The 115,343-nt window shown below is 57.8% G+C and carries 97 protein-coding genes and 15 pseudogenes (2 of these 112 cut by a window edge); 56 read left to right on the top strand and 56 right to left on the bottom strand.

The genetic code is table 11. The annotated features are described in order from the left end of the window. Positions 1-288: the start of a response regulator gene (locus tag ABFT80_RS23730; protein WP_347974406.1), read on the bottom strand. It extends 441 nt beyond the left edge of the window; 288 of the gene's 729 nt are visible here — the first part of the coding sequence; its start codon is at positions 286-288; the stop codon falls past the left edge of the window. Between the two features lie 212 nt (positions 289-500). On the opposite strand from ABFT80_RS23730, the gene ABFT80_RS23725 reads away from it, so the two are divergent. The 5 genes from ABFT80_RS23725 (at position 501) to ABFT80_RS23705 (ending at position 7,002) form a co-directional block, all read left to right on the top strand. Then, complete coding sequence (locus ABFT80_RS23725) at positions 501-1,289, top strand: hypothetical protein (protein ID WP_347974405.1); 789 nt, start codon at positions 501-503, stop codon at positions 1,287-1,289. Positions 1,290-1,436: 147 nt separating this feature from the next. Then, positions 1,437-1,754 (top strand): RcnB family protein, encoded by a 318-nt coding sequence (locus ABFT80_RS23720; protein WP_347974404.1) that lies wholly within the window; start codon positions 1,437-1,439, stop codon positions 1,752-1,754. A gap of 240 nt (positions 1,755-1,994) precedes the next feature. Further along, the gene (locus ABFT80_RS23715; protein ID WP_347974403.1) at positions 1,995-2,426 is read left to right on the top strand and encodes a hypothetical protein; all 432 of its coding nucleotides are present in this window, start codon (positions 1,995-1,997) and stop codon (positions 2,424-2,426) included. A gap of 215 nt (positions 2,427-2,641) precedes the next feature. Further along, on the top strand, positions 2,642-3,835 hold the full coding sequence (locus ABFT80_RS23710) for an efflux RND transporter periplasmic adaptor subunit (protein ID WP_347974402.1): 1,194 nt from the start codon (positions 2,642-2,644) through the stop codon (positions 3,833-3,835). A gap of 23 nt (positions 3,836-3,858) precedes the next feature. Next, positions 3,859-7,002: an efflux RND transporter permease subunit gene (locus tag ABFT80_RS23705; protein WP_347974429.1), complete on the top strand. Its 3,144-nt coding sequence runs from the start codon at positions 3,859-3,861 to the stop codon at positions 7,000-7,002. A gap of 98 nt (positions 7,003-7,100) precedes the next feature. Here the strand turns inward: ABFT80_RS23705 and ABFT80_RS23700 are convergent, their stop codons facing one another. Then, complete coding sequence (locus ABFT80_RS23700; RefSeq protein WP_347974401.1) at positions 7,101-7,304, bottom strand: hypothetical protein; 204 nt, start codon at positions 7,302-7,304, stop codon at positions 7,101-7,103. A 120-nt stretch (positions 7,305-7,424) separates the two neighbouring features. Here ABFT80_RS23700 and ABFT80_RS28155 point away from each other — a divergent pair, with 120 nt between their 5' ends. Further along, positions 7,425-7,715: a DUF3800 domain-containing protein gene (locus tag ABFT80_RS28155; RefSeq protein WP_455189995.1), complete on the top strand. Its 291-nt coding sequence runs from the start codon at positions 7,425-7,427 to the stop codon at positions 7,713-7,715. A gap of 652 nt (positions 7,716-8,367) precedes the next feature. Here the strand turns inward: ABFT80_RS28155 and ABFT80_RS23695 are convergent. Together ABFT80_RS23695 and ABFT80_RS23690 are read right to left on the bottom strand one after the other, a co-directional pair. Further along, positions 8,368-8,595 (bottom strand): DUF1413 domain-containing protein, encoded by a 228-nt coding sequence (locus ABFT80_RS23695; RefSeq protein WP_347974400.1) that lies wholly within the window; start codon positions 8,593-8,595, stop codon positions 8,368-8,370. Then, entirely contained in the window at positions 8,567-8,764 is a 198-nt protein-coding gene (locus tag ABFT80_RS23690) for a hypothetical protein (RefSeq protein WP_347974431.1), read from the bottom strand. The genes ABFT80_RS23695 and ABFT80_RS23690 overlap by 29 nt, the downstream gene beginning before the upstream one ends. On the opposite strand from ABFT80_RS23690, the pseudogene ABFT80_RS23685 reads away from it, so the two are divergent. Beyond that, a pseudogene (locus tag ABFT80_RS23685) lies at positions 8,711-9,194 on the top strand (dienelactone hydrolase family protein); the annotation flags it as partial. The gene ABFT80_RS23690 and the pseudogene ABFT80_RS23685 sit on opposite strands and share 54 nt — an antisense overlap. A gap of 90 nt (positions 9,195-9,284) precedes the next feature. Here the strand turns inward: ABFT80_RS23685 and ABFT80_RS23680 are convergent. From ABFT80_RS23680 to ABFT80_RS23655, 6 genes are all read right to left on the bottom strand, one after another. Beyond that, the gene (locus ABFT80_RS23680) at positions 9,285-10,226 is read right to left on the bottom strand and encodes a sensor domain-containing diguanylate cyclase (protein WP_347974428.1); all 942 of its coding nucleotides are present in this window, start codon (positions 10,224-10,226) and stop codon (positions 9,285-9,287) included. A 647-nt stretch (positions 10,227-10,873) separates the two neighbouring features. After that, positions 10,874-11,017, bottom strand: coding sequence for a hypothetical protein (locus ABFT80_RS23675; RefSeq protein ID WP_347974399.1), 144 nt, complete (start codon positions 11,015-11,017; stop codon positions 10,874-10,876). 423 nt (positions 11,018-11,440) lie between these two features. After that, positions 11,441-12,286: a universal stress protein gene (locus ABFT80_RS23670; RefSeq protein WP_347974398.1), complete on the bottom strand. Its 846-nt coding sequence runs from the start codon at positions 12,284-12,286 to the stop codon at positions 11,441-11,443. Positions 12,287-12,312: 26 nt separating this feature from the next. Beyond that, the gene (locus ABFT80_RS23665) at positions 12,313-13,425 is read right to left on the bottom strand and encodes an ABC transporter permease (protein WP_347974397.1); all 1,113 of its coding nucleotides are present in this window, start codon (positions 13,423-13,425) and stop codon (positions 12,313-12,315) included. 2 nt (positions 13,426-13,427) lie between these two features. After that, positions 13,428-16,211, bottom strand: coding sequence for a ribosome-associated ATPase/putative transporter RbbA (gene rbbA, locus ABFT80_RS23660; protein WP_347974396.1), 2,784 nt, complete (start codon positions 16,209-16,211; stop codon positions 13,428-13,430). Further along, positions 16,208-17,272, bottom strand: a complete 1,065-nt coding sequence (locus tag ABFT80_RS23655) for an HlyD family secretion protein (RefSeq protein WP_347974427.1) — start codon at positions 17,270-17,272, stop codon at positions 16,208-16,210. The genes rbbA and ABFT80_RS23655 overlap by 4 nt, the downstream gene beginning before the upstream one ends. A 149-nt stretch (positions 17,273-17,421) precedes the next feature. Between ABFT80_RS23655 and ABFT80_RS23650 the strand changes: the two genes are divergently transcribed. Both ABFT80_RS23650 and ABFT80_RS23645 read left to right on the top strand, forming a co-directional pair. Beyond that, positions 17,422-18,015, top strand: coding sequence for a TetR family transcriptional regulator (locus tag ABFT80_RS23650; RefSeq protein ID WP_347974395.1), 594 nt, complete (start codon positions 17,422-17,424; stop codon positions 18,013-18,015). A 46-nt stretch (positions 18,016-18,061) separates the two neighbouring features. Further along, positions 18,062-20,434, top strand: a complete 2,373-nt coding sequence (locus ABFT80_RS23645) for a phosphoketolase family protein (protein WP_347974426.1) — start codon at positions 18,062-18,064, stop codon at positions 20,432-20,434. Positions 20,435-20,608: 174 nt separating this feature from the next. Here the strand turns inward: ABFT80_RS23645 and ABFT80_RS23640 are convergent, their stop codons facing one another. Then, positions 20,609-20,839 carry a hypothetical protein gene (locus ABFT80_RS23640; protein WP_347974394.1) on the bottom strand — a complete coding sequence of 77 codons (231 nt, stop codon included), beginning with the start codon at positions 20,837-20,839 and terminating at the stop codon, positions 20,609-20,611. A gap of 194 nt (positions 20,840-21,033) precedes the next feature. Between ABFT80_RS23640 and ABFT80_RS23635 the strand changes: the two are divergent. Both ABFT80_RS23635 and ABFT80_RS23630 read left to right on the top strand, forming a co-directional pair. Then, positions 21,034-21,270 (top strand): annotated as a pseudogene (locus ABFT80_RS23635) (MBL fold metallo-hydrolase); the annotation flags it as partial. Positions 21,271-21,331: 61 nt separating this feature from the next. Then, positions 21,332-21,652, top strand: a complete 321-nt coding sequence (locus ABFT80_RS23630) for an MBL fold metallo-hydrolase RNA specificity domain-containing protein (RefSeq protein ID WP_347974393.1) — start codon at positions 21,332-21,334, stop codon at positions 21,650-21,652. A gap of 405 nt (positions 21,653-22,057) precedes the next feature. Here ABFT80_RS23630 and ABFT80_RS23625 read toward each other — a convergent pair whose 3' ends face one another. Further along, positions 22,058-22,378 (bottom strand): hypothetical protein, encoded by a 321-nt coding sequence (locus ABFT80_RS23625; protein WP_347974392.1) that lies wholly within the window; start codon positions 22,376-22,378, stop codon positions 22,058-22,060. A 601-nt stretch (positions 22,379-22,979) separates the two neighbouring features. Continuing rightward, on the bottom strand, positions 22,980-24,077 hold the full coding sequence (locus ABFT80_RS23620; RefSeq protein WP_347974391.1) for a GGDEF domain-containing protein: 1,098 nt from the start codon (positions 24,075-24,077) through the stop codon (positions 22,980-22,982). Between the two features lie 422 nt (positions 24,078-24,499). Here ABFT80_RS23620 and ABFT80_RS23615 point away from each other — a divergent pair, with 422 nt between their 5' ends. Further along, a complete protein-coding gene (locus ABFT80_RS23615; protein ID WP_347974390.1) occupies positions 24,500-25,612 on the top strand; it encodes a transporter substrate-binding domain-containing protein in 1,113 nt (370 codons plus the stop codon). 404 nt (positions 25,613-26,016) lie between these two features. Here the strand turns inward: ABFT80_RS23615 and ABFT80_RS23610 are convergent, their stop codons facing one another. Then, complete coding sequence (locus ABFT80_RS23610; RefSeq protein ID WP_347974389.1) at positions 26,017-27,837, bottom strand: acetate/propionate family kinase; 1,821 nt, start codon at positions 27,835-27,837, stop codon at positions 26,017-26,019. Between the two features lie 167 nt (positions 27,838-28,004). On the opposite strand from ABFT80_RS23610, the gene ABFT80_RS23605 reads away from it, so the two are divergent. The 11 genes from ABFT80_RS23605 (at position 28,005) to ABFT80_RS23555 (ending at position 36,689) form a co-directional block, all read left to right on the top strand. Beyond that, a complete protein-coding gene (locus ABFT80_RS23605; protein WP_347974388.1) occupies positions 28,005-28,454 on the top strand; it encodes a universal stress protein in 450 nt (149 codons plus the stop codon). A 240-nt stretch (positions 28,455-28,694) separates the two neighbouring features. After that, complete coding sequence (locus tag ABFT80_RS23600) at positions 28,695-28,976, top strand: hypothetical protein (RefSeq protein WP_347974387.1); 282 nt, start codon at positions 28,695-28,697, stop codon at positions 28,974-28,976. 162 nt (positions 28,977-29,138) lie between these two features. Beyond that, a complete protein-coding gene (locus ABFT80_RS23595) occupies positions 29,139-30,386 on the top strand; it encodes a hypothetical protein (RefSeq protein ID WP_347974386.1) in 1,248 nt (415 codons plus the stop codon). Between the two features lie 47 nt (positions 30,387-30,433). Next, a complete protein-coding gene (locus ABFT80_RS23590) occupies positions 30,434-31,189 on the top strand; it encodes an RnfABCDGE type electron transport complex subunit D (RefSeq protein ID WP_347974385.1) in 756 nt (251 codons plus the stop codon). Next, on the top strand, positions 31,182-31,988 hold the full coding sequence (nqrC, locus tag ABFT80_RS23585; RefSeq protein ID WP_347974425.1) for an NADH:ubiquinone reductase (Na(+)-transporting) subunit C: 807 nt from the start codon (positions 31,182-31,184) through the stop codon (positions 31,986-31,988). Before ABFT80_RS23590 ends, nqrC begins: the two co-directional genes overlap by 8 nt. Next, entirely contained in the window at positions 31,985-32,644 is a 660-nt protein-coding gene (locus ABFT80_RS23580) for an NADH:ubiquinone reductase (Na(+)-transporting) subunit D (RefSeq protein ID WP_347974384.1), read from the top strand. The genes nqrC and ABFT80_RS23580 overlap by 4 nt, the downstream gene beginning before the upstream one ends. Further along, a complete protein-coding gene (gene nqrE / locus ABFT80_RS23575; RefSeq protein ID WP_347974383.1) occupies positions 32,641-33,243 on the top strand; it encodes an NADH:ubiquinone reductase (Na(+)-transporting) subunit E in 603 nt (200 codons plus the stop codon). Before ABFT80_RS23580 ends, nqrE begins: the two co-directional genes overlap by 4 nt. After that, positions 33,240-34,460 (top strand): NADH:ubiquinone reductase (Na(+)-transporting) subunit F, encoded by a 1,221-nt coding sequence (gene nqrF, locus ABFT80_RS23570; RefSeq protein ID WP_347974382.1) that lies wholly within the window; start codon positions 33,240-33,242, stop codon positions 34,458-34,460. Before nqrE ends, nqrF begins: the two co-directional genes overlap by 4 nt. 4 nt (positions 34,461-34,464) lie before the next feature. Beyond that, positions 34,465-35,433 (top strand): FAD:protein FMN transferase, encoded by a 969-nt coding sequence (locus tag ABFT80_RS23565; protein ID WP_347974381.1) that lies wholly within the window; start codon positions 34,465-34,467, stop codon positions 35,431-35,433. Positions 35,434-35,597: 164 nt separating this feature from the next. Continuing rightward, positions 35,598-35,993, top strand: coding sequence for a CBS domain-containing protein (locus ABFT80_RS23560; protein ID WP_347974380.1), 396 nt, complete (start codon positions 35,598-35,600; stop codon positions 35,991-35,993). A gap of 33 nt (positions 35,994-36,026) precedes the next feature. Next, a complete protein-coding gene (locus ABFT80_RS23555) occupies positions 36,027-36,689 on the top strand; it encodes a nitroreductase family protein (protein ID WP_347974379.1) in 663 nt (220 codons plus the stop codon). Between the two features lie 294 nt (positions 36,690-36,983). On the opposite strand, the gene ABFT80_RS23550 is transcribed toward ABFT80_RS23555, so the two are convergent. After that, positions 36,984-37,646, bottom strand: coding sequence for a hypothetical protein (locus ABFT80_RS23550; RefSeq protein WP_347974378.1), 663 nt, complete (start codon positions 37,644-37,646; stop codon positions 36,984-36,986). 890 nt (positions 37,647-38,536) lie between these two features. Between ABFT80_RS23550 and istA the strand changes: the two are divergent. Further along, positions 38,537-40,090: pseudogene (gene istA, locus ABFT80_RS23545) on the top strand (IS21 family transposase). 17 nt (positions 40,091-40,107) lie between these two features. Beyond that, positions 40,108-40,884 (top strand): annotated as a pseudogene (gene istB, locus ABFT80_RS23540) (IS21-like element helper ATPase IstB). A 606-nt stretch (positions 40,885-41,490) separates the two neighbouring features. Here the strand turns inward: istB and ABFT80_RS23535 are convergent. Both ABFT80_RS23535 and ABFT80_RS23530 read right to left on the bottom strand, forming a co-directional pair. Further along, entirely contained in the window at positions 41,491-42,015 is a 525-nt protein-coding gene (locus ABFT80_RS23535; protein ID WP_347974377.1) for a hypothetical protein, read from the bottom strand. Between the two features lie 138 nt (positions 42,016-42,153). Beyond that, positions 42,154-42,621, bottom strand: coding sequence for a MucR family transcriptional regulator (locus ABFT80_RS23530; protein ID WP_347974424.1), 468 nt, complete (start codon positions 42,619-42,621; stop codon positions 42,154-42,156). Between the two features lie 1,644 nt (positions 42,622-44,265). On the opposite strand from ABFT80_RS23530, the pseudogene ABFT80_RS23525 reads away from it, so the two are divergent. Next, positions 44,266-44,678 (top strand): annotated as a pseudogene (locus tag ABFT80_RS23525) (SDR family NAD(P)-dependent oxidoreductase); the annotation flags it as partial. Positions 44,679-45,608: 930 nt separating this feature from the next. Here the strand turns inward: ABFT80_RS23525 and ABFT80_RS23520 are convergent. Next, positions 45,609-45,800 carry a hypothetical protein gene (locus tag ABFT80_RS23520; protein ID WP_455189994.1) on the bottom strand — a complete coding sequence of 64 codons (192 nt, stop codon included), beginning with the start codon at positions 45,798-45,800 and terminating at the stop codon, positions 45,609-45,611. Between the two features lie 260 nt (positions 45,801-46,060). Between ABFT80_RS23520 and ABFT80_RS23515 the strand changes: the two genes are divergently transcribed. Next, positions 46,061-47,095, top strand: coding sequence for an AI-2E family transporter (locus ABFT80_RS23515; protein ID WP_347974376.1), 1,035 nt, complete (start codon positions 46,061-46,063; stop codon positions 47,093-47,095). Positions 47,096-47,500: 405 nt separating this feature from the next. Next, positions 47,501-47,797 (top strand): PRC-barrel domain-containing protein, encoded by a 297-nt coding sequence (locus ABFT80_RS23510; RefSeq protein ID WP_347974375.1) that lies wholly within the window; start codon positions 47,501-47,503, stop codon positions 47,795-47,797. Positions 47,798-48,862: 1,065 nt separating this feature from the next. Here ABFT80_RS23510 and ABFT80_RS23505 read toward each other — a convergent pair. Then, positions 48,863-49,096 (bottom strand): hypothetical protein, encoded by a 234-nt coding sequence (locus ABFT80_RS23505; RefSeq protein WP_347974374.1) that lies wholly within the window; start codon positions 49,094-49,096, stop codon positions 48,863-48,865. A gap of 788 nt (positions 49,097-49,884) precedes the next feature. Between ABFT80_RS23505 and ABFT80_RS23500 the strand changes: the two genes are divergently transcribed. Beyond that, on the top strand, positions 49,885-50,607 hold the full coding sequence (locus tag ABFT80_RS23500) for a Crp/Fnr family transcriptional regulator (protein ID WP_347974373.1): 723 nt from the start codon (positions 49,885-49,887) through the stop codon (positions 50,605-50,607). Between the two features lie 5 nt (positions 50,608-50,612). Here ABFT80_RS23500 and ABFT80_RS23495 read toward each other — a convergent pair whose 3' ends face one another. Genes ABFT80_RS23495 through ABFT80_RS23480 form a run of 4 tightly spaced genes read right to left on the bottom strand, consistent with a single transcriptional unit; the run spans position 50,613 to position 54,027 of the window. Continuing rightward, the gene (locus ABFT80_RS23495; protein ID WP_347974372.1) at positions 50,613-51,107 is read right to left on the bottom strand and encodes a hemerythrin domain-containing protein; all 495 of its coding nucleotides are present in this window, start codon (positions 51,105-51,107) and stop codon (positions 50,613-50,615) included. Positions 51,108-51,130: 23 nt separating this feature from the next. Beyond that, positions 51,131-51,262: a cytochrome bd-I oxidase subunit CydX gene (cydX, locus tag ABFT80_RS23490; protein WP_347974371.1), complete on the bottom strand. Its 132-nt coding sequence runs from the start codon at positions 51,260-51,262 to the stop codon at positions 51,131-51,133. Positions 51,263-51,284: 22 nt separating this feature from the next. After that, positions 51,285-52,433 carry a cytochrome d ubiquinol oxidase subunit II gene (cydB, locus tag ABFT80_RS23485; RefSeq protein WP_347974423.1) on the bottom strand — a complete coding sequence of 383 codons (1,149 nt, stop codon included), beginning with the start codon at positions 52,431-52,433 and terminating at the stop codon, positions 51,285-51,287. A 25-nt stretch (positions 52,434-52,458) separates the two neighbouring features. Beyond that, on the bottom strand, positions 52,459-54,027 hold the full coding sequence (locus ABFT80_RS23480; protein ID WP_347974370.1) for a cytochrome ubiquinol oxidase subunit I: 1,569 nt from the start codon (positions 54,025-54,027) through the stop codon (positions 52,459-52,461). Positions 54,028-54,130: 103 nt separating this feature from the next. On the opposite strand from ABFT80_RS23480, the gene ABFT80_RS23475 reads away from it, so the two are divergent. Beyond that, a complete protein-coding gene (locus tag ABFT80_RS23475; protein WP_347974369.1) occupies positions 54,131-55,732 on the top strand; it encodes an ATP-binding cassette domain-containing protein in 1,602 nt (533 codons plus the stop codon). Between the two features lie 80 nt (positions 55,733-55,812). Further along, a complete protein-coding gene (locus ABFT80_RS23470; protein ID WP_347974368.1) occupies positions 55,813-57,354 on the top strand; it encodes an ATP-binding cassette domain-containing protein in 1,542 nt (513 codons plus the stop codon). A 282-nt stretch (positions 57,355-57,636) separates the two neighbouring features. Here ABFT80_RS23470 and ABFT80_RS23465 read toward each other — a convergent pair. After that, positions 57,637-57,860, bottom strand: a pseudogene (locus ABFT80_RS23465) (DDE-type integrase/transposase/recombinase); the annotation flags it as partial. Between the two features lie 479 nt (positions 57,861-58,339). Between ABFT80_RS23465 and ABFT80_RS23460 the strand changes: the two are divergent. Continuing rightward, positions 58,340-59,107: a YoaK family protein gene (locus tag ABFT80_RS23460; protein WP_347974367.1), complete on the top strand. Its 768-nt coding sequence runs from the start codon at positions 58,340-58,342 to the stop codon at positions 59,105-59,107. Positions 59,108-59,774: 667 nt separating this feature from the next. Here the strand turns inward: ABFT80_RS23460 and ABFT80_RS23455 are convergent. Next, entirely contained in the window at positions 59,775-60,380 is a 606-nt protein-coding gene (locus ABFT80_RS23455; protein ID WP_347974366.1) for a cold-shock protein, read from the bottom strand. Positions 60,381-60,870: 490 nt separating this feature from the next. Next, entirely contained in the window at positions 60,871-61,608 is a 738-nt protein-coding gene (locus ABFT80_RS23450) for a DNA alkylation repair protein (RefSeq protein ID WP_347974365.1), read from the bottom strand. A 333-nt stretch (positions 61,609-61,941) separates the two neighbouring features. Here ABFT80_RS23450 and ABFT80_RS23445 point away from each other — a divergent pair. After that, a pseudogene (locus tag ABFT80_RS23445) lies at positions 61,942-62,657 on the top strand (IS5 family transposase). Positions 62,658-62,756: 99 nt separating this feature from the next. On the opposite strand, the pseudogene ABFT80_RS23440 reads toward ABFT80_RS23445, so the two are convergent. The 7 genes and pseudogenes from ABFT80_RS23440 to ABFT80_RS23410 all read right to left on the bottom strand — a co-directional run. Further along, a pseudogene (locus tag ABFT80_RS23440) lies at positions 62,757-63,194 on the bottom strand (transposase); the annotation flags it as partial. Positions 63,195-63,308: 114 nt separating this feature from the next. Then, positions 63,309-64,060, bottom strand: a pseudogene (locus ABFT80_RS23435) (IS5 family transposase). Positions 64,061-64,135: 75 nt separating this feature from the next. Continuing rightward, on the bottom strand, positions 64,136-64,891 hold the full coding sequence (locus ABFT80_RS23430; RefSeq protein WP_347974364.1) for a winged helix-turn-helix transcriptional regulator: 756 nt from the start codon (positions 64,889-64,891) through the stop codon (positions 64,136-64,138). A 56-nt stretch (positions 64,892-64,947) separates the two neighbouring features. Beyond that, on the bottom strand, positions 64,948-65,721 hold the full coding sequence (gene fabG / locus ABFT80_RS23425) for a 3-oxoacyl-ACP reductase FabG (protein ID WP_455189993.1): 774 nt from the start codon (positions 65,719-65,721) through the stop codon (positions 64,948-64,950). After that, on the bottom strand, positions 65,721-67,433 hold the full coding sequence (locus ABFT80_RS23420; protein ID WP_347974363.1) for an acetolactate synthase catalytic subunit: 1,713 nt from the start codon (positions 67,431-67,433) through the stop codon (positions 65,721-65,723). The genes fabG and ABFT80_RS23420 overlap by 1 nt, the downstream gene beginning before the upstream one ends. A 10-nt stretch (positions 67,434-67,443) precedes the next feature. Next, positions 67,444-68,790: an aspartate aminotransferase family protein gene (locus tag ABFT80_RS23415; RefSeq protein WP_347974362.1), complete on the bottom strand. Its 1,347-nt coding sequence runs from the start codon at positions 68,788-68,790 to the stop codon at positions 67,444-67,446. Positions 68,791-68,868: 78 nt separating this feature from the next. Continuing rightward, positions 68,869-69,573, bottom strand: coding sequence for a GntR family transcriptional regulator (locus ABFT80_RS23410; RefSeq protein ID WP_347974361.1), 705 nt, complete (start codon positions 69,571-69,573; stop codon positions 68,869-68,871). 260 nt (positions 69,574-69,833) lie between these two features. Here ABFT80_RS23410 and ABFT80_RS23405 point away from each other — a divergent pair, with 260 nt between their 5' ends. The 5 genes from ABFT80_RS23405 to ABFT80_RS23385 all read left to right on the top strand — a co-directional run bounded on the left by ABFT80_RS23405 (position 69,834) and on the right by ABFT80_RS23385 (position 75,402). Beyond that, positions 69,834-70,943: an ABC transporter ATP-binding protein gene (locus ABFT80_RS23405; protein ID WP_347974360.1), complete on the top strand. Its 1,110-nt coding sequence runs from the start codon at positions 69,834-69,836 to the stop codon at positions 70,941-70,943. 83 nt (positions 70,944-71,026) lie between these two features. Next, positions 71,027-71,848, top strand: coding sequence for an ABC transporter permease (locus ABFT80_RS23400; protein ID WP_455189997.1), 822 nt, complete (start codon positions 71,027-71,029; stop codon positions 71,846-71,848). Continuing rightward, on the top strand, positions 71,838-72,689 hold the full coding sequence (locus ABFT80_RS23395) for an ABC transporter permease (protein WP_455189992.1): 852 nt from the start codon (positions 71,838-71,840) through the stop codon (positions 72,687-72,689). Before ABFT80_RS23400 ends, ABFT80_RS23395 begins: the two co-directional genes overlap by 11 nt. Positions 72,690-72,813: 124 nt before the next feature. Beyond that, complete coding sequence (locus ABFT80_RS23390) at positions 72,814-73,821, top strand: ABC transporter substrate-binding protein (RefSeq protein ID WP_347974420.1); 1,008 nt, start codon at positions 72,814-72,816, stop codon at positions 73,819-73,821. Positions 73,822-73,854: 33 nt separating this feature from the next. Continuing rightward, entirely contained in the window at positions 73,855-75,402 is a 1,548-nt protein-coding gene (locus ABFT80_RS23385) for a M81 family metallopeptidase (protein WP_347974358.1), read from the top strand. Between the two features lie 55 nt (positions 75,403-75,457). Here ABFT80_RS23385 and ABFT80_RS23380 read toward each other — a convergent pair whose 3' ends face one another. The 3 genes from ABFT80_RS23380 to ABFT80_RS23370 form a co-directional block, all read right to left on the bottom strand. Beyond that, on the bottom strand, positions 75,458-75,997 hold the full coding sequence (locus ABFT80_RS23380) for a GNAT family N-acetyltransferase (protein ID WP_347974357.1): 540 nt from the start codon (positions 75,995-75,997) through the stop codon (positions 75,458-75,460). Positions 75,998-76,018: 21 nt separating this feature from the next. Continuing rightward, positions 76,019-77,302: an aminotransferase class I/II-fold pyridoxal phosphate-dependent enzyme gene (locus ABFT80_RS23375; RefSeq protein WP_347974356.1), complete on the bottom strand. Its 1,284-nt coding sequence runs from the start codon at positions 77,300-77,302 to the stop codon at positions 76,019-76,021. Between the two features lie 247 nt (positions 77,303-77,549). Continuing rightward, on the bottom strand, positions 77,550-78,254 hold the full coding sequence (locus ABFT80_RS23370) for a response regulator transcription factor (RefSeq protein WP_347974355.1): 705 nt from the start codon (positions 78,252-78,254) through the stop codon (positions 77,550-77,552). Positions 78,255-78,584: 330 nt separating this feature from the next. On the opposite strand from ABFT80_RS23370, the gene ABFT80_RS23365 reads away from it, so the two are divergent. Together ABFT80_RS23365 and ABFT80_RS23360 are read left to right on the top strand one after the other, a co-directional pair. Next, positions 78,585-79,499 (top strand): nucleotidyltransferase and HEPN domain-containing protein, encoded by a 915-nt coding sequence (locus ABFT80_RS23365; protein WP_347974419.1) that lies wholly within the window; start codon positions 78,585-78,587, stop codon positions 79,497-79,499. Between the two features lie 207 nt (positions 79,500-79,706). Next, entirely contained in the window at positions 79,707-79,982 is a 276-nt protein-coding gene (locus tag ABFT80_RS23360) for a hypothetical protein (protein ID WP_347974354.1), read from the top strand. 154 nt (positions 79,983-80,136) lie between these two features. Here ABFT80_RS23360 and ABFT80_RS23355 read toward each other — a convergent pair whose 3' ends face one another. From ABFT80_RS23355 to ABFT80_RS23345, 3 genes are all read right to left on the bottom strand, one after another. After that, positions 80,137-80,766: a hypothetical protein gene (locus tag ABFT80_RS23355; protein ID WP_347974353.1), complete on the bottom strand. Its 630-nt coding sequence runs from the start codon at positions 80,764-80,766 to the stop codon at positions 80,137-80,139. Between the two features lie 564 nt (positions 80,767-81,330). Then, positions 81,331-81,618: an invasion associated locus B family protein gene (locus ABFT80_RS23350; RefSeq protein WP_347974352.1), complete on the bottom strand. Its 288-nt coding sequence runs from the start codon at positions 81,616-81,618 to the stop codon at positions 81,331-81,333. Between the two features lie 23 nt (positions 81,619-81,641). Beyond that, positions 81,642-81,791 (bottom strand): hypothetical protein, encoded by a 150-nt coding sequence (locus ABFT80_RS23345; protein ID WP_347974351.1) that lies wholly within the window; start codon positions 81,789-81,791, stop codon positions 81,642-81,644. A gap of 339 nt (positions 81,792-82,130) precedes the next feature. On the opposite strand from ABFT80_RS23345, the gene ABFT80_RS23340 reads away from it, so the two are divergent. Next, on the top strand, positions 82,131-82,322 hold the full coding sequence (locus ABFT80_RS23340; protein WP_347974418.1) for a type II toxin-antitoxin system VapB family antitoxin: 192 nt from the start codon (positions 82,131-82,133) through the stop codon (positions 82,320-82,322). Next, positions 82,322-82,708: a type II toxin-antitoxin system VapC family toxin gene (locus ABFT80_RS23335; protein ID WP_347974350.1), complete on the top strand. Its 387-nt coding sequence runs from the start codon at positions 82,322-82,324 to the stop codon at positions 82,706-82,708. Before ABFT80_RS23340 ends, ABFT80_RS23335 begins: the two co-directional genes overlap by 1 nt. Before the next feature lie 240 nt (positions 82,709-82,948). Here ABFT80_RS23335 and ABFT80_RS23325 read toward each other — a convergent pair whose 3' ends face one another. Then, positions 82,949-83,227, bottom strand: a complete 279-nt coding sequence (locus ABFT80_RS23325; protein ID WP_347974349.1) for a hypothetical protein — start codon at positions 83,225-83,227, stop codon at positions 82,949-82,951. Between the two features lie 16 nt (positions 83,228-83,243). Then, complete coding sequence (gene traA, locus ABFT80_RS23320) at positions 83,244-87,890, bottom strand: Ti-type conjugative transfer relaxase TraA (protein ID WP_347974348.1); 4,647 nt, start codon at positions 87,888-87,890, stop codon at positions 83,244-83,246. A 219-nt stretch (positions 87,891-88,109) separates the two neighbouring features. Between traA and ABFT80_RS23315 the strand changes: the two genes are divergently transcribed. From ABFT80_RS23315 to traG, 3 genes are read left to right on the top strand one after another with little or no spacing between them, the layout of a single operon-like run. After that, entirely contained in the window at positions 88,110-88,334 is a 225-nt protein-coding gene (locus tag ABFT80_RS23315; RefSeq protein WP_347974347.1) for a TraC family protein, read from the top strand. Between the two features lie 49 nt (positions 88,335-88,383). After that, positions 88,384-88,647: a conjugal transfer protein TraD gene (locus ABFT80_RS23310; protein ID WP_347974346.1), complete on the top strand. Its 264-nt coding sequence runs from the start codon at positions 88,384-88,386 to the stop codon at positions 88,645-88,647. A gap of 23 nt (positions 88,648-88,670) precedes the next feature. Next, entirely contained in the window at positions 88,671-90,590 is a 1,920-nt protein-coding gene (traG, locus tag ABFT80_RS23305) for a Ti-type conjugative transfer system protein TraG (protein WP_347974345.1), read from the top strand. Here traG and ABFT80_RS23300 read toward each other — a convergent pair. Beyond that, entirely contained in the window at positions 90,574-90,786 is a 213-nt protein-coding gene (locus tag ABFT80_RS23300; RefSeq protein ID WP_347974344.1) for a hypothetical protein, read from the bottom strand. The two genes, traG and ABFT80_RS23300, sit on opposite strands and share 17 nt — an antisense overlap. 248 nt (positions 90,787-91,034) lie before the next feature. Next, a complete protein-coding gene (locus ABFT80_RS23295) occupies positions 91,035-92,090 on the bottom strand; it encodes a Fic family protein (RefSeq protein ID WP_347974343.1) in 1,056 nt (351 codons plus the stop codon). Between the two features lie 456 nt (positions 92,091-92,546). Between ABFT80_RS23295 and ABFT80_RS23290 the strand changes: the two genes are divergently transcribed. Both ABFT80_RS23290 and ABFT80_RS23285 read left to right on the top strand, forming a co-directional pair. Then, positions 92,547-92,789: a WGR domain-containing protein gene (locus ABFT80_RS23290; RefSeq protein WP_347974342.1), complete on the top strand. Its 243-nt coding sequence runs from the start codon at positions 92,547-92,549 to the stop codon at positions 92,787-92,789. Positions 92,790-92,946: 157 nt separating this feature from the next. Further along, positions 92,947-93,225 (top strand): HU family DNA-binding protein, encoded by a 279-nt coding sequence (locus ABFT80_RS23285; RefSeq protein ID WP_347974341.1) that lies wholly within the window; start codon positions 92,947-92,949, stop codon positions 93,223-93,225. A gap of 64 nt (positions 93,226-93,289) precedes the next feature. Here the strand turns inward: ABFT80_RS23285 and ABFT80_RS23280 are convergent, their stop codons facing one another. The 8 genes and pseudogenes from ABFT80_RS23280 to ABFT80_RS23245 form a co-directional block, all read right to left on the bottom strand. Next, complete coding sequence (locus ABFT80_RS23280; RefSeq protein WP_347974340.1) at positions 93,290-93,454, bottom strand: hypothetical protein; 165 nt, start codon at positions 93,452-93,454, stop codon at positions 93,290-93,292. Between the two features lie 300 nt (positions 93,455-93,754). Continuing rightward, complete coding sequence (locus tag ABFT80_RS23275; protein WP_347974339.1) at positions 93,755-94,066, bottom strand: DUF736 domain-containing protein; 312 nt, start codon at positions 94,064-94,066, stop codon at positions 93,755-93,757. Between the two features lie 666 nt (positions 94,067-94,732). Then, positions 94,733-94,999: pseudogene (locus ABFT80_RS23270) on the bottom strand (ArdC-like ssDNA-binding domain-containing protein); the annotation flags it as partial. A gap of 331 nt (positions 95,000-95,330) precedes the next feature. After that, positions 95,331-95,890 (bottom strand): annotated as a pseudogene (locus ABFT80_RS23265) (hypothetical protein). 480 nt (positions 95,891-96,370) lie between these two features. Further along, positions 96,371-96,619 carry a hypothetical protein gene (locus ABFT80_RS23260; RefSeq protein ID WP_347974338.1) on the bottom strand — a complete coding sequence of 83 codons (249 nt, stop codon included), beginning with the start codon at positions 96,617-96,619 and terminating at the stop codon, positions 96,371-96,373. Positions 96,620-97,008: 389 nt separating this feature from the next. Next, positions 97,009-97,377 (bottom strand): invasion associated locus B family protein, encoded by a 369-nt coding sequence (locus ABFT80_RS23255; protein ID WP_347974337.1) that lies wholly within the window; start codon positions 97,375-97,377, stop codon positions 97,009-97,011. Between the two features lie 181 nt (positions 97,378-97,558). Continuing rightward, positions 97,559-102,829 carry an autotransporter domain-containing protein gene (locus ABFT80_RS23250; protein ID WP_347974336.1) on the bottom strand — a complete coding sequence of 1,757 codons (5,271 nt, stop codon included), beginning with the start codon at positions 102,827-102,829 and terminating at the stop codon, positions 97,559-97,561. Between the two features lie 182 nt (positions 102,830-103,011). After that, on the bottom strand, positions 103,012-103,254 hold the full coding sequence (locus ABFT80_RS23245; RefSeq protein ID WP_347974430.1) for a hypothetical protein: 243 nt from the start codon (positions 103,252-103,254) through the stop codon (positions 103,012-103,014). Between ABFT80_RS23245 and ABFT80_RS23240 the strand changes: the two genes are divergently transcribed. Next, entirely contained in the window at positions 103,183-104,040 is an 858-nt protein-coding gene (locus ABFT80_RS23240; RefSeq protein ID WP_347974335.1) for a helix-turn-helix domain-containing protein, read from the top strand. The two genes, ABFT80_RS23245 and ABFT80_RS23240, sit on opposite strands and share 72 nt — an antisense overlap. Positions 104,041-104,251: 211 nt before the next feature. Here the strand turns inward: ABFT80_RS23240 and ABFT80_RS23235 are convergent. Together ABFT80_RS23235 and ABFT80_RS23230 are read right to left on the bottom strand one after the other, a co-directional pair. Beyond that, positions 104,252-105,123, bottom strand: a pseudogene (locus ABFT80_RS23235) (lactate dehydrogenase); the annotation flags it as partial. Between the two features lie 192 nt (positions 105,124-105,315). Beyond that, positions 105,316-105,564: a type II toxin-antitoxin system Phd/YefM family antitoxin gene (locus ABFT80_RS23230; protein WP_347974334.1), complete on the bottom strand. Its 249-nt coding sequence runs from the start codon at positions 105,562-105,564 to the stop codon at positions 105,316-105,318. 418 nt (positions 105,565-105,982) lie between these two features. Here ABFT80_RS23230 and ABFT80_RS23225 point away from each other — a divergent pair, with 418 nt between their 5' ends. Next, on the top strand, positions 105,983-107,899 hold the full coding sequence (locus tag ABFT80_RS23225; RefSeq protein ID WP_347974333.1) for a sensor domain-containing phosphodiesterase: 1,917 nt from the start codon (positions 105,983-105,985) through the stop codon (positions 107,897-107,899). A gap of 324 nt (positions 107,900-108,223) precedes the next feature. Here ABFT80_RS23225 and ABFT80_RS23220 read toward each other — a convergent pair whose 3' ends face one another. Next, on the bottom strand, positions 108,224-108,751 hold the full coding sequence (locus tag ABFT80_RS23220) for a GNAT family N-acetyltransferase (protein WP_347974332.1): 528 nt from the start codon (positions 108,749-108,751) through the stop codon (positions 108,224-108,226). Between the two features lie 74 nt (positions 108,752-108,825). After that, positions 108,826-109,194: a hypothetical protein gene (locus ABFT80_RS23215; RefSeq protein ID WP_347974331.1), complete on the bottom strand. Its 369-nt coding sequence runs from the start codon at positions 109,192-109,194 to the stop codon at positions 108,826-108,828. Positions 109,195-109,449: 255 nt separating this feature from the next. Between ABFT80_RS23215 and ABFT80_RS28150 the strand changes: the two are divergent. From ABFT80_RS28150 to ABFT80_RS23185, 7 genes and pseudogenes are all read left to right on the top strand, one after another. After that, positions 109,450-110,081 (top strand): annotated as a pseudogene (locus ABFT80_RS28150) (phosphoketolase family protein). A gap of 26 nt (positions 110,082-110,107) precedes the next feature. Beyond that, a pseudogene (locus ABFT80_RS28145) lies at positions 110,108-110,524 on the top strand (phosphoketolase family protein). A 62-nt stretch (positions 110,525-110,586) separates the two neighbouring features. Beyond that, entirely contained in the window at positions 110,587-111,612 is a 1,026-nt protein-coding gene (adhP, locus tag ABFT80_RS23205; protein WP_347974330.1) for an alcohol dehydrogenase AdhP, read from the top strand. 72 nt (positions 111,613-111,684) lie between these two features. Next, a pseudogene (locus ABFT80_RS23200) lies at positions 111,685-112,249 on the top strand (aldehyde dehydrogenase family protein); the annotation flags it as partial. A 141-nt stretch (positions 112,250-112,390) separates the two neighbouring features. Continuing rightward, positions 112,391-112,771: a cation-transporting P-type ATPase gene (locus tag ABFT80_RS23195; protein WP_347974329.1), complete on the top strand. Its 381-nt coding sequence runs from the start codon at positions 112,391-112,393 to the stop codon at positions 112,769-112,771. A 25-nt stretch (positions 112,772-112,796) separates the two neighbouring features. After that, positions 112,797-114,134: an HAD-IC family P-type ATPase gene (locus ABFT80_RS23190; protein ID WP_347974328.1), complete on the top strand. Its 1,338-nt coding sequence runs from the start codon at positions 112,797-112,799 to the stop codon at positions 114,132-114,134. Further along, positions 114,067-114,978: an HAD-IC family P-type ATPase gene (locus ABFT80_RS23185; protein WP_347974327.1), complete on the top strand. Its 912-nt coding sequence runs from the start codon at positions 114,067-114,069 to the stop codon at positions 114,976-114,978. Before ABFT80_RS23190 ends, ABFT80_RS23185 begins: the two co-directional genes overlap by 68 nt. Before the next feature lie 158 nt (positions 114,979-115,136). Here the strand turns inward: ABFT80_RS23185 and ABFT80_RS23180 are convergent, their stop codons facing one another. After that, positions 115,137-115,343 carry the final stretch of an NAD(P)-dependent oxidoreductase gene (locus ABFT80_RS23180; protein ID WP_347974416.1) on the bottom strand. Its footprint extends 435 nt past the window's final position, so 207 of the gene's 642 nt are visible here — the last part of the coding sequence; its start codon lies off the right edge, out of view — the gene reads right to left on this strand; its stop codon occupies positions 115,137-115,139.

The raw sequence follows: 115,343 nt of genomic DNA, 5'->3' as shown, positions 1-115,343 counted from the left end.
CTCCAGGCCGACGATCCGGTCAACGTCCTCCTTCAGGGCGGTCAGAAGAATGACGGGAATATAGGGGCGGCGGTCGCGCAGGCTGCGGCAGATGTCGAGGCCAGACCCGTCGGGAAGCATCACGTCGAGGACGATGAGGTCCGGATTGCTGTCAGTGATGCGGCTTTCGCATTCCCGGCGATCCGCTGCGGTCGAGACGCGAAAACCCTGCTCGCCGAGATAGCGCGCGAGCAGAGAGCGTATTTCCGGATCGTCATCGACGACAAGGATGTGAGTGATGGTGTTCATCCTCGTGATTTGCCTGATTGTTGCTGTCAAATATAGTCCTCTCAGCAGTTTGATTTGAAGAGTTTTGCAACCGAACCTTGCTCGCCGCTGCTCAGCAACGTTCGTTTACATTGGCGCGAATCAAGAAACGTTTATTCACGACCCAGACCAACTCAAGACACGTCTGCCGCCTACTTTCATGACCGTGAATGAGGATATGAAAGGAAGATCGCATGAGACGCTCCATCCTGGCCACTGGGCTCCTGTCGGCAACCGTGCTGGCATCGACGATTGCACCGTCGTTCTCCGAGGCCTTGGCCTCCAACCCGATACAAGGCGAGCGGTCCATCGTCCGAATCGTCGCCGACAATAGCGATGTGACCGGCAGGGAGCCACTTCGGTTGGCCCAGGCCAATGCGACCGGCGACCGGGAGGACAGGCGGCAGGAGGAACGTCGGCAGTTCCGGCACGGCGCTGAGCGCGCCGGTCCCCAGCGTCATGATCGCGAACACGACCGTCGACCCGCACGGGGCGAACGGCTCGGCGACGAGCGCGGTCCCCGTCATGCCGGCCTCGACCTCGCGGAACGGCTTGCCGCCACGGAGACCTATGTCGGCATCACCGCCGGCCAGCTTGACGCGTGGCGAGCCTATAGCTCGGCCTTGATCGCGTTCTTCGAGCATCCTGAACAGGATCGTGGATCGGGCGGGCCGCACCGTGAGGAACGTCAGCCATCGGCAACAACGCAAGAGCAAAGGCCGCAGCCGGGCGATACCGCATCGCGGCCGCTCCTCGCCGAACGGCTTGCCGACCGCACCATTGCGCAGACAGGGAAAGCGGAGACCTTGAAGGCAGCCGTTGCCGCGTTGCGCTCGGCGCTCAGCGGCGAACAGCTCGACCGTTTGACAAAGGCCGAGCGGGCGTTCGCTCCGCACGATCACCAGCGAGGGCCTGCTGGCAAGGACGCGGGACACCGCGGGCGGCCTGGCGACGACCTTCCCCCGCCCTCCGACGGGGAGTAACCGGTCGCTGCTCGCTACCCCCCGCCCGGCGAGCAGCGCATGCAGCCGCGAATGGCTGCATCCGGGGGCGCATTGGTCGATCCTTGCGCCCCCGGTCAACGGCAACCCCGTCCTGACACGCATCTTTCACTCACAAGGAACAAAGCAATGAAGAAGATCGCAGCAGCGGCGATGGCCGCCCTGATAGGTTTGACGTTGCTCGCCGGCATGGCGCAGGCGCAGAGCCGGACGTCTGCCGAACAGAAGATCGAGCGGCAGTCAGCGCCGAACCAGCAGATCAAGAAGCGCCAGTGGAAGAAGGGCGGCAAATATGGCGGCCAGGGATCGGCTGTCAGCGACCATCGCCAGCACAATCTGAAGGCTCCTCCGAAGGGACATCGCTGGGTGCGCGACGGCAACGATTTCATCCTCGTCGCGATCGGCACCGGCATCATCGCCTCGATCACCAGCAACACCGGGCGCTAGCCGCAAAGCAGTCGCGCAGCAACGCAAACGCGCGAGGGGCTTCGACCCGAAAGGCATGATTATGTTCGACGTTCAATTCCTGCTGACCGCTGCTGCAACGATGTTCGGCTTCGTGAACGCGATGCCGCCGCGACAGATCCTGCGCCATCTGAGAACGGCGTGGTCAAGAGCCTCCGGTCCCGAAACTCCGGCGATCGGAGATAACCGCGTCCACCACAATGGGAAGATCGGAGAGCGACGATGAAGACGGCTCTTGTCATGATGGTGCTGCTCGGCTGCGATTGCGACGGCGTGGAGTGTCAGTATGTCCGAACGATACCCTCGGGCTGGTCGAACATCGAGACCTGCGAGGCCGCGATCGAGCGGCAGATCGCAAGCGAGCAGGCGTCCTATCCGCTTATGACCGCCCATTGCGGTCAACAGACACCGGAACCGGTTGCCGCCCTGCCATCGCAGCCGGACGGAGCGGCTGCCATGCATACGGCGACCGCCTCCAGCGACGACGGGCCAAAGGCTACAAGCGAGGGATGGTCGCTCGGCAGGGCGCGCAAGGAGGCGGCCAAGCTGGTCGACGGTTCTGTCGATTCGATCAGCGGCACCATTGCGTGGGCGGGCGGCGGCAAGGTGCTCGACCTGGCCGGCCGGCTGCGCCCGTGGCGGCAGAAGCCGTGAAAATGGAAAGCCTCTCTTCCCGTCCCCGTAACGGGTTTGCCCGGCAACAGCCAACCCTGATCGGCGAGGATGAGGTCAGGCGCTTCATTGCACAGTTTCTGCTTCGTCTCGGCGCAATACTGTTGGCGATCATGCTCATGGCGCAGGGCGGAAGTTTCGGACCGAAGATGGAGAACACAGGGCACCAGTGTCCAGAGAAACGACAGTGAGTGATAGTGAACACCCTTCCCAAAACGATCGTCATGCTGCTCCTCGCCATCGCTGTCGCGGGTTGCACCGACCGGGAGGACACCCCCGACCGGGCAGATGCCGCCGCGTCTATCGAGGTCGGATACATCGTGATTGAGCCGCAGGCAGTGCCGCGCCGGACGGAACTGTCGGGCCGGGTCGTGGCGCTTGCGACCGCCGAGATCCGCCCGCAGGTGAACGGCATCGTGCAACGCATTGCGTTTCAGGAGGGTCGGCAGGTCGCAGAGAACGAGATCCTCTATGAGCTCAACGACGCGAAGTTCAAGGCTGCCTATGCCTCGGCCGAAGCTGCCCTGAAGAAGGCGCAGGCCGCAACTGTCGCGGCCCAGGCGACGTTCAACCGCAGTGAGACGCTTGCCAAGACCAATGCCGTCAGCGCGCAGACACTCGACGATGCGCGCTCGACGCTGTTGCAGGCTCAAGCCGACGAAGAAGCTGCCAAAGCCGATCTTCAAACGGCGCAGATCAATCTCGACAACGCGATCGTCCGCGCGCCGATCGCCGGCATCATCGGCGTGTCCACCGTCAGCGTCGGGTCCCTCGTCACCGAGAATCAGACCGATGCCATGGCGACGATCCGTCAGATCGATCCGATCCATGTCGATCTGGTGGATTCCAGCGCCAATCTTCTCCGCATTCGCGACGAAGTCGAGGCCGGGCGCCTCGGCCGGGAACGCGGAGCGCCGGCATCCGTCACACTCACCCTGGAGAACGGCAGGGCGTATGCGGAAAAGGGCGAGATGACGCTTGCCGACATGGTGGTCAGCCAGACGACGGGCACTTTTTCGATGCGTGCCCGCTTCCCCAACCCCGATCGTATCCTGATTCCGGGCATGTTCGTGCGGGCTTCGGTCGACCTCGGTTCGATGCCGGGCGCATTCCTCGTCCCGCAACGAGCGGTGACACGTAGCGATGACGGAACCGCGACCGTCTATGTGGTGTCTGCCGACGACAGGGCGACGCAAAAGGCGGTGAGCACCAGCGGCACGGTCGGCAATGACTGGATCGTCATCAACGGCGTTCAGGAGGGCGACAGGCTGATCGTCGACGGTTTCCAGAAGATATCCGACGGGACCGCGGTCAAGGCCGTGGAAGCCGGCATCGACGATGACGGGGTCGTCAAGCAGACCATCTCCACGGAGAAGGAGACGTCGGAATGACTGCCGCCACCGCCCGCAACGCAATCGCCAGCTTCTTCATCGCCCGGCCCGTTTTCGCGATCGTGCTCGCCATCGCTACGCTGCTTTCCGGTGTGATGGGCATCTATTCGCTGTCGATCTCGCAATATCCCGATATTGCACCGGTCACCATCCGCATCAGCGCCACCTACAGCGGCGCGACTGCCGACGCTGTCGAAAACTCCGTGACGAAGAAGATCGAAAGCGCCATGACCGGTCTCGACGGTCTTCTTTATATGGAGTCGACTTCAAGCACCGGATCGGCCTCGATCTCACTCACCTTCACCACCGGCACGGATGCCGAACTTGCTCAGGTCGAGGTGCAGAACAAGCTGTCGCGCGTCGAATCGCAGCTTCCGGACGCCGTTCAGGATCAGGGCGTCCGTGTGAGCCGGTCGCCGTCCGGCATCCTGATGATCGGCAACATCGTCTCCCGCGATGGGCGCTACACATCGGACCAGCTCGCCGACATCATGTCCAGCCAGATCGAGGAGAGGATCGAACGGTTGGACGGCGTCGGCTCGGTTCAGTCCTTCGGCTCGGGCTTCGCGATGCGGATCTGGCTCGATCCCGTGGCGATGCAGAAGTACCAGCTCGTGCCCAGCGACGTGACGTCTGCGATCGGCGCGCAGAATGCACAGGTCGCCGCGGGCTCGATCGGCGCCACACCGGTGATCAAGGGCCAGCAGCTCAAAGCCAGTATCATCGCCCAAACCCAGATGACCTCCGTCGACGAGTTCAAGCGCATAATCCTCAAGACCACGTCCGATGGATCCGTCGTGCGGCTCGAGGATGTCGCCCGCGTCGAGGTCGGGCTGGAGAGCTACGGTCAGAGCTCCAGCTTCAATGGTGTCCCGGCTGCGGGCTTCGGCGTGCAGCTTGCCTCCGGCGCCAATGCGATCACCACGGCGCAACTTGTTCATGCCGAACTGGATGCACTCGCCGGCTCGCTGCCCGAGGGTGTCGAAATCGCCTATTCCTATGAGACGACGCCGTTCGTCGAGCTGTCGATCGAAAAGGTCGTTGAGACGCTAATCGAGGCGGTCATCCTCGTCTTCCTCGTGCTGCTCCTGTTCCTGCAGAACCTTCGCGCCACGTTGATCCCCATGATCGCGGTTCCGGTCGTGCTGCTGGGAACCTTCGCCGTGCTGGCCGCGCTCGGCTATTCGATCAACATGCTGACCATGTTCGCCATGGTGCTGGCGATCGGTCTGCTTGTCGACGATGCCATTGTGGTGGTCGAGAATGTCGAGCGGATCATGCGCGAGGAGAAGGTGTCCGCTCGCGAGGCGACCGAGAAATCCATGGGCGAGATCACCGGGGCGCTGGTCGGCATCGCGTTGGTGCTTACCGCCGTTTTCATACCGATGGCCTTCTTCTCGGGGTCCGTCGGCGTCATCTACCGGCAGTTCTCCGTGACCATCGCCAGCGCCATGCTGCTGTCGGTCCTGGTGGCCATCATCCTAACCCCGGCGCTTTGCGCCATGTTGCTGAAGCCGTCGCATGGCGGGTTCTTCTCCCGCTGGCTTGGTTGGTTCGATCGCGGCTTCGACAGGGCGACGAACCGCTATGCCAGCACCGTCGGCAAGCTCGTGCTGCGGCCGATCCGGATGTTCGCGGTGTTCGGGGCTCTGGTGGCGGCAGCCTATGGTCTCTATACGCAGCTTCCGACGTCCTTCCTTCCGGAAGAGGATCAGGGCGTGCTGATGACGCAGATCTCGCTGCCTGCCGGCGCCAATGCGGCGCGCACCCAGGCCGTAATCGACATGGTCGAGGATTATTATCTGAACCAGGAGAAGGACGCGGTGCAGAGCGTCTTCATGACGCTCGGCTTTGGTTTTTCCGGCAGCGGCGAGAACGCCGCCATGGGCTTCGTGCGCCTCAAGGATTTCGAAGAGCGCACCGACGAGCGTCTGTCCGCATCCGCAGTCGCGCAGCGCGCCTCCGCCCACTTCCGGCAGATCCGCGATGCAGAGGTGTTCGTTCTGGCTCCGCCCGCCATCCAGGGCCTCGGTCAGACGAGCGGCTTCTCGATGTATCTGCAGGATACGGGCAACCAGGGCCGCACCGCGCTCACCGCCGCCAGCAACATGCTTGCCGACAATGCCGCCGGCAACACCGCGATCTCCGACATTCGCGGCAACACAAGGACGCTGGAGGCTCAGCTCAAGATCGACATAGATCAGGAAAAGGCGGGCGCATTCGGCATCGACCTGTCGGCGATCAACAGCCTGATCACCACCGCTTTCTCCGGAACCAACGTCAACGACTTCGTCTACAGAGGCGAGATAAAGCCGGTCTATGTGCAGGCCGACGCGCCGTTCCGCATGCAGCCCGACGACATCAACCGCTGGTTCGCGAAGAACGACAGCGGAGAGATGGTGCCGTTCTCGGCGTTCGCGACAACGCAATGGGTGCAGGGCTCGCCGTCGCTTGCCCGCTTCAACGGCACGGCAGCGGTCTCGATCAACGGCTCGGTCGCGCCAGACGTCAGTTCAGGTGATGCGATGACCGAGGCCGAGAGGCTGGTTGCCGAATTGCCGGGAGGACATACCGCCTCCTGGTCCGGCCTTTCGTATCAGGAGCATCTGGCGGGTTCCCAAGCAGCGATGCTCTACGCGGTGTCGCTTCTCGTCGTCTTCCTTTGCCTTGCCGCTCTCTACGAAAGCTGGTCGATCCCCCTCTCCGTCATCCTCGCGGTTCCGGTCGGGGTGTTCGGAGCGCTGCTCGCCGCCTGGGCCTTCGATCAGTCGAACGACGTCTACTTCAAGGTCGGACTGCTGACGACGATCGGATTGACGGCCAAGAATGCCATCCTGATCGTCGAGTTCGCCAAGGACCTGATGGAACGCGGAAAAGACGCCGTCGAGGCGGTCGTCGAGGCTGCGCGCCTGCGCCTGCGGCCGATCGTCATGACGTCGCTCGCCTTCATCCTCGGCGTATTGCCGCTGGCGCGCTCTACCGGCGCTGGTTCCGCGGCGCAGAACGCAATCGGCATCGGCGTCATGGGGGGCATGATAGCCGCCACCATTCTCGGCGTCTTCTTCGTGCCGCTACTCTTCGTCACGGTGACGACGCTCACATGGCGGAAAGGCGGGATACGCGGACGCGCCCCGGCCGAAGCCCAACCGCAAGCTACCGATATCTGACGCCAATGGGGATCAGGAAAGGGTCAGAACGGGCAGGACCGCGTCTCGCATCCGCCAGTTCATCCCTGCCTTGTCAATAATCGGAGCCTATCAGGCGATCAGCCATGCGGAGCGCTCAATTTGAAGAAGCGCTTGCGAAACCAGTCTCGCAGCATATCCTTCTCGTAAGCCAGACGCTCGCTGGAGTTTCCGATCTCGCGAACGGTGCCAGCCGCCGATTTCCATGGTTGCAATCTCTGCTGCCGATGGCTGAAGACCTTCAGGATCGGCCAGAGATGGAGGGTGCGCCAGCTCGGCACCATAACCGTTGGGCCATGTGCAACCATCTAATGAGGAAGGGCAATGGTCCTTGATTTTTGAGCAGGCACAATCTATATAGTATCTGCGAGTCGGGGGCGCTTCACCCGGCTTACCGAATTAGGATGGACCCCCTGCGGGTCCGTTTTTCGTTTGGAGAGCCTGTGCACCTACTTTACTTGGACGAATCCGGCCATTCTCACGATCCGAGCTCGGAGTTCTTCGTCCTCGCCGGCTTTAGTGTTTTCGAACAACAGACGCATTGGCTTGAGGGGCAGATTGATCCAATCTCTCTACGCTTTAGCACAGCAAATCCACGAGAGATAGAATTCCATGGCAGCCCGATGCGCTCGGGAAAGGATGAATGGAAGGGCGTTCCCCCCAGGACAGGGTTCAAGCCGTCGTTGATATACTGACGCTACTGCCGAGTTCCAACCAAACTAGGTGTTTAGTCCCGGCATTTGGTGGATTGGATTTAGGGTGAAACGTTCTGGCTCGGTTGTAACTACGGGCGCTCTGAAAACAGACTTAGCAGGAGCAGAGCATCTAATGTCCTGCGCAAGAGACGAGATCAATCGTTTGAACAGCTCAGCTCGCGAAGTATTTGATCTCGCGGCGTCTCTTGGTAAACGGTCTGGCAATTGGCACGTTAGCGGTATCGATCCTGAGGGCATTGAACTATCCACGAGCAAGGAAACCGCGCGCCATTGGTTCTCCCGCCGCATCATGGTGGACTAACAATCACCGCCCTATCTCACCGGTCATTTCCGCGGCTGTACAACCCTAACCGATTCCGCCGCGGAATGCCCGGCCCGGCCGATGGTGTCATTTCATCTTTGCAATGCCGGTGCCATCTCTGTCTTGCGTTCACAGAATTTTTAGGTGCGACTTTGCCGGGTGCCAGTGACTTATTTGGACGCATTGAACCGCACATGACGCACCTATTCCCAGCTCGATTTTGATGAACACCGGAAGATCCTGCAGCGATAAGCCGACCGCCGGGCGTGCAACGTCACACGATGAAAATGCCACCTTGCCATCGGTGTACCTGTGCTCGGCACGACTTTTTCACTTGTCCTTGACGTATACGCGGCCGCCGGCCTTCTTCTCCCCTGTGTCTCTTACCTGTGCAAAATAGCCTTTGCGCACGAGATCCATGAATTCGCGGCCGAGCTTCACCTTGTCGCCGACATAAAGTTCGTTCCAGTCCGCGCCATAAATTTCAGGAAAGTGAAACTCCCCCGGGCCAAGCGCCGAGATAGTTTTTTCAATTCTTTTTAATCGTTCCGGCTGCATCGCTTCTTCCCTTACCTTGCTCTTCGGATAACCCGGGGATAAACAACGCCTTTTCCGACAGCAGGAAGGCACCGACTTCGTCCGGTTCGCCCAGTCGGCGGATACCTGCGGATCGACAGTGAGCCCTGCCAATGCTACCGGCAAGGTTCCAAGTGTCGTGGTGGTACATGAGAACCGAGGCCTCCATATCTACGTCGAGGATGTGGTGCGGCGTGTGGCCAAGGCGGATTCGTGACGCTGGCGCCCAACGGGCTGACCTCGAAGGGCAGTTATCCCGGTAATGACACGAAGGCCGCGAGTTGCAGCAACAGGTCGATCCGACAAAGCTGACGAACTATTTCTTCGCGCCCATCGGGTTCCTCATCGCCAGCGACCTCACCACGTACAAGGTGGGAATCTCCGGCTTCTGCTATGGCGGCGGTGGCCTACCCCGAACTAGCGGCCGCGTTTCCATTTTATGGAGGCCAGGATCCGGCCGAGGACGTTCCGAATATCAGGCACCGCTTTTGTTGCAGCTTACCAAGAACGACACCAACGTCAACGCCGGTTGGCCTGCCTATGAGGCGGCGTTAAAGGAGCAGGGCAAGTTTCATGAGGCCCCGCCCGTTATGATGCACCTGCCGAAAAGCTTATGCCGCTTGCAAGTCGCGCTGGGCATGAACTCAAACTGGGTGGGGCTGTCAAAACGGTCATGCCGCGTAGGGCACCCGGAACCACTCCCAGCCGCCCTTCCGATCGGCTTTCCTGCGGTACATTGCCTCGTCAGCGCGCTTCATGAGTTCCTGGAGATTGTCGCCATCCTGGGGATAGAGGCTTGCGCCGATGCTTGCGCCGATGGAAACCACACGCCCTTGAATATGGATGGGCGCCGAAAGCGATGCGCCGATCCGCCAGCAAACCTGCTCGACCTCTCGATGCGCATGAATTCCCGGCAGAAGCACCACGAACTCGTCACCACCAATCCTGCACACGAAGTCCCCGGCCCGAACGCTCTCCCGAAGGCGATCTGCAACAGCCACCAAAGCGGCATCGCCAGCGTCGTGCCCGAGACGATCGTTGATCGCCTTGAAGCCGTCCAGATCGATCAGCAAAAGCGACGAAATACGGAACGGGTCAGCTGTTTGCATCTCGTCCAGCCAACGTTCCTGAAGTTGGCGCCTGTTGGGAAGCCCGGTCAATACGTCCTCAAGCGCGATCCGGCGCAGCGCGTCCTCGGCGCGCTTCCTGTCCGTGATGTCCTCGAACGTCGCGATCCCGACCGAGATTTCATGCAGCATGATTCCGCGATGCTGGACTGTCTTAAGGCTCCCATCGGCGCAACGGATCTCGAGTTCCTGAGCCGCGCCCTCAGAGATGCTTACACCTTCGGTGAGCCGGAGCTCTTCCCAGTAAGTCCGCGCAGCAACCCGATCTTCGGCGCGCGGATAGAGTGTCTCGATCCATTCGTCGATGCTTTGCAGGTCTCCGGCGCGATAGCCGAAAGTGCGCGTCAGCGAACGGTTCATGAACTTGATCCGTTGATCAGGCAGCGTCGCCCAGGAAATCGGCGTCGGAACGGCATCCAGGATGATATGCAAATCCCGGTAGGAAAGGATTGCTCCCTCCGCAGCACGATCCAACAATTCTCTCACTTATGCCTCCCGATGCACTTTATACGTCTCTTTGGATATATTGTCTTTGCCGCGCGGTTGCCAGATCGTCATGAATACAATTGAGCAAATATAATGGCGCTTTCGGCAAATGGAGCGCGGTGCAAAAAAATGGGCAAATCAGTTTGCGGACGAAGGCGCCTCCAGTTTCGTCTTAGGAGCCGCGGCTTCTTCGGCAGACTGAGATTTGCTGACCAAAGGCAATCTGAACCCGCCTTTCGTTTGACGACGAGAACACCTCGAGCTGACGGACCATCAGCGTCCGACCGCATTTGATGACACGGCAGACGGCTTCGACGAAATTGCCTTGAGCGGGGTACAGAAGGTTCAGCTTGAACTCGACGGTGTCGGGACGTTCGTAATTTCGGGGAACAGGGTGAACCCAACGTATCTGCCTGCGCTATCGGCGATTACGGTTTTTGCCCTGATACTTGGATGAGCCAGCAGTTTGCAAACCCTGTAAGTGATCTTCGAAGACCAGGCGATGGAGTCCGGTCTCGGCGCCTTTCCTGTCAGAGAAATCCTCGAAGGAGGCGATAGTGACGCGGATCTCATATGGAGGATGCCGCGATACAAAGAACTTCGATTTCGAGTGCGCCGGTATTACGATCGTCGCTGGCGGCGGCTATTCAGAGCTTTTGCCAGCGATCATGCGTTTGCGAATGGTGCTCCGCGTGCACATTGGTCTTCTCGGTCCAGTCGCTGACAGTTGGAAACGCACTATCCGGGTAGCCGAACAGATTTCGGACACAGGTTGGTGCACCTGAGTTCACCGTCATTCCTCCGTGAACTTTTTTCGCTATCCGAGCATAATACTTTTACTGCCGTCCCACTGCGTTCCTGCAAGATTTCGAACGAAGTTTATGATTTCGGAAATGGCTTGCACTCGATGGGAAAATCCTCGCCTTCCCCTGAGATTAATATGGCAATTCGAGCACCGGTCAGCTGCGCCTTTACCGGACCAGGGCGATAGGAAAGCATTCATCGGCCCAGTAAATATCGCGCTCGACGGGTGCAACGATAAGCAGTCTGCTTTTTCCGATCGCTTTCATGGTCGGCTCTGCCGACATCCATGGTCAATCTTGTCTTCAAACCGACGGAGCGAAAGCTTGATCGTTTACGGCCTTGAAGCCATCAAGGTCGAGACAGGACGCAGCACGGGACCACCTTGCGCGTGCGCCTGGCACCGCAAGCATTCATCGCGAAAACAGGATCGGGCGCTCAACTTGGTCTAGGATGGTGCATGTGGCGCTTCCGAAGACAAACTCGCTGACCCTGGACTGGCCATAGGCGCCCATGACGATCATGTTGGCACCAACCGTGCTTGCGTGATCTAGAAGGGCCGCGCCAGCATCTTCCGCCTCCAAACGATGCAACGTCACGGCAACGCCATTGCGTGCGAGGTGATGGGAGATATCGGCACCCGGCTCCTGTCCGAGCAGACGCATGATCTTCGGCTCGGGAACCACCACGAGATGGACCGCACTTGCGGCTTGGAGGAACGGCATCGCATCGGCGATTGCGCGAGCCGCTTCTCGGCTGCCGTTCCATCCCAACACGACCTTTCGGGAGAGCAGTTCTCCCGACCATTGTTTGGGAAGCAGAAGGGTCGGACGACCCGATGCGAAGATCACATCCTCGGAGAGGCTAAGCGCACTTGTAGGGCGCTCGACGCTTCTGTCCGAGACGAGAACTGCAAGGCTGGAATGACGCGCATGTAGCATCAGAGGCTCGCCAGATTCATCGACGCAGTCACGCACCTCAACGGAAAAATCGTACTGTGTCCTAAGGTGCTTGAGGAGACCGCGGAGTCTGTCGAGGGCAGCAGCATTCCGCTCCGCGACGCTCGCATCCATATCGGCAATCGCACCTCCGCGAACGAAGCCGGCATGGCGTAAATAACCGATGTTTTGCGGCACAAACGCAATGTTGAGATGCGTCTGCCAAGCCGCAGCCAGAGCCGTACAGGTTGTAAGCGCAGCTTCGAAGGCATCGACGGCATCCGCTTCGAGGTAGGTAACGATATCTTTCGGCGTGGACATGAGGACCTCGGCGGTTTGGGGTGGACTTATCTCAGGAAGGCTCGGAACCTCTTCAGAGCAATTGCGAACAGGGCAGAGCCAATGAGAAGCAGCATCAAAAGCTGCGGCCAGACGACGTCGAGTCCCGCGCCACGGAACAGCACCGACTGGGCAAGGATTACAAAGTGGGTGTTGGGTGCGGCCAGCATGATCCACTGAATGATCTCCGGCATGCTTTCGCGCGGCGTCGACGCGCCTGACAGGACCTGGAGAGGCACCAGCACGAGCATGAGTAGAAGCCCGAACTGCGGCATCGAGCCGGCAATCGTTGCAAGGAAGATACCGAGTGAAGTCGTCGCGAAAAGCAGGAGCCCGGTTCCGACAAGAAACAGGGATACCGACCCCGTGACCGGAATTTGTAGCAGACCCTGGACGACGACGACGAGCGAGAACACGGTGGCCGCAAAAACGACCAGGCCCATAGACCACACCTTGCTGACCATAATCTCGAGCGGCGTCACCGGCATCACGAGCAGGTGCTCGATGGTGCCGTGCTCGCGTTCACGGATCAGCGCAGCTCCGGCAAGCACTATGGACAGCATGGTTATGCTGTTGAGGATGCTCATGATCGCGCCGAACCAGCCCTTGTTGAGCCCGGGATTGAAGCGGGCGCGGAGATTGAGCTCCACCGGAAAAGCGGTGTCGGCGCGATATCGGTTGACGAACTCCGACACCTCGCCGGAAACGATGCTCTGGATGTAGCCGCTACCGCTGAACGCCTGCACCATGCGGGTCGCGTCGACATTGAGCTGTATCGACGGTGACTTTCCTGCGAGCACGTCGCGCTGGAAGTTCGGGGGAATGTCGAGAGCGAAGGTGTCAAGACCGTTGTCCATCCGCACATCCATCTCGGCCGCCGTGATCGACTGCGGTTTCATGAAGAACGGCTCGTAGAAGGACGTCGCTATCCGCCCTGAAAGCGGGGACTGGTCCTCATCGACGATAGCGATGGTCGCGCGGTTAAGTGTCTCCGGCGACGAGGTCGCCGACATGGACACAGATGCCGTGAACGACAGCACGATCAGCACCAGCATGATGGGATCGCGCATGAGGCCGCGCAATTCCTTGATGCCGAGCTGGGCGATGTTCGAGGACAGCATCGTCACTTCTCCTGCTTCTTCAGGAGCGTCACACCGACGAGGAGCAACACGGGAACGGACAGGAACAGCGGCAGGAAAGCGTCGCCCAGTTCCTCGAAGCCCAGTCCCTTGGAAAACACGCCGCGCGAAATCGTGGTAAAATGCGTTGCGGGGTAGATCTGGCCGATGAAGGCGCCGACACCCTCAAGCGAAGAGACCGGATCGATCAGCCCCGAATACTGCACGGCCGGAAGAAGCGTCAGCAGGGCCGTGGAGAAAATGGCGGCGATCTGGCTCTTCATGAAGGAGGAAATGACCAATCCCATTGCCGTCGCGGCGGTCACGTACAAAAACGCGGCAACGATGAACGCAAGGCCGCTACCCGTAAACGGCACCTGGAAAAGGAATACCGCGACGAACCACATCAGCAGGAAATTGATCATCGCCAGCGCCACATAGGGCATCTGCTTGCCGATAAGGAACTCCAGCCTGGTGACGGGCGTGACGTAGAGGTTGGTGATCGAGCCCAGCTCCTTTTCGCGCACGACGCTGAGCGCCGTCAGCATTGACGGGATCAGGAGAAGAAGCAGCGGAATGACTGCCGGGGCCATTGCGACAAGGCTCTTGATGTCTGGATTGTAGCGGTATCGGATTTCGAGGTTGAAGTCGGTGTGGGCCGCGGCCCTGCCATAGGCTTCACGGGCAAGCGTTGCCAGCCAGCTCCCGTGCATGCCCTGGACATAGCCGCTGACGGTCTCGGCGCGCTGGGGATTGGAGCCGTCTATCCATGCGCCGATCTGAACCGCGTTGCCGCGCAGAACGCTGCGACCGAATCCCGGCGGGATTTCGAGGGCGAGGCTGAGCTCGCCGTTGCGCATGCGCCGATCCATGTCGGCATAATCGGTGATCGGTTCCTTCTCGATGAAGTAGCGCGATCCGGACAGCTCGTTGACGTATTGCCGGCTGATCGTCGAATCGTCCCGATCGAGCACCGCGAACGTCAGATCCTCGACGTCCATGTTGATGCCAAGGCCGATCACCAGCATCAGGATCATCGTGCCCAGAATAGCTATCGTCGCCCGGATCGGGTCCCGCTGCAGCTCCAGCGTCTCGCGCCGCGCATAGCTGAACATGCGTCGCGGGTCGAAATTGCGGCGAACGGACGAGATCGGCCGGGTTCCGGGGGGCGGGGAAGCCGGCTCGTCCGTCGCCTCAGATCGCACCGAAAGCGGCGCAGACTGTTTGGTGGTGTCTGCGATCGCATCCTCGAGATAGGCGATGAACGCATCATCGAGGCTCGACGCACCTTTCCGTTCGATGATCCCGGCCGGCGTATCGCTGACCAGCACCTTGCCGGCATGCATGAGCGAGATGCGATCGCAAAGCTGCGCCTCGTTCATGAAATGCGTCGACACGAAAATCGTGACTCCGTCCTTGCGCGACAGGTCTGCGAGGATCTGCCAGAAGGCGTCGCGCGCCACGGGGTCGACACCCGACGTCGGCTCGTCGAGGATGAGCATATCGGGCGCATGGATCATGGCGACGGCAAGCGAAAGACGCTGTCGCATGCCAAGCGGTAACGCGTCCGGCAGGACATCCAATACCGCGTGCAGATCGAAGCGCCCGGCCATATCATCGATCCGGGTCGGGATCTTTGCCGCGTCCATCTTGAACAGGCGGGCATGGAGGTCGAGATTCTGCCGGACCGTCAGTTCGCCGTAGAGAGAGAAGGCCTGGGTCATGTAGCCGACCCTCTTGCGCACTTCCATGTCGTTCGGAGCGACCTCGCGCCCGAACAGCTTCGCCGTGCCTTCGCTAGCCGCCAGCAGACCCGTGAGCATCTTCATCGTCGTGGTCTTGCCGCAGCCGTTCGAGCCGAGAAAACCGAAGATCTCACCGCGCGGGATCTGAAAGCTCACATTGTCGACGGCGGTGAAATCGCCGAAGCGCATGGTAAGGTTCTCCGCCTCGATGGCGAACTCCTCCTCGCCCCTGAATGTGATCGGCGCGATTTCGACCTTGTGGTGGTCCTTGCGGTCTTCCTCCGGCAGGAGCTGGATGAACGCGGCATCGAGATTGTCCGTGCCGGTCCGTTCCAACAGATCGGCCGGCGTTCCTGTCGCAAGTATCTGGCCAGCATTCATCGCGACCAGCCAGTCATAGCCTTGCGCCTCTTCCATGTAGGCGGTGGCGACGATGACGCTCATACCCGGCCGCTCGGCGCGGATGCGGTCGATCAGTTCCCAGAACTGCCGGCGCGACAGCGGATCGACGCCCGTCGTCGGCTCGTCGAGGATGAGCAGGTCAGGGTCGTGGATCAGAGCGCAGCACAGGCCGAGCTTCTGCTTCATGCCGCCGGAGAGTTTTCCCGCAGGCCGATCGCGGAAGGGAGCCAGTCCCGTGCTTTCGAGAAGGTCGGCAATGCGTGACTCGCGCTCGGCACGATCCTGCCCGAAGAGCCGGCCGAAGAAATCGACGTTCTCAAAGATGGAGAGTGTGAAATAGAGGTTCTTGCCGAGGCCCTGCGGCATATAGGCGATGCGCGGGCAGGCCTGGCGCCGGTGCGCGCCGTCACGCATGTCGCCATCCAGCACATGCAGGCTGCCTGCCTGCATCCGGCGCGCACCGGCTATCAGCGACAGCAGGCTTGATTTGCCGACGCCGTCGGGACCGATCAGTCCCACCATGCGTCCGGCGGGGATGTCGAGGGACACGCCATCCAGAGCCCTGGTTCCGCCATAGGTCAGTTCCAGGTTCTCGAAACGGATGACGGGAGGCGCATGCCTTTCGTCATCGCCCGGCGTCATTGCGCGGCTTTCCTTTCAAGAAAGGCAGGCCACACGGCGTTCGGATCGATACGTACATAGGCCATGCCCGGCACGCCCGTCTTCACCAACTCGATATATTGCCTCAGAAGTTCGGCCGGGATACGCGCCCTGATGCGGAACATCAGTTTCTGGCGCTCTTCCTCGGTCTCGACCGTCTTCGGTGTGAACTGTGCAACGTTGGCGACAAAGGAAACAGTGGCCGGGACAACGTATTGCGGCGCTGCATCGAGCACGAGGCGGACCTCTGATCCAAGGGCGACCCTGCCCGCCTGCTCCGTGGGCAGGAAGAAAGTCATGTAGACGTCCGACACGTCAACCATGTTGATGACGCGGCCGCCGCTGGCCAAGACCTCGCCCGGCTGCGCCACCCGAAACTGGACCCGGCCGTCGCGCGGCGACTTGAGCGTGCTGTCGGCGATATCTGTCTCGATGCTCTCGATCGCGGCCCTGGCGGCATCGACCCCAGCCTCTGCATCGACCACCATTGCTTTCGACGCGCTGATAGCCGCGTCGGAAGCAGCAAGCTGCGCCTGTGCGGCACCCAGATTGGCGCGGGCGCCACGTGCGGCCGCGCGGTCATCATCGAGAATTTGCCGTGAGATTGTATTGCTCCGGACCAGTTGCTCGGAACGCGCCAGCTTGCCCGCAGCGGATTCCAGTTCCGCCTGTCGCTGCTCGATCACAGCGAGCGCCGTGCCTTTCTCGGCCTCTCGCTGAGTGACAAGGCTGTTTGCGGTTTCGATGCCGATCTCCGCGCGCCGCAACTCGGCCTGCGCCTGCCGCTTGCGCGCTTCCAACTGACTGGTATCCATCACCGCAAGCTGCTGTCCGGCATGGACAAAGTCGCCCTCATTGACGAGGATGTCGCTCAGGCGCCCGCCTGTCTTGGCGGAAATATCGATCTCAACCGCCTCGAGCCGCCCGTTGCCGCTGGCAAAGCCCTCCGGCAGGCCGGTATCGTTGACCTGCTGCCAAGCGTAGTAACCTCCGGCTGCCGCAACCGCGATCACGAGCGCAACCAGCCATCCCTTGCCCGGCAGTTTCATGGTAAGGCTCCCAGCGCCGATCGCGCCTTGAGCGGCGCACTAATTCTACTAGTCAAGCAAAAACACAGAGGAGATGCTAAGTCAACGACGGTTGACTTAGCATCTCCTCTTGAGCGACATTCGGGCCAATAAAGGAACACACTATGCCAAATCGACCGCCACGTGGAGAAGGCATCACACGCCAGCGTATTCTCGAAGCTGCGATTAAGCGGTTCGGACAGCATTCCTACGACGATACGAGTCTCCGCGACATTGCCAATGACGTTCACGTCGATGTCGCTTATGTGCACCGGAGCTTCGGATCCAAAGAGAAACTATTTCTGGAAGCTCTCCGGGCGGCATCGAAAGAAATCGATCTTTCCAGTGTAGAACGTGAGAATCTCCCTGGCTATCTGGTAAGAACGGTTTTCGATCAACCCCGCGGCAAGCTTGTTCCGGACACAAGTGCGTTCGATATAGTTACTCGCTCGCTTTCCAGCCCTCACGTCTCCGGCTTCCTGAGCCAACGTATTCAGGACGAATTTGTCACGCCCCTTGCGAGAAAGTTCGGGAATCCAGACGGTACTCGCGTACTGATGGTGATGTCACTTCTTGTCGGGTTCGGTTTGTTGCGCGATTCTCTGAAATTGCCCGTAGCGGTGGAGCTAAGTGACCAGCAGGCCGAATTTGCGCTTATCAGAACGATCCGGGAAATCGCGACCAGTTCAAACATCTCATCGACAGCCGAGTGCCCGTGAAATGGACGATCAGAACGACTTGATCAAAGAAGGTTTGGTAACCAACATGAACGAGAAAGAACTCTCCCTGCTCGACCGCTACTGGAGGGCTGCGAACTATCTGTCGGTCGGGCAGATCTACCTGCTGGACAACCCCCTGCTCAGGGAGCCGTTAAAGGCCGAACACGTCAAGCCACGGCTTCTCGGCCATTGGGGCACGACACCGGGTCTCAACTTCATTTACGCCCATCTCAATAGGATCATCAGGGCGCGTGATGCCGAGGTGCTTTATGTGTGCGGTCCAGGCCACGGGGGCCCCGGCATGGTGGCGAACACCTGGCTGGAAGGCACCTACAGCGAGGTCTATCCGGACATTGCCGAGAATGCGGAAGGTATGCAGCGGCTGTTCAGGCAGTTCTCCTTTCCCGGCGGCGTGCCGAGCCATGTCGCGCCGGAAACGCCAGGCTCGATCCATGAAGGAGGAGAACTGGGCTATGCGCTGGTCCATGCCTTCGGGGCCGCCTTCGACAATCCTGATCTCATGGTGGCCTGCGTCGTGGGGGACGGCGAGGCGGAAACAGGTCCGCTTGCCGCTTCTTGGCACTCCAACAAGTTCCTGAACCCCGCCCGCGACGGCACGGTGCTGCCGATCCTTCATCTCAATGGCTACAAGATTGCCAACCCGACGATTCTGGCGCGCTTGGACGACGAGGAACTGACACACCTTTTTCGGGGATATGGCTACGAGCCGTTGTTCGTGGAAGGCCATGAACCGGCGGCGATGCATCGCCGGATGGCCGCCGTGCTCGACAACGTGTTCGATACGATTGCGGCAATCAAGCAGCGAGCGGCGTCGGGTGATGTCAGCCGCCCGCGCTGGCCGATGATCGTGCTTCGCAGTCCAAAGGGCTGGACGGGTCCCAAGGTTGTCGACGGCAAGCCGGTCGAGAACCACTGGCGTTCGCATCAGGTTCCCGTCGCGGGCTGCCGCGAGAACGCAGACCACCGGCGCATCCTCGAAGACTGGATGCGCAGCTACGATCCCCAAGACCTGTTTGACGAGGACGGCACTCTAAAACGGGAGCTCAAGGCGCTGGCTCCGACCGGGAACCGCCGCATGGGAGCGGTGCCGCATGCGAACGGCGGGCTGCTGCGGCAGGATCTCGCCACGCCCGAAATCGCCGCCTATGCAGTTGATGTCTCGACGCCCGGAGCCATCGACGCGCAGTCCACCAAAATCCTTGGCGACTACCTTCGCGACGTCCTCCGACTGAATGCGGAGACAAGAAACTTCCGTGTTTTCGGCCCGGACGAGACGGCCTCGAATCGGCTGCAGAGCGTGTTCGAGACGACGGACCGCGCGTGGATGGCGACGACGCTGGAGACCGACGACCACCTCGCGCCGGACGGCCGTGTCATGGAGATTCTGAGCGAACACTTATGCCAGGGCTGGCTCGAAGGCTACCTTTTGACCGGTCGCCACGGCTTCTTTTCCTGCTACGAGGCCTTCATCCACATCGTTGATTCGATGTTCAATCAGCATTCCAAATGGCTGAAGGTGTCGCGGGAGCTCACCTGGCGCAAACCGGTCGCCTCGCTCAACTACCTCCTCACCTCCCATGTCTGGCGGCAGGACCACAACGGCTTTTCTCATCAGGATCCCGGCTTCGTCGATCTCGTCGCCAACAAGAGCGCCGACATCGTGCGGGTCTATTTCCCGCCGGACGCTAATACGCTCCTTTGGGTGGGCGACCATTGCCTGAAGACATGGGACCGTATCAATGTCATTGTCGCCGGTAAGCAACCCGCCCCGCAATGGCTGCCGATGGCCGACGCCGTAGCCCATTGCGAGAAGGGTCTCGGCATCTGGGACTGGGCCGGCAGCGAGGAACAGGGTTTCGACCCGGACATCGTCATGGCATGCGCCGGCGACGTGCCGACGATGGAAACGCTTGCTGCGGTCCAACTGCTGAAGAGTGCCCTGCCCGATCTTCGCATCCGCGTGGTCAACGTGGTCGATTTGATGACGCTGCAATCGCCGCAACATCATCCGCACGGGCTCGCCGACGCCGAGTTCGACCGGGTGTTCACGACCAACCGCCCGGTCGTCTTCGCTTATCACGGCTATCCCTACCTCATTCACCGCTTCGTCTACAAACGCACCAATCACCCGAACTTCCATGTTCGCGGCTTTATCGAGGAGGGCACGACGACAACGCCCTTCGACATGGCGGTGATGAATGGGCTCGACCGCTTCAGCCTAGCTATCGCAGTCCTCGAGAACCTGCCGTCGCTCCGCGCCAAGGCCGGCCCGCACATCGCGCAACTGCGCGCAAGGCTCGACGAACACGTCCGTTATGTCCGCGAGCATGGTGACGATCTTCCGGATATCCGCGACTGGCGCTGGAACGCCGTCATGGAAGGAAACCCTTCGATATGATAAGCATCGAGGAACCGAGCCAGGCGGAATGGTCTTCCGGCAGCCTCGTCCCGGCGGTGCCCGGAAACGAAGCGCTCGCCCGGTAGATCAGTGACAGAACCGGCATGGCGATGGGCACAATCGTGACGCCGCGATTTCCCGACCGGGAAAGCTACGTCCGGCTGTTGTCGGACATCAGCGGCGACCAGGGACGTTGCCCAGATCATTCTGAAGGACAGCGGCTTTCTTCAGGAGAAGGACGCCGGGTTTCTCAATCGCCACGGGGCCACGTGGCACCATCCCGCGCTCGCGTTCAACGGGGTCCGTGACGCCGAACGAGCGATTGAGCACTTCTCCACGATCGAGTTCGGCCAGACCGTCAAGCTCGCCGGTGGGGCGCTTCTTCGTTTCGAGCGTGCAGGCCATATTCTGGGCGCAGCCATCGCCCGGATCGAGTGGGGCAGACGCCTTATAGCTTTTTTCGGGTGATCTTGGCCGTTTCGGCGATCCCCTCCTGCCCGATCCGACGCTGGTGCCGGAGGCCGACTACGTCATGATTGAATCGACATACGGCAACCGCAGCCACGGAGGCGCTCGGCGCGATTGTCGAACGCACGGTCATGCGTGACGGGACTATCGTCATTCCGTCCTTCGCCGTCGGGCGGGCGCAAAGCCTGCTCTTTCATCTCTGGAAGCTGAAGCCGTTCGGCAGGTTGGGCAACGTTCCAATCTACCTCGACAGCCCAATGGCGATCGACGCAACCCGACTGATGGCTGAACATCCGGATGATCATCGGCTGGGTACCGGCACCTACCGAGAGGTGTTTGCAATCGCACGCTACACCGACGATGTCGAAGTATCGAAGAAGATCAGCACCAATTCCTACCCGAAGATCATCATCTCGGCATCCGGAATGGATGGGCGGCCGGGTCCTGCATCATTTGAAGGATTTTGCGCCCGACGCCCGCAACACCATCATTCTCGCAGGGTTCCAAGCCGCAGGCACGCGCGGGCAGTGGTTTCCGGTGAACGCCGAGGTCGCGCAACTCGACATGCTGTCGGCACATGCCGACTCCGGCGAGTTGATGCCCTGGCTCTCGGGCTTCAAAAGACCTTCGCGCCGCGTGTTCATCCTGCATGGCGAGCCTGGAGCGTCGGAAGCCTTGCGTGTCCGGACCGGCCGCGAACTCGGCTGGGGTGCGGTCGTTCCGCGTCAGAATCAGGTTTTCGCGCTATGAGGAACGGTCCATCGGAATCGTTGTTGGCGTCAGGGTCGAGCGCAGACAACTGCTGTCGAAATCCATACCCGCACGACGAGCGAGCTTAGCTGCGCGCTCCAGTTGCTCGCCCTACGATACAGTGGGCTCCATCACGGACTACATATATGCCGAAATTTTTTGCGAGACGGTGATCTAGACACTAGTGCCCTTGAAAACAACGCCGTTTCCAGCCATTTTCCAAACGAGGTTGTCGAGATGGCCTTCAGTGCATCCGACAGTTTGAAAGGGCAACTTACAAAAAGTAGTGAAAACGCACCCAAACGCCAGTACTGACATGGTCCCTGGGCAATCCGGGGAGCACCTGTCTGACCACACCGAGAAGGTGATGCTACAGGTCGTACCGCGGCATCGTCCTATTTCCTGTCAATCCATCGCTCTCAACTGCATCCGTAGTGCTTCGGTGAGGGTGCGTATCAGGTTTCTCCCGCTGCTCATCGCATTCAGTTCAGTCTCAATGGCAATACCTTCGCTCCACAGGTTTGACGCATCTTCGACCAAGGTCTTTTCGATCTCGGTTAGCCAAGGGCCATCCTGAAAACCGTTCGCGGCGGCCAAATGCTCAAGCGTCGTACGCAGTCCCGATTGAAGAGCCATGGTTATGGCGATAAGTTCAGCAGTTTGTTCACGCCGCAGTCTTGTATTTATTGGAACTCGCTTTAAGCGCAATTGCTCTATCGATGTCATGCCTTGATCAGTACCCTATGGAATCATTTTTGAAAACTTACTCAAATATTCCCTATTTTAGCGAGTGTGACCCTATCGACGGGAGGGGATGTCTCCTTGAGAAGCGAGGCTACTCCTATCAACCCTTGTAGTCGTCGGCGATTTCTATGCCGGTTGCGATATCGCTTTGAACCTAGATAGATGGGTCTGTTACATCGCCCGATTCGGGAGGATCGATTAATATTATCCACCACGCTGGGTGAAACAACAAGATGGCATCACTACGAACTCTAGTAGTGTTCTTTCTTCCAGATGAGCTGAGTCCCGGTCACCATGGCGATTTTCCGTGTAGCTCGCATATTCCAATACAATCACAATGCTTTCGATAGGCCCTGCATTTTTCCCCGTAAGCTAACATATCCCACACGAAAATGTTGCAGAGCAGCCTTGATTTGAATCCACCGGAACAGAGGCGTCACTATGGTGATAATGTGGGAACAGCTCGAAGGACTGCAAGTTCTCGCCGTCGTGACGCACATCGACCCGTGGTCGCTATCCGTTTTTACTTTAATTTGTGGCGACGGTAGGCGGCTGACGTGATGTGAGAGTACATTGTTTTGTGTTAGACTGCTGCTTCGGCAGACTGCACTTGGTTGCGACCTCCAGCTTTTGCCTTATAGAGAGCACTGTCTGCAGCTTTTAGGACACTTTGAAAATCCTCAAAATTCAGATCTGTGCCAGCAACCCCGGCACTCAGCGTGACGGCAAGTTCTGCATCTACATGCGAGAAATCTAATCTGGACACGCGCTCGCGTATCCGTTCTGCTGTAGCTGTTGCCGCTGCTATGGAGGTGGATGGCAGCAAGATCACCATCTCCTCACCACCGAAGCGAGCAACAAAATCAGTACTTCGGACTAATCTGCTGACAGTTTCCGCGACTTTTTTGAGAACCTCGTCACCGATATGGTGCCCCCAGCGGTCATTGACGTGCTTGAAATAATCGACGTCAATCATGATTAACGCCGCTGGCTTCGTCTTAGGAGATCCCGTTGCAAAGACGGGTAAGGCTCTGTCCTCAAATGCCCGGCGATTAGCCAATTTCGTCAGGGGATCTCTGCTGGCCGCGTCCTCAAGGGCACGTTTCAGTCGAACTCTATTTCGCTCTCTGTCCAGAAAATACCCGAGGACGATTACTCCAATGACGTTCGCGGTGAGTATCGAGAAAAGTATTTCGGCTGAAATGAGATTCGAGAAGTCATTGTTCAGAAGGAACAACAATATCGGACCGACAGAACCAGCGGTACCTAACATAGCAAAACGCAGCCACTTTTGCCGGAACAGGCGGTGTGGCAGGCGGGCAATCATTAGTGCACCAACGCCGGTAAGCGCGATTCCAATTGCGCCAAAAGTTGCGCCCTCTCCTCCAATCATCAATCGATAAGCGATCAGAACGACCCCGGAGACCATCGCACCAGTTGGCCCGCCGTAGGTTGCCGCAAGGACAACCACAATCGTCCTCGCGTCGGTAATTCGTCCTGAGGCAATCGTAATCGGATCGCTCATTGACACCAAGCCAGCAATAGCAAAGAGGGCGCCTATGGCGCCCTCTTTGGCAACACCACGCGGAAGGTGCTCAAATATCCACGCGAATCCAAGAGCCAGCAGTGCTGAATAACCTAGGCTACGAACCAAGCCGAGCAATATATCTGTTTCGTCCATCAATCTTTCCGACGAATCCTCATTGGACATACTTAACATAAATTGGATAGATAGCGGTACATTTTGGCCCACATAAAAACAATGTGTTCAAATGCAAAAGACCTAGTCGTGAGCGATCGGTGTTTCAGGTCAAAAAAGACGCCTGCCACCGGTTCTTTCGGAAAATTACGCTTGCCATCATATGCCTTGACGACGTGATATTTTCCTTTCATTGGACGATAAGATATGCTGGCGTCGCCGCATAGAAGACAGCCGTAGTTTTGCGAGAAATGCTCATCAAATCACTTTTCAGAATTGTTGGCCAACCAGATTCTATGTGAATTTTCATGCACCGAAAGTACGCTCAGTGGTGATCGGGATTTGCTATCGTAATGATAGTCTGAAACCATACGCCACATCGGCGGACAAGCGGTGTTTTTGCAATGCGATTACTTTACAAAACTGGTGCGTTCTGTGCGTGCTTATTTATCTTTCTAATGATTATGCCGACCCTGCTGATGATAGGGACAACAAAGGCACAAGTGTCCGAACCGACCCCATCGACCCTTAGAGTCGGCGTTTATTCCAGCCCACCTTTTGTTACAAAAAATAGCAACAATTACTCAGGCATGTCGATCGAGATTTGGGAACGTGTCGCCGCGCGGCTGAATGTCATTTCAGAATATCAAGAATTCCAGAACTATTCTGACCTTGTTACGGCTACGGCGAACGGCACAGTCGATGCGGCGGTGACAAACCTCACGATAACCGAGGGTCGAGCTGAAGTTTTAGACTTTACCCATCCATGGTTTGATGCCGGTCTTCGTGTCATGGTCCATAAGGGTTCAGGTTCCAATTTTTCCGATATTATCGATGACTTGGGAGATGCTGGCCATCTTATGAACTACGCTTGGCTTGGTGTCATGCTGGTGGTCGCGACCGCAGCATTGACACTCTTTGACCGACGATTTGATCCGGAGTTCCCGCGCCGCTGGCGGGAGGGCTTGTCGGAGAGTTTTTATCACGTAATGTCGGTGGCTACATCTGGACGAACATCCCGAAAAAATCTGTTCGGATGGGCAGGTCGCATTTGGCAGGCAATCTGGATGGTATTTGGTATTGCCGTCATAGCCTATGTCACGTCGTCAGTTGCAAGCGTAATGACCGCGTCACATCTCACGAACCAAATTAATAGCGTTGCAGACCTGCAAGGCAAAATCGTGGGGGTGCGCTCCGGAAGTATCGCTGAGGAATATATGAAGGGCGCTTTTGTCAACACAATGCCTTTCAATCATATCGAGGACGCTACTGCGGCACTTCTGAACGAAGAGATAGCCGCAATTGTTGGCGACAAGCCAGTTCTGGAATATCACGCCCATGCCAATCCTGATCTACCGGTGGAGGTCGTCGGAGGCACTTTTCATCCGGACAAGTACGGCTTTGCATTTTCTACTGGCAGCCCTTTCACACGTCCTGCATCAGTGGCAATCATTGGACTTCAAGAGAGCGGAGAAATTGAAAAACTGAGGGTGAAATACTTCGGCGTCCAACCGTGAGCACCAGCACTGGCAACGTTCGCCTTCGACGTTTTGGCTTCGGCCAGCGGCGGCCCATCATTTTTCATTCGGAATCAACGCGTTATTTGCCACGATCCAAGATCGTGTCCAGCAATTGTAGATATTCCTTCCAACCCTGAATTCCAAATGTTGTGGATACGAACATTTTTCGTAGCGCGCGGATACAATTGGAAGGCTGCAAGATAAGTGGGCACTCTGTCAATATCATCTTAACTTGACGTTGGACATGCGAAGAACATTCTGCCTAGTGCTTTGGTTTCATGTAATGCTTACATTCACATATCTCAACCCGGAGCCCAGAGACAGTGTAGAAAAATTTGTAATACGGGGTGTTTCGAGCGCGAATGAGATCAGAACTGGGCCGCCAAGCAGTCTACTTTTGGTCATCTGGCGGGCTTCGGTACATAGGCTGTTGACCGCTGCTGCAGTTGCTCAGCACGAGCGTCAACAATCGCCCCTTCAGCGCCCAATCCAATGCCTGCAGCGTTAGCTTCATCTGTGTCAATATGCATTTCAGTGAAGGAATTCGAACCGACACGTACAAGGGTGCGCTCGAAGGTGAGACCACGATCCTCATCACCGACACGCACGTCTACGAACTCGCCATCTTCAAGCCCCAGCCTCGCCGCATCCCGAGCGTTGATGTGGATATGACGCGCCGCAATAATCAGACCATTTGTTTTATAAGTTCCAGCGGGCCCAATAATAGTTACCGTCGGTGTACCGTCAAGATTGCCGCTGTCACGGACAGGCACATCGATACCAAGTGCGAAACTGTCGGTCCGAGATACTTCGATCTGAGTAAGCGCTCTGATTGGGCCAAGGATTGCGACTCTTTCCAGTCGTCCTTTCGGACCTTCGAGAACAACACGCTCCCTCGCAGCCCAATGTCCAGGTTGGCGCAACGATATGGCTGGCGTTAACGCATACCCTGGGCCAAATAGCGCATCAACAGATTCTCGTGAAAGATGCACGTGCCGAGCCGAGACTGCGATTGGAACTGCCTCTGCAATGGGTTTGGGAAGGGCAAGCACCGCTGCTGTCTCGCGCGCAATCATGAGTTGCTCGGCGGTCTCCGTAACGAAAATGCGCACCCGTGATCCGTAGGCCTGAATCTGTGGAGCTGCGTGGCCTTTAAGCTCAAGCGACTGGTTGCGGTCATGATCTAGCTGCAAGCCCATAAAATCGAGCCCGTCACAGATACGCCGTCGCATCGACGGTGAGTTCTCACCGATCCCACCGGTGAAGATTACAGCATCCAGCCCGCCCATAGCGGCGGCATACGCACCAATGTATTTACGGGCGCGATAGGCGTAAATCTCGATGGCGAGCTGAGCCTCATGATCGCCGTTCGCACCCATGTCTTCCAGGTCGCGCATGTCCGATCGACCCGCGAGCCCTTTCAGGCCGCTTTCATTGTATAGAGCCACTTCAATGTCTTCCACTGACAGGCCGAACTCGCGGCTCAAGAACCCGAACAAGCCCGGATCGACATCGCCCGAACGCGTTCCCATAACAAGGCCCTCAAGAGGCGTCATTCCCATTGAGCTGTCCATACTTTGCCCACGGTTCACGGCGCAGACGCTGGCGCCATTGCCTAGATGAACGCTGACTAACTGTAGGTCGGAAAGCGGACGGCCGATCTCGTCTGCGGCCTTTAATGCCACATACTTGTGCGACGTACCGTGGAACCCGTAACGCCGCAAACCCGCCTCGCGCCAGCGTTTAGGTACGGCATAGGTCGTCGCAAAAGGTGGGTTGGTCAAATGAAATGCCGTGTCAAACACTGCAACCTGCGGGATGTTCGGCCACAGCAATTGGCAAAGCCGTGCGGCTCTTAGATTGGCAGGATTATGAAGAGGAGCCAGTGGGTTCAGCGCTTCTATAGCCGCCAAAGTCGCTTCGTCGAGGAGTGTAGGAGAAGCAAAAGATGCGCCACCATGGGCGACCCTATGACCGATAGCGCTTACGTCGGCCAAGCCACATCGTGTTAGAATTGCTGGCACTTCGCCTAAAGCGACATCTATATCATGATACTTAAGCGTTCCGGCGTCTTCGACGGTACCACGACGAAAGCGGAAGTCGCAATGCCCATCTCGAAATCGCTCGAATGACCCCTTAAAAACCTCATCTATTCCGTGGTCCAAATCGAACACGCTAAATTTAAGGCTGGAACTTCCCGCATTAAAAACGAGTACCCGCATTCTATTTTCCTTCTTCAACCATTCCCTAGCGCAAAAAACTCTCCGCCTGCCATTGATCCTGATCAAACACATGCGCTGGTAGATTCTGTTACACTATTTTTGTTTCTCCGGCGTCACTGGCCCGTAATGTGCCATGGGCATTTCCGTTGAAATTAAGGAGTAGCAAAATGTACAATCATATTTTGGTCGCGACGGATGGCTCAGAGGTCGCTCAGAAGGGCCTTGATCACGGCCTTTCACTGGCCAAGAGCCTTGGCGGACGGGCCACCATCATCACCGTCACCGAACCATACCCTTTTCATGCAATCGGTGCTGGTGCAGGATGGGTACCCAGTTCAACTGACATAGCCCGCTATGAGGAAGGCCAGAAAGATATTGCAGAGAAAATACTAGCTTCTGCAAAGGCAGTTGCAGATAAGCTTGGGCTAAAAGCCCGCGCTTTGCATGTGACAGACGTACGACCGGCGGAGGCAATCATCGAGGCCGCGAAAACCGAAGGGTGCAGTCTGATCGTTATGGCTTCACATGGCAGGCGCGGGCTCGGGCGGCTTTTGCTCGGGAGCCAAACATCGGAAGTGCTCGCGCATAGCCCTGTACCAGTTCTGGTGATCCGCTGAATCAACACAAAACCCTCGGACCATCTGTGAAATCCTTAGGAAATCCCCTATGACCGAAACTACCAGCTATACATTCCCCCATCGGGGAAATGTTCAAGTTGCGGCGCAGTGGCTCGCCGCTACACCTGACAAGGAAAAGGCTCGGCCGCTGGTACTATATCTTCAAACAGAGTTTGGCTTAACAGCGAGCCAAGCTATAGAGGCATTGAGAGAATCTTGGTTGTTAAAGGTTAGATCACTATGAGCGATAGAATCGACAACGAAGAAATGCAGCGGCGCATGTCGCAGGCCTTATTCCGAAGCGAAAACGGAGGTGTCAAGGTAGAGGTCAGACGCTCCCGCAATCTCCTTGAAATCGAGCAAAGTTCAAAGGTTCCCCGCATTAGACGTGAGGCGGATATTTTGACTTACGAAGGGCCTTTGAGGCATAACAAACAACAATCCGCTTCAACAAAATCACCATTTGTTAATCAACATTCTATGCTGCGTCATAGTCTCGACAAACATGCCGAATCTAAATAAATTTACTTGGTAATTTTTTCACAATGCGAAGATATTTGCGGCATAGTTTAATTAAAATTGATGTTATTATTTCAATACCATCGGTATCTGGTTCATTATGAACGCTTGGCTGAACAGTATAGCACTGGTTGATGCCATTGATAATAAGGAGGGGCGCTGGGAGTGCGCATAAGAATTCGCGGCGGAGTGGACATCCGGCTTGAAGGAAAACCGAAACAAGAGATTGATGACACCGTTACAATCCCTTCAGTAGCCGTTGCTGGCGAGGACTATCCCGGTCTGCGCCCGATTATGGCCGTTGAGGCAGGACAGACCGTCCGCGCTGGCGAGATTCTCTTCACGGATCGCCGCCGTCCCGGACTGATTTATACCGCGCCGGTTGGTGGAACGGTCCGTTCTATCTCCCGTGGCAGGAGAAGAAGTCTGGATTCGCTGGTCATCGATACGGGCAGCGACGATACCATCCATTTCGAAAGGCCTGCGCAGCCTGACCGTATAAAACTTCAGTCGCTTCTTTTGCTAAGTGGTTCCTGGCAATCTTTTCGCACACGCCCCTTCGGGCGAATTGCCGATACCGCGAAAACTCCAGAGGCCATTTTCGTAACCGCCATCGATACCGCACCGCTGGCGGGCAATCCGGTTCCGGTTATAGAGCGTTTCGAGCTATGGTTTCGGCTGGGTGTAGGCGCATTGCCTCACCTCACTGACGGACCGGTCTATATCTGCCGTGCGGCAGATGCTTCCATTCCGGAAGTTAAGGATACAGTGACCGTCCGTTTTTCAGGCCGGCATCCTGCAGGATTGCCTAGCACCCACATTCACCACCTCAGCCCTGTTGGGATAGACCGGATAGTCTGGCACATCGGTTATCAGGACGTGATCGCGATCGGTTGCCTGCTGGATACGGGCCGAATCTGGTCGCAGCGCGTGGTCGCCCTCACCGGCCCGGGCACCCATGATCCTCGCCTGGTCCTTGCGCCGGTCGGTGCAAACTTGCGCAATCTTTTTGGCAGTTCGCTGACCGATCCCGCCATTCAATTGCTTTCGGGTTCGCCGCTCGGTGGTACGGTCGAACATTTCCTGCGCCGCTACGACGTGCAGGCCACCGCGATGCCGCACGGGCGTCCGTCCCATCGTTCCTTTCTTACACGCTATCTGGGCCCATTCGCCAAATGCTCTCCTCGGCCTCTCATCCCCAACGCGGTTCATGAGCGTGCTGCACCCTGCGGAATCCTGCCGGCGCCCTTTCTGCGCGCCATCAGCATCGGCGATGTGGAGACAGCCGCGAAGCTCGGAGCGCTTGAGCTGGTGGAGGAGGATTTGGCGCTCTTGAGTTATGTCGATGGCTCGGGAACAGACTACGGGGCGCTGCTGCGAGCGACGCTCGATGAGCTGGAGGATACGATATGACCGTATTCCGTCAGAGCCTTCGAACAGGCCATATCGGCGATATCGCATTGGCAGGCAGTGCCATGCCAGCGTTGCTTGGTCTGATAGCACCGGTCGTGGCCGCAGTCCTAGCGGGAGGGGGGAGGTTTGCCGTCTGGCTGTTTCTCGCTCTATTCCTGACACTCGCTTGGCAATATCTCTTCGCCCGCATCCGGGAAGAGAAAGTCGGGATCGATGGCATCGTCACCGCGATTCTTATCGCCCTCCTTGTTCCGGTCGAAGCGCCGTTGTGGCAACTGGCTTTGGGTGTCAGCTTCGGCGTGCTGATCGCGGAACAGGTGTTTGGTGGGCGCGGACGCAACTTCGTGCATCCGGCCGTCGCTGGCCTCGCTTTCCTGATGTTCTCCTTCACTGACGTCGACTATCGCGCCGGCCCAAACATTCCGTTGCCGACATTGATTCCGGCTCTGCTGCTACTTCTTTCCAGCGGTCAGGCGTCGTGGCGGCTGCTACTTGCCGTCTTTGGCGCGATGGCCTTGGTTGTTTGGTCGCAGGGTAACGATCTTTCCGTCATCCTGCTTTCGGGTGCGATCGGTTGCGCTATCCTTTTCCTTGCGGCCGATCCCGTGTGCTCCGCCTCGAGCAATCCCGCCCGCTGGACCCAAGGCATTCTGACCGGCTTGCTTATCGGCCTCTTCTCGCAGGCTGGATCTGTATTCGGGGCGACAATTTTTGCCATCCTGATGAGCAGCATCTTCGCGCCGTTGATCGACTATGTGGTCATGTCGGTTCATGTGAAACGGAGGATAAGGCGTGATGGCTGACACCCGCCCCCCCGGCCCATGGCGGCGCTTTCTCAATCGCCCAAACACTGATCGGGTGAAGACGATCGGCGTGTCGCTGCTGATAGCGGTCGGATGCGGCCTGACCGTCTCCATTGCAACGGTGGCCCTACGACCAATCCAGCAAGAAAACATATCTGCCCAGCAACAGGGCCGCATGGCGAAGATGCTGGAGAACCTTCCCGGTATAGCCGAAATATTGAAGGAGTCCGGGGCGAGTGGAGTTGAAACCCTTGTCATAGACCTCGCCAGCGGAACGGTCGCAGCGGATATAGATCCAGCAAGTTTTGATCAGCGCGCCGAGGCGGTAGACCTGGAGCGAAGTTCCGCCCTACCCCGCGCTGACGACCTCGCCGGCCTCGGCCGTCGGGAAAACCATGCGCTTGTCTATATTTTGCGGCGCGGCGAGGAATTGGCGCTCGTCGTGCTGCCGGTTCGCGGCGCAGGTTATCAATCGACGATCAGCGCTTATCTAGCGTTGGAAGCCGATCTCGACACCGTTGCCGCCTTCACCGTCTATGAGCAGGGCGAGACGCCTGGTCTTGGTGCACGTATCGCCGAGGATAGCTGGCAAGCGCAGTGGGCGGGAAAACACATTTTCGACGACGGTGACTTCGCTATTTCCGTCGTGCGTGGCAGCGCCAACGGTCCCCACGAGGTCGACGGCATCTCAGGCGCGAGCGTCACGGGATACGCGATTTCGGACATGCTCGAGTTCTGGATGGGGGAGCGCGGCTTCGGTCCCTTCCTGGACAGACTGAAGAACGGAGAGATCCGATGACGATCCCATTCCGCAACCTGACGGATCCCCTGGTCGACAAAAATCCTGTGACCGTCCATATCCTCGGCATCTGCTCGGCGCTCGCGGTCACGACCTCCGTGTCCACCGCGCTGACCATGTCGATCGCACTGACAACTGTGCTCGGCCTATCGGCCGGGATCATAAGCGCTATCCGCCGCCACATCCCATCTTCCGTCCGCATCATCCTGCAGATCACTATCATTGCATCACTGGTCATCGTCGCCGACCAGATGCTGCAGGCCTTTGCCTACGAGATGAGCCAGCGGCTGACGGTCTTCGTCTCACTGATCGCGACGAATTGCATCGTGCTCGGGCGAACGGAGGCCTATGCGCTGCACAACCCGGTAGTTTCGAGCATGGTGGACGGTGTAGGCAACGGTCTCGGCTACAGCTTCGTCCTTCTCATCGTCGCTGCAATCCGCGAGTTGTTCGGATCGGGAAGCATCTTCGGCGTCAATCTGCTGCCGATGGCGGCTGATGGCGGCTGGTACGAGCCTTTGCGACTGATGCTGCTCGCGCCGAGCGCCTTCGTCATTCTCGGCCTTCTCGTATGGGCGATTCGAAGCGTGCGTCCTGCCCAGGTGGAGGCCCCCGAGTTCGAACTGCGCCAGCAGGAAAGAGCGGCCGAGACATGATCGAGTTGTTCCAGCGCTCCATCTTCGAGGAAAACCTGGCGCTTTCCTTCTTCCTCGGCATGTGTACCTTCCTCGCGGTTTCCAAGCGGGTGGAGACGGCCTTCGGGGTCGGGGTGGCGCTGATCGTCGTACAGTCGCTAAGCGTTCCGCTGAACTATTTGCTGCACGCCTATATTCTTAGCGCGGGAGCGCTTGGATGGGCAGGGCTACCCAGTGTCGACCTTGGTTTCATGAGGCTCATCACCTTCATCGGCATCGTCGCGGCAATGGTGCAGATCATCGAAATGTTGCTCGACCGGTATATCCCCGCTCTTTACCGCGCGTTGGGCATCTATTTGCCGCTGCTCGCCATCAATTGCGCCATCATAGGCGGCAGCTTGTTTATGGTCGAGCGGCAGTACGATCTCGCCGAGAGTACAATCTACGGCATCGGCACTGGCATCGGCTGGGCGCTCGCCATCATCACGCTAGCTGCAATCCGCGAAAGATTGCGGTACGCCGATATTCCCAAGGGCCTGCAAGGCCTCGGCATCGCCTTCATCGTCACAGGACTCCTTTCCATGGCATTCTCTGCTTTCGTGGGAGTGCGCGTACTATGATGGAAATCCTGCTCGGCATCGGATTCATATCCTTGCTGCTAGTCATCCTGGCAATCCTCGTCCATACCGCGCGGGAGTATTTGTTGCCGTCGCGGCCCGTCACGATCACCGTCAATGGCGAGCGCCAGTTCACCGGGTTGGCAAACTTCAAGCTGCTCGACATACTCAACGTCAACGGCGTCGCCGTACCATCGGGCTGCGCGGGAGCGGGGACCTGCGGCCTGTGTCGGGTCAGCGGCATCACGGGAACCGGCGAGCCACTGCCGACGGAACGTGCCCGCCTGTCCCGGGCCGACATCCGTGCGGGGATGCGCCTCGCATGCCAGATCGTGGTGCGCAACGATACCAGTGTTACCGTCCCGGAGGAGGTCCTCGGCATCACCACAATGTCCTGCCGCGTGGTATCGTCACGCAGTGTCACACCCCTGATCAAGGAGATCGTGCTCGCCTTGTCCGAAGGGGCGAAGTTCAAATTCCGGGCTGGTAACTTCGTGCAGATCACCGCGCCCCCCTACAGCTTGGCCTTCTCCAGTATCGCACTCGAACCGCAGCACACGGCCGAATGGAAAAAACTCGGGATTGACAAGCTCGCCTCACAAAGCTCCATGGCTGTCTCTCGTGCTTATTCGGTCGCAAGCCGCCCGCAGGACGCGGGCCTGATTGTGCTCAACATCCGCTTGGCCACCCCGCCGCCCGCCAAACCTCGGGTGCCTCCGGGCATCGTTTCATCATGGCTATTCGGTCTACGCGAGGGCGACACGGTCGAGGTTGCCGGCCCTTATGGGCATTTCGCGGCGCAGGACAGCAACCGGGAGATGGTATTCATCGGCGGCGGCGTCGGAATGGCGCCGTTACGCGCCATCATAACGGATATGCTCGAACGACAAGCGAGCAGGCGTAAGATTAGTTTTTGGTACGGTGCGCGCAGCCGCGGTGAGTTGTTCTATGCCGATGAATTCGACGAGCTAGCCCGTCGCCACGAGAACTTCCAATGGGTGCCAGCCCTTTCCGAGCCGGCCAGAAACGATGCGTGGGAAGGCGAAACGGGCTTCGTTCATGATGTCGTCTTTCGCGCCTATCTCAAGGACCACCCGGCGCCGGAAGACTGCGAATACTACCTGTGTGGTCCACCGCTGATGATCGAGGCCGTGTACGCAATGCTCGATGAATGCGGCGTCGAGAGTGAGAGCATCTTCAACGACGATTTCGGGATTTAGAAGCATGACAACAAGACGCGAGATTGTGCTTGGACTGGGCGGCCTGACCGGAATGATGGTTATGCCATCATTTGCCGGTATTGCCAGTCTTACTCGCATCTCCGGGCGCGCTTTCGGAACTCGCTGGCACGTCACCCTTCCAGCTGACTTCGATACTCCTACACTTGGGATAAATCTCCGTCAGATACTAGCCCGGATTGAGCATTCGATGAGTCCGTTTCGTGCGGATTCTGAACTTTCGCGCTTCAACATCCAGCCTAATACCGCCTGTTTCGCGATATCGGATCAGTTGCGAACGGTCGCCACCCAAGCCCTCAAAGTCGCACAATTGACCGATGGTGCGTTCGATCCGGGTGTCGGACCTGCTGTTCATCGCTACGGCTTCGGACCGATCGCGTCCGGGCGTCCTGGTCCCTATACAGCGTTCGCGGTCAGCGCCGAAGGACTTTCCAAAGCCAACCCGGCGCTCTCACTTGATCTCTGCGGTATAGCAAAGGGCTATGCCGTAGACCTCCTCGCCGAGCATTTAAACACTCTTTGCACGCCCGGCTTCCTGATTGAGGTAGGCGGCGAAGTCTATGCCCGCGGGACGCGCCCTGACGGCTCCCTATGGCGCGTCGGAATTGCCGATCCACTAGACTCTGGCGTGCACTCTATCCTTCTCCTCACCGACATGGCGATGGCGACTTCTGGCGATGCGATCAATGCCTACGAGATTGCGGGCCGTCGCTACAGCCACACGATTGACCCTGCGACCGGCGAGCCTATTCGCAACAACGTTGCATCCGTTTCTGTGTTGGCTTCAACCGCTGTGGAAGCCGATGCTTTTGCGACTGCGCTCCTGGTTATGGGTCCGGAAAGCGGCCTTGCCTACGCCTCCGCCAATGGCATTCCCGTCCTTTATCTCCTGCGCGAAGCGAGCGGGCTCCAGACTAAGGCTAACCCCTTGTTCAAAAAATATGGGAGGGTTTGAGACATGGAGACCGTTCTTGCTGCTATCGTGCTAACCGGGTTCGCCATGCTGGCTCTGGCTGCGGGCATCCTTGCCGGTTACGCGCCGCTGCGTGGATCCTGTGGGGGTGCGGCCTGCGGCGGCAAATGCCACGCATGTGACAGGCCTTCCAAAGGAAGAATACCATGAAGCTCGATACTATCGCTGATCACATGCGCACGGACCTGATCACGCTGGCACCGGACATGGAGATCGTGCAGGCCGTCCACGTACTTATGCAAAATGGAGTGTCGGGCGCCTGCGTTGTCGATCAGGCGGGCGATCTTGTGGGCGTACTGTCGAAGCGCGACTGCCTGAAGGCGGCGCTCAACGCCTCCTACTACAAACAATGGGGTGGCAGTGTCGCCGATTATATGAGTACGGAGCTCGAAACACTCGACGCAGGTATCGACATCGTTGAAGCCTGCGAGCGCTTTGTCGCGAGTTCGTTCCGACGGTTCCCCGTAACCCGCCATGGCCGACTCGTCGGCCAAATCAGCCGCACAGACGTCCTCAATGCCCTTGCACGGCAATGGATATGAGCGGACAACATTGATAAAGAAAGGACTGACATCATGAAACAGCAGCTTTCGAGAAGATTGTTTCTCGCAGGAACCAGTGCAGCCGCTTCCGCCGGTCTCGTTGGCGCGGTCAACGCGCAATCGGCCTCCGGTGGCGCGGCGAATGTTTCGGTGCAAGAGGCTTTGAAGCAGCGCCGTTCGACCAAGCGCTTCGGACGCGGCGATGTGCCACGCGAAAAGGTACTTGAAGTGCTCTGGGCAGCGAACGGTGTAAACCGCATTGATAGCGATGGACGCACCGCACCTGCCTGGCATGGCGCAAAGCATATCGACATCTACGCCGCGCTTGAGGATGGCGTCAGCCTTTACGACCCCATCGCCAATGCGCTCAAAAAAGTGTCCGATGCCGATATCCGCGCCGATGTCAGCCCCACCGCCTTCGTTCGCCGTGCACCAGTGGTGCTGATCTACGTCTCAGACAGGCAAAAGCTCGAAGCCGCCGCCGGGGATATCGTCACTTCAGCCCCTGAGGAAATAACGATCGCTGCCCGCGTCAATTCGGCCATCATGGCGCAAAATGTGTATCTGTTCTGTGCAGCAGAAGGACTGGGTACTTGCCTGCTTGGGACGGTCGATCGTGAAGCAGTACAGTCCGCCCTGAAATTCGCCGATCATCTCTCCATAACCTATATCCAGCCTATTGGTGAGCCAGGCTGATATGGAAGTGTAATTGTGTCATCATACAAAAATCGTGGTTTGACTGCGGAGGGCAAACCCCACCGGTAATTAAAAACGGGGCCTCATGGAGGCCCCGCCATGCCGATTGCGTTTAAAGAAGCGCGACTAGTGACAATCTTATAGTGCGCAGTGAAAATGGTGGCTTTGGTTGACGAATTTGAACTGCTGATACGGTGCCTCGACCTTTGCATTCCAAATGTACCGGCCTTGCCCTTTGGGGCTGTGGCAGAAAGACCTCTCTGTAACACTTCATCTGAGGTAGCGTCATCTCTGCTAGACGATCTCGCTTACCCGCTTGCGCATTGCGTCCTGGCCGACCACCACCAGATAAGCGGCCAGCATCGAGATCCCAAGAAGCTTGAAACTTTCCTCCAAGAAAACTTGCCCTTTGAAATAAACTGGGTAGAGATCGAATGCGAATGACAGACCAAAGGCGCATATCACGGCAATAAGAGCGGCAAATGGCGTCTGTGTTCGGAGCATTACGCTGTGATAGCACATTAGCGCACCCAGCAGTGCGTGAGGTGTGAGTATAATGGATTCCGGTAATCCTGTTGCGCCCGCGACTGATTCATGAAGCATCAAGAAATCGTCGAGTCCCATGATCGTCGCAAACATGGCTCCGTAAAATAGAAGGCTGCCCACGTTCCCAGAGCGGTTTGGTCCAAGCGCTAAGTAAGCTTGGAAGGCGCCTGTGGCGGTGCCAATCCACAGAACGATCCCAAGATTGGAAATGATTCCAAAATAGTTGGGATTTCCGGCAATGGCATTCGGATCGCGTACGAGATTCCAGTGATCAATGCCACCAATGAGTTCGACAATCACGACTAAGAACATAACAGCGAACACCGCGCTGCCCGTTAGAAATACAAGGAGGATGTCAAAACGAGATGCTCGGGAGCGTTCGGATTTTGAGAAATAGACAGACGAATTCATAGAACAAGCATCCTTTAGAATTGCGGGATGCGTTGCAATGTAAAGGCAATGTGAAGAATTTACGACAGCTTTGTGATGCTCCATGGTTGAGCATCCGCGCATCCCTCGCCAGTAATTCTTTAAAAAGTTTATAGAGCAATCGTGCTTTGCAGGACAGATGGCATGGGAGAGCTTTTCAAGCCGACACAAATATGCAAAGCGCGAGACTTAAGGCTTCAGAATTTTTGCCGATCGGCCGTCTTATCGCCATGCAGAGCAGGTCTGGCGATTCACACCTGAGGACGACCAAGTGACCAGCCTGTTGCTATAGAACCGAAACGCCGGGGTGAGACCATCACATCTACGTTCGCTTCATCAGAGGAACGTTTAAAGGCCATCTACACCACGTCGGCATTTGCGACAGCGAGGCCTGCCATGCTGAAATCTCAGGATTAGCTGCCATAGGCTTTCACATATGGTAGATAAATCTCGGTGCCATCTGACAGTTCAACAAAGCCGAAACTTTGCTGGCATTGAAGCAAATTACCTCGGCCTCCACAGCATTTTCTATCATAATCGACGAGGGCTGAACATAGTTAGAACCAGTTGCCCGTTCCAAAAGGAACGAGTCCTCGTCATGTCGTGTCGGCGTGGCTCGCAGTTTCGATATCTGCCGATAATCAACTTAGCGTGGTGGCCTACTGCGTCTCTGTGAGGATAAACCACCATCGGGCGACGTGATTATGCCGAATACCGGTCCGGCGTTTGGGCTTTCTGCCGAATGCGTGGTTCACTAAATCACGGACACCGATTCCGGTAATTCACGGACAGTTTTCGGAGCGGATATGACGGTTAGTTTTCGGGAGCGCCGTTCTGGCATTTTGCCCTCTCATCATCGGGTTGAGAGGGCCATGTCAGGACGGAAGCAAGCGAGACGAACGAGCGTGAAGGACATACGATCGATCCTGCGACTGACACATGAGCATGGGCTTTCGGTGCGTGCGGTGTCGGAACGGCTGAAGATCAGCAAGACCTCGGTTTCGACCTATCTGTTGCGAGCGCGAGAGGCTGGGCTTTGTGGCTGGCCGCTTCCGCGCGGCTGGACGACGATGCGGCTCTTGAACGGCTTCTATTCCGGAGGGTGGGCCGTCCGCCGCAGGATCTGAGCGAACCGGATTGGGCGATAATCGCACGCGAGCTGAAGCGCAAGGGCGTAACGCTGACACTGCTTTGGCAGGAATATCGCGGCGCCCATCCCGACGGTTACGGCTACACTTGGTTCTGCGACAGGTTCGGCGCGTTCCAGCGCGACATTCCGCAACCGTCACGTGGCGGGGGCGGTGATGCAGACCGACTATGCCGGCCACACATTGCCCGTCGTCGATCCCGATACCGGCGTCATCCGCCAGGCGCAAATCTTCGTGGCCGTGCTGGGTGCGTCGTCCTTCACCTTCGCCCATGCCAGCTTCAGTCAAAAGCTGCCCGACTGGATCGAGGGGCAGTGCCGGGCGCTGAGCTTCTTCGGCGGCGTGCCGAAGACGATCGTCTGCGATAATCTGAAGGCGGGCGTCGTCAAGGCGCTGTGGTTCGAGCCGACGCCCAACCAGACCTTCGCCGCCATGGCAGAACATTACGACACGACGATCCTGCCAACCCGAAGCCGGAAGCCGAGGGACAAGGGCAAGGTCGAGGTCGAGGTCGAGGGTGCAGTGCTGATCGTGGAGCGCTGGATTCTGGCCCGGCTGCGCAACAGGCGCTTCTTCAGCCTCGCCGATCTGAATGCCGCAATCGCCGTTCTCCTGGAGGATTTGAACAACCGGCCCATGCGCCATGTCGGTAAATCCCGCCGTCAGATGTTCGAGGAGATCGAGCGGACGGCACTATCGCCATTTCCGCCGGCGCCGTTCGAATATGCGGAATGGAAATCGGCGAAGGTCCATCCCGACTACCATGTCGAGGTCGACAGGACATTCTATTCCGTGCCGCATGCGCTGATCGGCCGCCGCGTGAATGTGCGGCTCACGCACCGGGTTGTCGAGATATTCCATGCCCACAAGCGGATCGCCAGCCATATCCGCCGCTCCCAGCGCTCCGGCCATGTCACCGTCAACGAGCACATGCCCAAGGCGCACCAGCGCTATGCCAACACGACGCCGGCGAACCTGATCCGGCAGGCGACGACGATCGGCGCCAACACGGCCATTCTGGTCGAGCGGCTGATGCGCGACCGGCCCCATCCCGAGCAAGGATTCCGTTCCGCGTTCGGCATTCTCTCGCTGGCCCGGCGCTATGAACGAGATCGACTGGAAGCGGCCTGCGAGCGGGCACTGATGATCAACGCGATCACCTATTCCTCCGTCAATGCCATCCTCAAATCCGGCCTCGACCGGGCAAGGCACACCGCCGAGCCCGTCAAACCAACGCCCCTGCACACCAACATCCGTGGCGGCTCCTACTATCAGTGAAGGAAAGGATAAAACTCATGCTGACACATCCCACCCTCGACCAGATGCAGGCCCTCGGCCTTGGCGGAATGGCGACCGCCTAGCGGGAACTGGCTGAACAGAATAACCCCGACGATCTCAGCCGCGATGAGTGGCTCGGTCTGATGCTCGATCGTGAAGCGGCCATCCGCGCTGACAAGCGTTTGTCCAATCGGCTCGCCGCGTCGAGGTTGCGTTTTGCGGATGCCTGCATCGAGAATATCGACTTCGCCGCCCATCGCGGTCTCGATCGGCGCAACACGATGTCGCTGGCCCAAGGCGCATGGCTGAAGGCCCACGAGAACCTGATCATCACTGGACAGACCGGAACGGGAAAGACCTGGCTGGCCTGCGCCTTCGGACGACAGGCGGCGAGGCTCGACCATTCGGTGCTCTACCTGCGCATGCCGCGCCTGTTGGAGGATCTCGGCCTTGCCCGCCTCGATGGGCGCTTCCCGCGGCTGGTAGACAAGCTGGCCCGGATACAACTGCTGATCCTCGATAATTGGGGTACCCACACACTGAACGATCAGCAGCGTCTCGATCTGCTGGACATATTCGAGGAACGCTATCGTCGGAAATCGACCCTGATCACCGCGAAACTCCCCATCGCCCGGTGGCACGCCATGATCGGAGAGCCCACAATCGCCGATGCCATTCTCGACCGGATCATTCACAACGCTCATCGCATCGGGCTCGAAGGTGACAGCATGAGAAAGCAAAAAACACCGCCGCCCTTGACCGACGCTGAAAACGGCGAAATCAATAGCAAATGACTTCAACCAGGCAACCGGGAACCGACCCCATCCTGCTGTCCCGGAGTTAGTGAAACAGCTGTCCGCGACTTAGCGGAACGACTGTCCCTTTTTTGCGAAATGCGCACCGATCGCCTACCGCCCCGGTCAGTATTATCTTGGCCGAGAGGTTAAACAAAAACTCCTGCGCCAGCGCGCCCGGCATGAGGCTGAGCATCACTCAGAGCGCGAGGCTATTTTTCGAGACTGGCAGCATCGGTCTTCGGCATGTTTTTGCACGAGGTCACTGACGGATAGTTGAGCGACCCAGCAGGCAACCACATCGATAAGCCCCCATGTTACGCCGGGCAGCCCCAAGCCGGGGACAGACCGTCATAATCATTGCCAATCGTCACGAAGCTGCGCTGCCTTGCCCGCCCGCCGCGCGGCTTCAGCGCGATAACGCTGCCCAACAGCACTCTTTCGCCCTCTGGACCCTTGGCACCTTGCGCCTGACAATCATTGCGCCAAACAGCCCGTGAGACCCATGGCCGACAACGCCACCGGTGGATTTGATCGGCAAAATACCGAACGCATGTGTCCAGGTGACGTATTCATCGCCGACCAGAATTTTCTGCACTGCCGGATTCAAAGCCGTTTGGGTATGGCGCGCAGCGGCTTCCGGAGAAACGCTCGGCCCAGATTCTGTTTCACATCCGGCACCAGCGGCTGAAAGGGATCGTGTACTGCACGTAGGCATAAACGCACGATCCGTCCGAGCAACTCGACATCCGTCGCCCTGATCCGCCATGCACGTATCGGCATTGGCCGATGACCTATCCATTTTTTCCCGACCATCAACATATTGAAATTGGTCATGATCGCGGAGCGTCCGGCATAAAAAGTCTGGCGCTCGATGGAATTCTGCCGCCTGACAAAACGTGCCGTCGGCGAAGCTGAAATTGCGGAGGCTGGCATCGAACCGGTGCAGTTGGTGGCATCACCGCCGCTGCCCAGCGGGCATATTGCGAGCGCCAGCGTCGAGGTTAGAAGCCGCCCGAATGGCAACGGAATGGATTGTGAATAATCCAGCGAAGGCAGCGGGATCGAAATGCCGAGCCTCGCCGCCACCCGTCGGTGGCCGTCAGCGATTATGCTGGTTATTTTGATCATTCTCACTGCGTTGGTGGCAATTGAGACGTTCGAAGCGTCAATGGCTCACTGCGGCCACCTTCAGCAAGGCTGCGTCGATAAAACGAAAACCTTTAAGTTTCTTGGACGCTCCGCTCGGTGACGCTTCGAATTCCAACGCTAGTTAGGATCACGCTTCTTCTTGAGAGTGTAAGGCCCTTTGTTAACATCAGGCTTTATCTTTAGGCCAAGACCTTGCCTATGGGCAAATGCTACGCGATTTGCAGAATAGCTAGGTGCAGACATTGGATAGTTCGATGGCAGTTTCCATTTTTTCCGGTAATCCGATGGTGTCATATTGTGTTTAAGCCGAAGATGACTTCTCAACGATCTGAAGCGCTTACCCTCTTCAAGGCAGATTAGATACCGGGTAGTGATAGATTGTGAAATAGGCACTGCGGGAACTGATGGGTCTTGCGCCGCCGAGACCTGAGATTTGGCGCTGGCTAGAAGGAGCACCGCCTTATAAATGATACCGATAAGGCTTCCTACTTGCCCAATCGGCACATGGTTCTTGGCTACATAAGCTGAAGCAATTCTAGACGTTAAATCAGCTAAGTCGATCTGTTTCGTTAAACACTTTGTCATCGTCAAATGTAGACCCTGCGATTGACCTAGTCAGTTTGAGTTTATCACTCTGCATCTGGTTCGAACAGCGGCAAAGACAGTCCCAGGACAAAGAAAGGCCAATGACCGGATTTTAGAAGTCTATCGCAGCTATATTTCGATAAGCATTAGTGTGATCTGTCTGGCATTAAGCAGGTGCTGGAGCGCGACCTTTGCATTTCTCCGGCATTATGGAGCAGTTGCCACAAGGTTCAGATGTCGGCCGATGCTATTTCCTGACGGTGCCTCGGGCGTGTTGCGTATGGTGGAGTCGTATACGAATTGAAAGCAAAGTTGGTCGAGATCGACAGCAAGATGGAAGAACTCCGATGCGAGATCGTCGTCCTCGAAGCGAAGAAATCAGCATTCGAGACGCCCAACGCAAAAGCAACTCAGTCACATGGCAACCAGCGGAACGGACTGGTCACATCGCCCCGGAGATCTAGCACATGAGGCCGTTATCCGGCAGGCTTACGAACAACGTAGGCGTTTAGACGTGGAGCAGTGCGTAAACGCCTACGTCGGCGGTGCGCAGAGGACCTGAATGCGAGAATCAACGCGTCTCTTGTCAATTTGAGACCGGCTTTCGTGCCCGGAACGAATGTACAGAGCGAAACTGTGATCGCGATCAGGCGATTGTCGCCATCAGCCGCCGTGTGGATGAAATTCGGCAAAAAATAAGCGACATCTATGGAATCCACAATTTAAACTTGGACCTTAAGAAAAGAACCGGCATCCTGCCGTAAATAATAAACCGGCCAGATCTAAGATGTTATCGGTAATGCTTGCGTAGATGTAGTTGATATGGCTTTGTTACAGGAGCCAATGAGCTTTACGGCCTTGATGGTGTTTTACGTTGCGCTGCTGTTGATACCAGCAGCAATCATTTCATCGAGCATACGATCAAACAACGGTGTCAGCGCTCTATCGAGGTCAGGCGCTTCAGGCTTAGGAGAAAATTTTTCCAACATGTGACCCCGCTCGTGATTTTCATTATAGTTCTACCCCAAGGCAGAGCGTTGAAAAGACAGCAACGCGAGAATTTAACTTTTTCTCAACGGGATTGGCCCATCAAGGATGACTGCGCTAACACTAACACACACCGTGTCTGTCTTATTTTATTGATCTCGGCCATTGCGCTCCGGTTGGGGTGTAGCTCTCGCCGAAGTCACAACGGTTGACGAGGTGCAACTGAGCCGCGCGCACTGCTCATCATCCGAAGGCAGACCTTGCTCGCGATAGAACTGAAATATGGCTTACAACTCACGATATGATTGGACTGGGGAACGAACCCGAAAAATACGCATTATTCGGCGTATCGCTTCGTTGATTGTGATCGTCGGTACGTTCTTTTCGTTGATTTATCTCATGTACCGGCAACTGCCGCTCACGTTCTAAGCAAGATCACGTGTAGGTGAAACCCACTTCAGTTTAGGATTTAGTGAGCCGCCTCTCGTGCTGCTAGGTAGCCGCAAAATTAATCTAGGACACGTTCGCCGCGCCGGTGGCGACCTGCCTCGGGTCAACCTTTGACCACCTTGTGCGTTGCATATGTACAAGGGAGACGATAGCAATGGCTAAACGCAGGAAACCTCAGCAGCAAGCGAAGTACGCAAGCAGCGGCAGATACAAGCCAAGGTGGACGCAGACGATCGCGCCAAGCCACGCGCGAAACCGAAATCTGCGATGCAGGCCGGAGCACGAAGATACCCGTTCCGCCCTTCCCCAAACAGCACCATCCCAAACCTGGTGAGGAATGGAAGATCGACCCCCAACCGCTTTATGATGCGCCTTTCTATCTTGGCTCCAAAAAGCTCGACGGAAAAATTGCTCTGATCACCGGCGGCGATTCAGGCATCGGGCGTGCAGTTGCAGTGCTGTTCGCCCGCGAGGGTGCCGACGTGGCTATCTCGTATCTTAGCGAACACAAAGATGCGGAGACAACGAAGGCAGCAGTCGAGGCAGAGGGAAGAAAGTGCATTCTGCTTCCCGGCGACGTAAGCAGCCGTGCTTACTGCAAGAAGGCCGTGTCCCAGACAGGCCCTTGCCAATCCCAAACCGACCGAATGAAAGGCAGAAAACAGGCGATCAGGAAAATATCGCAAATAGGATGCGCTTTCTTGATTTTTGTATAGCTGACAGGCTGGACGCCTCGTATGATCCCACGGAATTCGTCATAGCTTCCTCTTGTTTCAAGACTATTCACCGGCGAGTAGGTGAACAATTCGGCGGAATTGCGTAGCCTGCATCTGGACCATTTCCCTAATTCCACATGATCGCTCCCTGAAACGGATCCTATGAAATTTTCCGCGAATAAAGTTTGTCTATTAACGTCGCCGGATGAGCGGTGAGGAAGATTCGAGCACCACACCCGATTATACGGTAGCGACAAAGGAAAACTGAGCACCTTGTGACGGGTGTTGTCAGGAAGACTATGCGAAACTTCTTTTCGATGCCTGCCGAGAAAGGTCTTTTGATTATGAGGGCAAAGCAAACGAACGACCTTCAGCAAATCACTTATGCTCGCCGAGCGCTTCCTGAGTTATGTAGGGGAGCTACCGCTTCGTAAATCCTGCTAAGCCAAAACCACTCGGCCGAAACCAAGGGTCCTGACCGTTTGGCCCACAACCGAAGTCGCGAATTATGTTACGTGACGACCGTTTCCGCCACTGCAGCCATTTGACTCCGACTGATCTCGGTTGAGTAGCGCTCATTCTTTGCGCAGTTTAACTAGACGAACCGATTAAGGCGATCACTTCCTCGGAAGTTGTTGCCTCCCTGGTCCGGAAACGCATGTTGCTGTCCCAACCTACCCACCTTTGTTAGCGCCCGTCGATTTTTTATGATTATTTTGGCGGAACTTTTGCACCTCCTAATTTGCTGCAGTGACGGGTCGATCGCTGCGCTACGTCCAACGCATCACATATTCGTGATAGTCAGTTATCGATTTCTGGATTCGGCAAGCGCTATCACATGGCTGTCATCGCCCGCCGTTCACGCACACGACTGGCGAAGATGGTTCGCGACGGCGCGCCCAGCTTGACGCCAATCTCGCGCATCAGGGCGCGTAGCACGTTATCGATCGTGCGCATCTCGTTGAGCACGGCGTGGCGGGAGACGAGGAAGGCAGCGCCAGAGACATGAGATTCTACTGAGATCATGATCTCCAAAATGGATTAGCGAAGCTGATTTGCGAGCCTGCTGCGCAGCCTATGCGTGCCGAGCTTCACCGGGAGCCCCGAAAACGAAACGGAGGGCTTACGCCCATAGAATTTGACCGCCTACCTAGCAGATGCCATGAAAATGGTCCCAGATGACTGCGACCAGCAGGAGTAATTGCCCAGATATGACCAAATCGCGCTTTGATCCTTCGTCACTTGGCAGTTCCAGCCGAGCCGTGAGCTGGTTTCTGGGAACGATAGTGGCGGCGATCGTGCTGGTGCTCCTGGTGCAGGCCCGGTTCTTCCTAATCCCGCTGGCCATCGCGATCCTGCTTTTCAGTCTGACGAGCGCGATGATCGGCACGATAGCACGACTCCATTTCGGCTCGTTGAGGATACCCAATTGGTTGGCAAGCGCGACGGCCGTATCGCTTATCACAGCCATGCTGCTGGCGCTGTTCGGAATCGTCTCTTCTCAGATCGACGCGGTGCTTACCGTCGCACCCACCTATGCTGAACGCGGGCAGGAGGCCGTGGCGGCACTGTTCGCATGGCTCGGCGACGACGTCGTCGAAGGCGTGCTTGGCGCGTTTCAGGACATCAATATCAGCGCCTGGCTCCGCGCGGCGGCCGGCTCGGCCGGTAACCTGTTGGTCGCCATCATTCTCGTCATCCTCTATGTCGGCTTCCTGTTTGCCGAGCGACCATGGTTCGAGGTTAAGCTCTCGATGCTCTTTCCAGATTCCAAGCAGGCGCGGCATATCAGCCAAGTCGTCTCCTCGATCAGCCGCAGCGTTCACCACTATATGCTGGTGAAAACTGCGGTCAGCGCCGTCACCGGCTTAGTAGTCTACGGTATCCTGCTCACGTTCGGGCTCGATTTCGCCGAAGCGCTGGCCATACTAACCTTTGTGCTCAACTTCATTCCCAATCTCGGCTCGATCGTCGCGACAACGTTGCCGATGCTGGTCGCGTTGGTGCAATTCGAGAGCTTGCCACCAGTCATCGCGCTTCTCGCGGTGGTCGGGACCGCCCAATTCCTGCTCGGCAATGTGGCCGATCCGATGCTCATGGGACGCACACTGCAAATGTCCTCTTTCGCCATTGTGATTTCGCTGACGTTCTGGGGTGCGATTTGGGGACCTGTCGGCATGTTCCTAGCCGTTCCCATCATGGTCATGGTGATGATCGTTTGCTCGCATATTCCTTCCCTCAGGGCTTTCGCGATTCTTCTGTCACGCGGCGGCCTACGCATGACGGAAGAGAAGGAAGCGGATCAAGATGTCAGAGAATAAATCCAAGGACAATAGGTCCTAACCCTTAAAATTGACTCCGACGGGACGAGAATTTTCGTGCGTCTCAAAAGGCTCCATCGAAGCGTCGCATGCCGCCGAAATCACGCTTCGCGACAATGTCCCGAAAAAACTGGTCAGTTACATGGCAGAAACCAAACGGCTCGCTGAGCCATGACGGCACCACTACAATGATAACCGGCCTCACAACGGCAAAACTTCGACAGAGTTTACCTAAATATCAGGCCTGTGCATGGTGGGCAGGCCAACATGTGCTCTGTGATGGATACGATGAGAGTCCTTCTAAATTATGCATCTTGGTGCCATTTCTACTAATTCCACCAAGACGTCTCATGGAACAAAATGGTTTGAAGAAATGTTATTGCGGCTCCAACACTGGAGTTTGAAATGGACCACTCAAAGCATGTTCGCCTTACAGCCGCCGAGCTAACCGAAGATATCCTGCAAGATGCCACCGTCTATGGCGCGGATGATCATAAGATTGGAACCGTTTCCCATTTGCACGGCACTGGACTCAGCGCCGAGGCCATAATTGACGTCGGTGGCTTTCTCGGCATCGGAGCGAAGCCGGTTGCGGTGGCTATAACAGATTTGGACTTTATGCGCGATGGAGATGGGGACGTCCATGCAGTGACGACCTGGACGAAAGAGCAGCTGAAAGAAATGCCTGAGCATCATCACTAGCGTAAAAGGTTGGCGCATCTTACCTACTTTTTCGACATGAATTTGCCCCACTCTCTCCAAGCCTTGTGGGGGTTGAATGGACGTTGTCGCTAAGCAGATGTGTTATTTGGTAGTGGAATGGTCGCAACGGCGTACGATAATTAAAAGCGCCTTGAGTCCCGCTGACTAAACCCTAGCTCGACAAACAGGTCTCACTTCTAAATCTGGTTGATAAGATCTAAGTTTTCTGGAAAGCTGATCTTAGCTGCGACGACCTGCGCAGCCACGAGACCCGGTTTGGCGTCCGAGAAATCTCCGGCCGGGTCTCACCTTCAACCTGATCCTGCTTTGGTCTAATTAGATACTGTTTTGCGGTAAAAAGTGCGTTTTCATTCAAACGGATGATTGCCGAAGACATTTATCGACTTAGTTACATTTTGCGAACAGATTAACGAGGGAACAATGTCGTCTCTTCAGAGGGCGCAATTATTCTATTTGAAGAAAATTGTACGATCCGAAACAATACTCCCCGCCTATCACAGACAGGCAAGGAACCTTGCAGTGAAGGGTTACGTTCGCTTGATTGGTCCGGACGATCTTGGCGAATTTGTCGTGAAGATAACACCGAAGGGATTGAAAGCGCTCGAAGATGCCAGCCCCCGTCCGTATCCAGACACCATCTAATTACCTAACGCTTAATCTGAACAATTTTGAAACTTGAATGCTTTAGGGGTTCGCAGCGCATCATCGTCCTCGACAACTGGCAGCTTTGCATTGTCGTTTTCCCTGTCTTTTGCAGCCTGTGTGCACCCACCATATCTATCAGTGACTGTCTGGCGCTGTTCCTATCCGGGCCTTACACTATGAGGATAATCACAGTCGTTGATGCTGTCCCTCGGTCCTCTTGAAAGCGCTCTTGACAAGATGCCGCGTTCGGCATGGCCGTATCATGAACTTTGCCTTTCACGGCGTCCCATCTTCCGAATTCCTGCTCGCAGGATTTGCAAGCAATGGAGTTGTCGGTGTTTTATCGGTAACTGGATGACGGTTCCGCCACCCGTTTTGCACTCGACTTGCATTTCGTTTTTACGCGGTGCCTCTACCGGATCGGCCCGTATTCTCGCTGTTATGTTTCATTCTTGTCATCTCGATACGGTTTGCTTCGATCCGATCAGCAGCGGCAAGCAAAATTTCTACCATCTCTGCCTTTGTCCGGCTGGCCGGGCTGGCCGCTACGGCACGAAGTTCTTCAACGAGCGTTGGCATTTGTCTATCCTGTTTAAGTGCGACGATTAAGGTGTGTATAATTCTGTTTTTCATTTTCCAAGCCCTCCCAGAGCTAACCTTTCAAAGAAATTATTACCTGCTCGTAGCAGGAACAGATTGACCGTCAGTCGAAGCCGTTCTTGGATTTGTGTCTATTCATCCATGGACGGCCCCAACGAGTTCCTGCTGTCATTGCGTTGATAGATTCCGTGCATGTGTTCGTAAGCGGCCAACTCATACTCGATGCACATCTCAATAGCCGCGACGCGCCCCGGCAACCGAAACGTACGGTCAGCCCGCATTTCTTTTATGATTTCAGCCCGTTCGCGCGTTATGGCCACGATGAGTTCCGCAACTCTGCGCCGAAGGATTTTCGGTGCCGGTTCTGGCTGGCGGAGTTGCCATGGCAACAGGACCATTCAGGGCTTGCATGCGCTGAGCCCAAAAGACAGACTTGCCACCACTTCATTCCAAACCCCAAGATACATACGATCCATGCGTCACTGCATTCCAACCTCTTAATGCGTCCTGCTTCTGACAAATTTTGGCTTTTCGCTTTCCATCGCCTTGCGCATCAAACCAGCGTTTCAATCCAGGCGACGGCCTTCGGTGAAATTTCCCAAGTACTGTTCAGCCAAGAATGTACAAGCTCACGCATTCGACGGTAGATGCGAGCGTCACCGGGATTGAGTAACTAACAACTGAGATGTCGGCCTAAAAACATGAACACCCTCGTCTGAAATTGAATAACTGTTATGCGTCGGTCCAAGTTGACAATGGGATTGCGATAAAGCCCGCAATCACGTGGTGCATGGAAGCCAAGTACGTTATAGAAAGAAATCATGCGTGAAGACGTCCACACAAAGGGAATTCCCGTCCTCTGCGCCTCCTGCGAAGCGCGGCACGGCGGCATTTGCGGCGCTCTGCACGCGGACCAGCTTGTAATGCTTGCAAAATCGTCCTCCAAACACAAAGCATACACAGGCGAAGAACTCATCGGCGAGGCGGAAAGCATTGACCATTATTCGAATGTGATGTCAGGGGTCGTCAAACTGACGAAAACGATGCCCGACGGCCGCCAACAGATCGTCGGGTTGCAGTTCGTTCCAGACTTTCTCGGCCGACCGTTCAAGGCGGAGAGCGCGGTTACGGCTGAAGCGGCGACCCAAGTCGAGCTATGTTCCTTCCCGCGCGGGGTTCTCGAGCGCATGATGGTCGAGCAGCCCGGCCTGGAGCACCGGCTGCTCGACCAGACGCTGAAGGAACTTGATCAGGCGCGCGATTGGATGGTGACGCTCGGGCGCAAGTCTGCATCGGAAAAGGTCGCGAGTTTCCTGCTGATGATTGCCCACAACATCGACCCCGCGGCAGAGCCTGACCGCCGTAGCGCCGCTTTCGACCTTCCGCTGTCCCGCTCCGAGATTGCCGATTTCCTCGGCCTGACGATCGAAACTGTGAGCCGACAACTGACGCGCCTGCGCGGCGACACTGTCATCCGCATCGAGAACAACCGTCACGTTGTCGTGGACGATCTCCGGCGGCTGGCTCTTCGAGCCGGCGGCTGAGTGGCTCAACCGCTAGCCATGTCAGGCAGCAGATGATCGCGCTCGAAAGCGATATGCCGCCGCATGGAGCCGAATAGCGCGCGTAGCATGTAGCCGAAGGCCTCCGGATTCTCGATTGGCCGGCCGTGGCCATAGGCCAGCAGCGCTTCGCTGAGATCCTCCGCCGCGCAATCGTCCTCCAAATGTTCTGAGGTCAGTCGCGCCACGATCCCGCTGCCACTGCGGCTACGTGCAAACACAGGAAAGACGAACTCCTCCTCGAAGCGGTGACATTCCCTCAGCAGGGGCACCAGGCTGCTGGCAATCACCAGACATTGCAGTTGATCAAGACGTGACGGCAAGTCGTCAGCAATCGCCTCGAGTGCGTCGCAGAGTTTGAGCTTCTGCACATGCACCATAGCCATATCGATGCAGGGAATGAAGCGAGCCGGAGCGCATGCACCATGTACGGGGCATTGTTCCGTTCGCGCGCACCGCGGCGCGGATTCCCTGTCCTTCATGACGGCTTCCTCCAGGCACGGCGTCAAGGCGTGGGGAGTTGAACCGTCTCGTCGACAGGTTCGTTTCGGACGGTGCGCAACTCGTACCAAAGCGCGTTGAGAATGCCGACGGCGGCTGCGAGACCAAGGCCGAGGATCCAGGCAAAATACCACATGTGTCAATTCTCCGAACAAATGTCAGTAAGAGTGGCCGCTTTCAATGCTCTTTTCGCTCACCTTGCCCCACAGCACCTTGTAGACCCAGGCGGTGTAGGCAAGGATGATTGGCATGAAGATCACGGTGGCGATTAGCATGTTGCGTAGCGTCGCGCGGCTCGACGAAGCATCAAACACAGCAAGCGAGTGGTCCGGGCTGGTGCTGGACGGCAACAGGATGGGGAACATGGCGACGCCGACTGTCGCGATTATCATGGCAACGCCGAGCTTCGAGGCGAGGAAAGTCAGCCCCTCCTTGCCTGCCCGGAAGCCTAGGGCGGCGAGCAGTGGTGACGCGACGCCAAGCAAAGGCACCAGCCACAGGATCGGGTATGCGTGGAAGTTGGCGAGCCATGCTCCCCCGTCCGCAATAACCGTCTTGCCGAGAGGATTGGACGGCCCGTCCCAGACAACCGGCGAGGTGACGCGATAGCCGCCGAGCAGGCCCAGCCACACCAGCACGCCTCCGCCAGCGAAAAGCGCCGACGCGATGACCGCGGCTTTGCCGCCGAGCACCCTCGCCCGCGCCGCCACCGCGCCTTCAGCCTTGAAGGTCAGCCAAGCCGCCCCGTGCATGACGATCATCGATAGTGATACCAGACCGCAATAGAGCGCCAGCGGATTGAGCAGCCCAAAAAGGTTACCCTCGTAGATCGGGCGAAGGTCCGGCGTGAAGTGAAACGGTACGCCCTGCAGGGTGTTGCCCACGGCGACCCCGAAGATCAGGGCAGGAACCGCGCTGCCGACGAACAGCGCCCAGTCCCAGCGGGTTCGCCATACCAGCTCCGGACGCTTCGAACGGTACTTGATGGAAACCGGCCGCAATATCAGCGCCATCAATACCAGGAACATCGCGAGATAGAAGCCGGAGAAGCTCAGAGCGTAAAGTGCCGGCCAAGCAGCGAAGATAGCCCCGCCCCCGAGGATGAACCAGACCTGATTGCCTTCCCAGACCGGTCCGATGGTGTTGATGACGACGCGCCGTTCGGTATCGGTTCGGGCCACAAAAGGCAGCAGTGCACCCGTGCCCATATCGAAGCCATCGGTTGCGGCAAAGCCTACGAGCAAGACGCCGAGCAGGATCCACCAAGCCAGCCGGAGCGTTTGGTAATCGAAGAGGAATTCAATCATTGTCATTGACCTTTGCGAAGCGGCGTCATTCGGCGGGCTGGAAGCGTGAAGCAGAGGACGCCGTATCCTCAAGGAGTTCGGCGACTTCGGGTCCTTTGCGGATCGCGGCCAGCATCAGCTTCACCTCGATGACCGCCAGAACGCCATAGACGATCGTGAAGCCGGCGATGGTAATGAGCAGATCGGTAATGCCGAGCGCGGACGTCGCCAGGAAAGTCGGTAGCACGCCCTCGATGATCCAGGGCTGACGGCCGAATTCGGCGACAAACCAGCCGACCTCCGCCGCGATCCAAGGCAGCGGCATAGCCAGCAATGCCATGCGGAATAGCCATCTCGGCGCTTCCTCCTCGCGCATCGTGTGCCAGAGCGAGACGACGAAGACAGCGAGCAGGACGAAGCTGCAGAGCACCATCAAACGGAAGGTGAAGAACAGTGACGGTACGTGCGGCACCGTTGACCATGCGGCATCCTTGATCTGCTGTTCGCTCGCCTGCCGCGGATCTTCTACATATTGCTTGAGCAACAGCGCATAGCCGAGATCCGCAGAGGACGCATCGAAGGCCGCGCGAGCGGACGCGTCTGTGCGGTCCGACTTGATCGCCTCGAGCGCATCGTAGGCGGGAATACCGTTGCGAATCCGCTCCTCGGCATGTGCCACGAGCTCGGTGATGCCTGGAATCTCCTTGTCGATAGAGCGAGTGCCGATCAGCCCCATGACCCATGGTACCTGGACATGCAACCGCGTCTCGCGACCCGATTGGCTAGGAATGCCGAACAGGGTAAACGACGCGGGCGCGGACTCTGTTTCCCACATGGCCTCCATGGCCGCGAGCTTCATCTTCTGGTTGTCGGTCAGAGCATAGCCGCTTTCGTCCCCCAACACGATGACAGACAGCGTCGAGGCAACACCGAATGCCGAGGCGATGACGAAGGAACGCCTTGCGAGTTCAATGTGGCGACCGCGCAACAGATACCAAGCCGAGACGCCGAGCACGAACACCGCGCCGCAGACATAGCCGGCCGAGACGGTGTGAACGAACTTCGCTTGCGCGACCGGATTGAGTAGCACAGCCATGAAATCGGTGACTTCCATGCGCATCGTGTCGGGGTTGAACGCCGAGCCGACCGGATTTTGCATCCATCCATTGGCGATCAGGATCCATAGTGCTGAAAAATTTGCGCCGAGCGCCATAAGCCATGTGACGGCGAGATGCCCTCGAGCGGAGAGACGCTCCCAGCCGAAGAAGAACAGACCGATGAAGGTTGCCTCGAGGAAAAATGCCATCAGGCCCTCGATGGCGAGCGGCGCGCCGAACACGTCGCCGACATAGTGCGAATAGTAAGCCCAGTTCATGCCGAACTGAAACTCCATGGTAATGCCGGTGGCAACCCCGAGGGCGAAGTTGATGCCAAACAGCACCCCCCAGAACTTCGTCATGTCGCGCCAAATTGTCCGGCGGGTCATCACATAAACTGTCTCCATCATCGCAATGAGTATGGAGAGACCAAGCGTCAGCGGAACAAAGAGGAAATGGTACATGGCAGTCAACGCGAATTGCAGCCGCGAGAGGTCGACAAGCAAGGGATCTGTCATCAGAAGAGTCCTTTCGGAGATGTCTACCTCCTAGACCCACGAGCATCCCTGCCCTTTGATCTGGATCAACTCGCCTCAACCAAGCACATGAGAGAAGCGGCATATGACCATGAAAGTCGTGTCAACTCCGAAAGTGCCGCCGTCGTCTGCGTTCGGCGCCATTTCTCGCGCACGTGTTTCGGCCGCATCCGGTTTGAAGCTGCTGCTCGGTTGGCAGTTTGCGCGCATGGTCCTGCGGCTGAGCTTTGCCGCAGCCACCGCACTCCTCGTCGGACGGCTGGTGATGGGTGGCGAGGTGGAAACGTCGCTTCTAATCGCCCTTCCGGCCCTGCTCGTGGCGGCCACTCTGGCCGGGCTGATCTCGGATCGCATCCAGATGCGAACCGAAATCACGGTCTCGGCAAATCTTAGGGGCGGGGCTGCCGAGATGCTACAGAGTATGAGCGGGCGTGCTCTTCAATCCATTCCCACGGGCACGCTCACGATGAGCATGCAGCGTCACCCAGCTGCGATCGCGGCACTAGTCACCAGCCATCGCGCCGCGACTTTGATGATGGCCATAGGTCCTTTGGTGACGGCGGCGGCCCTGATTTGCGTTTCATGGCAGGCCGTACTGCTGTTGTTGTGCCTCACGCCCGTTATGATCATCTTCTTCGTGCTGGTCGGCGATACGATCCGCACGCGTGCTGACGCGCAGGAACGCGCATTCAGCCGCCTGGCCGGTCAGTTCGCGGACCGCATCCGTACCCTGCCGACGATCCTCGCCAATCATGGGCTGGCGGCTGAGGAGGCCAAGCTGGCCGAACGGCTCCAAGTATACGCGTCCAACATGATGACTGTCCTGCGCGTCGCATTCCTCAATTCTGCCGTCATCGACTTTTTCGCGTCGCTGTCGATCGCGATGCTCGCCGTGTTCCTGGGGCTCGGTCATCTGAAGCTCGCGATGATCCCAGGATTCTCAAATCTTGAACTGTGGCAGACCCTGTTCATCCTAATGATCGCGCCCGAGTATTTTGCTCCATTCCGCCGCTTTTCAGAGCAATACCACGCCAAGGCAGACGGACTTGCAGCGGCTGCGGCGCTTAATCGGCTCCTCATTACCGAAACCCCGGAACTGCCGAGGCTTCACGCCGTCGATCACGTCATGGCTGGCATAGATTTTCCAGAGAGCGGCCTCGTTGTTATCGTTGGTCCGAGCGGCTCAGGCAAGTCAACGCTCCTGCGTCGTGTCGCAGGTATCGAACCTGCAACAAGCACGGAGAACAGGAGCCTTGCGGGAAGCAAACTCGCGTGGATTTCCAGCGATTGCTACGTGTCAGGAGAGACGCTGACAGACGCCATCTTGTGGAATAGCGACAGCATTTCTCCAACAATGCTCCGTGACGCAGCCGAAAGAGTGGATCTGCTCGATAATGAAATGTTGCCCGGTGGTCTTGAGGCCCCGCTGGCGGCGGGCGGCGCCAATCTGTCGGGTGGCCAAAGAATGCGAGTTGCCATCGCCCGTGCCATGCTTGGCCACCGGGTAATCATTGCCGACGAGCCCACGGCAAAACTCGACTACCGGACGGCAGCGGTGATCCGCAAGGCGCTCCGCGACCTGGCCGGAACCCGGCTCGTTCTCGTCGCAACCCACGACCGTGAGCTCATCGCGCTTGCGGACCGCCTGTTCGATCTCTCTCCAGTCGCGGCAATGGAGGCAGCGTAATGGTGGCGGACGCATCTCACTCAAACGGGCACGTTTTGTCGGCCGGTACAGATGGACTCGGCTTGCCATGGCGATATGCCATGGCGCTGGCGCTAACTGCGCTCGCATGCGGCCTTCTGCTTGGCGGCCTGTCGGCATGGTTCCTGGGCTCGGTCGCTATTGCGGGCATGTCGGCCGCAGCCTTCACCTTTAATTTCCACATTCCGGGCGCGCTGGTTCGGCTGTTCGCGGTCGGTCGCACAGCGGCAAAGTACGGCGAACGGCTGGTCGGTCATAAGGCGGCGCTGACCGATCAAGTTACCCGGCGGGTGAACCTCTTCCGGGCGATGGCCGGCTCGCCTGCCATCCGCCGCACCGGCTGGCAGCTTGGCGATGAAGCGCGGCTGGCCGATTATATCGATGACGTCGAGGACCTAGATTATGCTAAACTGCGGATCGACCTCCCGACAATTTCCCTCGGCATCGGGCTGATCGGCGGCCTCCTTGCTACCGCTATCGTGACGCCGTTCGCACTTCTACCAATCGGCGTTCTGCTACTCGCGGTTCTGTTCTCAGCGGCAAGACTGGCCGGGGCTGGCGCCATCGCGTGGAAGCATCGCCGAGCCTTGCAGCGTCGAGGAGCGCAGAAGCTCGGCATGGCCATGGCGTCAGCCGTCCCCTTGTGGGCTGAGGACGCGTGGCCTGTAGCCATAACAGACGCGCTCGACCAGTTGTCCGAGGCCGAGCGGGGAATCCTGGCGGTATCCCGGCAACAGGCGATGGTCGACGCACTTGCCGTGTTGCTCGGACCTGTCGCGCTACTCAGCATCGTCGGCGTCGCTTGGTGGATGGGATTACGTAGTGAGGGCTTGCTCGTACCCCTTTTCCTCGGCTTTGCGTGGTTCGCTCTTGGTGAAACCATGCAGGGGGCATCGCGCATTATGGTGGCCCGGTTCCGTCGTCAAACCGCACAGGCAGAAATCGGAAGATGGACGAATGTCCTGCCCGATCTGCGATCAGCAAACCAAATTTCATCTTCCCTCCAGACGCTGAAGCTATCAGCCTTGCCACGGTGCGCGCCGGACGGACGGCTAATGGGAGAGCCTATTACGCTACACCTGCAGGCGGGCCAGCCCACGGTATTCACGGGCCCCAGCGGTTGTGGCAAGACGAGCCTGCTCAAGCAGATTGCCGGCTGGATCGGAAGCGATGCGATCGTCGGCGATGCGAAGCTTCTTTCTGCTCTCGATCGTCAGATGGCCTCATGCTTTTGTCCGCATGACGCGGCGATCCTTGCTGACACGGTACGTGCCAACTTCTTTGCGCGCGGCGCCGCCGACGATGAACTTTGGCAGGCGCTCGCTGCCGTCGAGATGAAGGAGCGTATCGAACTGGCTGGTGGGCTCAATGCCTGGATCACGCAAGACGTGCTGTCGCTGGGCGAGGCGCAGCGGCTGAACCTTGCACGCGTTTGGCTATCTGACAGGCCAATCATCCTTCTCGACGAACCAACAGAGCATATCGACGAGGCACAGGGCGTACGAATCCTGCACCGGCTCCTGGAACATTTACGAGGCCGAGTCGTGGTTCTTTCCAGCCACCGCGCCTTTGACCTTCGGCACGCCACCACGATTCGCCTATGATTTGCACATACTGTCGCCAGGCCAAACCAAGACTCGCGTCGCGGGACAGCGTCAGATCCCACACACCGGCCAACCGCCTTGTTACGATCAGGGCGCGTCGCTGCATTTCCCGACAGCGCCGCTGACAGACTCGGTCGCCTATGCCGGGTCGGGATGCTCACATCGCCACTTCGCGTTTCTTGGGGCGTCTGTCAATCGCCGGTCAGTAAAGCTCTATAATGCGTCCTCCCGGTAGCATAGCCTTAACGGGTTGAGGATCGGCAGAGTGTATTTGTGACTTCGTCAGCCTTCAACTGACAGTGCGATGTCGCGCCAGGTTGAGATGGTGTTACGGCGAAGGTGGCAGTAATCGACGGCGGTCAGGTGTTTCCGGTAAAGATGGAAAAGGTTGGCAAACTGACCGTGGGTTGAAACGAAACGCTGGCATTGGCGACCCGATTTGAAGCCCATCATGTGCCGCTCTCGTTTTCGCAAGAGAGGTGGGTACTCTCGGCGCGATTGTTGAGTCGGCGCCTGGGCGCTGCTGGAATGTCGCCGCGTGGCCTTCAACTATCGCCCTAGACATCATCTGGCGCTGATCGTGCAAAGTGCTTAAGATTGTTTGCCCGCTATGCCGGCACAGGATAGGGCCGGTGTCAGGAAATCCCATCACCTGCGCGCAGCAAAGGCGATATTGTCTTGTGAGAACCTCGATTTGTCTGACAAAAAATTGGTTGGAGAAGCTATCTCTACGGGAAGATCGAAAGAAGCCGCAGGCTATCAAATCAACCGGAATGGAGACTTTCTGCAATGGCCGAAGAAAACGCCAAATTCGCCGTGGATACTTCACTGAGCCATGGGCTTGCAAATCCGGCGCCGATTTACGTAGCAGGCAAAAGGAGTTGTAACACGGATCGTTCCAAATCCCAGAAGATCCCACGCTGATCGTGTCACTTCAGGATATGGGTCGGAATTCCTAGCGGTAGCTTTTCGAGACAAGATTTTCATGCTGATCAGTCAGGGCGCTGCACGCAACGAGCGAATCAACCTCAACTTGGCATGCTCACTTGCAGCCATTGCTGGCGCTTTGAATGCAGCAGCGTTCTATGCGGTCGGCTTCTTCTCCGCCAATATGACAGGCAACGTCTCGGCGCTGTCCGACCACATCGCGACATTCCAGTGGATAGCTGCCCTGTTCTATATGGCGATCGTTGTGATCTTTATCTTGGGGGCGGCCTTCTCCTCAATTATGATCAATGCTGGCAGGCGGCGCGGCATTCACGGCATCTATGCCTACAGCATCCTCACCGAAGCATTTTTGCTCTTTCCGCTTGGCGCGGCAGACCTCTGGCTGCACGATACCATCTTGCGAGGGTCGATCCTCGTGCTGGGCCTTGCATTTCTGATGGGATTACAAAACGCCACAGTGACCCGAATTTCCGACGCTCGCGTGCGGACCACCCATGTTTCCGGGATGGCAACCGATATCGGTGTAGAACTCGGCATAGCCTTTGACATTCTGCGCGGAAAAGAAGGTGAAGCCAGTGCGATCGATAATCGCTCGAAACTGCGTCTGCACCTCCGCACCATTGCCGCTTTTCTTGCCGGTGGCATCGTTGGCGTTCTGCTTTATCAAGCGATCGCAGGCTATCTGCTGGTTATCGCTGCAATGCTGCTCCTACTGATCGCACTGAACGGACTTCATCGCGCTCGTGACGTGCGAAAGACCACTGGCACCCGCCGCATGCAGTGGCGACCGCGCCAGAAACGGTAGTAGCGACGACTACCCGCCGCGTGCGTCCCTGCCTTTTGAGCTGCAGTAGTAACTATTCTACTCAAGCCCTTACTTAGATCCAACCAAGCCTAAGCCCGCAAAAGAATAAGATAATGGGACTTGGACTAAATCCGCTCACAACCTATTTGTAGCCGCTGTACTATCGGGCAATCAAAACTTCGAATGACGCGCATCCACATACAGGTTAAAAAATCTGGCGTCTCCGCCATTTGTGGTAGCTTATGCCACCTCAGGCTCGATGCAGTTTGATCTAACCAGCGAGCCTGGATGGCGAATCCCACTGCAAAGCATAGTTTTTGCTCGTCCAGCATCCGAAAATAGATCAAGCACCGCAACTGTCCAAAAACCTCGCCTAGCTCAATCGCAAGATAGGCGGCATCCTTATACGGGCGACAAGCGCGTGGCCAACGATATCGAACTGACCGTCACCGCCGAAAAGCCGATTTCCATCTAGGCCGAGTGGACAATACGGACGGCCCAGCCACAGGGACGTCCTGGGCTGACGATGCATCATCGTGTCAAGGCGGATCCATACGCTTTAATGAGAAGCTACAGAAGCCATCACACTGATCGATTTCGACACGCTAGGAGACAGACGCAGTCTACGCGATGCACAAAACGCAAGGTTTTCAACCGGTGTTCGTTTCTAAATAATCCGAATGCTCCACGCCTCCAAACCCTTCCTTCCCATACCGTATTTGAACAGGACTCTCTGGCCCTCGGTCAGTTCGGTTAATTCTGAACGGACCAAGGCGGTAGCGTGAACGAACACGTCTTTCTCTTCGCCATTTGGAACGATGAAGCCGAAGCCCTTATCCGCGTTGTACCACTTGACTATGCCGTCCCTCTCTTTTTCCTCAATGTCCGTTCGAGCAGGCGATGCCGGACCAATCACGGGCTCATCATCGATAGGTTTCGCGACTATATCGCCAACTTCAAATATCCGTGAAACTTGATAGCCCTTCTGGCCCTCCTCAATGCTGACCTTTAACTGCGTTCCTTCACTGACGCCGCTTTTCCCCACAGCTTCTAGTAAGCGAATGTGAAGGTAAGCCTCTATTCCATCCGCCGCCTTGACAAAGCCAAAACCCTTTTCCGCGTTAAACCATATTACCTCGGCGTCTATGGACGGCGCCGACGCTATGGGTGGCTGTTGAAAATAGCGCGATTCGGCAGAGCTGTCAGGAAACGGTGCGAAGACATCTTCAAAGCGGTGGCGCCGCAACTCTCGACGGTCTCGATGTCTGCCCATTGATCGTCTCAACTAATTGAGGAAATGCGGTTACTCCCTTCAAGATAATCTTCCTAGGAGAAACGTTGGAGTCAAATCAACGTGATCGCCTTCTGTAAAATTGAGATTGCGGCTGTAAAGCACCGCTCGATCCGAGTATTGACCCCACACACGAAAAGCAGCGATCGCAGCACGAAGGCACGACCGGGGCAGCGCTTCTGATCGGTCAAGCCCGCCTGGAGAGTGCCCACCCCAACACTTTCCAAATGAGATGCCGACGTTGCCTTATAGCATCTCCCGTGCAAGGCCTGCGGCTGAAGGAGATGTGCTCACCTTCATCCGTACCGAATATCGAGAAAATTAAATGAAACATTCGCATCATCTAGTATTCTCGAGGGTTGCTACGGCACTCTGAATTGGGGCGGCGGCATCTCAAAGCACGACAAAAGCCGGCGTGGCAAAGGCACACATGGCTCCACCCGTGATGCGACTGCATCTCTCGTCACTAGCTTTATTTTTCTGCCTTTCTAGCCCCCCCGGCATTACTTCCCCTTCGCCGCATTCTGTCCAGCGTTTTTTCGGAGGTCAACTCGCGAACGGCATTCTTGCCGATCCAGCGAGTCGTCTTTTCGCCGGACGCTGCGAGCTTCTCAGCCAGAGCCAGTGCCGGCCCGTGACAGATGAGGTTTCGTTTGCCGATATTGCGCAACGCCCAGTTGACCGCTTTCATGATGTAGTTGCGTCCATCGCTCGAATGACGCTCTATCAGAGGCAGCCAGCCCAGCAGCGTGGCGTCCGGCTCCTTCTTGCGGTGTACTGACATTCCAGCGATCATCGCGAAGGCCGTGCGGCCAACGAACTCGCGACCATCAGCCGCGAGCTCAGAGATAAGCTGGTCCAGCCCCGCTTCGACGAACAGGTCAGCAGCGGCGTCAACAATCTCCCAGGAATCGAAGCCCTCCGCCCACCGGCGGGCCTGTTCCACCGTTAATTGCCGAGGAACAGCCGTATAAATAGCGAGCACGCGCGCATCACGCACACCCGATTTCCAGAGTTCGAGCGCACGGCTGTGATCACGGCCGACCTGTTTCGCGACCCGCCGCAAGTCCCAGTTCGAGACGCCGATGGCCGTATCCGTGCGGATGCCGACGCGTTTCATGTCAGCAAGTGCCATTTTCGAGCCCATGCTTTTTAGGTGGATAGCTATCTCAGCGGACGTGGATTGGAAAGATAACGAGCCCGATGCCATTTTTTACCTTCAGAGGAGGCAGCCGCATTTCTCGAACAGTACACCCCTGTAGGGCTCAGCGTGATCTGTCGTGCCCACAATCGCAACAATAAAACACAAGATTAGGAAAGGCTGGAGCAAAAGGCAATTCATACCTCGGCAACGCCAATGCATAAAGAAGCGGGGCGGGATGAGCACACGGCTTATCCCGCCTGCGAGTTGCAGGTCGTAGGAATTGTATAATGGTAAATCCCGGCGCGGCAACATAGCCGTCGCTTTCGGTCTTGCCCTAAGAACCGAAAGCCGGTCCATATGAGCGACGCAAACGAGAACAAGCCGAGCCATGGCAACTAGATTTCGGACCACTTCTGGCTGACGGACACTCAGTTTGCGAAGCTGAAGCCGCATCTTCCAGCCGACACCCGCGGCAAGCCACGTGATCAGCGGCATCATTCATGCGATCAAGAACGGTGGACGCTGGGTTGCACCTGCAGTCTACGGCCCAAGGAAGACTTTCTACAATCGTTTCCGGCACTGGGCCGCCAAAGGGATCTGGAGCGGCATATTCGATGCCTTGGCTAATGCTGGCGGGGCACCGACGCAACTGCTCATCGATTCCTCGGCGGTTCGTGCCCATCGCAGTGCGGCGGGTGGAAAAAAGGGGAACTCAACCAGGCCATCGGCAGATCGCGGCGGGCGCACCACCAAGATCCACGCCCTGACAGATGGGATGTGCAGGCCCGTCGCCTTCCTGTTGACGGGCGGCCATGTCGCCGATTGCACGGCGGGCGAACTGCTGATCGATCGGATGCCGCCCACGTCCCTCCTGAACGCCAACGATAGCGACGCCATCCCGTCGCCAGGTCAAACAGCGCGGCGCTTTCGCCAATATCCCACCGAAAGCGAACAGGAAGTGGAAGAACTGCTTCTCCCCGTATCTCTATCAGGACCGCAACACCATCGAACGCATGTTCTGCAGGCTCAAGGACTTCCGTCGCATCGCCACCCGCTACGACCGGCTCGCTACCAACTTCCTGGCAGCAATCTGCATCGCCGCAACCGGCCCCTAGGTCTGGACGGAATATTGAGCTTCAGAACTATCCACCTTCTTGAAACCTCATTTACGAGATCCCAAGTTTTTTCTTTAAATCAGCGTTTTCTTTACGAAGTCTCTCGGCAAGAATCTTTTTCAGCCGAGTATTCTCCGCCTCAAGTTTGACGAGGTCCTTAAGATAGTCGGATTGACCTGTCTTTCTCTCAATAGGCTTTTTCCACTGATAATACGTTTGCTCCGAAATCCCCACTTTCTTGACTGCTCCGCTTACACTTGCCCCAGCGCTAACGAGTTTGTGAATCTCGCTCAGTTTCTTGGCGCGCTCTTCCACAGTGTAGGTCTTCCTGCCAGTGCGAGAGGCTGCCGATGGGGCAGTCGTCAATACAGAAGCCGGTGCCTCTTTGGATTCGGTGGATTTTTTCTTTAAGGTGCTTACTATTCTCGGCTTTTTCGCCTTGGCTTTTGTCGGCCTTTTCGCGGGGTTAGGAGCCGTTTGCGTGGCAGTTGCAGAAACGTTTTCGTTCTTAGGTTCATCGAACTTTATGTCAGGCATCATCTATCTCCTTAATGAAGCTCTGAATAATATTATTCAAATGGTTAAATTACAGTACTCAAGCAATCTAATGTCGCAGCGAACATTGTATAACTTGGGCTCAGGACTCATTGATCATATCCAGAACCTGGCGGCTGCTTCGATGCCGATTGCGGAAAAGAAGGTGTGGGCGCATCGGTCGTAGCGGGTTGCGATGCGCCGCCAGTCCTTGAGCCTTGCGAACAGGTTCTCGACCTTGTGGCGCTGGCGATAGGGCGGGATGTCATAGGCGTATGGGACTTTGCGGCGACGGCTGGACGGGATGCACGGCTCGATGCCCTTGGCCCTAGCTTCGAGTTGCACCTGAAAGTAGGCGCTGTCTTAGCCGTGATTAGCGATGAGAGGCGGGCGGCAGGGCGTCGAGCACGAGACGTGCACCCTTGTGGACCGTCATCTGGTTCCGACGGGAGCAGGATGATCGGCCGGCCTTCACTGTCGCAGACGGTGTGGAGCTTGGAGTTCCGCCCTCCGTTGGTCGCGCGATATGATGGGGGACATCCCTTTTTTAAGCAGGCTCGCCGCCGTGCGATGAGCCTTCAGATGCGTCGCATCGCTCATCATGCGCTCGGGTTTGGGTCTTTCTCCGGCAAGGCCGGCGAAGATGCCGCCAAAGACACCCGTCAGGCTCCAGCGGATGCAGCGATTGTAGAGCGTCTTGTGCGGGCCGTAGCCAGCCGGCGCGTCTTTCCACTGCAGCCCGTTGCGGACCACATAGACGATACCGCTCACCACCCGCCGGTCATCGACACGCGAAACCCCGTGCGACAACGGAAGAACGGCAATATCCGCGCCATCTGGCGCTCGCTCAGCAGAAACAAATCAACAATTGCGGCCTCCTTCAACGGAGACCGTGAATCACATCTCGATCGGAATTAATAGGTCCTGAGTCTAGATGAAAGCATCTAATCGAGAGGTCGCCTTTGCCCATAACTCGCTTGCTCACCGCCGCATGTTTGCAGCGCATATCCAACGGAGCGCACCGTTCGTATCATGTCGAATGCGGACATGGCGCGCAGACTTTTGCGTAGCCGCGCGATGTGAATATCGACGCTCCTTCGATTAATGCGAGCATCCCTTGGCCAGCCAGCTGCCATCAAAGCCTCACGGCTCAATACACGTCCCGGAGTTTTCAGGAGGCACTTCAGCAGCCGAAACCCGATTGGCGGAAGCTCAAATTGACGACCATTGCAATGGACTTGCTGACTTTCAACATCCATTTCGAGAATGTGCTGTTGCAATGACTTTCCTTCGGCCAGTTTGCCCACCTCGCTGGGAGTGACGGCTCCGCCGGATTTCTTATGTAAGAATTGCAGTAATCTAGATGGTATCAATGGCCTCAACAGACCTTCATCGATACCGGCTTTGATAAGCTGAATGTGTTGCGCGCTGGCGCCTGAAGGTATGAGTGCGGCCACCGGAACCGATCGCGTTCCTTCGGTGCCCATACGGCGACTGCATATATCCATCGAGCTCCAAATATCGGACGCGCCATCAAGGATTATGGCATGAAGTTTTTCGGCTTCAAGAAGTCGATCTAAATCTTCCGCGTCCGCAATAAGATGCAGTTCGTATCCTTCTGCTGCTAATATGTGCTGCAGCACCAGATACAGTTCGGGATCGTCAGAGTTCAGGGCCACGACTGGCCTCACTGCGATCATCAGTGAGTGCTCCACTTTTTACTCTGTGCGAATCGAGCAGGCATATTCATTTCATCCTATCCAGGTACAACCTCGCCACCGTTGACATCGATCACAGCCCCATTGACGAAACCAGCATCTTCGGATGCCAGAAACTCAATCACCGCAGCGACATCGTCTGGCTCGCCGAGGCGGCCGATCGGAATTCGGCCCAGAGCGTCTCGATTGGTAGAATCGGTGGAAGTTCCGGTCATACCGGTCAGAATTCGCCCCGGTGCCACGAGATTAATAGTGATACCACTTGGTGAATATGGACCGATCAACGCTTTTGCCAAACCGGCAAGTGCAGCTTTCGAGGCCACATAGCTAGCTCCGGCTATTTTTGGCCTCGACCGCGCTGCTACCGAGCCGAGCAGAATTATTCTGCCAAACCCTTTCTTGATCATCCCCGGCCCGACGGCCTGGCAGCAGAGCATTGTTCCGGTGAGGTTTACCGCCAGGACTTCGTTCCATTCTTGCAAGGGAATAGCGGAGAATGCCACGGCACCACTTGGTCCTTTGGGAGAGATACCTGCATTGCAAACAAGGATATCCGGCAATCCCCACTCCTGTTCAACCTCTTTGAAAAAACCGTTTATTGCGCAAGGGTCGAGAAGATCGACGGTACGAGCGAACACCCGACTTGGCGAGTATTCCTCCGCGAGCGAACATCGGGCGGCATCAACGTTTTCCACCCGTTGGCTGAAGAGCGCGACGCGATGTCCCGCTTTCAGAAGGCGTCTGGCCGTTGCCAAGCCGATACCTGTCGTTCCACCCGATACAACGGCAACTCGCGATTTGCTCATAGTCATTATGCGGCCTCGTCTATGCCGGCAAATAGCGATAGCGGCGGTCGTGCATTTGGATCTGTCATAACTTCGATAAGGAAAGGCTTCTTGCTCTCCAGACCGTAGCGCAGATGGTTAATGAGTTGCGACGGATCATCGATGCGTTCGGCGTCACAGCCACATGCACGGGCAATCATTACATGATCCACGTCGCCAAGTTCGCATGCCGATGTGAAAGCCCCGAATTTCACGGTCTCGGCATCTTTTTGGAAGCCGAGAATACCGTTGTTGAGAACGACAATTGTCACAGGAAGATTTAAACGAACCATCGTCTCCAGTTCCGCCCAGCTATGGGCAAAACCGCCATCACCAACAATGACCACAACAGGGTTTTCTGGCTGAGCAATTTTGGCGCCCATCGCCAAGGGCAGACCCCATCCTAGTCCGGCTAAGCCGCGCGGAGTTAGGAAACGCATTCCGGGCGCGAGCGCGCGCAACTGACCTGCCACCCACATGGAGGAATAGCTTGCATCCGCGACGACCGTAGTTTGCGGCGTCATGCAGGCCTGAAGATCAGCCATAATCTTCTCTGGACGGATCGGCGTGGAGGTTGCCGCGGTAAACACTTGCCCCTCCTTTCCGAAAGCGGCCCAGAATGAACTGATTTGCTCAACCAGAGCCGGTCGGGACGACTTGCGACGAGAAAGATCGAGGCTGTTCATGTGGTTGCAAAGCGCGCGTAACGTTTCCGAGGCGTCACCCACCAGCCGCAGGGCTTCGTAGGTCCGGCCAATTTCTGTAGGATCCACATCGATGTGTATTATTCTCGCGGCCTGGGGAATTTGCTTCCAGCTATCGGTGCCATTTTGGTTGGTTCTGGTACCGATCAGAAGGAAGACGTCGGCTTGTTCGATCAGAGCCACCGAATGGCTGCCCAGAGAACAGGGGCCAACCAGGGAACCGAGTACACCGGCTGACAGGGGATGATGTTCATCTACGCTGCCTTTCCCCATATTGGTCGTGAAAACAGGCAACGAGCATTCTTCCTGCAGCCGGCTGAGTTGATCGGATGCGTTGCTGCCATGAACGCCGCCTCCGGCGATGACAACGGGGAATTTTGCCTGGGCAAGAATTTCAGCGGCACGGGCAATATCGGCATCGGCAGGGCGACCTCGGTCGAGTGGCCATCGTCCGAGTGATGCGGAACGCACAAAGCGTGGTGCCGGTGCTTGCGCACGTAGAAGATCGGCAGGCAGGACAAGAGCCGTGGGGCCTGGGCGGCCTGAACCGGCAATTGCAAAGGCCGCATCGACATAATCGTCGATACGCTCGGGCACGACGACCTTACGCACCCATTTGGTACAAGGCTGGAACAGGGCCAGATGATCAAGCTCCTGGAATGCATTTCTGTCGGCCTGGTCTAGTTCAACATCCTGGACGAGCGCTACGACAGGCACACTTGCCTTTAAAGCTTCAGCCAAGGGCGGCACAAGCAATGTGGCTGCAGGTCCATTCTGAGCCGCAACTACGCCAATCTTTCCCGAACGTCGCGCATAACCGTCCGCCATGGCGCCACCCATATTTTCCTGTCGGTAGGCGACTTGCCGGATGCCAAGGTTTTCCGCCGCCAGGATAACTGCCGATGGTAGACTTTGCGCGAATATATGCGTGACCTCATGGCGGCGAAGGGCACTCGCAATCCGGCCTGCTACCGTATCTGTAAGCTCGATGGGCATAATTTCGTCCTTAATTCTTCTTGCAATTTTCGGGGGCGACAAAGTCCCGGAAACAACGGATTACCTTGTCGATATCCGCATCGTTCATCGCCGTTGACAGGCAGGCTGCCGCACCATTGGGCAGCAAAATACCGTGATCGAAAAAGTGCCGCGAAAGGCGACTCATCAGGAGGGCCTCCTGGTGATCCACAAAAGCCTCTCGATATTGCCTGGGCGCAGTGACCTTCGGATGGATGCGGAACAACGACGCCGCGCCGGTGACCGAAAATGCAGCATCCGCGGCCTCGATGACGGCGGCAAGACCAAACCTGACCCGTTCACCCATGTTTTCCAGGCGAGTGAATTCCGCTTCCGTCATGGCTTCCATTGCAGCGCGACCTGCCAGCATGGAAATCGGATTGGCGGAGAAGGTACCGCCCTGCGGCAAAGCGGGCTTTGCATTCAGAGCGCCAAAAACCTGCATGACGTCTTCCCGGCCGGCGACGGCCCCGATTGGAAAACCACCACCGATTATCTTTCCCAATGCAATAAGATCTGGCGCTAGACCAAAACGGGCCGACGCACCGTGGTATCCTTGCCGAAAATTCAGCACTTCGTCGGCAAGGATGAGAATGCCGTATTTGCGCGCGCTCGATTCAAGCATCTGCAGAAATTCAGGACTTGGCTCAATGAGGCCTGCTCTGCTGGGCATCAAGTCTATGACGATGCAAGAAAGTCTGTCTGCCGCTTCCGAGATGCGTCTTTGGGCGCCCTCAATATCGTTGAAGCGCAGAACCGTCACATCGCGAGCGACCGTTTCGGGAACCCCGCGGTAGAGTGGGACCGGAAGCGGATTTTCATCGGTTCCCCAATTCGACGGCGTTCCGGCCTGCCCGGTTTCGGCCCAATCATACGCACCGTGGTAGGCGCCTTCTATCCGAGCAATTCCCGGTTTGCCGGTAAAAGCTCTTGCAGCCTTGATGGCAAACATCACGGCCTCCGTCCCGCTATTGACGAACCGTATCCGATCGGCAGCCGGTATCCGGCGCAACAGCAAGTCCGCCAGAGCTATTTCATGCTCGGTAGGATTGGCAAAACAGGAGCCGCGCTCCAACTGGGAAACGACGGCTTTCGTGATCGGTGCGAAACCGTGCCCATGAATGAGCGTAGTATAGTTGTTATTCAAATCCAGCAGGCGCTTTCCATCCACATCGACGAGATAGGCACCCTCTCCGTGCGATATATATGTGGGAATTGGGCTGCGCTCGATCGTTACGCGACTGGTGCCGTCAGGGAATACACGCAAACCGTTCCTGAAGAGATCCTCGGATCTGGACGAATATTCCAAGTCAGCCGGCACGGTGTCCTGATAATGCATCTGTTGCACCTCCTGTGATATCAATCACCAATTTGATGCAACAAAAATCACACATACGTCACTGACGCAACAAATTTATCACGAAAGATGCAAATTCTGAGCTGATCGTTCGCGTTCGGCCCTTCTAAGGCGCCTGTAACCGTCACGAATATCGCTTTCTATTGCCGCACGTACCGCGCCGCCATCCCGATCAAGGAGCCCTTCTATTGCCGCCATATGGTTGTGGACCCCGTATTTCGCTTCTGCGAATTCGGGGTAGAGGTCGTTGAATGCCGCCCCTATCCGCAACCACAAGGTTTCAATTGTGGTCATGAGATGCGGCATCTGCGACAGCCTGTATATTAGAAAATGGAACTCCTTATTGCTCCACAGGGCATCAGCATAACGGGCATCACCGAGCGCGGCGTTTATATCCGCCTGTATTTTTGTAAGCTCATCGATGTCGTTTTGAGTTACCCGCAAAACTGATTTTTCAGCCGCGAGCCCTTCCAAGGCAAGGCGCATTAATGTAATTTCTTCAAGGGCTTCCGGGCCGACAAAAGGAACAATTACCGTTTTTGGCCCGGCGAAAACGAGAGCCCCTTCGAAGGTCAGCCTGTTGATTGCATCGCGCGCTGGGGTGGAACTGACACCAAGGGCTTCCGCAAGGGCGCGAACCGTAAGCTTGTGGCCCGGCTCGAACGCACCGCGTATCAGACGCTCCTTCATTTGCTGGTAAACTACCTCGCCCAGCCGGACAGGTGGTTTGTCGTCGTTTTGCGCCCCATCAGTGTCATCAATCATTTCTTGCTTCCCATCCGTTGACATTGTGAACTTTATGTTGCATCAAAAAGTCACATAAACTGTGTGCATCAATTCTGTGACAACAACATAACACATACGGCACATCTCGTCGCGTGGTCCACTGAATGAAACGGAGTTCAGCCGGCAGATGGCTGACATCTCCGGATTTTTCCAGCGAAGGATCGAAATAGCTATTGAGGTCCTGAGAACGCGCCTTGGCAATCGGGATTCATCAACGGAGTTCCAGAGGAGAATCGGCATTGATTGGCCAGACGCTAACCCTTCACGGGCTCGGAAAACGCTACAATGAGACCATTGCAGTTGATGATGTCTCATTCGAAATTCAGGCCGGAGAATTTGTTTCCATTTTGGGCCCGTCCGGATCGGGCAAATCGACGCTTCTGGCGATGATTGCCGGTTTTGAGAGACCTTCCTCAGGACGGATATCGATCGGTGAGCATGATGTAACGTCGCTCGCACCCAACCATCGCAATATCGGCATGGTTTTTCAGAAATACGCATTGTTCCCGCATTTGACCGTTGGGCAAAATATTGCATTTCCCCTGCGTATGCGTGGGTTGAACCGGTCAACGGTCGCAGAGCGCGCGAAACGCTCGCTGGAGCTTGTCCAGCTTGCAGATTATGAAAATCGTTATCCTCATGAGTTGTCGGGAGGACAACAGCAGCGCGTTGCGGTCGCGCGTGCAATAGTCTTCGAACCGCCTGTTCTTCTGATGGACGAACCCTTGGGTGCGCTCGACAAGAAACTGCGAGAGAGCATGCAGCTCGAGATATCGAAGCTGCAAAAGCGACTTGGCGCTACGGTTGTCTATGTAACCCACGATCAAGACGAGGCATTGACCATGTCGGATCGTGTCGCCGTCATGACGCAGGGCAATGTCGTCCAGGTCGGCGGACCAATGGAACTCTATCAAAAGCCGCAATCAGCATTCGTCGCGGATTTCATCGGCAAGATGAATTTCATCGAGGGCGAGTATCTTGGGCATAAGCGTGATGCCTGCGTGGTTCGCATAAGCGAGGCAATCACGTTGTCGGTTCCAGGATTGGATACGGAGGAACGAAACCGCATTACGAAAGGCGATCCGGTACGCCTCGCAGTGCGGCCGGAGCAACTTTCGATTGCAAACGCCGGAACAAGCGGCTCAATTGAAGGCTGTATCGAGTCCAGCGTTTTTGTTGGCTCTTTCCAGCTTGTTCTGGCGAAGATAAACACCTGGGGAAATCCGCTGGTGCAAATCCAGATTCCGGTTACCGGGCGTGCGCCTATTGCTTGTGTCGGCGATCGCATTGGAGTCATTGCTCCAAATGATGCGTGCCATGTCTTTCCTTCACTGAGGGCTTCGACATGAGCAGGTCCAGTGCTCATCCGAACGGTCTGTACCGGCGCTTTCAGCAGGCGTTTGCACAGCAGTCCTTCCGGCACTATTCACCGATGCTGTCGCTTTATCTACTAACGCCCTTGCTAGCCGTCCTCACGGCCGGTTTTCTTTATCCGATCGGATATCTCGTCAAGCTGAGCCTGTTCAACCCGGGGCTTGATTTTTCCCCGTACATGCGCGTTTTCGAGCAGCCACTTTACATGGCGGTCATGGCGCGGACATTCAGAGTGGCGCTTGCGGTAACGATTGCCTGCTTACTGCTAGGATTTCCAGTCGCCATGGCGATGTCCCGACTGAAAGGCCGACTGGCACTTGTTGCGACGGCCGCTGTTTTTATCGCGCTCTGGTCGCCGGTCCTCGTCCGTTCTTATGCGTGGATAGTTCTCTTGCAGCGCAACGGCGTCGTCAATCGATTTATCACAGACACCGGTATTGCCGCGGAACCAATACAACTGATCTACAATGAGACGGCCGTGATTGTCGCCATGACCCATGTGCTCATGCCATTCATGATCCTGCCCATCTTCGCAGTATTGCGTTCGATTCCTAACGAATACGAGCTCGCCGCAAGAAATCTCGGAGCAACTGCCGTTTTAGCTTTCGTCCGTGTAACACTTCCGTTGAGCCTTCCTGGCGTGTTTGCAGGATGCGTCATGTGCTTCATCCTTGCCCTCGGCTTCTACATCACGCCTGCGCTCATCGGTGGACCGGGTACGCTGATGATGGCGACATTGATTGGTCAGCAGGCGACAGCGCTTCTTGACTGGCCGTTTGCTGCAGCACTGTCGACCGTACTTCTATTTCTGACGCTTCTGTTCGTCCTGGTTTTCCGGAAGGTGCTTTCATTCAACAAAGGATTTCACGGTGTCAGCTGAATCAAACACTTTTATGGGTAGAGCTCGCGGCACATATTTCGGGACGCGCAGTTTAGCGCATCCATACCGTCGTGCGCTTGGAACCCTGTTGGCCGGATTGGTGCTTGGCGTTATCTTCTTTTTTCTGGTCCTTCCTACACTAATCATAATCCCGATATCGCTAAACAGTGCGAGCTATATCGAGTTTCCACCGCAAGATCTGACGCTTCATTGGTATCGCGAATATTTCAACGATCCCGACTGGATGACCGCAACGCTCTTCAGCTTTAAAATTGCGATCGGCACAACGATTTCTGCCACTATCATCGGTACGCTCGCAGCGATCGCTTTGGTGCGCGGCAATTTTCCCGGTAAATCGCTTCTGCAGGCCCTCACCTTCAGTCCGATGATAGTCCCCCACATTGTGCTGGGCGTAGCACTATATTTGGTATTTGCCCCCATGCGGCTCACGGGCAGTTTCTTCGGCTTCCTGATCGCACATACGGTACTTGCAATACCCTATGTCGTGATCACAGTGATGGCTGCGTTGCAGCGCTTCGATTTCACAATTGAGCTGGCAGCTTTGAGCTGTGGCGCCGGCCGTCTGCGCAGTTTTTTTAGCGTGATACTTCCCAACATCGCGCCGGCAATCGCGATAGGTGCAGTCTTTGCCTTCCTATCGTCCTTTGACGAGGCGACCGTTGCATTCTTTATCTCCGATATGGGCGGCAAAACGATCAGCCGTAAGATGTTCGAAGACATCGACTTCAATCTCACTCCGGTCATTGCAGCGGTTTCCACCATTATGGTCGGCATATCCCTGATGCTCATGTCGATCATTCATCATGCCAGACGCACCTGAAAAATCAGGCGCAACAGCTCTCCAATCTCCGTTTAAGCAAAGAGGAGGCCGCCCCATGGGCTTAGCAGTCAGAAATCAATCCTTGAAGAAGATCATACTGTTCACAGGATGTCTTTGTGCAGCCATGACAAATGGAAGCGTTACGGCATCTGAAAAGGTGGTCATTGCCACGACTGGCGGCGCATATGAACGAGCATTGCGACAAGCCTGGTTCGATCCGTTCACCAAAGAGACCGGAATCGAAGTCGTAACCGTCGCGGGAACAAATGCCGAGATGCGCGCAAAAGCGTCCGCGATGGTCCGGACCGGGAATGTTAGTTGGGATCTCTACCTTCAGGGCGACATCCAGGCGAGTTCAGACGAGCATGGCCAATCAGCGCAGGACTTGTCGGCGTTCTGTGAAGAACAGTTCGTCAAACATCCTGGCCTTTCGCAAGACGCCTGCAGCGCAGCCGGCGTGAGATTGCTGTCCAATTCAACTCTTCTTGCCTACAAGACGGATGCGTTTGACGGATCAGTTCCCGAGAGCTGGGCTGATATGTGGGATCTCAACCGGTTCCCGGGAGGCCGCACTTTCCCGAATTTTGATGATCCTTGGCGCGTTATGGCAGCGGCACTCCTTGCCGATGGTGTCGCCCATGAGGATCTGTTTCCGCTCGATATTGATCGTGCTTTGTCCAAGCTTGAAGAAATCCGGCCCGCTGTTTCACTTTGGTGGAAAAGCGGTGATCAAAGCATGCAGGGTTTCCGTAACGGAGAATACTCAATCGGGCAGGTCTGGCTAACGAGAGCCAAAGCCCTGAAGAGCGAAGGCTACCCAGTCGCATGGTCATACAACGGGGCCTTTCTTGTCGGCGATCGGATTGCCCTTATCAAGGATGCTGCCAATCGGGACAATGCGCTCAGACTGATGGACTACTGGCTAAGCTCACCAGAGGCCCAGGCCAAAGTCTGTGACGTTCTTTCCTGTACACCACCGAGTGCGGAAGCCATGTCGATGATGTCGGCAGAGGCACGTGCCGATCTGCCGAGCGCTTACGAGATCGATAACCACATCGTTGTCCCCGACGCAAAATGGATCAACGACAATGCAGCCTTGATGCTCGAGCGCTGGAACAGCTGGATTCAATAGTCCGGCCAAGGACACGGATAGGGAAACATTGAGATGAAAGACACACCGTCCAGGGTTATGGTCGCGCGCTTCTGGCATGAATCGAATGGCTTCAATCCGCAAGTCACGGCCAGGGCGGATTTTCAGGTATGCGAGTGCGATGATCTGACTGCATCGGGCTCGACGCTTGGTGGCATGATCATAGAGTTGCAGCGACATAGCTCAAAGATAATTCCAAGCCTTTCCGTAACGGCACCGCCGAGCGGCCTTGTCGATCACGATTTCTTTGAATGGGTGAAGGCGCGGCTGATTTCCGACGCGCTCACCCACAAACCGGACGCAATCGCGCTGGAACTCCATGGGGCAATGGGAACTACCAGGCTTGCCGATGCTGAGGGCGATTTACTAAGAAGCCTCCGCGATGCGGTAGGCCCAACCATACCGATTGGCGTCGGGCTAGATTTACATGCCCATATTACCGACACAATGGTTGCGGCGGCTGACATATGCATCGCATGTAAGGAGAATCCGCACTCCGACGTCGTTGAATGCGGGGAAAAAGTAGTTCAAGGCTTACTTGCAATGCTAACCGGTCAGTTGCGGCCAGTAACCACCATTGCAAAAATGCCGATGATCTTGCCTGGTGCAGCTGAAACCGCAAATGGGCCGCTTTTTGAAATTCATAAGCACGCGCGGCAGTTAGCACGCGACAACCGCACAATCTGGGACATCTCGGTTTTCAATGTGTTTCGCTATGCAGATGATTTCGACATCGGCCAGGCCGTCGTCGTGCATACGAATGACGATGAAAAGAGCGGCTTGATCGCCAAGCCAATCGCGCGGCATTTCTGGCGCGAGAGGTCGCGGTTCGAGGACGATCTGGTGGAAATTGAGGATGCCCTGTCGCTAGTGGCTGCCCGACAGCCCTGCCTTCCATATGTATTGGCTGATATGGGAGATCGCGTGCTTGCCGGCGCACCTGGAGATAGCACCGCTGTCCTCGCGGCAGCGCTCAGGCGTCGGGACAATCTGAGAGGCGCACTACCTGTGACTGATCCGTCAAGCGTCCAAAAGGCGCATGAGTGGGGCATACATCGCTCGATCACCCTTTCGATCGGGGGCGGCATAACACCGGGGTTTGAACCCTTGGCTGTGACCGGCAAGATTGTGCATTTAAGCGACGGAGATTTTGTTCTCGATGGTCCTTTCCAGGGTGGCGAGGCGAGTTCCATGGGACCGACAGCCATCATCGAAATTGAGGATCGATTGAGCGTCATACTAACAACCAGACCAGCATTCAGCCATGATCCAGCGGTGTTCACAAGTCAGGGTATTGACCTCGCCTCGTTGGATTTCGTCGTCGTTAAGTCTGGCTATCATTTCAAACTGAATTTCGCCGGTCGGGCGACGCCTCTTCTGGTTCGCAGTCCTGGAATTGGCTATTACACTAAGGGATCGCTCAACTACGCGAAGGCACGTTTCTGGCCAGAGCATGACATTGGCGAACCGGTTGTCGGCATGAGAACGTACCGAAATGGGCGTGCGGTTTCCTACGAATCCGACGGGGCACTTGCCGCGCTACCAGACTTGAAAATTTCATAAGGCCACCGAAACAATGTCCGTCCACAACGAACCTCTGAGGCAGAATTGCTGCATACTATCTCGACTTGGTCCGCAACGAGGCACCCGTCATGAAGGGGGTCAGTTCGTAAAAGCGGTAGTCCACGCCACGGTGATTGATTATCTCGCGGTAGGAGAAGCCAAGCTTCTCAAGGACGCGCTGTGACTGATTGTTGGTAGGTCGGACCACGCCGACGAGTCTCTCCAGGGCAAGTCGCGAAAAAGCGTCGTGAATCACCGACTTCGCTGCCTCAGTCGCCAATCCTCGTCCCGATGATGCTCCCGCAAAGCAGTAGCCCAGCTCCACATCCGCTCCGTTAAAATTACGCAAGCCGCAGCGACCGCTAAAGTGGAGATCGCCATTAGGTTGCTTTTCGTAGACGATGAAAAACCCGAAACCAAAACGTGTCCATTCTTCGAGATAGAGATCCAGGCGCTTATCAGACTGCCGCTGGGTCATGGCGTGACCATCTGTAGTGAGCCGTACGACAAGAGGATCGCAATGGAGGCGATAGAGCGCATCTGTATCAGATAGCCGTATGCGTCTCAGCAAAAGCCGTTCGGTTTCAAGAAGCATATCGGACCTGCTTCAACCCCGTCACTGCTTGTTGGCCGGCGGAGCCACGCTATCATGCAGAACCTCTCGAAGAATTGTGCAAAGGCCCCTGATTTCATCGACGGTATGGCCTGCCGTGGGGCATACGCGCAGCCCCGCTCTGCCCTTGGCGACTGTCGGAAAGAAGACAGCTGAAACATAATATCCGCCGTCGAGGATTGCCTTGGCGGCTCCGATCGTCATCAACTCATCGCCGATTGTTATCATGCGAATGGGCAACGGCCCTTCAAGTCCAGTCGCAATCAATGAATCGAAGAGTGCAAGTCTGTCCTGTAAACGCGTCTGCAGTTCAGCTAATTCGGCAGTCTGATGTAAACGCGCTGATGCGAGCGCTGCGCCAATAGCGGCGAGATTGGGTGAGGCAGAAAATGCATGGGCAATTGCGAAACTCCGAAACAGATCTTCTTGGGCTTGTGTGCCAAGCATGAGCATTCCGCCCGACGCTCCGAAGCCCTTTCCAAGCGAAGCGGCGACAATGGTTCGCTCACCCAACTCGCCAGGAATTTTTGATCTGGCGAAGCCTTCACCATTCTTGCCGAACAGAGAAGTCCCGTGTGCATCATCAATATATAGGAACAGGCCATAACGCTTCTGCAGAGCAAGCAAATCCTCGATCGGAGCCTTGCCACCCATTGAGTATATGCCATCGCATACATAAGCGACGTTTCCATGCTCGCGGCAAATTGCTTCAAGAGCGGACAAATCGTTATGAGGGATTGTGGTTACCTCGGTCTCCTCGGCGATCGCAGCTTTATGAAAGGCGAGCGTTGCGTGGGCGACGCGATCAAAGACGATCAACGGCTTATGCTTGTTGGTAAGATGGCCTGAAGCCAATAGTGGCAGTGCGCCCATATTGGCGGCCAGTACACTGGAATAGGTGATTACGCGGGCTGAGAACAGCCTCGAGAGAGCTTCCTCCAGATCTCCGATGAGATTGAAATTCAGGCGGGTCCGTGCGCATGACCAGTGCAGGGAGCCGTGATTTTGAACAGCGGCGATGGCGCCTTCAACGATTTTTGGATGGTTATCTAGACCCAGATAGGAGCAGCGCACGAAATCGGTGACACGATAACTGTGCTTCTTGCTTAGTTCGATTTCAACACCACGGCCACCAAGAGGTCGAGCATAGACCGCCATAAGACCTTCGAGCTGCGCACTGGCAAAGTGAGTCGCCGCATGCCCTATCATGCTGCGGGTGTTACGATTGTGGCTCGTCGTTTTGAAACTCTTGGCGGTAAGATATTGATTTACCACGTATTCCTCCATGGTTCCCGACCCGCGTGTTTCTAACACGGTCTCAATCAATTGAATGCTTAATATGCTTTTCAGCCTAGTCTTGCTTGTGCATTGAGACGGCCAAATAGTCCGCGCGAATTGACGTAAACTCCACGATGGCCAAGCAAATTTTTCAAGAATTTGTCACTGCAGTTCGGATTCAGGGCCAGTCTTGCTGTTGCGTTCGGTTCACATAGGTATGTCGAAGGCGCAACTAAGTCATCGCACCCATATCTGCTTACTCGGGCCGCACCTGTAGCGCATACCCTGCTGATCGCACTGTGCGGATCAGATCACTGCCGCTAGCCTTCATCAGTGCCTGACGCAGGCGTCCAATATGAACATCAACCGTTCGTGGTTCGACATGTACGTTGTCGGGCCAAGCCACCTGAATAAGTTCGTCACGGGCAACCACCCTGCCCGGTTCCAGTATCAACACATACAGCAAGCGAAATTCCAACTGGCGCAATGAAAATTCCTTGCCGTCATATTGGACCCGATGCTGGCGTAGAAACAATTCCAATTTCCCTAGCCTAAATGTGTCCCTCATTTCTGTCAGCGTTGAGACACCATCTCCTATACCGACAACTGATCGAAGGTAGTTCAGAAGCTGTTCGGGATCGAACGGTCTTACAAAACTCTGGGTGACGCCAGCCTTGATAAGTTCCATGTGCTGATCTGAATGGTCGGGAAGCACGCTGGCAATTACCGGAATTTCTCCGGTAACCGTCTCGTGTTTGATGCGGCGGCAAATTTCGGTGGCATCCGCGAGATCTGAGTTGCAATCGAGGATGACTGCCGAACCAGTCTTATCCGCCGCCAACCTGATCAGCTCTTTAGCATCTTGTGCGAGTTCGACTTCGAAACCGTCCGCTTTAAGAATATGACTGAACATCAGATAGAACCAAGCATCCTGGGTGCTTACAAAGATGAGTGGTTTCATTGACGTTCCCCTTGCAAACGGCCAAAATTCTGCCGTTAAGTGTTCCTGATAACGCCGCATAATTTGATGCAACAAAATCACCGTTCAAAAACAATCTATATGTTTTTTTGCCACACAATCACGTCATTGGGCTATTTTTCTCAAATTTTCCGCTCTATTTTTAACTTGACGCAACATAATTTGCGCCTCATGGACGGATGTCGGAAGCTGGAAGGCCTTGGTAGCAACGCTGACAGTATTATGCCTTTTCGATTTCAGGCTGTGGATTCTGAAGCTGGCATAACCTATTGATTTCCATGAAAAGGAAAATATCGGGGTGTTCAATTGATGATGAAATCCAGCCTCGCCCATTTGCCTGACAAAAAGCAGCGTGAATTGGACCGTATCCTGCAAATCCTGCTGGAGGAATTCTCAGATGTGCTCAAGGGAGGCTCAGCGGAATTCAAAAAAATGGGCAGAATCTTGAAAGTCATCCTGTTCGGATCATATGCACGCGGTGACTGGGTAGATGAACCGCATACGATGAAGAGTTACCGATCCGATTACGATCTGCTCATCATCGTCAACAACAAGAAGCTGACCGATTTCTCCACATATTGGTACAAAGCCGCTGACCGATTGCTACATGACCGGAGCGTCTCGACGCCGGTGAGTTTCATTGTTCACTCGCGGCGCGAGATAAACACCGCTCTCAGACAAGGGCAATATTTCTTCTCCGACATCCGCCGTCAGGGGATTGTGCTGTATGAACTGGATGAGGAACCTCTTGCCGAACCCAAGCCAATGTCAGCCGCCGATGAATACAATGTGGCGAAGACGCATTTCGAAAAGCGGTTTCCGGGTTCGAATAATTTTCGGAAGCTTGCAAATCTGGCATCAGCGGAAGAAATGAACAAAGAGGCGGCTTTCCTGTTTCATCAAGCGATAGAGCAAGCCTACGCCACATTTCTCTTGACCCTGACAGGTTACAGTCCGCCATCTCACAACCTCAACTTCCTACGATCACTTGCAGAAGAGCGTGACCGTCGGCTCACCGAGGCTTGGCCCCGCGATCAACAACGCTTCCGCGCATCGTTCAACACAGTCAATGAAGCCTATGTCAAAGCGCGCTATTCCAAACATTATGAAATCAGCGCCGAGGCACTGGAATGGCTTGGTCAGCGGACTGCCGTCCTGCAGAACCTGGTCGCGCTGATCTGTAGGGAACGCCTCAATAATCTGGCTGAAAAGACAGGAACCGCGTGAGGGAGAAAGTTCCAGTTTGGGAAACTGCACTGCATAACTGAAAGCGTGAAACGGTATTGGGAAAAATATACCAGCTAAGCTTCGAGTTTGTTTTGCCAGGGACGGCACGAATATCAGGCAAACGCTTGATCGTGATTCATGCTCCATGAAGCCAACGTCCGGCGAACCACTCGAACCCTGCGTCGGATAAACCGCAGGAGCAAACTTATGCTGAAATCCCAGAGAAAATTCCCCATCGCAGTCCATACGCACGAGACGACGGCGCTTGAGATATCAACAAAAAAGGCAATCAACGCCGCAAAATTCAAGTATGAAGATAAGGCATCACTCAGTGCCGCATGGTGCGCCTTCGCTGCCCGCTGCGAAGGCAAGGAAGATGACTACCGCTTCTGGCTTAATGTGTTCAAAAACCTTACCGGAAAACGACAAGCTGAATGCATCGAAGTGTTGACGTCAGACACCAATCCCGAAACTAAGCTTTAACCGGTCGCCCGGCTTCGGGGTCGGGCATTTTCATCTATTATTTAACATGTCCCGTCATGTTCTCGGCGCGTTATGTAATGCGTACGCGTCTCGGTACGGTCGACGGACAGCTAGCTGTCCGTCGATCCCGCCGGCTTCAGCGCATGGAAACTGGTCACAGAAAACCCAGTTTGCGCTTGAGCTCAGCATTCTCATTGTAAAGCTTGTCAGCAAGCAGCTTCTTCAAACGCTTATTCTCAGCCTCAAGCTTGTTGAGGTCTTTGCCGAGATCGTATGACGTCTTTGTATCAATCGATACCGTTCCCGGATTTTTCCTTAGGCGGTGTTTGCGCCGTCCGACCGATTTTAGCACATGGCTCGCGATGTTATTGGTAGCTTTCGGTCCAGCGGTTTGCGACTCACTATCTACCCGCTGCCGGTCACTTAACTTTTGCGGCGGGCTTTTCACGTCGGCGCGAGTCTTCGGCATCTCATCGACAATCGTCAGATTTTGCGTGCTTGCGACAGCGGGATCAAGAGCCTCGCTTGATACACCAATAACCATTTCGCCGCGTGGCGTCATGTTCGAATTGGGAAGCCTATCAGTATTTTCGATGTCGGGTTCGGACGGAGTCTTAATCCGATTTGGAATGGCCGCGCCATAATCCTGCTGGCGCAGTTCATTCTCAACCTCGGCGGCATGCGCTTTCAGATCAAGCGAGCCCCAAATCGAACTCGACTTTGATTTCGGGGCGCGCCGACTCGATTTTATCTCCACCACGAAATCCCGGTGAGGCCATTTCATTTTCAGAAAACCTATGAGTTTTTAGGAACGAAAATCTATGCGATTCACTCGCTCGTAGCTTATCGCTTGTTAAGATTAGCAACTCGGTCTTTAACGATATCTCGTTCACCAATCAACTAGCTTCGCCTTCATGCGGTATCGCATATGGAGACCAATCATGGCCGATCTTGGAGACGACTGAGTATCTCTCTCCAAGCAAAATGGAGATTATCATCTCAATTTCGAAACGTCGTCCGCCGCAATCCGCATCTATGATGACGGCCTGTTGGTCAGAGTTGGAGGCGATCCTGTGGTCGACTGTCACGCCTCCAAGACACTGATTACTAGCCAGGTCAGTAAATAAGCGACCAGGTATGCCTCTTTGGATTGAAGCATCAGATGAACTATTGCAGCTATCCCCGCCAACCTGTGAGCCTCAGATGAAATCTTGGGGCGGCGAGACCGTTCCGGTTTTCCGCCGATGCGCTGTCCTGCAACGATACTTCTGTGTAGGTCAGCGACATTGGGGGAGCAAGAGCGCCTGTGTTCGATTGAGGTTTCGATTGAGGGCGGCGGACAGTTCGGTTAACGAGATGGGGCGAACTTCGCCTCCGTTAACGGCTCTCCAGTGACAATGAGCTGACTGCCGGCGCAGGTGAAAAAGGGGCAGGGTGTTCGCGATTCGGCCTCATCGACTTGCAAGGTGATCCCTTGGGTAACGGCAAGGCCGAATGGCAGCACCAGCACCCCGCTGGTGGCATCGCCCGCTGGCTGCAATTCGACGGAGAGAACGTTCTGCCCCTTGGCATTGGACTGCGGCTGAGAGAAGGCACAGAGCCATGGCCTTGCTCGTTCCGGATCAGGACCTGGCATTGCACCGTCCAATCGCCGTGCGTCTAGTTGAGCGAGGACGCGCTGCCGGGCAGAAGTGTGGGTTCACTTTCCTGCGCCGTCGCGATGGCGGGAACGACCGCGGCCAGAAGGAAGCGCGACAGGATCGTGTCGCTGTCGAGCGATGGTGATCCGGCAACATTATTTGAATACAATTTATTGAACGTAATGCGACTGATTTCGGCCGCGCGTCGGCACAGATTGTGCATGCAGTCCTTGCGCTTAATTTCCCCGTGCAGAAGCGGCACCGGGCGCGGTCATTGCCATGATTCCGGCTACCGCGTAACGGCGCTTTGCACCATGATTAAATGCTGTAACCAACCCGCCCGTCGTGGATAAGTAATGTCCGATAATGCATTATCGGACATTATTGACAGGCGCATTAACTGCGGTAGAAAACGGCGAAAAGGTAGATTTTGGAGGTTTTCGTGTCGCTGAACATCAAAAACCCAGCAACCGTTGCGCTGGTCGATGAACTTGCCCGCCGCTAGGGCATCAGCAAAACAGCGGCGATACACGAAGCCCTCACAGAGCGCCTTCATCGGTTGGGGCATGGCGAAGTTCCGAAGAATCGCATGCTTGATGAACTTCGCGAGATCCGGTTGAGAGTGGCACGTCTTCCGGAAATGGAAAAGCGCAGCGACGAAGACATCGTCGGGTTCGATGAATATGGAATTCCGAACTGATGGTCATCGATACGTCGGCCATCGTAGCAATCCTGCGAAACGAGCCGCCCGCGGAACGTCTTGAGAGAGCCCTTGTCACAGACCCGGTCCGATTGGTCCCTGCCACATGCGTGTTCGAAGCCCGTATGGTCATGGTCAGCCGACGCGGCGAGCACGCTTTGGCCGAAATCGACTTGTGGCTCGCCAAGATCGAAGCCGAAATCATCCCAGTCGACGAAGAGTTGGTCGATCTCGCCACACAGGCCTGGCTGAGCTACGGCATGGGCCGACATCCGGCAGGATTGAATTTCGCAGACTGTTTTTCCTACGCGCTGGCGAAGCGTGCGGATGACGCCCTGCTCTTCATCGGCGACGATTTTAAACAGACGGATGTCGAAGCGGCATGAACAGTGAGGGAGAAATCGCTATCGATGAGGACTTGGCAAAGTTCGCCCCTTTCCCTACCCCGGCTCTCAAGCATCGGTCTGAAACTTTTCGATGATCGCATCAGGTAAGGCTCGCCGTCAGCAGGGCTGTTTTGCCCGAACTAGGCTGGCCGCCGAGCACGATCAGGGTCGGACGATTTGCCTTTCCGATATCGTCGGGCAGAATCTCCGTGCGAAAGATGTGTTCGTTCTGGGCCTACGTCAGCCGGCCGAGGGTAGCTTCGTCCACCATGGATCAGAGCTCCCGCCAGAACGAGGCCGCGTCTTTGACCCGCGGCCCCATTCCGCGATCACAGCTTCGATCTGCTCGGCTTCGCCGACACGGAGGCGGCTCTGCACTGCAAGCAGCTCACGCCGCTTGGCGCGTAGCGCCTCGATGGCGGCGACGTGTTCCGATACCAGCCCGCGCGCCTGATTCATGATTTCGATGGCGAGCTCGGCCCGCACGATCGCGTCGAGAGTTGTTTTCTGTTCGGCCATTATCTTGTCCCTTCATCTATCTGGTGATGCCCTTGATCTGGTTGAGCGCCCGCATCTGGCGCTCGGCAATGACGTCTTGGGCCTTGTCGGCCCGTACGGCATTCTGCAGCACCGTGAGGCGGGTCTGCATGGCCTCGAAGACCTTGCGCTGCGCCGCCGGCACTCGATCGGTGACGTTCGCCTGCCCACGTCCGATCGCATTCGGGCCGAACCTCTGGTCGAGCGCTTTGCTGACGGATGCGAACTCCGCTCTCACCGTTGCGTCCAGAGAACGCACCAGACGGGTTATATCCTTGGGTGACTTCTCGGCCGCGGCCGTCAAACGGGACAGCTCGGATACCGCCCGTAGCGACAGGCCCGGCACTGGCACGCTCATGCGTTCCCGATCGGCAGCAACGGCCGCCTTCTCAGCATCGAACGCGCCCTGCCAGGCCTTGCCCGTCGCAACGACGCTGGCGGAGACACTCACAACCGCATCGACAGCCGCCTTGCGTTCCCGCCCTATGGCCATGAGCCGATCCATGACGCGGTCGGAGCCGCGTATTGCACCATAGGCCGCGGGATCATTCCCGACGGCACGAGCGATACGCTCGGGCCCAACGCCCTTGACGACCAGATCCTCAATCGTCGCAAGGGCTGCGGCAGGATCGCGCCAGACACGCTGGGCAGCCTCGGCAAGGGCTGCACGCTGCTGCCTGTAGTGGGGGATCTCCAGCGCACGCACCTTGGCTTCATCATCAACGGATGCTGAGAACTCGGTGACGGCCGCGAGCATCGGCAAGGCGGGTGGCATCGACATCTCTGGAGCCTTGGCCGGGTCGTAGGCCGCTGGTGCTGCGATCCGCGATGGATCGCGCCTCTCGGCCAGATATTGCAGGTCGTTGAAACGGCGCACGGCGGCAAACAGCGTCGTCAGTTCTTCCCGTCTTGCCTCGGACGCTCCCTCGGTCATGCGCGCGACCATCTGCTTTTCGGCATATTGGTCGGCCTTTTCGGTAAAGGCGCTCCAGCCGAAGCGGGCGGTCAGCGCCTCACCGACGGCCTTCATCTCCTGCACAAGCGAACGCTCTTGCGCGGCATAGCCAAAGGCGGTCTTGTAGGCGCCGACACCGCCCTTCTCGCGCACCGCTTCGATTTCGTCGAGCCTCGCCCTCGCATGCGGGGAAAGTGCCGGAACCGAAAGCGACATGGCGGCGCGACGTGCATGTTCACGGTTCTCATAAGCGGCGCGATCACGCTGGAAGTTGTCGGCGTGACTGCGCGCCAGAGGCTCGAGTTCTGAAACGGCAGAGACGGCCTCAGCCCGTTCTTTCCGGGCTATCTGTCCATCGACCAGGCTGTCGCTGCCACGCATGGCACCAAGCATCGAGGGACTGCGCGCCAGATCGTCACCAAGCCGTCGAGACTCGACATCGAAGTCTGACGCTTGGGGGTTCAGACGCTCGAGGGCAGCGGCAGGGTCGCGATAAATGCGCTCGAGCACAGGCAGCAGGATTGCCTCGCGCTCCTTCCACCGTGCCGAGGCCAGATGTTCGATCCGCGCGTCTTCTTCGAGCGAGCGGACAAAACTCGCCTGCGGCACGAGCAGATATCGCGTCTCTTCGGCAGCGGGCGCAATCTGCGCCGGTGCAATCCCAGACGCACCGACATAGGCTGGATCGACCGTTTGCGTCCGAACCGCCTGATGGTCATAGGAGACGCTGCGCTCCTTCTCGATCGCAAAGCCGAGCGCGACGCGATCACGCTGTGCGCCAATCCACGATAGATGTCGCTCCACCCCCTGCTCCACTCCGGCAGCAAGCTCGATGGCGTGATCCATGTTGCGGCGGCGGGCGAAGTCGACAATCTGTGCCTGGTAGCCTGCTTCGGATTCGTAATCGAGCGTGGTCGACTTGGCGCCGGAGCGGGACAGGCGCTCGACCAATTGCCTGAACAGTTCCGGACGATGACTTTCCTGATCGAGACGCTCCTGCCGGACTTCCGCGGTCTCGACCTGCTCGGCGGTCCAGACATTGCGCTCGACCTTACGTTCCTCGACGGTCTTCTTTCCGGTTTCGGGATCGACGATCGGTACGTGCACCATGACTTTCCCGACGCCGTCCTTGCGCAATGTGACGGTGTCGCCGAGGTCAACACCGCCTTTCTCAATGGCCTTTGGAAGGCTTACACCCCAGACGCGATGGATCACGCCATCGTCGATTTTGACGTCGGCATATGGGCTCTCTTTTGCGTCCTCGTCATTTGGCCTGAACTTCGCTTCGCCGATTTCGACAAGTTCACCGGTGACGCCGGCGGCGTGATCGACACGCTGCGCCCTGCCCCATTTGTCGCGCGGCGCAAAATCCTCCTGCGCCATATAAAGATCAGCCCGATCGCGATGCCGCGACATCGCAACATAGGCGAGATGCTGGTCCATCATGCCGGTGGCGAGAACCAACGTCCTGTCGACGGTCGACCCTTGAGATTTGTGCACAGTCGCCGCATAGCCATGGTCGACATTGCGATAGGTGTCCTGGCCGAAGGTTACCTCCCGGCCCGCATCCAGCTTTACCGTGAGCAGCGTCTCGCCGCGCTCGTTCGTCGTGCGAATGACGGTTCCGAGCATACCGTTCTTCACATGCTGTACGGAAAGATGCTCGGCGCGCTTTTCAAAGAAGCGGGCGTTTTCGAGGAAGATCAGTCGGTCACCAATGGCGAACTGCCGCTCACCGCGTTCGGTCTGGTAAGCGCGGTCCTCACCAAGCGCTTCCTGGCGACGCATCACGGAGCGGATCGCATGGTTGAGCTTTCCGACATCATCATTGGTTTGCGCCAGAACCAGCAGTTCCAAACCGGTGAGAACGCGGCTTTCCGATTCCGCCTTCTTCCGGTACTCCTCCCTCGCCTGCCCCCAATCCTCGACGATCCGCTCGATCGCCGCATCGCGTGTTTCAAGCTGGACGATGCGGTCATGTTGCGCATACGCGTCGAGCGCCTCCTCGACCTTTCCGCGCGCGAACAGGCGGGACGCGTCGCGCGCCCACTGGTCGCGCTGGCGGCGCACGCCGGTGAGTTCGGCAAAACCGATGCGCTCGACAATCGCCCGGAACGCCGCGCCCGCCTGGATCGGCTGGAGCTGCATCGGATCCCCGACGAGCACCGCTTTCGCGCCGGCGTCTTCCACGATCTTGAGCACGCGGGCCAATTGCTCCGACGACACCATGCCGGCCTCATCGACAACCAGCACGTCGCCCTTTTGCAGCGTGTCGCGCCCGTCCGCCCACGCCAGTTCCCATGACGCGAGCGTGCCCGATTTGATACCGGAACTTTGCTCGAGACCTTCCGCCGCTTTACCGGCAAGTGCGGCACCGATGACGCGACGGCCATCCGCCTCCCAGGCAATGCGCGCCGCATCGAGCAGGGTCGATTTGCCCGCACCGGCCAAGCCAACCACGGCGGATATGGCGCTGTCACCGGTGAGATGCCGGACCGCGTCGACCTGTTCGGCGTCGAGCCTGTACGGCTTCTCCGGATCGCGGCTCTCCACCAGGCGAATGGCGTGATCGACCTTTTCGAAGGTCACCTTGAAGCCCGATCGGCGCGAAAGCGCCGAGGCCGACTGCGCCATATCGAATTCGGTGCGCAGCATGGCGCGCGTGGTGAACACCGCGACATCGCCAACCTTTCCCGTGTCCGAATCGACCTGCTGCGGCTTGAGCGTCACCAGATCCGACGATGCCATCAGCTGCGCACGGATATTGGCAAACACCGTCGGATCGTCGACATAGCGATGCAGCGCCTTGGCGATTTCCCGCTCATCGAATGTCGAACGTTCCCGGCTCAACTGCTTCAGCAAAAGGCCGGGTTCATCGGCAAGGCGGTCGGCCATTTCCTGCCGCTTCGCCAAGGCGGCCGGTGCGAAGTACATCTCCCTGCCCTTTCGGGCCAAGGCCGCTTTTGCCGGACCGAGATGGCTTTGGGCGATGCCATCGAGGCCCTGTTCGGCATAGGCACGACCGTCCAGGCGGATATCGTGACCGGCAAGCGCCAGATGCTTGTTGGCCGCTTCCGCCCAGCCGATCTTCCAGCCCTTCATCGTGTCCTTGTCACCGGCCCACAGCCGATAGACGATCTTGCCGTTCGGCCGATCCGGGGTCACGACACGCAGCGGCTTGCCGTTATCGTCAAGAACCGCGACCTTCTTGTTGCCGAAGCCGTCATCGGTCAAAGGCCGCAAGGTGGTCATCAGGTGGATATGCGGATTGCCTTGCCTGTCGTGATAGACCCAGTCGGCGACCATGCCCTTTGATGTCAGATGGTCGCGCACGAATTCGCGCACCAGGGCAATGTTCTCCGCCTTCGACAGCTCCTCCGGCAGCGCGAAGATCATCTCACGGGCAAGCTGCGCATCGACCCGCTTCTCGAAGGTATCGACGGCATTCCACAACACCTCGCTGGCGCCGGCAATCGTCCGCCCGTCGATCATGGTGCGCAGCCACGCCGGTGTCTGATCCGGCAGAGCCAGTTCCTCGTGCACGAGCTCGGCCTTGCCGCCCTCATAGCGGAAGCTCATCCCCGTCTGCTCTTCCTCCATCCTCGTACGATGGCGATAGGCGGCGGCCGAAACGACGCTGCGTCCCGCCCCCCTGCTGATCACCTGTGCCCGTACGAACATGATCGCCATGCGATCCAGACCTCTTCAAGCCAAGTCGCTTCCGCGACGTATATTGCGCCCTCGAACAGATCGGGCCGTAGGACCGATGCCGCTTCTCGGGATGCGCCCTTGCGGGCGCAGACCAGAAATGAGCCTTACGGCTCGACGCAAACTAGCATCTTTTACTATGCGTTTCTACACGGTATAATCGTAGCACAAAGAAGGCTTCCGGAAAGGATAAGGCGGAAAATGCGCGCTAAATCATCGATCTCAGAGATTGACGCCCAGATAGAGAAACTACGCGAAAAACGCCGTGGAATTCTCGCCAAAGCCAATGAGCGCTTCGCGCGCGCGGCGGCCAAGGCAGGACTGGCCGAGATGGATATTCCCGACAATGAGCTCGACGCCGTCTTCGAGGAGATCGCCGCGCGATTTCGGGAGCCCGGCAAGAAACCTTCAGGCGCATCTGCTTAGGCGTCTCGATCAACGCATTGTGGGCCTTGAGCGGAGGCGGCGGAAGGAAATGACCGACGACCGGAAGAAGGACGCCCGCGAAAAAATCACGCTGGGCGGATTGGTGGTGAAGGCAGGCCTGCGAGAGGCAGACCGCGCCTTCCTGCTCGGCGTGCTTCTGGAGGCGGGATCGATCCGCATCGGATCGAATGAGCACCACAGGCTGAAAGCCAAGGGCGCGATGGCATTCCGAAGTGACCGGATCGAGAAGTCTGGTGAGCGCAGTTCGGAACCATCGGACGAGAAGGCATCCGGAAAGACAACGAGCGGCTGAACGCCGGAAGGGGGAGGCCGTTTATGGCGTCGAGAAGCAAAGTCAGTCCGGCGCTGTTATGGGCGATCGTGCCGATTGCCGTAACGGCGATCACGCTGGCGATCACATCATACCGCTGGCAGATATTAGCGAGCGGCTTCTCGCCCGGTAACGCCTGGTGGTTCCTGCGCGCCGCCCCGATTCCCAATCTGCTGTTCGGACCGGTTGCGGGCCTGATCACGGTTCTGGTTCTGCCGCTGCATCGCAGGCGGCCGGTGGCGATGATCAGCCTGCTCTGCTTTCTCGGCGTCGCGGGGTTTTATGCCTTGCGCGAATATGCGCGCCTGTCGCCCTCCGTCAAGAGCGGAGCGGTCACCTGGGACGAAGTGCTCTCCTATCTCGATTTCTTTGCCGTCACCGCCGCGGCCTTCGGTTTCGTCATCGTGGCAATCTCGGCTCGCCTCTCCGTCGTGGTTTCCGATTCCGTCAAACGGGCACGGCGCGCGACGTTCGGCGATGCCGACTGGCTAACCATGGCGGCGGCGGGAAAGCTGTTTCCGCCCGATGGCGAAATCGTCGTCGGCGAGCGCTACCGCGTCGACCGGGAAACCATCCGCGACATTCCATTCGATCCGGCCGATCGGGAGACATGGGGTAGTGGTGGAACGGCGCCGCTGCTCACCTACAAGCAGGATTTCGACTCCACCCATATGCTGTTCTTCGCGGGCTCGGGCGGCTTCAAGACCACCAGCAATGTGGTGCCGACCGCGCTGCGCTACACCGGACCTCTGATCTGCCTCGATCCGTCGACCGAGGTTGCGCCGATGGTCGTCGAGCATCGAACAGCCAAGCTCGGTCGCGAGTGCATGGTGCTCGATCCATCGAACCCGGTGGCGGGGTTCAATGTCCTCGACTGGATCGAAACCTCACAGCACAAGGAAGAGGATATCGTCGCGGTCGCGCATATGCTTTTGTCAGAAAGCGCGCGGTTCGAATCCTCGACCGGCAGCTATTTCCAGAACCAGGCGCACAATCTCCTGACTGGCCTGCTCGCCCATGTCGTGCTCTCGCCCGAGTATGCCGGCCGGCGCGATCTGCGCAGTCTGCGCCAGATCGTCTCCGAGCCGGAGCCTTCGGTGCTGGCCATGCTGCGCGAGATTCAGGAGACGTCGGAATCGACCTTTATCCGCGAGACGCTTGGCGTCTTCACCAACATGACCGAGCAGACTTTCTCCGGCGTCTACTCGACCGCCTCAAAGGATACGCAATGGCTGTCGCTGGAAAACTACGCCGCTCTGGTGTGCGGCCGGACTTTCCGGTCGGCCGACATCGTTGCCGGCGGCAAGGACGTGTTCCTGAACATTCCGGCCGCGATCCTGCGCTCTTATCCCGGTATCGGCCGCGTCATCATCGGTTCGCTGGTCAACGCCATAACGCAGGCGGATGGCGCGTTCGAGCGTCGTGCCCTGTTCATGCTCGATGAGGTCGATCTGCTCGGCTATATGCGCGTGCTGGAAGAGGCCCGCGACCGGGGAAGAAAATACGGCATCACGCTGATGCTGATGTACCAGTCGGTCGGGCAGCTGGAGCGTCATTTCGGGAAAGACGGCGCGACGTCATGGATCGACGGATGCGCTTTCGCCTCCTACGCCGCAATCAAGGCGCTCGACACGGCGCGCAACGTCTCGGCGCAATGCGGCGAGATGACGGTGGAGGTGCAGGGCAAATCGCGCAATGTCGGCTGGAGCAACTCCAACGGTGGGACGCGGCGGTCAGAAAGCCTCAACCTGCAACGCCGGCCGCTAATCATGCCGCATGAGATCACGCAGCAGATGCGCAAGGATGAGCAGATCATCATCGTGCAGGGGCACGATCCGATACGCTGCGGTCGCGCGATCTACTTCCGGAGAAAGGGCATGGACGCGCAGGCCAGCCCGAACCGGTTTGTCAAGACTTCCGCTTGACTGCGGGGCGGTAGCGGTCGAACGGGTCTGTCGCGTCGGGCGGAGCGAACCAGTCGAGGAGGAGATTGTAGCCGATGGCGAAAGCGAACATGCCGAGCGCCATCATCAGGAAAGACCACGATGGCATTGGCGCGGCGCTCGGGTCGATGAAGACGCCCAGCGCCATCGGCAGCATCACGATGGCGGCCAACATCATGAATGCGGTGAAGGCCCGAAAGGCACAGGCGATGCAATAGAGCAGATGCCATGTGCCTTAGAAGCCGGCGCGACCGATTGCTTCAAGCACGTTGAATGGCAGCGCGATGAGCGATGTTGCAAACCGGCACGCGAAGTCGCGGCGCGACGATGATTCTTGCGTACTGACAATTTCCCGGTTCGTTTCCATCACATCACACAGTCTTTTTTCGGATCGAGCAGGCTTTGCCTTATCCCCATGTTGGAGCTCTATGAGAGACCATACCAGGCACCGCGACCGGCGCCGCGCAGCGTCAGATGACCCTGTTCGGTCAAGAGCTTCAAATGATCCTTCACCGTGTTGCGGCTTGCGCCTGTAACGCGCACAGCCTCCATGACTGTCATCCGGCCGTGCTCGCGCACCAGTTCGAGGATCGCAACTGACAGCTCAGGCAGATCGCCCAAAATGACGCGCTCGCGTTCCATTTTCCGGTCCAGCCGTTGCTTTTGCTGTTGTAGAGCCCGAAGGAAAAACTCGATCCACGGATTCCAGTTGGGCGTGTCCGTGCGGATCGTGCCCTGGGTTCGCCGCAAGGAGAGATAATAGCCCTCCTTGCTCTGCTCGATTACGCTTTCGAGCGAACTGTAGGGCACGTAGGCATAACCCGCGCGTAACAAAAGCAGGGTCGTCAAAACCCGCGATAGACGGCCATTGCCATCCTGAAAAGGATGGATCTCCAGGAACACTACAACAAAGATGCCAATGACCAGCAAGGCATGGAGGTCCTTTGACTCCTCCCGTTCCCTGAGCCAGCTGACAAGCTCGGCCATCAGCCGAGGCGTATCGAACGGCGTCGCAGTGGCGAACACGACGCCTAGGCTTTGGCCATCCTCGCCGAAGGCTTCAACGTGGTTGTCGAGCGTCTTCCATTCGCCGCGATGACGCTCGTCTTTTGCGGAATGCACCAGCAGATCGCGGTGAAACTGGCGGATATGGTTTTCGGTCAAGGGAATTGCGTCGTAAGCGCGAAATACCGTCTCCATGACATCGGCGTATCCGGCCACCTCCTGCTCGTCCCGCGTGGCGAAGGAGCCGATCTGCAGATTGGAGAGGAGCTTTTCTACATCACGATCACTGAGCCTCGCGCCTTCGATACGTGTCGAGGAGCCGATACTTTCAATCGTTGCGACGCGCCTCAAGCTCGACAGGCGCTCTGGCGCGATCCGGCCGATTGCGCGCCATGCACCCTTGAACTCATCGATCTCGGCGATGATGGACAATATCTCGGGCGTGATGCGCAAGGTCGATGCATCAAGCAAAGGCATTCGTTTCGGCATCCAATTCCACCCAATGGATATCGCATTTGCCGAACCAATAGTCCACCCGTTTCCATCCGATTAGCGACGTAATTGAAGATGCGTGTCCGATGGACCAAGGAAATGAACCGCATCCAGCGACCAGCCGGCGCAGCACCGCCCGGTACACCACGCGGACCTCCCCGTTTGCTGCGCTATCAAGCGCCGCACGAGGATCGTTACCGGATGGCGGAGACCGCGTACGGGCTCCGTGAACGCCGCCTTGCGGCGTGAGTAGAGCCGACCGCTCCCCGAGCGGCGCGCCCAATCCCTCCGGTCGAAAGTCATCGTACCGGCACAACAGCACCAAGTTGTGGGAAGCCGGATCCGTCCCCCAAAGGGGTCATCACTCAAATGAATCGGTCACGCCCGAGCGATTCACGGAATGCGTTGGACGCCGCTTCCATAGGAAGCGAGACTCCGGCCATGGAGAACGAGGAGACAGGTCCGGTTCATCTTCGCCGCATCGACCCGACGCAGAATATGCGCCGGTTCTATACGCTCGCCATCCAGCCGACATTGTTCGGCGGCGCGTCCGTCATCCGTAACTGGGGCCGCATCGGCACGAACGGCCAGTCGATTATGGAAACCTTCGACGAAGTCGAGGAGGCGGGGACGACCATGGCGAAGCTGGAACGAAGCAAGCGGCGGCGCGGCTATCGGAATTGAGCCGGGTTACGAAGAACCGATGCAGAAACCGCTTCCGAATCCATGAATTCCAGCCGATTTCGGTGGATTTGCGCGGATGATAGGATCCCTGGCCTCTTCCGAAGGAAGGATTTCGTTGTCATAGGTGGCTGGGGCTTTCCAACACAAAGGTATTTCAATGACAACAACGAATGAGATTGCCGACAAGATCGCAACCGAGCAGAGCCTGACGAAAGCTCAGGCCAAGACGATCGTCGAGAGCGTGTTCCAGCAGATCGCCGATGCCGCCAAGGCGGGCGCTGAGACCAGCATTCCGGCGTTTGGCAAATTCAAGATCAAGGATACCCCGGAACGCGAAGGCAGGAATCCTTCGACCGGTGCGACGATCAAGATTGCGGCGTCGAAGAAGCTGACCTTCACGACGGCGAAGGCGATCAAGGATGCCCTTAACGGCTGAGGCGAACGGCCGGTGCCGCACGCGCTCGCATCCGGAAGCCGATGCGGCGCTGACCAAAGCCTCTCTAAAAGGGAGGCTCGCCGAAGAATGGCCCGTAGGCTTCGGCAAGAAGCAGGTCTCGCTCGGCAATCGCTTTGGCCAGTTCCGCCGCGATCTCGCGACGCTCGTCGGGATACACCGCGTTGCGCCTCTCGGCTTTCAATTCCTCGATGTGCTGATCGATCGACATTGATCGTCTCCTTGACGTTGGTGAAAGACGACACCGGCTGTCATGGCGGACCGGAGGGGTCAGGGATCGCGTAGCGACCGCCAGCGGCGGCGAGTGGGGGAGCCGAAATGCGGCCAGCATTTTGGGGAACCGCTCGTCCTTGAGGCCTTCGGGCCGGCATGGCAGACTTGGACGATCTGAGCAGACCCCTTGCTCCACCGGTTGGCACTAGAAAGCCGGAAGCAGGCTCGATGCCTGTTTCCGGCTTCATCAAGCGCGAAGAAGCGCCCCGCCTTGCGGCGGGGCCTTCTGGCGGAAGCCTCAGTCCCGGGTCGGGCGGGACCAGATAAGCTGCAGGCCCTCCTCGCCTTCCACCTCGATCAGGGTGGCGTAGATCGGAGCGGGAAAGCTCGGGTCGTCCAGCTTGACCGAGAGGTAGTCGCGGCCCTCGTTGGAGACCTTCTGCCAGGCGGCGCCGAGCTCAACGCTTGCTCCGGCGAAGATGCGGAAGTGCGGTCCCTTGTCGGAGGGGTTCTCGACGCGAACCAGCTTGGCCTTGACGTTGAGGTTCAGGGTCTTGATCGAACCGGAGAAGCCGTTGCCCGTGGAGGTGAAGGTGCCGATGGTAGCCATGTGTTTCAATCCTTGTGTTTCTCGGGCCGCGCCCATCGCGACCTCGATAAGGGCGGGTGGACCGGAGGCGATCGACCTGCACCCCGAAGGGGCTGGAACACCGTGGAAGAGGGCCGGGAGAGACTTTCTTGATCCGCGTGGAATGACGGCGCAGCCGGCAGGGGAAGAAAGTCGCGGAGGCCATTGCCTGGTTAAGATCGAAGGGGCGACGCAGCGCCCCTGCCCTTCGGTCAGACAAGCCACATCGAGGACGTCTTGATGGGTGTACCCGTTGTGGAAACATCCCGGAATGAGACTTGGCGAACCGCCATCGGCCCCATCACGTCTGTCGGACGCTGCAACGGCCGCATAGGATCGTAGCCGCCTGCTCAGGCAAAGCCCTGCTCTCGCCGAAGCTTCGCACAAGCACCGTCTCGTCGTGTTCATTCGGGCGAGCAACCGGTGCTCAACAAACGGCAAGGAATCCGAAGGAGCCCTCCTGCACAACTGCGGGCATCGGCGGCTTGCTGACCGCTCTCCGCTCTTTCTTCCCACGCCGACCGAGGTGGATGGCGATATCTCGATCTGGTCCCAGGGTCCGGCTTTCCGGGACTGGCCTTCCGACCAGCCCGGCGCGAGGTGGTTGCTTCAGCCCCTTATAAAAAATGGTGCAGCCGGAGGAGATGCATGAGCTCCGAGCTCGACGGACTGCTTGAATGTCATCCAGATGGGCGAAACGTAACCGTGGGCCGTCGCCTCGGACCAAAGCAACAGCGTGTTTATGCCTTGGTAGGGCAGACCATTCTGGCGCAGCGGGCGCGTGATGCGGCAAACTGCATTCCCGGCGCGCCACGGCTGCACCCAGGGGCGCACACCCTTCTCCAGATCCGCTACAATGCGGTCGGTGATCTTAGCGTAGATATCGACGCGGGTTTTACTGCTCTTTCTGTCCATTTCCCGGACCTCCGTTTGAGGCCGCGCCGATCGCGGCCGTCACGAGGTCCGACCGCGCAGGACCGCAGGTCCGCGAACCCGCAAAAGAGCAATCGGAAGGAAATGTCGCAGGCGGGCCGCAACGTCAGTGGAGGACGGCGCTGCCGTTTCGCGGGGCGAGGACGTAGCAGGACCAGCGTTCGTGACGGTCGCGATCGGCACGGCCTCTCAGTCGGTTTCCATTCACCGGATTCGGATGTCCCGACACATGCGAAGAAGCCGGCGTCCCGAAGGACGCCAGCCTCTGTGTGACAAGATGGGGCGGAGCCGAAGCTCCGCCCCCGGTGGGCGATCAGCCCAGAGCTGCCATCTGCCGGCTGATGGTCTGGCCGGGGTTCTCGACCTGACGCTCGTAGGGCTTCCAGGTTTCGCCGATGATATGCTCGTAGGCCGCGACGGCGCCCTCGGCGGCCATGCACAGGGCGTGTGACTGAAGACCCATATCGGCGGCGAATTCGCGCTTGCGCTGAGCATTGCTGTCGAAGCCCACCGGGCCGTCGAGATCCTCGTCGCGGATGTCGTTGGCGAGCTTGGCCGTGGCATCCTTCGCCTCGGTGACGGCCTTGGAGTAGAACTGGCCTGCCCCGCAGGCAGAACCGACATAGGAACCGACGATCCGCTGCAGGTGGATCTGCAGCGCCTTGTCGGAGAGGGTTTCGGCGCCTTCGATCAGGCTGCGCTCGTGGAATTCGCGGATGCCGTCGCTGTCGAGGACCGGAAGACCGAAGCTTTCGGAGATGAGGGCGGCCTGTCTGCCGCCGGGCAGCAGAGCCGGACCATTTCGAGGGTCGTGCCCTTGCGGAGCGGGACGACGCGGGCCTTGGACTTGGAGGAGCGGGTTGAACTGGACATTGAGCTTACCTTTCTAGCGATGCCCTTCAGGTGATCGGCCCTCGGCCGTTCTTTCCTGCGGGTGTGGTCGAAAGGAACCGGCGGAAGCTGGACCCTTCAGGGTCCGGACCCTGACAGGCGAGCGAGGTCGGCTTGCGGACAAGCGGGGCCAGTTCTTCACGGCTCCCTGCGTGGGACGCGGGCCGGCCTTGACGAGATCGGCGGGGTTCCGGCCGCTCCGCGGCGCGATAGCGGCCTTGAAGGGGCCAGCCGCTGGTTCAGACCGCAGCAAACCCGCCGGGAAGAGCGGCGAGGGATGGTCTGCGACACCGGCATGCGCCTCGGTAAGCGTCCAGTCGGCCCGCGCCGCCATGGTGTTCCAGGGCATGCCGCGCACCCGAAGGGCATTCAGGATTTGCCTTGGGTCGCCTGCTCACCATGGTTGCAACCAGCATCGTCGTCACGGATGAATGTCGTCCCGCGGCGAGAACGACATCCGCGTCACGCACACAGCTCTTCCGGGTCGAGCTGCGCCCGCAACGCCGTGATAGCGCTTTCCTGGCGTGCCAGTTTGCGCGTCAAGGCGTCGATTTCCGGCTGTCGCTCCGCGGTAATGGCAGCCAGATTGGCACGATATCGTTCGAGGAAAGCGCCGGGGTCTGGCGACTTTCCCCGGCGATACGTGGTCTGGCGCGGATGCAGTTGCGGGATCAGCGCCGTCATAAGCCGCGTGATCTGCCGGTCGATCATGTCCAGCTAGCGCTGGATTTGCCGGCGAGCCTCCTCCATGCGAAAGAGCCGCGCTCGACGATCTGGAGAGGGCATTATGTGTCCCTCCCCTGCCAGCCGATGAAGCTGGATGGACCGTCATAGACCGCGTGTCGCTCCGGATCGATGACGAAGCCGAAGCCGCCGGGATCGCGAGCAGGCGCGGTTGAGCGCAAGCGTCAGCGGTCCGACCGCTCTGCGAGCGGATTCCTTATTCTCTTGAATACTATTCCCTCTCTCCTTCCCTCGAAAAAGGCCTCGGTTTCGACTTGCGGAAGTCGGGATCTTTGGTTCGGCCATTTCATGGACGGGATGGGGAGGTGAACGCAGTTGAACGGCCGAGCTTCCGCCTCCTGTCCGGATGTCGAAGTTCAGTTGCCAACGAGCGTGTTGATCCGGTCGAGTCCGGCTGAGAACCCTTTCAAGGAGATGGTGAAGGCAACATCCTGCTCGGTGTCGCTTGACTTTGCCCTGAGCTTCAAAGCAGTGCCAGTGCGTAGCTTTGCGAGATTGTCCTGATCCAGACTGAGCGTCACGATACAGCCGGCCGGCAGACATGTCCGGAATCGAGCCGGACACATGGCCGGCTGTTCATCGATTTGTAGCGCTACGCCGGCATCAAGCAGAAGGCCAAATGGCAGGACGAGATTGCCCGTGATGGTATTGGTTGGGCTCGGTTGCATTTCGATCGCAAGCAGGCGCTGTCCGTTCTGCTGTGCCTGTTGCTGAGAAATGGGCACACCGCTTCAGAGCCTGCACGATCTGGCAGGAAACGCGCCAATCCTGATAGGTTTCCTGAAGGGATGATGCGCCGCCAGGAAGGGACGGGGCTGCCTGGGCCAGCGCCGCTGGCGCTGGCGAGGAGTAACGCGACGACGCCAAGAGTCCGATTGAAACTCCTGTAACGAACATTTCGCATGCTCAGAACTTCACCGCGATATTTGCCTTTAAGCCGTTTTGGCTTGCGCCGTCGCCAAACTGTCCGTGATAGCTGACGCCGAGCGTGGCGTCAGGGCTAAGGTTAAGATCGAAACCAGCCTCGATAACGGCGCTGTCCTCGGCTATGGGCACGCCTGCGACAGTGAAGGCGTCGGAGCCGGCGAAGGCCTGGGTCGAAAGGGGCGTGGTATCGCCGAAAGCGTGACGCCAGCCGAGCATGCCGCGTGCTGTCGCCTGCACCGTGCCAATGGCAAAACCGGTTGAGGCCCTCAGGCCGAGCGTGGTGAATGTAGTATCGGTCGTCTGATCGGACGCTGCCAGTGCGGCAGCGCCGCCACTCTCGATAAAGCCGTCAGTGTGCAGGTTCACATAGGCAAGATTGGCAAAGGGCTCGAAGGAGACGGAAGGCATGTCGACCCGATATCCGAGCTCACCGAAGGCTTGAACGGTACCGGCGTCATAATTGCCGGTCAGACGATCCGACAAGCCGGGAATGGCGACCGAACGGCTGGTGTCGATATCGTGCCAAGTGTAGGCGAGGCCGGACCGGAAGCTGAAATCACCCCATTGACTGCCGCCATAAAGGCCGAGATGGTAGTTGTCGCTCGATCCGGACGAATTTCGCTCGTCCACGTCAAAGCTGGTGTGGCTATAGCCGGCCAGGAGCCCGAGGCGCCAATCGCCAATCGGCGCGTCAGCGCCGATTAGGAAGCCGCCTGTCGATGTATCGAGATCAGCGGCGTTGCCATCTCCGTCGAAGCTTCCCCAGGAACCGAAGCCCTGCGTCCAAACGGCCAGGCTATCGGCGGTTGCAGACGCCAGGGTCGGTCCGCCGGGCCCATAGGCAAGGATCGGTGCAATGGACGCGCCGGGCGTTGCAAACGCCGCGCGCATGCGATCATTGGCAGCGTTGCGCAGGAACCGGCTGTCCTCGATCAACACCGATTTTGCAGAGGCTTGTATCTCGCCGGAAAGCGCATCGAAGCTGGCGCGCACGACATCGATGTCGTCGGGTAAAAGGGCAATGGCATCATAGACCGGATTGCCGGCGGCCAAGCCGATGCTCTCGATAGCGTTTGCCGTTGCGATCTGGTTGCGCGTCAGTGCGACCGACACAAAGTCGCGGCCGTTGCGGGCGAGATCAAGGCTGATCGAGCCTGCGCCATAGTCATAGGCGAGATAGGGTATCAGAAAGGCGAAGTCGGAAGTTACGTCATCAAAGGCACCGCTGAGCGTGCCGTCGGCCGTAAGGATCGTATACGAGGACCTCAGCTCATAATTGCCATTGGCGCCGATATGGGCGACCGAACCGCCATTGAGCGTGGCATCGCCGGTAACATGCACGAGGTCGCTGTCCGTGCCTTCTGGATTGACTTCGACGGCAAAGCGCGAGCCGGTCTCGAAGATCAGATCGCCGTTGACCGTCAGCGTGCCGATCGAATTGCCGGGCGAAAGTGTGCCTCCTGACAGGATCATTGTCGATCCAACTGTGCCGGTTCCGGCGAGTGTACCGTCCTGATCTACTATGAGCGTGCCACCGAGGGCGGCATTGGCGCTGCCGCCAACGGAGAGAATGCCGTCGGCAATGGCGGTCGTTCCGGCAAAGCCGGAGCTGTCGCCGGACATTTGAAGGAAACCGGACCCTGACTTGCTGAAGGTGCCGGTTCCGGACAGGACACCGGCATAGTTGTAGTCGTCCGGCTGCTCGAAATTCAGTCTTGCGCCGGAGCCAATGGCTGCATCGCCGCCGAAGCGTGCAGCCGATGTGACGAGCCAGCCCGCCTCGATGTTCCAGTCGAGCGCAGAATTGCCATCGAGCGTCAGCGTGCCGCCACCGCGCTTGATCATGGAGCCGTAGGTACCTCCATTGCCGATAAAACCGCCTGAATAGCTCGCGTCGGTGATCTGATCGAAAACGACAGTGCCCCCATTGGCTACCGTGCCTCGGATCGAAGACGCATTGCCGATCAAAGTACCTGTGTTGACCACTGTCATGCCGTCATAGGTATTCGCGCCCGATAGCACGAGTGTGCCCTCCGTTCGGTGAGCAAGGTTCCCGTTCCCGCTGATGACGCCGGACAGCACAAGCGTTGTTCCGGTCGCGACATCTATCAAGGCACTACCGGCGATGTTGATCTCCCGGCCGCTCTCGAAGCTCGATGTGGTCGCCAGTGCGCCGCCGTCAAAAGTGAGTGCGCCGCTGCCAGCACCGAGATTGGCGTCTTCCGAGACCTGTACGGCGCCACCGAGAAGGGAAGTGCCACCCTGATAGGTATTTTCGCCCGACAGAATCAACATGCCAGCTTGCGTCTTGGTGATGCCTCCCGTTCCGCTGATCACGGTGGCAATCTCGGCCCGGTCGGCAAGCACGCGAATCTCGGCATTGCCGTCGGCCCGGTCGGAACCATCCACCACGATCTGGCCCGAGCCTTCGAGCCGGTAGCCTTGGTCGACGAATTGTAGCCCCTTGAAGCTCTGCGCCCCATCGACCGCGATTGTGCCGCCGTTAAAGCCGCCCGGCTCATTCTTGAACACGGCATGGTTCCCCGCCCAGGCGGCGGCCAGATCGCCGACCTGGTTCAGCCATTGCGGATTGCCGGTGTTCCATATGCCATCGCCACCCTGCCAGTGTTGCAGGGTATCGTCGCCGGGGATTCCGGACGCGGCGATGAACAGGTCGACATTGCCGCCGCCGGTCTGGATCTCATAGTCGTCGGCGGCAAGAAGCGGCATCGTTCCAATCGTCAGCCCCGCGTCCGACAGAGTTCCCCCATAGGTCATCAGGCGGTAATAACCGAAACCGACAGTTCCATCGCCTGCATCGCCGCTTTGCCCCAGATTCAGCGTGCCGTTCAGGGCGAGGTTGCCGGTCACATCGATGCGGTCGCTGATGCCTCCCCCGGCGGCCGCACCCGGCCCACCGAGTTCATAGTCGAGGATCGAGCCGGATGAGAGTATCAGGTCGCCAGCGACCGTCAGCGTTCCCACCGAGTTGCCGGGAGCGATGATCCCACCATCGGCCACCATCGTCGTCCCGACCATGCCAGAGCCACCAAGTGTGCCCCCGGTCTCGACGTTTACCGTGCCGCCGAGCACATTGTTCGACAGCAGCGCGCCGCCGGAGATCGTCGTCGCACCTGAAAATCCGGAGCTGTCGCCGGTCAGAATCGTCGTGCCCGCGATCTGGCTGATGCTGGCGGTCTGATTAATGCTCGTGATCACTGGCGCGAATACATAGTCCGATCCGTCGGGATTGCCCGTGTGATTGAAGACGAGTGCGCCGGTTCCTGCGCCGAATGCGACCGAGCCGGCTGCAAGCGTGCCGGCCGCTCCCGCATCGTCGTCCGCTGATGCACCGATATTAAGCGTCCCCGTCGAAGTGGAGAATTCGGCGACCGCCGCGATTCCGGTCCCGTTGCCGATACGAACAAGGCCATCATCGGCAATGGTCAGCGTGCCCGTGCCGGAATTCCCCACCCGGAGATCTGCGCCGTTCAGCCACTGCGATCCCTGGCCCGTGACGACGACAGTGCCCGACGATGTACCTGGGTTCCAACCGATATAGCCATAGTCACCGTTGACGACCTTACCGCCGTCGGCAATGGTCAGGGCGCCGTTGCCGTCGAGGCCGACAGCAAGGCCCTGACGGATGTCCCAGCTCGATCCCTGGCCGGTTACCTCTACCGTACCGGGGCCGGTGTCTGCGTTAGCTATGATCCCTTCTCTGCTGGTGACGCTGCCACCATTTGAAACGTCAAGCGTGCCTTCACCGTAGTTGCCGACAAACAGGGTCGTCGTCCCCCAGGTCGAGCCAGAATCCGATACGTCGACCTTACCGGAAGAACCGGTGTCATAACCAATATAGCTGTATCCACTGGAGACCTGCCCGCCGTCGGCAACGGCCAGCACGCCGGTCCCGTACTCGCCGACATGGAGTTCCCAATTGTTTTCCCATGTGGACCCCTGGCCTGTGACCTCAACTGTGCCAGACGAGCCAGCCCAATAGCCAATGTAGCCTTCGAAATCATTGGTGACCGTGCCGCCGTTTTCGATGACGAGCGAGCCGGTGCCAGCGTAACCAACAAACAGACTCTCCGAATTCTGCCATAAAGCATCGACGCCCGACACTGTCACAGCGCCGCTGGAGCTGGCGGCGTTGCCGATATAGCCGGCAGTATTTATCACCGCGCCGCCATCTTCTACAGCCAGAGTGCCGGTGCCGTAGTCGCCGACATAGAGTCCTGAGGAGTTCCGCCACAACGCATCGGCGCCCGAGACCGTCACCGTGCCACTGGAGCCTGCGGCCATGGCGATAAATCCGATGGCGTTGCTGACGGAGCCGCCATTGGCGATCCGCAATGTTCCTCCATTGATGACGGTGTCACCATCATAGTTGCTGTCGCCACTCAGCGTCAGCGCGCCGGAGCCGAGTTTGGTCAGCCCGCCGGTACCCTGAAGGCTGGTCCCGATTCCGATGTCAAAGCCGTTGCTGTCGATAAAAGCGCCGTTGCCACTGATAGTGACTTCGCCAGGCGCAAAGCCACGCAGGAAATCTGTCTGGTCGGCGGTGGCGCGCAGCATGCCGCCATCGAAAGCAAGGCTCGCGGCGCCGCCGCCAGCTTCAACCTGCATGACTTCCAGCGTGCCTCGCGCGCCCGCTGTACCGTTGAGGTTCAGTGTGCCGATCGAGCCGGTATCGAATGCGATCGTTGCAGCGGCACCACCAAGAACCTGGACGAGGCTGCCGTCGGAGATGGTCAACTGGCCATCGCCCATCAGGCCAACAAAAAGATTGCCCGAATTTTGCCACCGCGCATTAGCGCCCGAGACTGTCACTGTGCCGCTGGAGCCGTCGTAGAGACCGATATAGGCCTCGCGGTTGGTAACCGTGCCGCCAGCCCCGATAGTCAGCGTGCCGTTGGACCCGTCAAATTCGCCGACCCACAGACCCCCCGTATTCTGCCACCGTGCATTCGCGCCCGAAACCGTCACTATGCCGTTGGAGCCGTCGTGGATGCCGATGTCGCCGTCGGTGCTTGTAACTGTGCCACCCGCATCAATGGTCAGCACGCCCGTTCCAATGGTCCCGATGGAAAGGGAACCGACATTCCATTGGGAGGTGGGTGAGGGGAATGCAGGGTTGATGTCGCCAGTGGCTGTAATGCTTTGGCCAAGGGCATAGCCGCTGGCTGCCAAGAGCGCTATAATCGATACCCCGGCCAGTCCGCGCTTTGATGTGAAAGCCTGTTCCATTCCCCGTCACGACTTCTCGGCCCGTCACTCTTTGATTTTCATCGCGCGTGTGTGCGAGCATCGGTTGCCACGCGCGCCCCGATCTCATTCAGAAGGCGCGCATAGGTCAATCTTAATACATCTTCACCGGGCAAAATGACTGGCTCTTTCGACGTTTTGAGATGATTTGCCCGCTCGATGTGCTAACATATACTATGCCCCATCTTCACCTCCATGTTGATCACAGCACGAGAGCCGCCGACCGGATTGCGCTGTGGCGCGACGTGATGGGGGCGGCCGGGAATGTCCAGATCACCGATCCTGACGATTTCAACGGCTAGTTCGTTTCGCGCAGCATCGGTGACCTGCGCACCATGCGCATCCGTTCCGGAACGTTTCGCTACGAGCGCGACAGAAACCGGGCCAAACGCATACGGCGTGATCACGTCATGATCAATCTGATTGAAAGCGGCCGCATCGTCGGAGATATTGCCGCACGCAAGTTCGCGGCGGGACCGGGGGCCGCACTTGTCTCGCGGCTCGCCACTCCCATGAATATCGTCCTCGAGGAGGCAGAATGGCTTGCCCTGATCGTTCCGCGCGCGGTGCTCGACAGACACATGGCATGGCAACCGGCCCTTGACGGCCGTGCGTGTGCACCTGAAACCGCTCAAGCGGTCATCCTGGGCGGCCTTCTGCAGTCGCTGGACAAGCTGCCGCAACGCCTTCCCCTACGAGACATAGCCTGCGCTGAGCGCTCAAGCCTGGCTCTTCTGGCCACCTGCCTCGGCGGGTCTGCGCCGACACCGCGCCTGGGTGACGCTATCAAAATCGATCAGGCCACATCTATCCGCCGTTTCATCGCCACCCGCCTCGCCGATCCAGAGCTCGACGTCGATCTCATTTGTCGTGAATTCGATATCTCGCGATCGCGACTTTACCGTGTGATGGGCGAACGCGCGGATATTGCGTCCGTCATCCGGCGCATGCGCCTGGGCGCCATACAGCGCGATATTGTCTCCAACCGCTTTCCCGAGCTGGCGTTGGCGGAGATCGGCCGTCGATGGGGACTCGTGGACGAGCGCAACTTCCGGCGGGCCTTCGTGCATGAATTTGGTTATCCGCCTTCGGATCTGCGCAGACAAGCCCAAGGCGATGCCACTTCGAACGTGGCCGATTTTGCAACAATAGGCGCAGACATCGAACGCTGGCTCCTGGGAATAAGCTCGTAAGCCTTACCGAGGCGTTGGAACCCTTGCAGTCTTTCGCGCAGCAAGTCTGACCCAAGGCCGTATGATCGCATCCATCCCAGAACCATGATTGCTTTTAAGCGTCAGCATTTTCACGAAGTTCGAGCCGCCGTCGAGCCGAACGACCGCCGTAGTGTAACTAGTCTACCCGATGTGGTTCACGCGGGCTTTTGTCGGCCCGCCCACCCCGGCGCTAGGCGGCATCCCTTAGAGGTGCGGCCATTGTTTCAACGTTCGCCGGCAGCGCCGCCTCCACCACCCCAAGCTGCCGTCGCTTGTCGGCCAGTTCACCGGCGAAGGCGAACTCGGCACCATTGTCCCGAGACTGGTACGATGCGAGCCTGCGGCGGGCGTCAGTTAGGCGCTGGCGATACCGCTCGCGTTCGCCCTCGAAATCGTTGAGCGCGTGCTCGAGTCGAGAAATCGCTCCAAACGGCGCGACCGTCATGGCAAGCTCGATTTCGGAATCGGCGCCGGTGCGCAACAGCATGGTGGTATAACGATAGCCTTCCTGGCCGAAGCGCTGGCCGTCGTATTCGAGATCGAAACCGCCGATGGAGCCTATGATGCTCTGGCCTTCCTGCTGAAGCTGCACCAAGGTCAGGATCTCCTTCATGAGCGCGCGACCTGCCTCCTTGCGTTCGGTATAGACCTTGCCGGCCGCCGTCATGGTGAATGCGTCACTGGCGGTCGGAACCAAAATCTCGATATTGCGGCCGATTTCAGCAATACGCCGCGTGCAGAGCTCGATATCGCGTTCGGCGTCGCGAAGCTGTCGGCGAACGGCGTGCTGATCGTCGATATGGGCGGCGCAGGCGCTCCAGCCGGGCGATATCGGCTTCGAGTCCAGCTTTCTGCATCGGGCGCTGATCGCCCGACGCTGGCCTTGGCCATGGCGAACTGGTTGGCCTGACCCTCACCGAGATCTTCAAGACGCCGGACCGAAGTGTCACCCGAAAGCGCTGCTGCGATGAACCGAGCCTTGCGCTCGTTGTTCTGCCACATCGTGGCGTCGAGCGATCCCTCCGTTGCATAGGCGAAGATATCGACCTCGTCGTGCTGGTTATCTGGATCGCCCGCTCGCTGGCTATGGGCGGTCGACTGGTGACCGGGAAGAGCAGCGGCTTTGATTTTCCTTCCTTGCCCGCGACGATCATGATGACGCAGGTTGGTCGCGCCTTGCGGCCGCTTTCCTCGCCGCGTTCGTATTCACGCGCCCATAGAGACGAATACGGGATGACATCCCCGTGCCGGGGATCAATCACCTCTACCACCCTCCTTCGCTACCGCCTCGAGGCCCGCCAGGATCTCATCACGCTCTGCGCCTGCCAGGTCTTCCACACGATGTGCCCGCTGTGCGGCCTCGGTCAGGCGGTCGAACTGCTCGGCCGTGAGTAGCACGAATTTCCGCTTCCCGCGTTTGGTGATATCGACCGGGCCACGGAACGCTGCCTCGACGACTTCGCCGGAGCGGTTTCCAAGATCGGTCAATGAAAAGCTGGCCATGTCCTATCTCCTTGCTTTCAGCTAAAATAGGTGAATTAGCTATTCTCAGCAATATAGGAAATTCGGTGCGGATTGCCACCGCTTTCGCCTCATCGAAAATCACGCGTGCGAATGGGGATCTCATCGAGATGAAGATATGGGTGCGGCAAGTTGCGAGCCTTCGGCATTTCCCGCGGGCCGGGCGCGGACAACAGCACAGCATAGCCCCCTTCGGCGTTTCCAACGTTAGTGAGAACAGGATTGATGTATCGGCTCTTCTCATCTCCGTCGCCTGCCGACGGACATGATTTCAGAACGCGGCGTCTCGGGGGGAATTCACAGTTCGCTTAAGTTCCGTGACGAAAGTGAAAACAAAAAAGTCAATCTCCTGATATTATCAGGTTGTACACTTTGTCTCTTCACAATGATTTCAGCGGGAATGCTACAGACTGGCTCGGGATTTATAAACCACGGATTGGCGGATAACGTGCTGCGTCTCCAGAACAGTATTCTCGAAATGATTGCCCGGGGCGAACCGCTGGAGGCGACGTCGGACTATCTTTGCCGTCGGATCGAACAACTGCTGCCGGGCGTATGGTGCTCCGTTCTGCGGGTTGGCCGTAACGGGCTCCTGCATCCGCTCGCGGGTTCCAGCTTCCCGGATGGATATACGGCTCTGCTTGAAGGCTTGATGATCGGCCCGCTGGTGGGTTCCTGCGGCAGCGCGGCTTATTTCGGAAAGGCCGTCGCTGCCCAAGACATCGCGACCGATCCGCGCTGGATCGACTTTAAGGCGCCAGTCCTGGCGCTGGGACTGAACGCCTGCTGGTCGAGCCCGATCTGCAACGCAAGGGGCGCGGTGCTTGGCACTTTTGCCCTGTACTTCCCAGAGAAGCGCGGACCCACCGCGCGCGAGGAGGAAATCGTCGCCTCTTGCACCTCCTTGTGCGCCATTGCGCTTGAGCGCCACCAGCGGGTCATCGAGCGCGAGCGCCGAGCCTATGTCGATGCCCTCACAGATTTGCCGAACAGGGCGAGCCTGGATATCGCTCTGGAGCGCTTGTCTTGTGCCGAACCAGGCACTTGGGCGCTCCTGGTCGTCGATCTCGACAACCTCAAGACCATCAACGACACCTTCGGCCATGCGGCCGGCGACGCTCTTTTGCAGGCGGCAGCTTCCCGTATCGCCGAAAGCGTGGCGCCTGACCGGGTGTTCCGCATGGGTGGCGACGAGTTCGCCGTAATCCTCCAGCGAGCCGGAGCGGCCACCGGCATCGAGAGTACGGCGCATCATATTCTCGACACCCTGTCCGTGCCCGCCGACTGTGACGGGCACATGATCCTACCGCGGGCAACAATCGGCGGCGCGGTGCTGGCAGCCAACGACCATGATGCGAAAGGCGTGCGCCAGCGCGCCGATTTTGCACTCTACCACGCCAAGGAAACCTCGCCTGGGAGCTTCGTACTCTACTGGCCGGGAATCGGCAGTGCTATCAAAAACCGCATCGAGGTGATCCGCGACGTCGATGCGGCGTTACGCGAAGGACGGATCGACGCGTTCTATCAGCCGATCCTGCGTCTGGACACCCGGGCGATCGTCGGCATGGAGGCTCTTTGCCGCCTTCGCAAGCCGGATGGAGAGGTCGTTTCCGCAGCTGCGTTTCACCATGCGACCTCCGATGTCAGCGTCGCTTCGCATCTGACGGAACGCATGATGGCAATCGTCGCGGCGGACGCGCGCTCGTGGCTGGATCAAGGTATTCCGCTGCAGCATGTCGGCATCAACATCGCCTCGGCCGATTTTCACAGCGGCACTCTTTATGCGCGTCTCGAAGCCGCTTTCGGTCGTGAGAACGTCCCCTTGAAACATATCATTCTGGAGGTCACGGAGTCGGTCTATCTCGGTCAGCGCGACCCGGTCGTCGCGCGGGAGATCAAGGCGTTGCGCGCCCATGGTCTGCGGGTCGCACTCGATGATTTCGGAACTGGCTTCGCTTCGCTTACGCATTTGCTGACGGTGCCTATCGATATCATCAAGATCGACAGGTCCTTCATTGACCGCCTTGTTCAGGGCGATCCAAGCCTGGCGATCGTCGAGGGACTGATCGGCATCGCTCGCAAGCTCGACATCCGGGTCATTGCCGAAGGCATCGAGAATGAGGCCCAGGCAAGTCTACTCGTGGAGATCGGTTGCCAGCTCGGTCAAGGATATTTGTTCTCACAAGCAGTACCACGCAAGATAGCGACAGGCCTTTTGAAGCGGTTCGTGCAACCCATTGTTGGGGAGGCAAGCCTGAACTTGCGAATGCTCGCCCCGAAGGACAGCTCCGCCCCCTTGCAATCACAGAGAGACTGACTGGGCTCGGTCACCACCGTGCCTTCGACGTGCGTTTGAGATAGCCGAACGCCTAAAGGCCCCGATCGAAAACTCGGTTTCTCATGTGAAATGCTTGGTCCCTGCTGCAATCTCGTAGCGGGACTTGGTGGTTGCCTGGAGTGATAAAAGCCACCGTTGGCGGAGGGAGGCGCGAAGTACATTCTCTACGGCGTCAACATCGAGACCGTCACGGGGCGGCAAGCGCTCAGTGGCTCGGTCTCTTTCATCTTCAGTCGCTACGCAGCGATTTTGGAGGGCGCAGGTAGAAAGGTCGGCCCACATCAACCAACGCGTGGAACCGGTCTATCCACCGCTCCCTATTTTCTTCCGAAGGATTACGAGCGTTGCATCGTCGGGATAGGGTTCGGCCTCAAAACCATGCTCACGTTCAAGTTCAATCGCCTGATGGTTCTGGCGATTCTCAAGTGATTCGATCGTCCTGACGCCTTTCGCTTCAGCGTATTGGGCAATATGGCTGAGCAGCTCCCACCCAACCCCTTTGTGTTTGTCTTCGTGACGAATGGAAATCGCGACCTCTCCCCGATCGAGAGCGGAGTCGCAGGCCAGCATGGCTGTGGCAATGATCGATTTACCGCCATCAGCAAACGCCACGAAGCTCTCCGTTTGTAGATGATCGACTTGCGTCATCTCAACAAGACGATCATGGCTCACTTCCTTCACCGTGGTCAGAAACCGAAAACGCAAATCCTCAGGCGTTACGTGCGTAAAAAATTCGGCCAGGTTCGCTTCGTCTTCGGAGCGAGCAGGCCGGACATGAAACTTGAACCCAGTCCGGGTGACCAAGTCACGGCTCCAGTCATCAATGGTCATACTTTTTCCTCCAGCGGCTTACATCGTTCGCTCACGATCGCATATCTCTACGACATTTCCGCAAATTTTGCACATCATGTTGTTCTGAACCTCGCTTCCAGCAGATCGACTTCCCTGACAAGCTTGCGCGCAGTCTCATCTGTTAGGCCCCGACCGCGAGCGATCCGGTAGATCTGGTCTCGCTCGGCGCGCAGACCCGCAAGCCGAAGCTTGCGTTCGATCTCATCGATCCTTCTAGCCAGATCACGCTCCTCACCGGTCTTGGAGCGGCCGTCGATGCGCTGGCGGTAAAGCTCCATGACGCGTGCTCCGGCATCGGCGTAAAGATCGGCGTCGGCCCGTCCCGCGTCCATATCATGTTGAGCTTTATCGACCGCCTGCAGGGCGATCGGTGACATGCGCGCCAGCGCGCCACTGATCACGACAGCTAGTAGAAGAATCAAGGCAATTGAGTTCGTCTCCGCGTCTACTCCAATCGCGTATTCATCGTTTCGGCCAAGCATAGAGCCGGGATTGTCTAGTGCATACGATCGCGGGTCTCCCCGTACAGTCTGCGATCACCGCAATGCAAAGCAAGGAGCGGCGCTTGTGGCGCGCATTGCCATTCAACGGATCCGGCCATTGGAGGATGGCATACAGGTTAGTCGCACAAACGATGATAGGCCATCGGCAACATAGTGAAGCCAAGAGATTTTGGCATGGCGTCAAGCAAACCGGAAAACTCGAACACGCCGCAAGGGATCCTAACGTCCAACGTGCTGGACGCGATGCATGCCTGGTGGCGTGCTGCGAACTTCTTATCCGTTGGTCAGTGCATCTGCTCGACATTCGTTCTGCGCGAATCGCTGAAAATCGAGCATGTCAAACCACGTCTGCTCGGCCACTGGGGTACGACGCCAAGGCTGAACTTCATCTACGTCCACCTAAACCGCGTCATCAAAGCCAAAGATCTGAATGTTCTTACATCGCCACCCTGGCCATGGCGCGCCGAGCGTGGGGCCAACACCTATATGGAAGGAACCTATAGCGAACTCTATCCCGAAATTTCACAGGACGAAGACGGCTTGCGTCGTTTCGTGCGGCAGTTCTCGTTTCCGGGGGGCATTCCCAGCCATGCCGCGCCCGAAACATCGGGCTCTATCCACGAGGGCGGCGAACTCGGCTTGCGCTGGCGCACGCCTTTGGAGCGGTCCTGGACAGTCCGGATCTGATCGCAACCAGCGTCGTCGGCGATGGCGAAGCCGAGACCGACCCACTCGCAGCGTTCTGGCATTCCAACAAGTTTCTCAATCCGGTCGCTGACGGCGTCGTCCTGCTATCCTGCATCTGAACGGCTATAAGATCGCAAACCCGACCGTGTTGTCGCGCATCCCGCCGGAGGAACTGGAGGCGTTGCTTCGCGGTTATGGCTACGCTCCTCTTTTCGTAGAGGGTGACTAGCCGGAGGCGTTGCATCAGGCGCTGGCAGCGGCCTTGGCCAACGCCTTCGCAAGCATTGCGGCTACCCAGAAGACAGCGCGTGAGGATGGCGAGACCGAGCGGCCGTGCTGGCCTATGATTGTACTGCGCAGACCCAAAGGTTGGACCGGGCCAAAGACCGTCGACGGCCTAAAGAGCGAGGGCTTCTGGCGCTCGCATCATTTGCCCTTCAGCGACATGTCGAAGCCCGAGCATCTGCAACTGCTCGAAGAGTGGCTGCGGAGCTATCGTCCTGAGGAGCTGTTTACCGAGACAGGACGGCTTCGCACCGAGATCGCGGCGCTGGCCCCTTGATCTCAATCAATGCGCAGGGCTAGCGTCTTCATTACTGGTAGATAAACAGAAGGGAACGTCAAATGAGCAATATGATGAGGGCTGCCATTGTACGTGAGTTTGGCAAGCCGTTGGTGATTGAAGACGTACCGATTCCCGAACCCGGTCCCGACCAGATCTTGGTCAAGATTGCCGCAACAGGTGTATGCCATACCGATCTTCATGCCGTGAAGGGGGACTGGCCGGTCAAGCCGACGCTGCCTTTCATTCCCGGCCATGAGGGGGTCGGCACCGTCATCGGTATCGGACGTGAGGTAAAAAGGGTCAAGGAAGGCGATCGGGTCGGCGTGCCGTGGCTGCACACGGCCTGCGGCTATTGCCCACACTGCCGGACTGGCTGGGAGACGCTTTGCGGCGTACAGCAAAATACAGGCTACTCGGTCAATGGCAGCTTCGCCGAATACGCGCTTGCCGATCCAAATTATGTCGGCCGCCTGCCGGACAACCTCGACTGGGGGCCGGCCGCGCCGATCCTGTGCGCTGGCGTCACGGTCTACAAGGGCCTCAAGGAAACCGAGGTCAAGCCGGGCGAATGGGTGGCAGTTTCCGGCATCGGGGGGCTTGGCCACATGGCGGTCCAATATGCCAAGGCGATGGGCATGCATGTCGCGGCCATCGACGTCCATGCCGACAAACTGGCCCTGGCCACCAAGCTTGGCGCGGAGATCGTGATCAATGCGCGCGAGACCGACCCCGCGGTCGAACTGCAAAAGAGGCTCGGCGGCGTCCACGGGGTTCTCGTCACCGCAGTCTCCCCCAAGGCTTTCGAGCAGGCTTTCGGCGCGCTCCGCGCTCACGGGACGATGGCGCTCGTCGGACTGCCGCCAGGCAGATTCGCCATGCCCATCTTCGATACCGTGCTGAAGCGCATCACCGTACGCGGCTCCATCGTCGGCACGCGCCAGGATCTCGAAGAAGCCCTCGACTTCGCCGGTAATGGCGCGGTGGCCGCGCATTTCGCCTGGGACAAGCTAGAGAACATTAACGCCATCTTCGCCCGCATGGAAGAAGGCGGCATCGATGGCCGGATCGTGCTGCAGCTTCACTAGGGGCGGCAGCCGCTTGGAACCAGCAACGCCGGACTTCCTGAACAGGCCGCCACGAAACGACAGGTAAGTCTCATGGCCTACACAACCATCAATCCCTTTACCGCAGAAGTGGTGAAGACGTTTGCCGACGCCACCGACAATGAGGTCGGGCAGGCAATCGGCAAGGCCAATGCGGCGTTCCTGCCATGGAAGGACGCGCCGTTCAGCGAACGTGCCAAGGTGATGCAAAACGCCGCCGACATCGTGCGCGAGGATGTCGATAGCTACGCCAAACTGCTCACTCTCGAAATGGGCAAGGTCGTTTCAGAAGCCAAAGCGGAGGTGGAACTGTCGCCGGCGATCTTCGAATACTATGTCAGGAACCCCGAGAGGCTGCTGGCTCCTGAAAAACTGCCGGTGAACGAACCCTGCAGAGGGCGAAGCCACGCTTGTCCACGAACCGCTCGGAGTGTTGTTGGCGATCGATCCTTGGAATTTTCCCTACTACCAGATCGCCCGGATCATCGCCCCGCAGCTGTCGGCCGGCAACACGATGCTGCTCAAACACGCCTCCAACGTCCCGCAAAGCGCGGCGGCCTTCGAGAAATTGATGAAGGAAGCAAGTCTGCCGGACGGTGCATTCCAGAACCTCTACGCGATCAACGTCGTCGACATCGACGCCCGGTTCTAGTCGGATCAGCCCGCTACCCTTGTGGTGAGGAGCTTCTCGCGGTCTTGTCGGCTATAGTGGCCGAGCACGATCGGTACGAGTGTGGATCCCGAGGTTAAGGGTAGCGATTTGAACGGACGACGCCATTCTTCCCCGCTCAACGACTACCCGCTGCGGGCAGCCGATGCTGTCGTGCACAATTTTGGCAGCGACGCCGAGTACGGCCTGACCGGAACTGAGGTGCCGCGACGTCTGGCGGAATATGGCCGCAACGAACTGCGGGCGGTTGCGCCGATACCGACTGGGCGCCGCGTGCTTGCCCAGTTTCAGGACCCGCTCGTTTATCTGCTGCTCGGCGCGATCATCATCGCCATGGTGGTTGTGGCCAATGCGGTTCTTGGCTTCGTGCAAGAAGCAAGGGCCGCCAACGCCGTTGCGGCTCTTGCGCGCATGACGGCTGTCACCTCTTCTGTACTGCGCGACGGTGAGAAGGCGCATTCCGAGCGCTGAGCTGGTCCCGGGCGACATTTTGCTGTTGGAGGAAGGCGACGCGGTCGGAGCGGATGGTCGGCTGCTGCGCGCGGCGAGCCTGAAGGTGCAGGAAGCCTCGCTCACCGGTGAAAGCGAGGCGGTTCTGAAAGACGCAGCAGCGTTACAGGAACCCGCGCCTCTGGCAGAGCGGTACTGCATGGTGTTCAAGGGCACCGCGGTTGTCCAGGGGACCGGCCGTGCCGTCGTCACCGCGACCGGCATGCAGACCGAGATGGGCGCCATCGCAACCATGCTCGACTCAACGGTCGATGAGCCGACGCCCCTTCAAAGGGAAGTGGCATTGATCGGGCGAATGCTCGGCATCGCGGTCGTCATCATTGCCATAATCGTGGTCGCCACGGTGTTGCTGGTGTCCGACATCAAAGGCCCGTCGGACGTCATCACCGTGCTGCTGCTTGGCGTCTCGCTGGCGGTCGCGGCCGTGCCTGAAGGTCTTCCTGCCATCCTGTCGCTCGTGCTGGCGCTTGGGGTCCAGCGCATGGCCAAGCGCAACGCCGTGGTCAAGACGCTCTCGTCGGTTGAGACCCTTGGTTCAGCGTCCGTGATCTACTCGGACAAGACCGGTACCCTGACGCGCTCCGAGATGACGATCGAGCGGATCATGACGGCGTCCGGCGGCAGCCGCGTCACCGGCGTTGGCTACGCCCCACTCGGCCGCCTGGAGGCCGAGGGCGGAGGTGCACTGGAAGGATCGCTTCGCGCAGAGCAGATCGTCGTGCTGAGCGGTGGGAGCCTAGCAGGCAATGCCGGGCTGCGGGAGACGGAAGATGGAGCTTGGGAAATCCATGGCGACCCGACCGAAGCCGCATTTCTCGTGGCTGAACGCAAGCTTGGCGTGGAGGACCGCCGCCAGCGGCGCTTCGAGCGTGTCGGCGAGATCCCTTTCAGTTCCAACCGCAAGATGATGTCGACCATCGAACTCGACCACAAGCACGACGGCGAGCGCATCCTCATCACCAAGGGTGCGCTCGATGTGCTGATGCGGCATTGCAAACGCATCCGGGTTGGCATGGAGGTGGTCCCGTTCGACGAGGCGCAGCGTTCACGCACACACACCGACGTGGAGCGCCTGTCGGACGAGGCGTTGCGAACCTTGGCGGTCGCCTATCGGCCGCTGCGAGCCGAAGAGGACCCGCAAGCCAGCGAGGCTCTGGAGCACGACCTGATTTTCGTCGGCACCGTCGGCATCATCGACCCGCCGCGTGAGGAAGCAGCGGTCGCGATAGCGGAGGCTCGCCGCGCCCGTGCACAAGTTGCGCATCGTCGATGCGCTGCAGGCCGATGGCAATGTGGTGGCGATGACCGGCGACGGTGTCAATGATGCTCCGGCGTTGAAGGCTGCCGATATCGGCGTGGCGATGGGGATCACCGGCACCGAAGTCACCAAGGAGGAGGCCAAGATGATCCTGGCCGACGACAATTTCGCCACCATCGTCGAGGCGGTGCGGGAAGGGCGCGGCATTTTTGACAATATCCGCAAGTTCCTCCGCTATCTGCTGTCATCCAACATGAGCGAGGTTCTGACCGTGTTCCTCGGCGTCGTCGGCGCTGGCGTGATCGGGCTGGGCGGCGGGAGCGGCGAATTGCTGCTGCCACTTCTTGCCACCCAGATCCTCTGGATCAACCTGATCACCGATTCCGGTCCCGCGCTCGCCATGGGAATCGATCCGGAAACCGACGACGTGATGGCTCGCCCGCCCCGCAAGGCGAACGAGCGCGCCATCGATGCGCGCATGTGGCGCGGCGTGATCGAGATCGAGATCGGCCTGGTTATGGCACTGGCGACATTGCTCACCATCGATCTCTACCTGCCCGGAGGACTGATCGAGGGTTCCCAGACTCTTGATCAGGCGCGCACGGCCGGATTCACCGTGCTGGTGCTTGCCCGGTTGTTCAATTGTTTCAATGCTCGGTTCGAGACTACCAGCGCTTTTAGCCATCTGTTTGTGAACCGGTGGCTGTGGGCGGCGATCGGACTGTCCGTCCTCCTGCAGATCGCCGTGGTCAACTTCGGGCCGCTCAACGTGGCGTTCGGAACCGTTCCCCTGCCCCTAGAACAGTGGCTGGTCTGCATCGCGATAGGCAGCAGTGTGCTTTGGTTCGGCGAGATTCGCAAATGGACGCTCCGGTCGCAGAGCAACGGCCACAAGGAATTCATGATCTGACACAACAAAAGACCACACGCCATGACAGAACCTTACGAGCGCTCGGAGGCCTTGAGAGATGGCCTTGGCAAGAATTCAGCGGGGTTTCGGCGCGGGCAGTATGGCCCATGACGCAGACGGCTAAGCGGGAGACAATCTGTCGCCTGCCCCAACTTGCATCAAAAGTGGCCGATAAAGGGCTTTTGACGTATGAAGCTGTCATTCTCGATGCAATCGAGAATGAATGTGGCGACCTCCGCGCGGGTAATGGAGCGCAGTTGCAGCGTCTCCGGAATTTCCGTAACCACTTGTAGTTGCCCACTGCCGGCACGGGCGGCGAAGGGAGCGGGACGAACGACCGTCCAGTCCAGATCGGCTTGCTCGAC

The sequence above is a fragment of the Foliimonas ilicis genome (assembly GCF_039939195.1).
In the GTDB taxonomy this organism is placed as follows: Bacteria; Pseudomonadota; Alphaproteobacteria; order Rhizobiales; family Rhizobiaceae; genus Foliimonas; species Foliimonas ilicis.
This window is presented reverse-complemented; position numbering and strand designations above follow the sequence as displayed.

Bases quoted from the DNA above. Each gene is read 5' to 3' on its own strand.
- ABFT80_RS23725 (WP_347974405.1), top strand. From the start codon at position 501: ATGAGACGCTCCATCCTGGCCACTGGGCTCCTGTCGGCAACCGTGCTG.
- ABFT80_RS23720 (WP_347974404.1), top strand. From the start codon at position 1,437: ATGAAGAAGATCGCAGCAGCGGCGATGGCCGCCCTGATAGGTTTGACG.
- ABFT80_RS23715 (WP_347974403.1), top strand. From the start codon at position 1,995: ATGAAGACGGCTCTTGTCATGATGGTGCTGCTCGGCTGCGATTGCGAC.
- ABFT80_RS23700 (WP_347974401.1), bottom strand. From the start codon at position 7,304: ATGGTGCCGAGCTGGCGCACCCTCCATCTCTGGCCGATCCTGAAGGTC.
- ABFT80_RS28155 (WP_455189995.1), top strand. From the start codon at position 7,425: ATGGACCCCCTGCGGGTCCGTTTTTCGTTTGGAGAGCCTGTGCACCTA.
- ABFT80_RS23695 (WP_347974400.1), bottom strand. From the start codon at position 8,595: ATGCAGCCGGAACGATTAAAAAGAATTGAAAAAACTATCTCGGCGCTT.
- ABFT80_RS23690 (WP_347974431.1), bottom strand. From the start codon at position 8,764: ATGTACCACCACGACACTTGGAACCTTGCCGGTAGCATTGGCAGGGCT.
- ABFT80_RS23670 (WP_347974398.1), bottom strand. From the start codon at position 12,286: ATGTCCACGCCGAAAGATATCGTTACCTACCTCGAAGCGGATGCCGTC.
- ABFT80_RS23665 (WP_347974397.1), bottom strand. From the start codon at position 13,425: ATGCTGTCCTCGAACATCGCCCAGCTCGGCATCAAGGAATTGCGCGGC.
- rbbA (WP_347974396.1), bottom strand. From the start codon at position 16,211: ATGACGCCGGGCGATGACGAAAGGCATGCGCCTCCCGTCATCCGTTTC.
- ABFT80_RS23650 (WP_347974395.1), top strand. From the start codon at position 17,422: ATGCCAAATCGACCGCCACGTGGAGAAGGCATCACACGCCAGCGTATT.
- ABFT80_RS23645 (WP_347974426.1), top strand. From the start codon at position 18,062: ATGAACGAGAAAGAACTCTCCCTGCTCGACCGCTACTGGAGGGCTGCG.
- ABFT80_RS23640 (WP_347974394.1), bottom strand. From the start codon at position 20,839: ATGGCCTGCACGCTCGAAACGAAGAAGCGCCCCACCGGCGAGCTTGAC.
- ABFT80_RS23630 (WP_347974393.1), top strand. From the start codon at position 21,332: ATGGGCGGCCGGGTCCTGCATCATTTGAAGGATTTTGCGCCCGACGCC.
- ABFT80_RS23625 (WP_347974392.1), bottom strand. From the start codon at position 22,378: ATGACATCGATAGAGCAATTGCGCTTAAAGCGAGTTCCAATAAATACA.
- ABFT80_RS23620 (WP_347974391.1), bottom strand. From the start codon at position 24,077: ATGGACGAAACAGATATATTGCTCGGCTTGGTTCGTAGCCTAGGTTAT.
- ABFT80_RS23615 (WP_347974390.1), top strand. From the start codon at position 24,500: ATGCGATTACTTTACAAAACTGGTGCGTTCTGTGCGTGCTTATTTATC.
- ABFT80_RS23610 (WP_347974389.1), bottom strand. From the start codon at position 27,837: ATGCGGGTACTCGTTTTTAATGCGGGAAGTTCCAGCCTTAAATTTAGC.
- ABFT80_RS23605 (WP_347974388.1), top strand. From the start codon at position 28,005: ATGTACAATCATATTTTGGTCGCGACGGATGGCTCAGAGGTCGCTCAG.
- ABFT80_RS23600 (WP_347974387.1), top strand. From the start codon at position 28,695: ATGAGCGATAGAATCGACAACGAAGAAATGCAGCGGCGCATGTCGCAG.
- nqrC (WP_347974425.1), top strand. From the start codon at position 31,182: ATGGCTGACACCCGCCCCCCCGGCCCATGGCGGCGCTTTCTCAATCGC.
- ABFT80_RS23580 (WP_347974384.1), top strand. From the start codon at position 31,985: ATGACGATCCCATTCCGCAACCTGACGGATCCCCTGGTCGACAAAAAT.
- nqrE (WP_347974383.1), top strand. From the start codon at position 32,641: ATGATCGAGTTGTTCCAGCGCTCCATCTTCGAGGAAAACCTGGCGCTT.
- nqrF (WP_347974382.1), top strand. From the start codon at position 33,240: ATGATGGAAATCCTGCTCGGCATCGGATTCATATCCTTGCTGCTAGTC.
- ABFT80_RS23565 (WP_347974381.1), top strand. From the start codon at position 34,465: ATGACAACAAGACGCGAGATTGTGCTTGGACTGGGCGGCCTGACCGGA.
- ABFT80_RS23560 (WP_347974380.1), top strand. From the start codon at position 35,598: ATGAAGCTCGATACTATCGCTGATCACATGCGCACGGACCTGATCACG.
- ABFT80_RS23555 (WP_347974379.1), top strand. From the start codon at position 36,027: ATGAAACAGCAGCTTTCGAGAAGATTGTTTCTCGCAGGAACCAGTGCA.
- ABFT80_RS23550 (WP_347974378.1), bottom strand. From the start codon at position 37,646: ATGAATTCGTCTGTCTATTTCTCAAAATCCGAACGCTCCCGAGCATCT.
- ABFT80_RS23535 (WP_347974377.1), bottom strand. From the start codon at position 42,015: ATGATCAAAATAACCAGCATAATCGCTGACGGCCACCGACGGGTGGCG.
- ABFT80_RS23530 (WP_347974424.1), bottom strand. From the start codon at position 42,621: ATGACAAAGTGTTTAACGAAACAGATCGACTTAGCTGATTTAACGTCT.
- ABFT80_RS23520 (WP_455189994.1), bottom strand. From the start codon at position 45,800: ATGATCTCAGTAGAATCTCATGTCTCTGGCGCTGCCTTCCTCGTCTCC.
- ABFT80_RS23510 (WP_347974375.1), top strand. From the start codon at position 47,501: ATGGACCACTCAAAGCATGTTCGCCTTACAGCCGCCGAGCTAACCGAA.
- ABFT80_RS23505 (WP_347974374.1), bottom strand. From the start codon at position 49,096: ATGAAAAACAGAATTATACACACCTTAATCGTCGCACTTAAACAGGAT.
- ABFT80_RS23500 (WP_347974373.1), top strand. From the start codon at position 49,885: ATGCGTGAAGACGTCCACACAAAGGGAATTCCCGTCCTCTGCGCCTCC.
- ABFT80_RS23495 (WP_347974372.1), bottom strand. From the start codon at position 51,107: ATGAAGGACAGGGAATCCGCGCCGCGGTGCGCGCGAACGGAACAATGC.
- cydX (WP_347974371.1), bottom strand. From the start codon at position 51,262: ATGTGGTATTTTGCCTGGATCCTCGGCCTTGGTCTCGCAGCCGCCGTC.
- cydB (WP_347974423.1), bottom strand. From the start codon at position 52,433: ATGATTGAATTCCTCTTCGATTACCAAACGCTCCGGCTGGCTTGGTGG.
- ABFT80_RS23480 (WP_347974370.1), bottom strand. From the start codon at position 54,027: ATGACAGATCCCTTGCTTGTCGACCTCTCGCGGCTGCAATTCGCGTTG.
- ABFT80_RS23475 (WP_347974369.1), top strand. From the start codon at position 54,131: ATGACCATGAAAGTCGTGTCAACTCCGAAAGTGCCGCCGTCGTCTGCG.
- ABFT80_RS23470 (WP_347974368.1), top strand. From the start codon at position 55,813: ATGGCGCTGGCGCTAACTGCGCTCGCATGCGGCCTTCTGCTTGGCGGC.
- ABFT80_RS23460 (WP_347974367.1), top strand. From the start codon at position 58,340: ATGCTGATCAGTCAGGGCGCTGCACGCAACGAGCGAATCAACCTCAAC.
- ABFT80_RS23455 (WP_347974366.1), bottom strand. From the start codon at position 60,380: ATGGGCAGACATCGAGACCGTCGAGAGTTGCGGCGCCACCGCTTTGAA.
- ABFT80_RS23450 (WP_347974365.1), bottom strand. From the start codon at position 61,608: ATGGCATCGGGCTCGTTATCTTTCCAATCCACGTCCGCTGAGATAGCT.
- ABFT80_RS23430 (WP_347974364.1), bottom strand. From the start codon at position 64,891: ATGATCGCAGTGAGGCCAGTCGTGGCCCTGAACTCTGACGATCCCGAA.
- fabG (WP_455189993.1), bottom strand. From the start codon at position 65,721: ATGACTATGAGCAAATCGCGAGTTGCCGTTGTATCGGGTGGAACGACA.
- ABFT80_RS23420 (WP_347974363.1), bottom strand. From the start codon at position 67,433: ATGCCCATCGAGCTTACAGATACGGTAGCAGGCCGGATTGCGAGTGCC.
- ABFT80_RS23415 (WP_347974362.1), bottom strand. From the start codon at position 68,790: ATGCATTATCAGGACACCGTGCCGGCTGACTTGGAATATTCGTCCAGA.
- ABFT80_RS23410 (WP_347974361.1), bottom strand. From the start codon at position 69,573: ATGATTGATGACACTGATGGGGCGCAAAACGACGACAAACCACCTGTC.
- ABFT80_RS23400 (WP_455189997.1), top strand. From the start codon at position 71,027: ATGCTGTCGCTTTATCTACTAACGCCCTTGCTAGCCGTCCTCACGGCC.
- ABFT80_RS23390 (WP_347974420.1), top strand. From the start codon at position 72,814: ATGACAAATGGAAGCGTTACGGCATCTGAAAAGGTGGTCATTGCCACG.
- ABFT80_RS23385 (WP_347974358.1), top strand. From the start codon at position 73,855: ATGAAAGACACACCGTCCAGGGTTATGGTCGCGCGCTTCTGGCATGAA.
- ABFT80_RS23380 (WP_347974357.1), bottom strand. From the start codon at position 75,997: ATGCTTCTTGAAACCGAACGGCTTTTGCTGAGACGCATACGGCTATCT.
- ABFT80_RS23375 (WP_347974356.1), bottom strand. From the start codon at position 77,302: ATGGAGGAATACGTGGTAAATCAATATCTTACCGCCAAGAGTTTCAAA.
- ABFT80_RS23370 (WP_347974355.1), bottom strand. From the start codon at position 78,254: ATGAAACCACTCATCTTTGTAAGCACCCAGGATGCTTGGTTCTATCTG.
- ABFT80_RS23365 (WP_347974419.1), top strand. From the start codon at position 78,585: ATGAAATCCAGCCTCGCCCATTTGCCTGACAAAAAGCAGCGTGAATTG.
- ABFT80_RS23360 (WP_347974354.1), top strand. From the start codon at position 79,707: ATGCTGAAATCCCAGAGAAAATTCCCCATCGCAGTCCATACGCACGAG.
- ABFT80_RS23355 (WP_347974353.1), bottom strand. From the start codon at position 80,766: ATGAAATGGCCTCACCGGGATTTCGTGGTGGAGATAAAATCGAGTCGG.
- ABFT80_RS23350 (WP_347974352.1), bottom strand. From the start codon at position 81,618: ATGCCAGGTCCTGATCCGGAACGAGCAAGGCCATGGCTCTGTGCCTTC.
- ABFT80_RS23335 (WP_347974350.1), top strand. From the start codon at position 82,322: ATGGTCATCGATACGTCGGCCATCGTAGCAATCCTGCGAAACGAGCCG.
- ABFT80_RS23325 (WP_347974349.1), bottom strand. From the start codon at position 83,227: ATGGCCGAACAGAAAACAACTCTCGACGCGATCGTGCGGGCCGAGCTC.
- traA (WP_347974348.1), bottom strand. From the start codon at position 87,890: ATGGCGATCATGTTCGTACGGGCACAGGTGATCAGCAGGGGGGCGGGA.
- ABFT80_RS23315 (WP_347974347.1), top strand. From the start codon at position 88,110: ATGCGCGCTAAATCATCGATCTCAGAGATTGACGCCCAGATAGAGAAA.
- ABFT80_RS23310 (WP_347974346.1), top strand. From the start codon at position 88,384: ATGACCGACGACCGGAAGAAGGACGCCCGCGAAAAAATCACGCTGGGC.
- traG (WP_347974345.1), top strand. From the start codon at position 88,671: ATGGCGTCGAGAAGCAAAGTCAGTCCGGCGCTGTTATGGGCGATCGTG.
- ABFT80_RS23300 (WP_347974344.1), bottom strand. From the start codon at position 90,786: ATGATGTTGGCCGCCATCGTGATGCTGCCGATGGCGCTGGGCGTCTTC.
- ABFT80_RS23295 (WP_347974343.1), bottom strand. From the start codon at position 92,090: ATGCCTTTGCTTGATGCATCGACCTTGCGCATCACGCCCGAGATATTG.
- ABFT80_RS23290 (WP_347974342.1), top strand. From the start codon at position 92,547: ATGGAGAACGAGGAGACAGGTCCGGTTCATCTTCGCCGCATCGACCCG.
- ABFT80_RS23285 (WP_347974341.1), top strand. From the start codon at position 92,947: ATGACAACAACGAATGAGATTGCCGACAAGATCGCAACCGAGCAGAGC.
- ABFT80_RS23280 (WP_347974340.1), bottom strand. From the start codon at position 93,454: ATGTCGATCGATCAGCACATCGAGGAATTGAAAGCCGAGAGGCGCAAC.
- ABFT80_RS23275 (WP_347974339.1), bottom strand. From the start codon at position 94,066: ATGGCTACCATCGGCACCTTCACCTCCACGGGCAACGGCTTCTCCGGT.
- ABFT80_RS23260 (WP_347974338.1), bottom strand. From the start codon at position 96,619: ATGATCGACCGGCAGATCACGCGGCTTATGACGGCGCTGATCCCGCAA.
- ABFT80_RS23250 (WP_347974336.1), bottom strand. From the start codon at position 102,829: ATGGAACAGGCTTTCACATCAAAGCGCGGACTGGCCGGGGTATCGATT.
- ABFT80_RS23240 (WP_347974335.1), top strand. From the start codon at position 103,183: ATGCGCATCCGTTCCGGAACGTTTCGCTACGAGCGCGACAGAAACCGG.
- ABFT80_RS23230 (WP_347974334.1), bottom strand. From the start codon at position 105,564: ATGGCCAGCTTTTCATTGACCGATCTTGGAAACCGCTCCGGCGAAGTC.
- ABFT80_RS23225 (WP_347974333.1), top strand. From the start codon at position 105,983: ATGCTACAGACTGGCTCGGGATTTATAAACCACGGATTGGCGGATAAC.
- ABFT80_RS23220 (WP_347974332.1), bottom strand. From the start codon at position 108,751: ATGACCATTGATGACTGGAGCCGTGACTTGGTCACCCGGACTGGGTTC.
- adhP (WP_347974330.1), top strand. From the start codon at position 110,587: ATGAGCAATATGATGAGGGCTGCCATTGTACGTGAGTTTGGCAAGCCG.